The following is a 114,520-nucleotide window of genomic DNA, read 5'->3' as shown; positions in this document are numbered from 1 at the left end:
CGGACTGTGGAGGTGGGCCGCGTCGCCCGCCAGGAAGAGGGGCCCGGACCGGTATCGGGCGGCACCGCGGTTGTGGAGCCGGAAGTCGGTCATCCAGACGGGATCCCGCAGGACCAGCCCCTTTGCGCCGTACCGATCGGCGATCTCTTGCAGCAGCGGCACCGTCACCTCGTCGTCGGGGGCGCCGGACGGCCGCATGGCGAGCATCCGCCAGGGCGCCGGCGAGCCCAGCGGGAAGAAGAACAGCATTCCGGTCCCGGTCATGTACGAGTGCACGGCGCCCGGTTCCAGCCCCTCCACCTCCAAGTCGGCGAGCAGGTACGTCTGCGGGTAGGCGTACCCCTCGAAGCCGATGCCCGCCCGGTCGCGCACGGTGCTGTGGGCGCCGTCGCAACCGACGACGTAGCGCGCCGTCACCGCTTCCTCCGCGCCGTCCCGGCTCCGTAGCCGGCAGACGACGTGCGGTCCCTGCCGCTCCAGCCCGACCAGCTCCGTGCCGCGTTCGACCGACACGTCCCGCGCGCTCAGGTGCTCGCCGAGGACGCTCTCCGTCTCTGACTGCGCGAGGAACAGCAGGAAGGGGTACGGGGTGTCGGGCAGCCCGATGTCGAAGAGCGGTACCGACACGGTGCGCCGGGCCAGGTGCAGGCGCAGCCGCATCGCCGGGTTGCCGCGGGACACCAGCCGGTCGGTGACACCGAAGCCCGCCAGCGCCTCCAGGGTGCGGGGCTGGATGCCGAGTGCCCGGGACTCGCGTACGCGGTCGGGGGAGCGGTCGACGATGCGGAACTTGCTGCCGTAGGCGCGCAGTTGCGCGGCGAGGGCGAGCCCTGTGGGCCCCGCGCCCACCACCAGCACGTCCAGGGGTGCGGTCATGGGTCCACGGTAGAAGCTCACCGGGACGAGCCGTCGTTCTTCCCGGCCGGGACGGGACGGTCCTCCCGGTTCCGCGGAGACAGTCTCACCACACGGGCGGGACAAACAGTGGTATTCCGCGGCGGCGGAGTCTGACATGCTCGGTAGTGATCCCGGGTGAACGTTCCCCATGAACTCCGAATATGGTCCTCGGACCAGCAGGAGCCCCCGTGGATATGCGCTACGAGGCGTATTGCCTCATCGACCCGGATTTCTACGACACCCCCGCGCGTGCGAAGGGGCAGGGCGACGACTTCGAACTGGCCCTCCGCCCGGCTCCGGACGGGTGGGCGCGGTCGGATCTGGACAGCTGGGTGGTGTTCACGCCGGACGGCGTGGCCCTTCCCTCACAGGGCTGGAAGATCCACGTATCGGCGTGCCTCGACGACGCACGGGACACCCTGGCCGCCGTATGGGACTACTGCGTCCCCCGCCGGATCGCCTTCAAGTTTCTCCCCAGCGAGGACAACCTCCTCCTCGCCAATGCGAAGTACGCGCCCCGGGAAGCCAGTGGCAAGTTCGTGACGATCTATCCGGTGGACGAGGCCCAGCTCGCGACGGTCCTCCACGAGCTGGGCTCCGTTCTGGCGGGCCGGCCGGGCCCGTACGTCCTCAGTGATCTGCGCTGGGGATCGGGTCCGCTGTACGTCAGGTACGGAGGGTTCGCCATCCGGACCTGTGTGTCCCCGGACGGGGAGCTGGTGCCGGCGATCGAGGATCCGTCCGGCCGGCTCGTGCCCGATGTGCGCGGACCCGCGTTCCGGGTGCCCGACTGGGTGACGCTGCCCTCTTTCCTCGAACCCCACCTCACCGCACGGAACAGCACGACCGTCGCCAATCTGCCGTACCGCATCGACGGCGCCCTGCACTTCTCCAACGGAGGTGGGCTCTACACCGGCCAGGACGTGCGGACGGGACAGCGGGTCATCCTCAAGGAGGCCCGGCCGTACGCGGGGCTCACGCTGGACGGCGCGGACGCCGTGACCAGGCAACGCCGCGAGCGGGAAGCCCTCGAACGACTGCGCGGCCTCGACTGCGTGCCCGCGCTCCTCGACCACTTCGTCCTGGGGGAGCATCACTTCCTGGTCGAGGAGTTCGTGGAAGGGCCGACGCTCAACAGCCTCTTCGTCGAGCGGTGTCCCCTCGTCCTTCCGGAAAGCGAGGACATGGACACCGAGGGCTACACCTCGTGGGTCCTCGACATGCTGGAAAAGGTCGAGCGCGCCGTCGACGCCGTGCACGGGAGGGGCATGATCGTCGGCGATCTCCATGCCGACAACATGCTGGTCCGCCCCGACGGCCGGGTGGTGCTGATCGACTTCGAGGGCGCGGCGGACGTCAGCGACCGGCGGGATCAGCGCCTCGCGGCCCCCGGGTTCGTGGTTCCGAGCGGCCGGACCGGTGTCGAGATCGACCGCTACGCACTGGCCTGCCTGCGCTTCTTCCTGTTCCTGCCGCTCACCGGCCTGTTCCCGCTCGACTCCGGAAAGGCACGTCGGTTCGCCGACGAGATCGCCCGGACCTTCCCGGTTCCCCCCGGATACTTCGACGAGGCGATGCGAGTGATCGACGGCGAGGGTTCTGGCTCTTCGGCGGGCTCCGGCATGCACGGGTGGTTGATACCGGACCGGCAGGGCTGGATACGCACGCGCGAGTCCATGACCGCGGGCATCCTGGCGGCCGCCACCCCGGACCGTGACGACCGGCTCTTCCCGGGGGATCCCGAGCAGTTCGCCACGCCGGGCGGAGGCCTGGGCGTCGCGCACGGCGCGGCGGGCGTGCTGTACGCGCTGGACGCGGTCGGCGCCGGCCGCCACCCGGACCACGAGGAGTGGCTCGTCCGGCATGCCCTGCGCCCCGAGCACGGGATGCGCCTCGGCTTCTACGACGGCCTGCACGGCATCGCCTACGTGCTCGACCACCTCGGCCACCGCGACGTGGCGATGAAGGTCCTCGACATGGCTCTGGGCGAGCAGTGGCAGCAACTGGGGCCCGACCTGTACGGCGGCCTGGCCGGCATCGGCCTGAACCTTCAGCACTTCGCCGCGGCCACCGGTGACCCCGCGCTTCGGGAGGCGGCCTTCTCGGTGGCGGGCATCGTCGCCGACCGGCTGGGACCGGCCGACGGGACGGTGGACGACGACGCGTTCCCGTACGCCGGGCTGCTGCGCGGCGCGACCGGGCCCGCCCTGATGTTCCTCCGGCTGTACGAGTACACCGGCGACCCGGAGTTCCTCGACCTGGCCGACCGGGCGCTCCGTCAGGACCTGAACCGCTGTGTCGTCCGCGAGGGCGGTGCCATGGAAGTCGACGAGGGCTGGCGGACCCTGCCGTACCTGGGCGTCGGCAGCGCGGGGATCGGCCTCGTGCTCGACGACTACGTCACCCATCGCAAGGACGCCTCGCTCCACGCCGCCGCGGCCGCGGCGATCCGCAAGGCGACCACGGCCCGGTTCTTCATCCAGCCGGGGCTCTTCCAGGGGATGGCCGGGATGATCCTCTCCCTCAGCCGGCCGCATCCCCCGGGCACGGCCGCACAGCGCGACCCTGTGGTCGCCGAGCACATACGCCGTCTGTCACTGCACGCGCTCACCTACCAGGGCCACCTGGCGTTCCCCGGCGATCAGCTGATGCGGCTCTCCGCCGACCTGGCCACCGGCAGCGCGGGCATCCTGCTCGCCGTGGGCTCCGCGCTGCACGACAACCCCGTGCGACTGCCGTTCCTCGCTCCCAGCGACCGACGGAACGCGCCGCACGGCCACATGCCCCCTGTCCCCACGAGGTCAGGGAGGAGGTGAACACCCATGACAGTCCTGGAACTGCAGACTCTGGATCCCACTGTCGCCACTGGCGGTGGCAAGCCTCCGAAGAGGCACAGCAACTTCAGCATCACGCTGTGTGCCGGAGGAGCGAGCAACCTCAGCCTGCTGCTCTGCAGCGGCAAGTAGCGGTTCCACGCGGGGACGCCTCGTGCGTCCCCGCCACGCCGTTCCCTTACCACCCGCACGACTCCGTCCCTCACGGATCCATCACCATCCAGCGACGAATCCGTCCCGCACGACCGGGACGACCGGAGGAGCCATGAGCCTTGGCGCGGCGGATCGCCTGCTGCTGGCGTCGGCCCGGCGCGGCGGTATCTGGGTGGGCGTCACCGTGGTCACCTCGTTGCTGCTCACCGGCGCCTCCCTAGCGCTGCCGGCCGTCATGGGCCGCACCCTCGACGCCGTCCTCAGCGGGGCCGACGCGGCGCGATGGCTCACCTTCACCGGGTTGCTGATCTTCGTCCTCGTGGCCGTCGACGCCGTGGACGATCTCGTCGGGCAGATCGCCGAGGCCCGGTCGACGGCCTGGCTGCGGCACACCCTGCTGGGGCATGTGCTGGCGCTGGGCACCCGGGCCACCCGCAGGTTCACGCCGGGCGACCTGGTCAGCCGCCTGGTCGGCAACACCGCCCGGACCGGGAACAGCGCGTCGGGCCTGGTGTGGGTCGTCATGGGCCTCGTCCCTCCGCTCGGCGCGATCGTGGCCCTGGCGCTCATCGACCACTGGCTGTGCCTCACCTTCCTGGCCGGGATGCCGCTCGTGGTTCTCCTGGTACGGGCCTTCCTGCGCGACATCTCCGACGCCAACGAGGGCTACTTCCGCGTGCAGGGCACCATCGCCGCACGACTCGTCGACGCCCTGGGTGGCATCCGGACCATCACCGCCGCCCGGACCGTCGACCGCGAGGCACGCCGTGTCCTCGCGCCTCTTCCCGAGCTGCGCCGACACGGGCTGAGCGCGTGGGACGCGATCGCGCGGATCTCGGCGCGCGGCGATCTGGTCGTCCCCCTGCTCGTGGTCGGCGTTCTGGCTGTGGCCGGACTGGGGCTCGCACAGGGCCGGATCACACCCGGGGACATGCTCGCGGCGAGCGAGTACGTCGTCATGGCGGCCGGCATCGGCGGCGTGCTGTCGTCGCTGAACCAGCTGGCCCAGGCCCGTACGACAGCCGGGCGGATCACCGAGGTGCTCGCCGAACCGCCCGTGGCGTACGGCCACGAGCGCCTTGCCGAGGGCCCCGGAAGGCTGGAGTTCCGGCACGTGACCGTTCAGGGGACGGACGGCCCCGTCCTCCGGGACCTCGGCCTGATCGTCCCGGGCGGCGCCCTCGTCGCCGTCGTGGGCCGTTCGGGGGCCGGCAAGTCGCTGCTCGCGGCGCTGGCGGGGCGCCTCGTCGACCCGGACGAGGGGGAGGTGCTGCTCGACGGCGTGCCGCTGCGCCTCCTCGACCGGGAGCAGCTCAGGCGGGCGGTGGCGTACGGCTTCGAGCGCCCGGTGCTGCTCGGTGAGACCTTCACCGACGCCATCGGGTTCGGGCCGCGGACGCCGTCCGCCGAGGAGCTGCTGGCGCAGGCCAGGGCCGCCCGGGCCGACGCGTTCATCCGCCACATGCCGGCCGGCTACGCGAGCCGCGTCGCCGACACCCCGATCTCCGGCGGCGAGGCGCAACGGGTCGGGCTGGCCCGGGCCTTCGTCCAGGCCGAACGGGTCCTCGTGCTCGATGACGTGGCCGCCAGCCTGGACACGGTGACCGAGCACCACATCAGCCAGGTGCTGACCGGTGCACTCGCCGACCGGACACGGATCGTCGTGACGCACCGGGCCTCCACGGCGGCACGGGCGGACCTCGTGGTCTGGCTGGCCGACGGCGGAGTCCGCGGCCGGGGAACGCATCGCGCGCTGTGGGCGGATCCCGAGTACCGAGCCGCGTTCCAGCCGTCCTCCCTCGCCGCGGCTGAGACGGTGGGGGGCACACGGTGAAGTCGCGGTCCGTCCAGATCCTGCGCTCCTCGCTCAGCCGCCGGCGCCGGGAGTACGGCCGACTCGTGGCCTGGTCACTGGTGCAGGCCGCGCCCGCCGTCCTCTCCGGGTGGATCGTGGCCCGCGCCGTCGACCACGGCTTCCTGGCCGACCGGCCCGCCACCGGCTTCCTGTGGCTGGCCGCGCTGGCGGGCGCCTTCGTCGTCGGCGCGTGGGGGACCCGGCACGCCACGCTGGGGCTGGCCTCGCTCATCGAGCCCTTCCGGGACGAGCTGGTCACCCTCGTGACCACGGGCACGCTGCACCGTTCCGCGCGGCTGGGCGAGCCCGCCGACACAGCCGGGGTGGCCCGGCTCACCGAGCATGTGGAGCGGGCCCGGGACGCCTACGGCGCGATCGTGCTGTTCGTCCAGGGCTTCCTGGTCACCGTCGTGGGCGTGTCGGTGGGTCTGGCCGGCCTCGATCCCGTGCTGCTCGCCCTCGTGCTGCCTCCGCTCCTCCTCGGCCTCGTCATTTTCGCCGCGGCGCTCCGGGCGATGGCCGCACGGCAGCGGGAGGTCATCCTGGCGGACGAGCACATCGCCGAGAGCACGAGCGGCCTGACCGGCGGACTGCGGGACGTGGTGGCCTGCGGTGCCGAGGACCGTATGCGGGCCGGGACGGGTGCGCAGGTCGACGCCGCGGCCCGGGCGACCGTGTCGCTGGCGCGGCTCACCGCCGTACGGACCGCCGCCCTGGGCGTCAGCGGCTGGGTCCCCCTCCTGCTGATCCTGCTCTCGGCACCCTGGCTGGTGCGCAGCGGCGTGACGGCCGGGGCGATCCTCGGGGCGGTGACCTATGTGTCGCAGGCCCTCCAACCTGCTCTGCAGGGCTTCGTCCAGGGACTCGGAAGCAGCGGGCTGTGGCTGCTGGTCACCGTCGGCCGGATGGCCGAGATCGCGCCGGAGCAGGACGGAGCCGAGGCGGCCGAACCCGGGACCGCCAGGCCCGAGGCCACGGAGCCCAAGGCCGCCGACCCCAACGCTGCCGATCCCAAGGTCGCGGAGCTCAAGGCCGCCGCTCCCGAGGCTGCCGACCAAAAGGCTGCCGCTCACAAGGTCGCGGAGCCCAAGGCCGCCGGCTCCAAGGCTGCCGACCAAAAAGCTGCCGCTCTCAAGGCCGCCGAGCCCAAAGCCGCCGAGCCCAAGGCCAGCGAGCTCAAGGCCACGGACGCCGGTACCGGTTCCGTGACGGGGCACGTGCGGCTACCCCTCGGTGGCGCCCGCGTGGAAGTGCGCGGTCTCACCTTCGGTTACGCCCAGTCCGCTGAGCCGGTGATCAGCGACCTGGATCTCGTCCTGCGCCCGGGCGAGCACCTCGCCGTGGTGGGGCCGAGCGGCGCCGGAAAGTCGACGCTCGCCGCGCTGATCGCGGGGGTGCTGGAACCGCAGGCGGGTCACGTGCGCCTCGACGGCGTGCCGGTCATCGCCCTGGGTGCCGGCGACGTCCTGGCCCGGCATCGCGTGCTCATCCCGCAGGAGGCGTACGTCTTCGCCGGCACGCTGGAGGAGAACCTGACCTACCTGGCCTCCGGCGCCGGCCCGGCGGAGGTGGAGGCGGCGGTGCGAGCGGTCGGCGCGATGCCGCTCGTGGAGCGCCTGGGCGGCTACGACGCACAGCTCGACCCGCGGGACCTCTCGGCAGGGGAGCGCCAGCTCGTCGCCCTCGCCCGCGCCCTGCTCCCGGCACCTCGACTGGCCCTGCTGGACGAGGCCACCTGCCATCTCGACCCCGTCGCCGAGGCGGTCGCCGAGGAGGCCTTCGCGCGCCGCCCGGGCACGCTGATCGTCGTGGCCCACCGCATCAGTTCGGCGCTGCGGGCCGACCGGATCCTGGTCATGGATGGTACGCGGGTCTGCCTCGGCACCCACGAGGAGCTGATCGCCCGCTCGGCCCTCTACCGTGACCTGGTCGGCCACTGGGGCGCGGCGAACGCGTTCCCGGCGCCGGTCGGGTCGATGACCCGTACGGGACGGGTACGGGGCGCGGTCCGCGTCCTGCTGCGGCTTGCCGCCCAGTGCCGAACGGTCCGAGCGGTCACACCCAGCCCGACTCCTTGGCGATCCTGATGGCGTCGATCCGATTGCGTCCGCCCGTCTTCCTGGTGATCGCCGACAGATGGTTGCGGACGGTGGCCACGGACAGGGACAGCCGCTCGGCGATCTCCCGTACGGGCGTGCCGTCGGCGGCCAGGCGCAGGATTTCCACGTCCCTCGGGGTCAGCGGGTTCTCGCCCGCGTCGAGCGCGACCAGTGCGAACTCCGGGTCGATGAACCGCTGCCCCCGGACCAGCTTGCGGACGCCGTGGACCAGGCGGTCCGCCGGGGCGTTCGTGCTGATCACACCGGCAGCGTGCAGGTCGAGGATGCGGCGCAGCCGCTCGGGTGTCGTCGAGGCCATCAGCAGCAGCATCCGGCAGTCCGGCAGCCGCGCCCTCAGGTCGCGCCGCGCGGCGACTTCCTCGCCCTCCCTGGAGTCGACGTCGATCACGACCACGTCGGGACGGCACCTCAGTGCCCGCGCGAGGGCCTCCCCGTCGCCTTCGGCTTCGGCGACGACCTCGATGTCCTCTTCGCGAGACAGGAGAGCGGCGACGGCTCCCCTCATGAGGCGGGCTTTCTCGACGAGAAGAACGCGGATCACTGTCGCTCCCACTGGGCGCTACGCGGCCTGCCCTGGCACCTGACTCTGCGTGCCGCAGTCTTCGAACGCCTTCGGAGCCAATTATCCGGCCGCTCTGCGATCAGCGCACATGCGAGCCGGACTTCACGCATGCCCGCCATCCGGTGGCGGATGCCCTCGGGCCGTAACGGGAGGCGTTCCGTGGCGTACCGCGGCACCAACGTGTGCTGGATCATGATGCCGCGTTCACCAGCTCCGGGAACTCGGTTCCGCGAGGCAGTACGACGTCGGCGCCGAGGTCCTTCACCAGCCGCTCGTCCTTCGCCGCCGCGTCGGCGATCACCCGGAACCCGTCCGCCTTCGCCAGCTGCACGGCACAGCCGACGACGACCCGGCACTGCGCCGGCACCAGGACTGCGTGCGCGACGGTGGCGTGACCCCTCGGTTACCGGAGTTGGGCGGCGAACGCCTCGTACGCCCGGTCGTCGAAGAGGACGAACCGGACCTCCTCGACCTCCGTGTCCGTGGCCCGCACCGTCTGCACCGCGATCCGGGCGGCGTCCTCCATCGGCCAGCCGTAGATACCGGCGGAGACGGCGGGAAACGCGACCGTACGAGCACCGAGCTCATCCGCCACCCGCAGCGACTCCCGGTAACAGGAGGCCAGCAACTCCGACCGGTCCTCCCCGTGGCTGAAACGCGGCCCCACCGTGTGGATCACCCACCGCGCGTCCAGCTCCCCCGCCGTCGTCGCCACCGCCTGTCCCGTCGGCAGGCCCTTCCCGTAGTGGGAGGCGCGCAGCTTGCGGCACTCGTCGAGGATGGCGGGGCCGCCGCGGCGGTGGATCGCGCCGTCGACTCCTCCCCCGCCAAGGAGGGAGGAGTTCGCGGCGTTGACGATCGCGTCGACGGTCTCTCGCGTGATGTCGCCCTGAACGAGCCTGATGGTGGTCATGACTGCCTCTATATCAGCTGCGTCAGCGATATCGGCTACGTCGGCGCAGCCCGGCCCCCGCGCAGGTTCACCGCCAGGCGACCGGCAGCGAGCGCACCCCGTGGACCGTGCTCGCGGAGAGGGCCAGCGACTCCGGCAGGGCCGTCATGCGCAGGGCCGGGAGCCTGCGGAACAGGGTGGACAGGCCCAGGCGGAGCTCGGCGCGGGCCAGCGACTGGCCGAGGCACTGATGGAGGCCGTGACCGAAGGCGAGGTGGCCGGCCGCGTCACGGCGCACGTCGAGGGCGTCGGGGTCGGGGTAGACGGACGGGTCGCGGTTCGCCGCCTGCAACGCCACCACCACGCCGTCCCCCGCGCGCATGCGGACCCCGGACAGCTCGACGTCCTCCGTGGCGACCCGTCGTATCCCGGAGTGGATGACGGTCAGATGGCGCAGGAGTTCCTCCACCGCCCCCGGCCACAGGGAGTCGTCGGCGCGCGGTGCGTCCAGGTGGGCCGGGTTCTGCAGCAGGGCGATCACGGCCAGCGGGAACATGTTGGCCGTCGTCTCGTGGCCCGCCAGGAGAAGCAGGGAGACCATGCCGGTGGCCTCGTCGAGGGTGGCCTCGCCGGTCGCCACGCGCTCCGTGGCCAGCCGGGAGATCTGGTCGTCGGCGGGGTCATGGGTGCGCCGCTCGATCAGGGCGCGCAGATAGCCGTAGAGCGCGATGCGCGCGGACATCGCCTCGGCGGGATCGCCGGCCACGCTGGTGAGGGCGTTGGACTTCTCGCGGAAGAAGCCGTGGTCCTCTACGGGACGCCCAGCAGTTCGCAGATGGCCAGGGTGGGCAGCGGCAGGGCGTACGACGCGACCAGGTCCGCCTCCGTCCCGCCGCCGTCCGTCATCGCGTCCAGCAGGTCGTCGCAGATCCGCTGGATGGCGCCCTCCAACTGCTCGATGCGCCGGAAGGTGAAGTCGGGGATCAGCATGCGGCGCCGGCCCAGCAGCCGCTGTCGAGGACCATGCCGACGGTGAGCTCGTTGAGGTGGTCGAGGACCACGAGTTCGGGGGCGATGCCCGACTCCCGTACGACGTCCAGCGTTCGCCGCGTGCCGGCCGCCTTGTCGCGGTGCGGGGTGTGCACCAGGGCGGGCAGCTCGTGCTCGATGGCGAGCTGGAGCTGGCGGGCGAGCGCCTCGTCCTCCTCCGGGGTCATCGAGTCGTAGCCGATCTCGCCGACCGCTACGACCCGGTCCTTGGCCAGGTAGCGGTCCAGTTCGTCGAGGACCGGGACACAGCGCGGGTCGTTCGCCTCCTTCGGGTTGAGCGCGATGGTGCAGAAGTGCTGGATGCCGAACTGGGCGGCGCGGTACGGCTCCCAGCCCAGCAGCCCGTCGAAGTAGTCGTAGAAGCTCTCCGGCGACGTGCGGGGCTGGCCCAGTCAGAAGGCGGGCTCGACGACGGCGCGCACCCCGGCGGCGTACATCGCCTCGTAATCGTCGGTCGTGCGGGAGGTCATGTGGATGTGGGGGTCGAAGATGCGCACGGTCAGCCCCGTCAGCCACCAACGACCGGTCAACGTAGGTCGTTTGAGCGGACTCACCGCTCCTGCCGCAGCCGCCGCCACACCGCCTTGGCCGCGTTGTGCCCCGACATACCGTGCACGCCCGGTCCGGGCGGGGTCGCCGACGAGCAGATGAAGACCGCCGGGTGCGGGGTGCGGTAGGGGAAGAGCGACAGCTTGGGGCGCAGCAGGAGTTGGAGTCCGGAGGCCGCGCCGGAGGCGATGTCCCCGCCGACGTAGTTGGCGTTGCGGGCGGCGAGTTCGGCCGGGCCCGCCGTGGCGCGGGCGAGGACACGGTCGCGGAACCCCGGGGCGAAGCGCTCCAGTTGGCGCTCGATGGCGTCCGTGAGGTCTCCGGTCCAGCCGTTCGGCACATGGCCGTACGCCCAGAAGACCTGCTTGCCCTCGGGGGCCCGGGTGGGGTCGACGACGCTGGGCTGCACCGTGATCATGAACGGCTTGTCGGGCGCCCGGCCCTCGCGGGACGCGGAGCGCAGTGCCGTGCCGATCTCCGCGCTGTCCGCCCCGATCTGCACGGTGCCGGCCCGCCGGGCCTCCGCAGCGGTCCACGGCACCGGGCCGTCCAGCGCGTAGTCGATCTTGAAGGCGGCGGGGCCGTAACGGTAGCCCTCGTAGTACCGGCCGAAGCCGGCGATGCGGGCCAGGGCGGTGGGCGAGGTGTCGAAGACGTACGCGCGCGCGGGCGGCAGGTCGTCGAGCCGCTTGACCTCGTAGTCGGTGTGGACGGTGCCGCCGAGGTCCTCCAGATACGCGGTGAGGGCGTCGGAGATCGACTGGGAGCCGCCACGGGCCACGGGCCAGCCGCGGGCGTGGGCGGAGAGCGCGAAGACCAGGCCGATGGCGCCGGTGGCGAAGCCGCCGAGCGGGGCCATGACGTGCGCGACGAGGCCGGAGAACAGGGTCCTGGCCCGCTCGTCACGGAAGAGACGCATCAGCCATGTCGACGGGGGCAGCCCGACGAGGCCGAAGCGGGCGAGGGTGACCGGGTCGCGCGGGAGCGCGGTGAGGGGCAGGGACATGAAGTCACGGGCCAGCGTGTCCCACTTCGTCAGGAACGGCTCGACCAGTCTGCGGTACGTCCCCGCGTCGCGCGGCCCGAAGGAGGCGGCGGTCTCGGCGACCGAGCGGGACAGCACGGCCGCGGTGCCGTCGGTGAAGGGGTGGGCCATCGGCAGGTCGGCGTGCAGCCACTGCAGGCCGTAGTGGTCGAGGGGCATCGCACGGAACGCGGGCGAGTTGATGCCGAGGGGGTGCGCGGCGGAGCACGGGTCGTGCCGGAAGCCCGGCAGGGTGAGCTCCTCCGTGCGGGCGCCGCCGCCGACGGTGTCACGCGCCTCGAACACGGCCACGGAGAAGCCGCGGCGGGCCAGCTCCACGGCAGCGGTCAGTCCGTTCGGCCCCGCACCCACCACGACCGCATCGAGCATTGACGGCACCTTCGGACTCCTTCGTCAGCCGATGGCCACTGAAGGATCAGGATATGCCGGGCCACTGACAGTGCACGGGGCGGTGACCCACCCAGGAGCGCGGGGCCCTGTCGATATGCGGCTCCGCCGCGTGACGGGCGGGGCCGAGCTCTAGGCAGTCACCCCGGACAACAATCCCGCCACCCGGCGAGCCGTGCCCCCGTCCCGCGCCGTCGTGAACGGCAAGGCGTTGCCGCCCGTGATGCGGAACGGCTCCCCCGTGCGGGTCAGGTGGGCACCGCCCGCCTCCTCGACCAGGAGGACGCCCGCCGCGTGGTCCCAGGCCGCCTCCCAGCTGAACGCTGTCGCGTCCAACTCGCCCCGCGCGACGGCGAGATACTCCAGCCCGGCCGAACCGCACGCACGCGGCGCGACACCGTCGGTCCACAGCCCCAGCAGCGCCCGCTTCTGCTCGTCGGTCGTGTAGTCCGGGTGGGACGTGGCGATTTCGAGGTCCCGGCCGGGCTCGGGGGACCCGGAGTGCAGCCGCTCGCCGTCGAGGAAGGCGCCCTGGCCCCGTATCGCCGTGGCCAGTTGGTCGCGGGCGGGGGCGTAGGTCCAGGAGGCGAGCAGGACGCCGCGCTGGGCGAGGGCGACCAGCGTGCAGAAGCCGTCGTCTCCGTGCACGAACTGGCGGGTGCCGTCGACGGGGTCGATGATCCAGACGGGGGCGTCGCCCCGTATCGCGTCGTACGTCACCGGGTTGGCGTGCACCGCCTCCTCGCCGACCACGACCGAGCCGGGCAGGAGCTTGCCGAGTGCCTCGGTGAGGTACTGCTCGGCGAGCCGGTCGGCGTCGGTCACCAGGTCGTGCGGCCCGCTCTTCTGGTCGATCTCGTGCGCGGCGAGCTGCCGGAAGCGCGGCATGATCTCGGCCGCGGCCGCCTTGCGGACCGCTTCCTCCACGTCGGCCGAGTGCTGTACGAGAAACTCTTCGATGGTTTCGATGTATCCGATCACCCCTCCATGAGAGCACGCCGCACTGACAATCCCCGCCCGCCCGATGGCCGCGGGGTGGCATCGGCATGAACACGAGGGGTGCGCATCGGTGGCGTATCAGCAGGTCAGAGGCGCGTCCGGCGCGTCCCCACGGTCCCCACCATCCTCACGGAGCCGTCCACCGCGCCCGCCACCCCTCACTGCCCTCACCGCTCTCAGCGCCCGACCGCGTACCCCTGCATCCCCCGCGGGTTCGCCGCCGCCGACAGGACACCGGTCTCCGGATCCCTCGCGACCGCGCACAGCCGCCCCTCCGACCAGGCGTCACCGACCGTCACCTCATGACCACGCCGCCGCAGCTCCTCGACCACGTCGGCGTCCGTCCGGGACTCCACGGTGACACTTCCCGGCCGCATCCCGCGCGGATAGAAGGAGCCGGGGAAGCTGTCGTTGTGCCAGTTCGGGGCGTCGATCGCGCCCTGGAGGTCGAGGCCGCCGCGGACCCGAGCCCGCAGCGCCACGGCCAGGAAGAAGTGCAGCTGCCACTGGTCCTGCTGGTCCCCGCCGGGCGTGCCGAAGGCCATGACGGGCACGCCGTCGCGCAGGGCGATGGAGGGCGTGAGGGTGGTGCGGGGGCGGCGGCCCGGCGTCAGCGAGTTCGGCAGGCCCTCCTCCAGCCAGGTCATCTGCAGCCGGGTGCCGAGCGGGAAGCCCAGTTCGGGTACGACGGGGTTGGACTGCAGCCAGCCGCCGCTGGGGGTGGCCGCGATCATGTTGCCCCAGCGGTCGACGACGTCGAGATGGCAGGTGTCGCCGCGGGTGCCCCCGTCGGCGGCGACGCCGGGCTCGCCCGGCACCGGGGAGGCCGGCCGCTTGGCCACCGTCGGCTCGCCGACCCCCAGCACGTCGAAGCCGGGTTCGTCGGAGGCCACCACGCGCGCGTGCGTGCACAACCGCGGTTCGCGTCCGCCCGGGCTGCCGGGCCGCAGCTCGTGGGAGGCCTTCTCGCCGATCAGCTCGCGCCGGGCGGCGTTGTACTCCGCCGACAGCAGCTCGGCGAGCGGCACCTCGGAAGCGTCGCCGTACCAGGCCTCCCGGTCGGCCATGGCCAGCTTGCAGCCCTCGATCAGCAGGTGGACGTATTCGGCGGACCCGTACCGGGGCAGCTCGGGCGGGAGCAGCGCGAGCTGCTGGAGGAGGACCGGGCCCTGGCTCCAGGGGCCGGGCTTGCAGACGGACCAGCCGTTCCAGTCGTACGTCGCCGGAGCCTCGTAGGTCGCGGACCAGCCGGCGAGGTCGGCGGCCGTGAGCGTGCCGGAGTGCCGCTCACCGCTGGTGTCCATCGTGGGCCGCTGCGCCTGCCGTACGAGCGCCTCGGCGATGAACCCGGTGCGCCACACCTCCCGCGCCGCCTCGATCTGCGCGACCCGGTCCCCGGCTCCGGCGACCGCGGCGAGGAGCCGCTTCCAGGTGGCGGCGAGGGCTGGGTTGCGGAACAGTTCCCCGGGGCGCGGCGCCTTTCCGCCCGGCAGGTACACCTCGGCCGACGACGTCCACTCCGTCTCGAAGAGCTCGCGCACGGTCTCGACGGTCTCGCCGACGCGTTCCACGGGCGCGTGCCCGTGTTCGGCGTACCCGATGGCGTACTTGAGTACGTCGGCAGGGGTTCTGGTGCCGTAGTCGCGCAGGAGCAGCATCCAGGCGTCGAAGGCGCCGGGGACGGCGGCGGCGAGCGGCCCGGTCCCGGGTACGAGGTCCAGGCCGAGTCCCCGGTAGTGCGCGACCGTCGCCCCGGCGGGTGCGACGCCCTGTCCGCACAGCACCCGAACCTCGCCGCCCGCGGGCGCGAGCAGGATCGGCACCTCGCCGGCGGGGCCATTGAGGTGCGGCTCGACGACATGCAGCACGAAGGCACCCGCCGCGGCCGCGTCGTAGGCGTTGCCGCCGTCCTCCAGTACGGCCATCGCCGACTGGGAGGCCAGCCAGTGGGTGGAGGACACCATGCCGAAGGTGCCCTGGAGGGTGGGCCGGGTGGTGAACACGGGCGGACTCCTCACTGCGGGGTGACCGATCTTGTGATCGTACGCAGCGGCGGATCCGCGTGCCGGGGTGAGTGAAGGGAATCAGAAGTCCGAGGTGTCCAGCTCCAGGTCGAACGGATCCGGTAGGGATACGGGTGTTCCGAACGGCAACGGGCCCTTGACCTCCGTGTAGCCCAGCTGCCCGGGAGCGGAGTAGAGCGTGCAGGACCGCTCCTGACGGTCGACCAGCAGATAGAGCGGGGCTCCGTATTCCGCGTAGCGCCTTCGTTTGACGATGCGGTCCGTGTCCCCGTTGCTTTCGGAGGTGACCTCGACGATCAGCAGGGTCTGGTCGGGGACGAGGGCCCCCGCCCCCTTGGCGATGTCCCTCGGCACGACGGCCAAGCCCGGCACATACCAGTTGGGCGTCCCCGGTAGGTCCAGATCGCCGGAGCCGGCGCGGCATCCCAGCCTGCTCAGCTCCGGTCCACGTTGTTCTCGGATCTGGTCCGCAACGCCTTCGTGATCCCAAGACGGCACGACGTGTTCGATGATCCCCTCAACGATCTGCACCCGGTCACCCTTGATGTGCTGGATCGCGTACTTGAGTGCTGCTTCGGCGTCGGCTACGGCGTACCTACGCGGCTGAGCGCTCATTGGTTCTCCGTCTGACATCGTGCCTGCGGCATGACCACCGTCCCTGGTCTACGGCAATCCGTCACGCCCGCAGGACGATCCCCGGGACAGATCACTCCAACCGGTGATCTCCACCCCGCACCGCCACCAGCCCCGACTCGTAGGCGAACACCACGAGCTGCGCCCGATCCCGCGCCCCCAGCTTCGTCATCGCCCTGCTGATGTGCGTCTTCGCCGTGAACGGGCTGATCACCATGTGCTCGGCGATCTCTTCGTTGGTCAGGCCCCGCGCCGCCAGCGCCGTCACCTCGCGTTCGCGGCGCGTCAGGCACTCCAGGCCGGGCGGGGTGGCCCGGTCGGGCGGTCTGGACACGAACTCGCCGATCAGGGTGCGGGTGACCGACGGGGACAGCAGTGCCTCCCCGCGTGCCACCACCTCGATCGCCTGGAGCAGGTCGGCCGGTTCGGTGTCCTTCAGGAGGAAGCCGCTCGCCCCGGCGCGCAGGGCCTCGAAGACGTACTCGTCGTGGCCGTAGTTCGTCAGGATCACCACGCGGACGGCTGCCAGCGCCGGGTCAGCGGCGATGTGCCGGGTCGCCTCGATGCCCGTCATCACCGGCATCTGCACGTCGATCAGCGCGATGTCGGGAACCCGCGCGCGGATCAGCTCCAGGCCCCGCTCACCGTCCGCCGCCTCGCCGACCACCTCGATGCCGTCCTCGGCGTCCAGCAGGGCCCTGAAGCCCGCCCGCATCAGCGCCTGGTCGTCGACGAGCACGACTCTGATCACGCCGTCCGTCATCCCGCACCCCGTGGTCACCCCGCCCCCCGTCGTCCCGCACCCCGTCGTCACCCCGTCCCCCGTCGTCCCACACCCCTCGTCGTCCCAGACCCTTCGTCACCCTGCCCCGGCGCCACCCCGTCCTCACCCCGCCTCACCCAGCGGCAGCCGCGCCCGCACCGCGAACCCGCCCTCCGCGCGCGGGGCGGCGTCGAGTGTGCCGCCGAGGGCCGTGACGCGTTCGCGCATGCCGGTCAGACCGATGCCGGGGTTGGGCGGACTGGACGGGTCGGCGGTGCCGTCATCCTCGACGGATATCTTCAACTCTCCTTCGTCATAGGCCAGTTGAACGACCACCTTCGCCGGTCCCGCGTGCCGCGCCGCGTTCGTCAGGGACTCCTGGACGATCCGGTACGTCGCCCGCTCGACCGTCGCCGACAGCGGCCGCTCCTCCCCCGTCACCGTCAGCTCGACCGCGAGCCCGGCCGCCCGTGCCCGCTCGACGAGCAGCGCGGGTGTGCCGGTCGGCTCGTCCGTGCGCAGTACTTCCAGCGTGGCGCGCAGCTCGCGCATCGCCTCGCCGCTCGCCTCCTGGATGGCGAGCAGTGCGGGCGGTATCTCCTCGCCCCGCTTGCGGGCCAGGTGGACGGCGACGCCCGCCTGGAGCTTGACGATCGAGATGCTGTGGGTGAGGGAGTCGTGCAACTCTCGGGCGATGCGCAGGCGTTCCTCGCCCGCGCGGCGCAACGCCGCCTCCTCGCGGGTGCGTTCGGCCTCCAGGGCGCGCTGTTCGGTCTGGCGCAGGTACGCCTGCCAGTTGCTGTCGGCCAGCCCCGTCACGACCGCGCACAGGAACCAGCCGGCGAGGAGCAGCGCTTCCCGCGCGACGTCCGCGCTCGCCGCGCCCGCCGCGACGTATCCGCCGAGGAAGACGGCGGCGGCCGCTGCGGCCGTGCCCCGGTGCCCGGTCCTCCCCGCTATGTGCACCGCGCCCACGACGGGGAGGGCCATGATGGTCGCGGGCCCGGCGAGGACCACTTCGGCGAGCAGACTGGCGGTGGTGACCGCGAGCACGGCACGCGGAGCCGTGCGATGCGCGGCCAGGGCCAGCGACCCGATCGCGATCAGCGCGAGGTCGACGGGCCCGTCGCGGCCGTCCCCCAGGCCGACGAGCACGACGATCGCGCCGACGACGACCGCCACGACCGCGTCGACGAGCCGCTCGCGTGTGATCCGATTCCCGCTCATGCCCGCACAGTAGACCGCCCCACCGACAGGGACGTCACCCCTGTGGACGGCTCCCCGACTACTCCCCACGCAGTAGTGCCCGGCACCGCCCCGCCCGGGCGGCGCAGCCCCAACTGCCTTCGGCGGTACGACGACCCGGACCGTCCCGCCGGCGCACGCTGCTGCCCATGTCCACACCCTTCCGTCACACCGAACCCCTTCCGCCCAGGTCGGCCGCCGGCACCGTCGCCGAGGTGTACGCGCAGATCGCCCTCGACTTCGGCATCGCCGCGCCCGCGACCTTCGTGGTCCTGTCCTCCGCACCCGAACTCCTCGCCCCCACCTGGGCGTTGATGCGCGAGTCGCTCATCGCCGGACCGGGCAGCCGCACCGGCAAGGAGCTGGTGGCCCTCGGAGTGTCGCTCGCCAACAAGTGCCCGTTCTGCGTGGACGCGCACACCGTGCTGCTGCACGCCACCGGCGACCATGCGCTGGCGGAGCGGCTGGCGCGCGGGGAGGCCCCGCACAGCGAGGACCACGCGCGCGTGCTCGCCTGGGGGCAGCACACGCGCGTGCCCGGCGCCACCCTGGTGCCGTACCCCTTCCCGCGTGCGCACGCCCCCGCCTACCTCGGCACCGCGCTCACCTTCCACTTCATCAACCGGATCGCCTCGGCCCTGCTGACCGAGAACCTGCTCCCGGCGGGCGCCCAGCGGTTCCGGGCGGTACGCAGCCTCGCGGGCCGCTCGCTCGCCCGGACCGTACGCCGCCCCGCGCGCCCCGGCCAGTCACTCGCCCTGCTCGAGGACATCGACCCCGGTGAGGCCCCCGCATGGGCGGGCGGCACACCCGTCGGCCTCGCGTACGCGGCGCTGCTCAGGACCGCCATGAGGGGCGCGGGTCTCCTCGACGCCGACGACCACGACATCCTGGAGGCGGCCCTGCAGGACTGGGACGGCACACATCCGCCGCTCGCCCTGGACGGGTTCCCGGACCGCCGGGAGCGTCCCGGGGCGCGGCTCGCGCTGCTGACCGCCCTCGCGCCGTACCGCATCACGGACGAGGACGTGGCGGCATGGCGCAGGCCGGAGCACACCGACCACTGTCTGGTGCGCCTCGTCGCATACGGCGCTTTTCTCGCCGTGGATCGGATTGAAAGCGCTATCTCATCCCAAATCACCCTGGAGGCCCTGTAACTCGCCCAGGTCACCCCGTAATTGCGGCCCGTCCGTAGTGGCGTCAGCACGGAGCGAGTTGGCACTTCCGCGTCACAGGCAGTCATGTGACACTGGCGTCCCGTCCGCAGTGCGGACTCCCTCCGCACCGTCCCCCACGAAAAGTGCGCCGTGCGTTCTCTGCCTTTGCCGCTCGCCCTCACCGCGCGTCTGTCGCCCGTCGTCGTGCTTGCCGCGGCGGGCTGGGCGCTGTCGTCCGGACCCGCCGCGACACCGGCCGCCGACGAGCGGACGGCGACGCAGAAGACCGAAGACGAGTCGCCCACGGCTCCCGCGACGGCAGCGGCGTCGAAGACGTACTCCAGCGCTCCCTCACCGTGCGACAGCCTGGGCTCGAAGACGATAAAGGACCTCGTACCCGGTGCGAAGACGGCCGGCAAGGAGATCCCGTCGACCGACTCGAAGCTGCGCCGCACATGCTCGTGGAACGCGCTCAAGGGGTACGACTACCGCTGGCTGGACGTGTCCTTCGAGATCACGGCGTCGGACGAGGCCGCGGAGACGTCCTACAAGGAGCGCATCGCGGCCAAGAGCGGCGGGGGCGACGTTCCCGGAGTCGGGGACGCGGGCTACTCGGTGGTGAACCTCACCACCGAGGACAAGCAGCAGACCCGCGAGGGCGTGGTGATGATCCGCGCGTCCAACGCGCTGATCTCCGTCACGTACAGCGGAAGCGACTTCGAGTCGAAGAAGGCGCCCAGCACGGACGAGATCAACAAGGGCGCGATCAAGGCGGCCAAGGAGGCCGCGGCCGCGCTGGAGGACGGCCAGAAGGGCTGACCGTCCTCCGCGGCGGGATCAGGCCTCGACGCGTTCCCTGCGACCGCCCATGAGCACCACGTACAGCACCAGCGCGGCGCCCAGGCCCACCGCCCAGCCGTAGTCGGCGAGCGGCTTGAGGAACGGGATCAGCCCGTCGACCGGGAACGGTCCGGTCTTCGTACCGTCGGCGCCGACACCCGAGTACGAGCCGCCGACCGCGAGGACGCCGCCGACCAGGAAGGCGACGATCGCGCGCCAGTTCCAGCCGGACGAGTACCAGTACCGGCCGCCGGGCGTGTACAGGTCCGCGAGGTGCAGGACCGTACGCCGGACGATCCAGTAGTCGGCGATCAGGATGCCCGCGACCGTGCCGAGCAGGCCGCCGACCACACCGAGCCAGGTGAAGATGTAGAACTCCGGCGTGGAGATCAGCTTCCACGGGAAGATCAGGATGCCGACGACACCCGTGATCAGCGCGCCCGTACGGAAGTTGATGAGCTTCGGGGCCAGGTTCGCCAGGTCGTACGCCGGGGAGACCACGTTCGCCGCGATGTTCACGGAGACGGTGGCGACCAGCACGACGATGAGCGCGAAGAGCAGGCCGAAGGCGTTGTCGGTCTTGGCCGCGAGGGCGACCGGGTCCCAGATCGCCTCGCCGTAGACCACCTCGGAGCCGGAGGTGACCAGCACGGCGAGGATCGCGAAGAGGGTCATGGTGGTGGGCAGGCCGAGGGACTGGCCCCAGGTCTGGGCCTTCTGGCTGGCGCCGAACCGCGTGAAGTCGGGAATGTTGAGCGAGAGAGTCGCCCAGAAGCCGATCATTCCCATGAGGGACGGGAAGAAGACCGGCCAGAAGTCGGCACCCCAGCCCAGCTTCGAGGGCTGGTCGAGCAGCGCGCCGAAGCCGTCGGCCTTGACCGCGATCCAGACCAGCAGCACCAGGGCGCCGACGATCACGAAGGGCGCGGCCCAGTTCTCGAAGTGCCGCAGGAAGTCCATGCCGCGGTAGATGATGGCGATCTGCACGGCCCAGAAGAGGAGGAAGCAGAGCCACAGGGGCCAGGGGTTACCGGCGATCTTCCCTGCGTTCTCCCAGTGACCCCCGGTGAGCTTGGAGCCCAGCGCGAAGATGCCGCTGCCGCCGATCCAGGTCTGGATGCCGAACCAGCCGCAGGCCACGGCCGCCCGGATCAGCGCCGGGATGTTGGCGCCACGCAGCCCGAACGAGGCCCGTGCCAGCACCGGGAAGGGGATGCCGTACTTGGGTCCGGCGTGCCCGGTGGCCAGCATCGGCAGCAGCACGATGACGTTGGCCAGGGCGATGGTGAAGACGGCCTGCTTCCAGTCCATGCCGAGGGCGACCAGGCCGGAGGCCAGGGTCCAGCTGGGGATGCAGTGGGCCATGGAGATCCACAGGGCCGCGAAGTTGTACGTCGTCCACTTGCGCTCGGCGACCGGGACGGGCCGCAGGTCCTCGTTGGCGAAGGGACTGTGGGCGGGGAATGCCTCGGGGGCGAGTTCTATGCGGCCGTCGGCGTGGGCGGTCTGCGATATCGGTGACCCCGTGGGGACTGTTTCGGTCATGGGCAGGCCAATCGACAAGCGGGACGGGATGGATAGGCCGTGCGGGGGCCTTGGGCCCCTCCCCGGGGCGGGTGGCGGGGAGGCCTGGACCGCGGGGAGGGAGACAAGGTGTGGGGGGTCGGGTGGAGCGGTGGTGCTGTAGTCCGAACTCGACGATGACGGTCAGGAGTTGACCGCGGGGATGACCTCCGAGCCGTATGCGTCGATGACGGCTTCCTGCGCGTCGTGCATGTCGTAGACGGCGAACTGGTCGACGCCCAGATCACGCAGCGCGTTCAGCTTCTCGATGTGCTTCTCGACCGGTCCGATGACGCAGAACCGGTCGACGATCTCGTCGGGCACGAACTGGGTGTCCGGGTTGTCGGCGCGTCCGTGGTGGGAGTAGTCGTACCCCTCGCGCGCCTTGATGTAGTCGGTGAGGTCGTCGGGTACGGCCGCGGAGTGCTCGCCGTACTTGGCGACGAGGTCGGCGACATGGTTGCCGACCATCCCGCCGAACCACCGGCACTGCTCGCGCGCGTGGGCGAGCGCCTCGGGCGAGTCGTCCTCGGTGACGTAGGCGGGGGCGGCGACGCAGATCTTCACCTCGGACGGGTCACGGCCGGCGGCGACCGCCGCGTCCTTGACGGCCTTGACCATGTACTCGGTCAGGTACAGGTCGGCGAGCTGCAGGATGAACCCGTCGGCCTCCTCGCCGGTCATCTTCAGGGCCTTGGGCCCGTACGCCGCCATCCACACGGGGAGTTCCGCGCCCGGCTTGATCCACGGGAACCTGACGACCGTACCGCCGCCGAGGTCTGCCTCGTCACCGCGGCCCAGTGCCCGGATGACCTTCATGGCGTCGCTGATACGGGCGAGGGTGTTGGGCTTGCGCCCGGCGACGCGCATCGCGGAGTCGCCGCGGCCGATGCCGCAGACCGTGCGGTTGCCGAACATGTCGTTGAGGGTGGCGAACGTGGAGGCGGTGACCTCCCAGGTGCGGGTGCCCGGGTTGGTCACCATCGTGCCGACCTTCAGCGTCTGCGTGTTGGCCAGGATCTGGCTGTAGATCACGAACGGCTCCTGCCAGAGCACGGCCGAGTCGAAGGTCCAGCCGTAGGTGAAGCCGTTGCGCTCGGCGCGCTTCATCAGGCTGACGACCTTCGAGGCCGGCGGGTCGGTCTGCAGGACGAGTCCGAAGTCCATGGGCTCCGCTCCTAGTTGAGGTACTGACAGGTGGAGCGGGGCGTGTAGACGCCGTGCCCGGCGTGACCGGTGTACTCCCGCTCGGTGATGACGAGTTCGCCGCGCGAGAGGACCGTCTCGACCCGGCCGGTGGTGCGCTTGCCCTCGTACGCCGAGTAGTCGACGTTCATGTGGTGCGTGACGGCGGACATGACCTGCTCGGCCTGCGGGTCGTAGATCACGACGTCGGCGTCGGCGCCCGGCGCGATCGTGCCCTTCTTCGGGTACAGGCCGAACATCCGGGCCGGGGTCGCGCAGGCGATCTCGATCCAGCGGCGGCGTGAGATGTGGCCGTCGACGACGGCCTGGTGGAGCAGGTCCATCCGGTTCTCGACGCCGGGAAGACCGTTGGGGATCTTCGAGAAGTCCCCTCGCCCCAGCTCCTTCTGGCCGACGAAGCAGAAGGGGCAGTGGTCGGTGGAAACGACCTGGAGGTCGTTGGTCCTGAGGCCCTTCCAGAGCTGGGCCTGGTGCTCCTTGGGCCGCAGCGGCGTCGAGCAGACGTACTTGGCGCCCTCGAAGTCCGGCTCGGCGAGGTTGTCGGTGGACAGGAACAGGTACTGCGGGCAGGTCTCCCCGAAGACGTTCAGCCCCTCGTCGCGCGCCTTGGCCAGCTCGGCGACTGCCTCCATCGCCGAGACGTGCACGACGTACAGGGGGGCGCCCGCGACCTGGGCGAGCTTGATCGCGCGGTGGGTCGCCTCGGCCTCCAGCAGCGCCTTGCGGACCTCCCCGTGGAAGCGGGGGTCGGTCTCGCCGCGGGTCAGCGCCTGCTCGACCAGCACGTCGATCGCGATGCCGTTCTCGGCGTGCATCATGATCAGGCCGCCGTTCTCGGCGGAGCGCTGCATGGCACGCAGGATCTGGCCGTCGTCGGAGTAGAAGACGCCGGGATAGGCCATGAACTGCTTGAAGGAGGTGACGCCTTCCTCCACCAGCAGGTCCATCTCCTTGAGCGTCTCCTGGTTCACATCGGAGACGATCATGTGGAAGCCGTAGTCGATGGCGCAGTTGCCCTCGGCCTTGGCGTGCCAGGCGTCGAGGCCCTCGCGCAGCGAGTGGCCCACGCTCTGCACGGCGAAGTCGACGATCGTGGTGGTGCCGCCCCAGGCGGCGGCCCGGGTGCCGGTCTCGAAGGTGTCGGAGGCGTGCGTGCCGCCGAACGGCAGCTCCATGTGGGTGTGGACGTCGACGCCACCGGGGATGACGTACTTCCCGGTGGCGTCGATCGTCCGCTCGGCGGTCCAGGCCTCGGCGGCCGGGGTGCCGGAGGCGGCGAGGGCGGCGATCCGGCCGTCCTCGATCAGCACGTCGGCGTGGATCTCGTCGGAGGCGGTGATGACGAGGCCACCGCGGATGACGGTACGGCTGCTCATGGTCCCTCTCCTGCGTTGGCGCTCCGCTGGTTCAGCGGTCTGCTGAGCGCGGGTTGGCTGTGGCTGGTCGCGCAGTTCCCCGCGCCCCTTACGGGGCGCGGGTACCGCCTTTGCTTCACGGTGCGGTCAGCGGGGAGTACGCGTCGGGACGGCGGTCGCGGTAGAACTGCCAGCGGTCGCGGACTTCCCGCAGCTTGGCCATGTCCAGGTCGCGGACGACCAGTTCGGTCTCCTTGTCGCTCGCCACCTCGCCCACGAACTGGGCCTCCGGGTCGACGAAGTAGGTCGTCCCGTAGAAGTCGTTGTCGCCCAGCTCCTCGACACCGACCCGGTTGATCGCGCCGACGAAGTACTCGTTGGCGACGGCCGCCGCCGGCTGCTCCAGCTGCCAGAGGTAGGCGGACAGGCCGCGCGAGGTGGCCGACGGGTTGAAGACGATCTCGGCACCCGCGAGCCCCAGCGCCCGCCAGCCCTCCGGGAAGTGACGGTCGTAGCAGATGTACACGCCGATCTTCCCGACCTTGGTGTCGAAGACGGGCCAGCCGAGGTTGCCGGGGCGGAAGTAGAACTTCTCCCAGAATCCCGGCACTTGGGGAATGTGGTGCTTGCGGTACTTGCCGAGGTACGAGCCGTCCGCGTCGATCACGGCGGCGGTGTTGTAGAGGACGCCGGGCTGCTCCTCCTCGTACATCGGCAGGATGAGGACGATGCCCAGCTCCTTGGCCAGTGCCTGGAAGCGCTTGACGATCGGGCCCTCGGGGATCTGCTCGGCGTACTCGTAGAACGCCTTGTCCTGGACCTGGCAGAAGTACGGCCCGTAGAACAGCTCCTGGAAGCACAGGACCTGGGCGCCCTGCGCGGCCGCGTCGCGGGCCGCCTGCTCGTGCACCTGGATCATCGATTCCTTGTCGCCGGTCCAGGCGGTCTGGAAGAGGGCGGCACGGATCACTCTGCTCATCGGGACCTCCGGTCGCTCGGTGTGCAGCGAGAGTAGGAGTGCCGGAGATCCGGTTTGAGTTGCACCGTGTCACGTCTGCGGGCGTGCGGCGTGCCACGGTGTCACCCTGTCGTGGACGCATGTTTCACCGCCGTTTTCCCAGGTCGTTGCGTGTTTCCGCACTGTTTCCGCAGTGCTGGGTCAGCCCTGTTGCGCGTCGTGCGCGAGGAGCGCGATGTGCACCGAGGCGGCCTGCTCGAAGTCGTCCAGGTCCACGCCGAGCCGGGTCTGTATCGCCTCCAGGCGGCGGTAGAGCGCGGGGCGGGACACGTGGTGGAGCTGGGCGGTACGGGACTTGTTGCGGCCGGTGGCGAGGTAGGTGCGCAGCACGGCGAGCAGATCTTCGTCCGCGCCGCACAGCAGCCCGTCGAGCTCCCGCTCCGCGAAGGACTGGACATGCGGGTCGTCCCGCAACAGCCGGATCAGGCCCCGCAGATGGACGTCCTTGAGGCGTACGACGGGCGGGAGGTCGAGGGCGGCCGAGGAGTCGGCGACGGCATCGGCGACGTGCTGGGCCTCGCGCACCCCGGCGGGTACGTCGTCCCAGGCGGTCCGCGCGTCAGCAGCGGCCACAACGGTTCGGGCGGCCCCCGACTCCGAGCGCACCCGGGCGGCGAAGTTCGCGGTGAGCACGGCGGCGTCCTGGTCCCGGGCGAGGCTCAGCAGCACGGCGGTGGCCGCGTCGGCGAGCTCGGCGACGATGCCGGACAGCCCCAGCATCCGCAGAACGCGCTCCAGTGGGGCCGGTTCGACGTCCCGCACGACCAGCGGCACGAAGGTGCGCCGGTTGACGGGCAGTCCGGCGGCACGCGCGCGTGGCAGCAGCTGCCGCGCCGGTACGACCCCGCTGACGAGGTCGGTGAGCAGGCTCTGCGCGGACTGCTCCTCCCAGGTGTGCGCGGAGGTGCCGCCGAGCATGCGGTGCAGGACGAGCGCCTCGGCCGCGCGGTCGGCGAGCAGCCGCCCGGTGGCGGTGTCGCCGCGGTACCCGCACAGCATGATCTGCCCCCACCGCTCCCCCCGTCCGCCCAGTTCGGCGCGGATCCAGCCGTCGCCCTCGCTGCCGCCGGCCTGGCGGGCGATGCGCTCCCAGTCGCGCAGCACGTCGTCCACCGCCGGCCGCTCCCCCGCCGTGGCGAGGACGCGGTGGGCGAGGTTGGTGACGACGACGGGGCAGGCGCTGTGCGCGGCGACCTCGTCGAGGAGGCGTTGCAGCGGGGCGCCCGCGGTGATGAGTCCGGTCAGCGCGGTCCGTACGGCCTCGGAGAGGCTGACGGCGGCGAACTTCCGCCGGACGAGCCGGGACTGGACCTCTTCGGTCAGCTCGGCGAAGGGGAAGGGCCGGTGCAGGACGACCATGGGCAGGCCGCACCGCTCGGCCGCCCGGCGCATCACCTCCGGCGGAGCGGGAAACGCCCGGCCCAGGCCGAGCACGACGGCGGCCGCCTCGGCGCGGTGCAGGGAGCGGACGTACTCGGCCTGCTTGTCCTCGTCCCCGGCGAGCAGCACGCCCGTGGTGAGCACCATCTCGCCGCCGCTGAGCATCACCCCGACGTCCGGCGCCTCGGCGACATGCACCCAGCGCACCGGCCGGTCCAGCTGACCGGCGCCGGCCACCACCTCGGGCTCCCCGGCGAGCACCCGCTCCAGGGTGAGGACCTGCCGGACCGACAGGGCGGGTTCCAGGGGTTCCGCAGGCTCCAGGGGTTCCAGGGTGGTGGTCATGGCGGCTTCCCTTGCTGTGGCGTTACTGGATGCTCCTCAGAGCGCTCTCGAGGATCGCGGCGCCCTCCTCGGCCTCCGCGACGGTGAGGGACAGGGGCGGGGCGACGCGCAGGGAACTGGTGTTGTGGCCGCCTCCCTTGCCGATGAGGAGGCCGCCCTCGCGGGCCGCCTCCAGCACGGCGGACGCGGCGGCCACGTCGGCCTCGTCGGTGCCGGGCCGGGTGATCTCGATGCCCAGCATCAGTCCCCGGCCGCGAACTTCCCGTACGTGCGGCACGTGCGCCGCGACGGCCCGCAGCCGCTCCAGGAGCAGCCCGCCGACGCGCCGGGCGTTGCCCTGGAGGTCGTGTTCCAGCAGGTAGGTGAGGTTGGCGAGGCCGGCCGCCATGGTGATCTGGGTGCCGCCGAACGTCGAGATGCTGTTGGCGTCCAGGCAGTTCATGATCTCGGCGCGGGCGACGACACCGCCGATGGACATGCCGTTGCCGATGCCCTTGGCGAAGGTCAGGATGTCCGGCGGCCCGGACTGCCCGTGCGCCTGCCAGCCCCAGAAGTGGTCGCCGGTGCGGCCCCAGCCGGTCTGCACCTCGTCGGCGATCCACAGGATGCCGCGCTTGGCGAGCACCTCGCGGAAGGCGGCGTACAGTCCGTCCGGGCCCGAGGTGAAGCCGCCGACGCCCTGGATGGGCTCGGCGATGAGGGCCGCGGGCGGGCGGGTGTGGCCGAGCAGGTCCTTCAGGTCGTCGACGCAGGCCGCGATGAAGTCCTCGTCGCTCAGCCCGGCGTACGGACCGCGCGTGCGCACCCCGCCATGCACGTACAGCGTCTGCAGCGGCGACAGCGAGGTGGGCGACCAGCCGCGGTTGCCGGTGATGCCGATCGCGCTGAAGGAGCGGCCGTGGTAGCTGTTGCGCATCGCGAGGACCGTGTTGCTCTGCCGGTAGGTCGTCGCGAGCAGCAGGGCGGTGTCGTTGGCCTCGGTGCCGGAGGTGGTGAAGAAGACGCGGGCGTCCGGGATGCCGCTCAACTGGGCGATGCGCTCGGCGAGTTCGACCATCGGCCGGTTGAGATACAGCGTGGACGAGTGGATGATCCGCCCGGCCTGCTCGCTCACCGCCTTCGTCACCTCGGGCAGCGCGTGCGCGGTCATCGTCGTGAGGATGCCGCCGAAGAAGTCGAGGTACCGCCGGCCCTCGGCGTCCCAGACGTGGCGGCCCTCGCCGTGGGTGATCTCCAGCGGTTCCTCGTAGTAGAGGGCGAGCCAGTCCGGCAAGACGGAGCGGTGGCGGCCCAGCAGGTCCTTGGTCACGGCTGTACCAGTCCTTCGTAGGCGTCGGGTCGGCGGTCGCGGTAGAAGGCCCACTGCTGCCGCACTTCTTCGATGAGGTCGAAGTCGAGGTCGCGGACGATCAGCTCCTCGGTCTTGTCACTCGCGACCTCCCCGACGAACTGCCCGCGGGGGTCGACGAAGTAGCTCGTCCCGTAGAAGTCGTTGTCGCCGTACGGCTCCTGCCCGACGCGGTTGATCGCGGCGACGAAGTACTCGTTTGCGACGGCCGCCGCGGGCTGCTCCAGCTGCCAGAGGTACGCCGACAGGCCGCGCGAGGTGGCCGACGGGTTGTACACCAACTGGGCGCCGTTTAGCCCGAGTTGCCGCCAGCCCTCCGGGAAGTGACGGTCGTAGCAGATGTAGACGCCGACCTTGCCGACGGCGGTGTCGAAGACGGGCCAGCCGATGTTGCCGGGCTTGAAGTAGTACTTCTCCCAGAAGCCCTTGACCTGCGGGATGTGGTGCTTGCGGTACTTGCCGAGGAAGGTGCCGTCGGCGTCGATCACGGCCGCGGTGTTGTAGTAGAAGCCCGACTGCTCGACCTCGAAGACCGGTACGACGATCACCATGCCGGTTTCGCGGGCGAGCTCCCGCATGCGACGCACGGTCGGCCCGTCGGGGACCGGCTCGGCCCACTTGTAGTGCTCCGGCTCCTGGACCTGACAGAAGTAGGGAGCGTTGAAGACCTCCTGGAACCCGATGATCTTCGCACCCTGCCGGGCCGCCTCCCGGGCGTGCTCCTCGTGTTTCGCCACCATGGACTCGGTGTCGCCGGTCCAGGTGGCCTGGACCAGAGCGGCACGTACGACGTTGGCCATGAGCTGCTCCTTCGACGGGACGTCAGAGCCTCTACGCCCGTAGAGGGGGGCCGTAGAGGCTTGAAAGTAAGCCCCCGGAACAGCCTTGCCAAGACCATCGTCGTTAACCCGCTGAGTCGATCACGTTTCACACTCCTGTGGGTGACGGATGGGGCCGGTGAGACGGTGTATGGCCCTTGTGGGAGATGTCCTCAGGGCGAGGTGTCACGCCGCGAAGCCCGCCACCCGCAGGGCGTGGACGAGATCCCAGTAGCGCTCGTCGGAGACGCCCTGGGCGGCCTCCAGCAGAAGCGGTACAAGCGTCTTCGGGTCGGGTGCGGCGCTGCGGGCGGCCTCCTCCGGGGTGCGGACGCGGACGTAGGCGTCGAGCAGCGCGCGGACCTCGCGGTGCCGCCCCTCGCCGGACAGCCCGACGACGGCCTGCCCGATCTCGTTCGCGGGCCGTGCCACGCCCTGGCGCAGGATCTGCTCCCCGTCGCCGGCCCGGCCCGCCGCGGTCAGCGCGTCGGCGGCGGCCACGAGCCGCTCGGCCGGCAGCGAGGCGGCCTCCCACAACAGGGTCGCCCAGTCGGCGCCGAGCCCGGCACGTTCCATGTCGGCAGCGAGCGCCGGGAAGCGGACGGCGGGCCAGTACGCGGCCTCCACGAGCAGCACATGCGCCTCGCCGCTGCGGCCCTCGGAGCGCAGCCGCACAATCGTCTCCACGGTCCGGGAGACCTCCCGCCGATCCGCCGCGTCCATCTGCTGGGCCTGCGGCTCCGCCGGGCTCGCGGGCGCCTCGGCGGCGGCCCCGGCGAACCGTGCTCCGCGCGGAGTGCGGCGCCCGGTGGCGGGCTGAGCGGGGAGGATGGGTGCGGCGGTCGGCGGTACGACGACGGGGGCGGCCTCCTCCTCGACCATCCCGGCGAAGCGGGCGCTGCCTCGGCGGCGTTTGCGCTGCTTGGCGGTGGGGGCGGGACCGGGGTCGGCCGGCGGAACCTCGGTGTGGTCGCCGGGAGTCATGCCGGCGGGTGCTCCGGCCGGGGTCGGCCGGTCGTCGGGGTGCCCCGCGACGGAGTGCTGCACTTGCGGCCAGTCGGGGGTCGCGGCCGCGTCGGCCGGGGCGGATCGGTCCATGTGATGCCCGCCCGGCCGACCCACACCAGCGTCGGCGCCGTACGCACCCGCCCGGTCGGCTGTCTCGGCGGCGCCTCCCAAGCCGTAGGGACCGGTAGGCCCCTCCGGGCGGGAGTCGCGACGTCCCGCCGCCCCGGCACCGGCGGCCCGCCGCCCTGCGTGCCACTCGGCCGCCTCGGCCTCCGGCTCCTCGTCGCGCTGATGCGGCACGCCCGGGGTTCGGCCGCCCCGTTCGCCAAGGCGGAACGCAGCCCCCTCTCCCATCCGGTCCCGCCGTATCGCCTGGCCGCGTTCGCGTGCCGCCCGTCGGTCCAGGTCGGTCATCCGGGCCCGGAGTTCGGCGCACCGGGCGGTCGCGCGGTCGTGGTCGTCGCGGGCCCAGGCGAGGTCGAGGCGGATGGCGTCGGCCTCTTCCTGGGTGGTGGCGGAGGCGAGCAACCGCCCCAGTTCGGCCTGCCGTTCGGCGGCGTACCGCTGTTCGCGGAGCATGACGTCGAGCCGGTCCCCGAGGGCGTCGCGGCCGTCGGGCCGGGCGTCGTACGCGGCGAGGGCGGCGGTATGCAGGGCTCGGGCGCGCTCCGTCTCGGGGCCGACACCGCCGGGACCGTACTGGGCGGCGAGGTCGTGCAGGAGCGACTCCACCACGTCCCAGGGCGGCACTTCGCGTCCGTCGAGGCAGGCCTGCATGCCCTCCGGGTCCCGCTGCCAGAACACCCCGCACCAGCCGCCGCCCTGATCCAGGCGCGCCACGAGACCGTCCAGGTAGTCCACGAACTCCCGTATTCGAGCCGGGAGTTGTTCCACTGACATCGCCCAACTCCCGCCAGACCGGAGTACTCCGGTCCGTTAGGCAACACCAGCCATGTTACGAACGCGCTACGGGAAGTTTTCGGACTGAACGCAGAGTACGCCGCAGCTGCCGGAACGTGACGTGCGGACCCGTCAGGCGGCGGCCTCGACGACCGGCGTGCAGCGCCCGGCCAGGTCGTCCATCGACAGTCCGAGGGCCTGCGCAAGGGCGGCCACCGTGAAGAAGGCCGGGGTCGGGGCGCGCCCCGTCTCGATCTTGCGCAGCGTCTCGGCGGAGATGCCGGCGCTCGCCGCGACCTCCGCCATACTGCGGCCGCCACGGGCCTCGCGGAGCAACCGGCCGAGCCGCTCGCCGCGTTCACGCTCTTCGGGGGTGAGAGGGGTGCGCACCATGGCGCCCATTCTAATACCGCCCTCCTCCGGGACCCCATTCAAATACCGGTATAGTAATTGGCATGGTGGAGCTGAAGACGGACACGTCGATCGATGCGATGTACGCGGCCGGGCAGGTCGTGGGCCAGGCCCTCACGGCCGTACGAAAGGCCGCTGACGTGGGGGTTTCCCTGCTGGAACTGGACGAGGTGGCACGCGAGGTGCTGCGGGACGCGGGCGCGACCTCCCCGTTCCTCGGCTACCGCCCCTCCTTCGCGCCCGTCCCCTTCCCCGCCGTCATCTGCGCCTCGGTGAACGACGCGATCGTGCACGGCATCCCGACCGGCTACCGCCTTCGCGACGGCGACCTCGTCTCCATCGACTGCGGCGCCGTACTGGACGGCTGGGCGGGCGACTCGGCGATCAGCTTCACGGTCGGCACGCCGCGCCCGGCCGACGTCCGCCTGATCGAGACGGCGGAACGGGCGCTGGCGGCGGGCATCGAAGCGGCGGCGGTCGGCAACCGCATCGGCGACATCGCGCACGCGATCGGCACGGTGTGCCGGGGGGCCGGGTACGGCATCCCGGACGGCTTCGGCGGGCACGGCATCGGCCGCAAGATGCACGAGGATCCGGGGGTGCCGAACGAGGGCCGTCCGGGCCGGGGCATGCCATTGCGGCACGGCATGGTCCTCGCCATCGAGCCGATGCTCGTCGCGAGCGGCCAGGACGGCTACCACGCGGCGCCGGACGGCTGGACGCTCCGTACGGACGACGGGTCCCGGGCGGCGCATGTGGAGCACACGGTGGCGATCACCGAGGCGGGACCGCGCATTCTCACCGCCCGGTAAGCCCTGCGACCACACCGCCCGCCGGGGCCCGCACCCGCCGGACATGGTGCGCGCCGACAGGTACACAGTGCGCCCCGGCGGCTCCCCTCCCGGTTCTCCTGCACGGCGCGCACGACCACAATGCGGCCACACCTGGGAACGTTTCTTCGCACATGCGCACGGCAAACCTCGATCGGAGCGACACCTCTTGCCAGGTACACGTGCGCCGGCGACAGGCCGGAAGCATCCGCCTTTTCATACCGTCATACTTTCGTGCCACTCCTTGCCGCACCCTCACGTTTCGCAGCTAGCTGGTGCCGCGCCCACTCCCCGATCCGGGGACGGGTCCACAACCGCAGTGAGGAGAAGTCATGAAGAAGGCATACGAAGCGCCGACGCTCGTCCGGCTCGGGACGTTCCGCAAGGAGACGGGGCTCCTTCAGCGCTCCGGCAACGACCGAGTGATCTTCAGCAAGAACTGACGGGCGACGGCACTGACCCGACGTCATGACTGAACTGCACGAAAGTGCGGGGACGGGCCCCGGCGACGCGCACTTCGCGGTCTTTCCGGACCGTGCGGACGCGGCCGTCGTGGCCCGCTCCTTCGCCCGCCCCGGTAGCCGGACCCTCGCACACGCGTCGGGCCGGCCCTGGCTGGTCGGCCACTGGCACGACGACGAGATCGTCACCGCGAGCGCCGGGAGTGCCACCCTCGCCGTCATCGGCTGCTGCCCCGTCGAGGCGGTGCAACTGCGGCGTACGGCCGCACGGCTGAGGGATCTGACGGAGCTCGACGCGTCGGCCCGCTCCCTCCCCGGCAGCTTCCACCTCGTCGCCGCCCTCGACGGACAGGTCCGGGTACAGGGCACCGCCTCTGGTCTGCGGCTGGTCTTCCACACGGAGATCGACGGCGTCCGGGTGGCCGCCACCCGCGCCGACACGCTCGCCGCCGCGCTCGGCGTCGACCCCGATCCGCAGGAGCTGGCCGTCCGGCTGCTGTGGCCGGCCCCCTACCCCCTGTTCGAGACCTCCCTGTGGCGCCCGGTCACCGCTGTGCCCCCGCAGGACGCCGTGATCGTCGCCGCGGATGGGCGCACCGTACGGCACACCCGGTGGTGGACGCCGCCGGAGCCGGTGCGGCCACTCGCCGAGGCGGCGCCCCTGATCCGTACGGCGCTGGAGGAGGCCGTGGGCGCGCGGACCCGGCAGGGCGGCGTGGTGAGCTGCGATCTGTCCGGCGGCCTGGACTCGACCTCCATCTGCTTCCTGGCCGACCGCTCCCCCGCCCATGTGGTGGCCAGTACCTGGCCGGGCCGTGATCCGGCGGACACCGACCTGCACTGGGCTCAGCGGGCCATGGCGCACCTGCCGGACGTCGAGCACGTGGTGTGGGACGCCGATGCCTCGCCGCTGGTCTACGAGGATCTGCTCGGCATCGACGACCTCCTCGACGAGCCCACCATCGGCGTCATGGACCGCTCCCGGGTCCTGCACCACCTGCCGGGCCTCGCCGAACGGGGCAGCCGGTTGCACCTGACCGGAATCGGCGGCGACCACGTGGCATGGTGCTCCGACGCGTACTACCACCGGCTGCTGCGCACCCGTCCACTGTTCGCCCTGCGCCAGTTGCGCGGGTACCGGGCGCTGTGGCAGTGGCCACTGGGGGACACGGCCCGCGCCCTCGCCGACTCCCGGCCGTACGGCAAGTGGCTCGCCGACGGAGCCGGTCGGCTGCGCGGCCCGTTGCCCTCGTCCGTCACGACGAGTCTCGGCTGGGGCATGGCCCCGCGGCTGTTCGACTGGGTGACCCCCGAGGCCGAGCGGATGGCCCGCCGGGCACTGCTCGACGCGGCGGCCACGGCCTCGCCGCTGCATCCGGACCGCGGGCTGCACGCCGACCTGGAGCAGATCCGCTCGTGCACCCGCGTCATCCGGCAGTGGGACCGGATGGCGGCGCGCGTGGGCCTGCCGATGGCCTCCCCCTTCTTCGACGACCGCGTCATCGAGGCGTTTCTCGCCGTCCGTCCGAGCGAGCGCGTCACTCCCTGGCAGTACAAGCCCGTCCTGAGCGCCGCGATGCGCGGAATCGTGCCCGAGGACTGCCTGCGGCGGGCCAACAAGGCGACGGCCGCCATGGACGCCGCCAACGGACTGCGCCAGCACCGCGGCGACCTGCTGGCCCTGTGGGAGGGCTCACGGCTGGAGGCTCTGGGCCTGGTGGACGGCGCCGAGCTGCGCCGCCTCGCCCTGCGCCCCGCCTCACCGGGCCTGTCCGAAGCCATCCTCTACTCCACCATCGCCGCCGAGGTATGGCTGCGGGGGCTGTCCCACAGCCGTGCCCGCACTCCCTGAGAACCCCGTCAGAAAGGCGAGCGCATGCCCTTGCGGTTCGACGCACACATCTCCACGGCCGAGACCGACTACGGCACCGTACTGCTGGACGAACGAGCCGGTACCTACTGGGAGTTGAACCCGACCGCCACCCTCGTGGTCCGTACCCTGCTCGACGGCGGCGAGGAGGCGGACGCGACCGCCGCCCTGGTCCGCGAGTTCGACATCGAACGGGCCCAGGCCCAGCGGGACGTCGAGTCGCTCGTCGGTCAACTGCGCGAGGCGGGACTGGCCTCATGACGACACCCAGCGCGCTGGAACGCCCCACCGGAGTGCCCCTCGGCCACCGCCTGGCCGCCCTCCTCGTCCTGCTCCCCGCCGTCGCCCTCGCCCTCCTGCCACCCCGCCGTATCCGCACCGTGCTGGGCGTGGTGCGGCGCGGTGCCGCACCCGCCACCACCGCGCAGGCCCAGGACGCGCGCGACGCCATGTGCGCCGCCAGCCTGCGCTGCGCCGGCCCGAAGGGGTGCCTGCCGCGCTCCCTGGGAGCCGCGCTGCTGTGCCGGCTGAGGGGGACGTGGCCGACCTGGTGCACCGGGGTCCGCGTCGTCCCGCCCTTCACCGCGCACGCCTGGATCGAAGCGGAGGGCCGCCCCGTGGGCGAGGGCGTACCCGACGGCTATTTCGCCCGGCTGGTGGCCGTCGAGCCGGCAGACCTGTGAGCGGCGGGGCGGCTGCGGACGCCGGGCCGGCGGCGGGCAGCACGGTCGCGGACCACAGGCCCCACGAGGCCGCCGACGAGGACCGGTCGACCCGCGCGGCCGTGGCCACGCTGTACGGGCTCACCGCCGGGCACCGGGCCGCCGTCGCCGTGGCCACCGCGCTGACGCTGGCCGGCTCCGCGCTGGGGCTGGCCCAGCCGCTGGTGGCCCGGCACGCCGTGGATGCGAGCGGCCGCGGCCAGGTCCTCTGGCCGCTGCTGGCACTCCTCGGCGCACTGTTCCTCGTGGAAGCGGCGATCGGGTCGGCGGGGCGCTTCCTGCTGGAGCGGATGGGCGAGGGCGTCGTACGCCAGCTCCGGCTCGGCCTGGTGGGGCGGCTGCTTCGGCTGGAGATGCGGGAGTACGACCGCCACCGCAACGGCGACCTCATCTCCCGGGTCACCGCCGACACCACCCTGCTGCGCGAGGTCGTCTCGCAGGCCCTGGTCGACCTGGTGACCGGCAGCCTCGTCGCCGCCGGAGCGGTGATCCTGATGGCGTGGCTCGACCCGCTGCTGCTGCTTCTGGTCGCACTCACCGTGGCCGTCGCCGCGGCCGTGGTCACCTCGCTGCTCCAGGGCCTGCGGAAGGCGTCCGAGCGTATGCAGGACTCGGTCGGTGCCGTCGCCGCGGACCTGGAACGGGCCCTGGGCGCCCTGCCCATGGTCCGGGTGCACCGCGCCGAGGCCCGCGAGGCCGCCCGCATCGGGCGCCGGGTCGAGGAGGCCTACGACGCGGGGGTCCGCACCGCGAAGCTCGCCTCCGTCATGAGTCCCGCCGTCGAACTCGCCGTCCAGGGCTCCTTCCTCATCGTGCTCGTCGTCGGTGGCCTGCGCGTCAGCGGTCACGCCGGCTCCCTCGGGGACCTCGTCGCGTTCCTCCTGTACGCCTCGTACCTCGTCCTGCCGCTGTCCTGTGTTTTCCACGCGGTGGGTCTGGTCCAGCGCGGCATGGGCGCATACCGGCGCGTCGACCAGGCGCTGCGCCTCCCCGTGGAGCACACGGGCCCACCGGCTGGGCGGACCCGCCACCGGCCGCCGCCGTCCGTCCCCGCCGGCCGGCCGGCGCTCGCCCTGCACGACGTCCGCTTCGGTTACGCCCCGGGCAGGCCCGTGCTGTCGGGCGTGTCCTTCTCCGTCCCGCACCGCCGGCACGTGGCCCTGGTGGGCCCGTCGGGAGCCGGCAAGAGCACCGTCTTCGCACTGGTGGCGGGGTTCTACGAACCGGACGCGGGGGCCGTGCTGTTCGACGGTCGGCCCGCCGCCGAACTCGGTCGCGACGCCTGCCGCCGGCGCATCGCCGTGGTGGACCAGAACACCCATGTCGTCCACGGCACCCTGCGGGAGAACATCACCTACGCCGTGCCCGACGCCCCGGAGGCGGAGGTTCGGCGGGTCCTCGCGCTGGCCCGGCTGGAGGAGCTCGTCGACCGGCTGCCCGGTGGTCTGGACGCCGTCATCGGTGAGCGCGGCAGCACCCTCTCGGGCGGCGAACGCCAACGCGTCGCCCTGGCCCGGGCCCTGCTCGCCCGCCCCGCGCTGCTCCTGCTGGACGAGCCCACCTCCCACCTGGACGCGATCAACGAAGCGGCGCTGACCACGGTGATGAAGGAGGTCGCCCAGGAGTGCGCCCTGCTGGTCATCGCCCACCGCCTGTCCACCGTGCAGCACGCCGACCACATCGTCGTGCTCCACCAGGGCCGTACCACCACCCACGGACGCCACGAGGAGCTGCTGGCCCGCGACCCCCTCTACCGTGACCTGGCCACGAGCCAGATGCTGCGCCCCGGTGGGCCGCCGGCGGACCACGACGACCGTCGGGCCCACGGCTGAGACGGACGCCTCCGAGCCGGCCCTGCCACGCGCACCGGACCGCCCCAAGCGGCGAGCAGCGCCCGGGAGACCCGTGTTGCTGCACATGCCCGCTGAGCCAGAACGTGCCATCGTGGCATGAGCGTGCCCGAACCCGGTTACCCGGCCTCGGCACGTCGATCAGCGAGGGCGACCCTGCCCGCGCAGGGACGCCGGATGGGAACGCCATGACCAGCGGCTTCAGTGGTCCGGAGGACTACGACCCCTTCGGAGAATTCCTCGCCCGCTTCTTCAGTGGACCGCGCCCCGGCCCGAGGCAGATCGACATCGGCCGCCTGCTCAGTCAGCCGGCCCGGGAGCTGGTGCGCGGCGCCGCCCAGTACGCCGCCGAGCACGGCAGCCGCGACCTGGACACCCAGCACCTGCTGCGCGCCGCGCTGTCCGCCGAGCCGACGCGGTCGCTGCTCAGCCGGGCCGGCGCGGATCCCGACTCACTGGCGACGGAGATCGACGAGCGGTCGGGCCCGGTCCAGCACCCGCCGGGCGAGGCCCCGCCGCCGACGTCGCTCTCCCTCACCCCGGCCGCCAAGCGTGCCCTGCTGGACGCGCACGACCTGGCCCGGGCCCGCGGCGCCGGTTACATCGGCCCCGAGCATGTGCTCAGTGCCCTCGCCGCGAACCCCGACTCGGCCGCCGGGCACATCCTCAACGCGGCCCGCTTCGCGCCGTCCGGCATGCCGCAAGAGGCCCCCGAGGCCTCCCAGGCCCGGCCCCGCGTCGACAACCGTCCGCGCGTCGACGCCGGTACGCCCACCCTCGACAAGTACGGCCGCGATCTCACCGACCTCGCCCGCCAGGGCCGTATCGACCCGGTGATCGGCCGGGAGGAGGAGATCGAGCAGACCGTCGAGGTGCTGTCGCGGCGCGGCAAGAACAACCCGGTGCTCATCGGCGACGCGGGCGTCGGCAAGACGGCGATCGTGGAGGGCCTGGCCCAGCGGATCGCCGAAGGTGACGTGCCCGACGTGCTCAGCGGTCGCCGGGTGGTCGCCCTCGACCTGACGGGCGTGGTCGCGGGCACCCGCTACCGGGGTGACTTCGAGGAGCGGCTCAACAACATCGTGGGCGAGATCCGCTCGCACTCCGACCAACTGATCGTGTTCATCGACGAGTTGCACACCGTCGTGGGCGCCGGAGGCGGCGGCGAGGGCGGTTCCATGGACGCCGGGAACATCCTCAAGCCGGCCCTGGCGCGCGGCGAGCTGCACATCGTGGGCGCGACCACCCTGGAGGAGTACCGCAGGATCGAGAAGGACGCGGCGCTCTCCCGCCGCTTCCAGCCGATCCTCGTCCCCGAGCCGACCCCCGCGGACGCCATCGAGATCCTGCGCGGCCTGCGCGACCGCTACGAGGCCCACCACCAGGTCCGCTACACCGACGAGGCGCTCGTCGCCGCCGTCGAGCTGTCCGACCGATATCTCACCGACCGCCGCCTGCCGGACAAGGCCATCGACCTGATCGACCAGGCTGGCGCCCGGGTACGGCTGCGCGCGCGGACCAAGGGCACGGACGTACGGGCCATGGAGCGCGAGGTCGAGCAGCTGTACCGGGACAAGGACCAGGCGGTCGCCGACGAGCAGTACGAGCAGGCGACGCAACTGCGCGACCGCATCGTGGAGTTGAAGCAGCGCATCGCGGACGCGTCCGGCGACGAGGAGGTCGACGAGGGGCTGAGCCTGGAGGTCACCGCCGAGGCGATCGCGGAGGTCGTGTCCCGGCAGACCGGCATCCCGGTGAGCAGCCTCACCGAGGAGGAGAAGGACCGGCTGCTCGGCCTGGAGGAGCATCTGCACGAGCGGGTCGTCGGCCAGGACGAGGCGGTGCGCGTGGTCTCCGACGCGGTGCTGCGCTCCCGGGCCGGACTCGCCAGCCCCGACCGGCCCATCGGCAGCTTCCTCTTCCTGGGCCCGACCGGCGTCGGCAAGACCGAGCTGGCCCGCGCGCTCGCCGAGGCCCTGTTCGGCAGCGAGGAGCGCATGGTCCGCCTCGACATGAGCGAGTACCAGGAACGGCACACCGTCAGCCGCCTGATCGGCGCCCCGCCCGGCTACGTCGGCCACGAGGAGGCCGGCCAGCTCACCGAGGTCGTCCGCCGGCACCCGTACTCACTCCTCCTCCTCGACGAGGTCGAGAAGGCGCACCCGGACGTCTTCAACATCCTGCTCCAGGTACTGGACGACGGCCGGCTGACCGACTCCCAGGGCCGGACCGTCGACTTCACCAACACGGTCATCGTGATGACCAGCAACCTGGGCTCGGAGGCGATCACGCGGGGCGGTACCGGAATCGGGTTCGGCGCGGGTGACGCGGAGGCCGACGAGGAGGCGCGGCGCGAGCGGATCCTGCGGCCGCTGCGCGAGCACTTCCGGCCCGAGTTCCTCAACCGCATCGACGAGGTCGTCGTCTTCCGCCAGCTGACCCACGACCAGCTGGAGCGCATCACCAACCTGCTGCTGGACAAGACCCGCCGTCTGCTCCACGCCCAGGGCGTCTCGGTCGACTTCACCGACACGGCCGTCGACTGGCTCTCCGAGCGCGGCTACCAGCCCGAGTACGGCGCCCGCCCGCTGCGCCGCACCATCCAGAAGGAGGTCGACAACCAGCTCTCCCGGCTCCTCCTGGACGGCCGGATCGGCGAGGGCGGCCGGGTGACGGTGGACGTGGAGGACGGACGGCTCGCCTTCCGTACGGAGGAGCTGCCGCCCGCCCCCGAGCTGTGAACGCGGGTGCTCTGAACCCGGTGCCGTGAAACAGGTGGTGCGAGGCTACGGCGCCGGCTGCACCACCATCGCCGAGCCGCCGCCCCGCCGTACCGTCTCGGCCGCGGCCAGCCACTTCCCGTTCGGCAGCCGCTGCACAGCGGTCGCCGCGCCGATCTCGGGGTTCTGCCGGAACCCGTGCCCGACGGCCTCCAGCCGAGCCTTCAACGGGCTGTTCCACAGGCCTGGTTCGAGTTCGGTGGTGGTCTGGTTGCGCTGGCTGGCGCGCGGCGCGGCGATGGCGTCGACGAGCGGCAGGTCGCGGTCGAGGAAGCCGGTCAGGGTCTGCAGCACGGTGGTGATGATGGTCGCGCCACCGGGTGAACCGAGCGCCACGACGGGCTTGTTGTGCCGGTCGAGCACGATCGTCGGGGACATCGAGGAGCGCGGTCGCTTGCCGGGGCCCGGCAGGTTCGGGTCGTGGACGGCCGGGCCGGCCGGGGTGAAGGAGAAGTCCGTCAGCTCGTTGTTGAGGATGAAGCCACGGCCCGGGACGGTGATGCCGCTGCCGCCGGTCTGCTCGATGGTGAGCGTGTACGAGACGACGTTGCCCCACTTGTCGGCCACCGTGAGGTGCGTCGTGCTGTCTCCCTCGTATGTGGTCGGGGCCGCCGTGCCGCTCGCGTCGCAGGCCGCCGGGTTGCGCGGGTCGCCCGGCGCGACCGGGCTGGTCAGCACCGCGTCGTCCTTGATCAGGCACTCCCGCGAGTCGGCGTACCGCTGCGACAGCAGCTCCTTCGTCGGTACGTCCTCGAAGGCGGGGTCGCCGACCCAGCGCCCGCGGTCCGCGAAGGCGATACGGCTGGCCTCGATGTAGCGGTGCAGGTACTGGACCTCGCTCGCCTTCGACAGGTCCGTGTTCTCCAGGATGTTGAGGGCCTCACCGACGGTCGTGCCGCCGGAGGAGGAGGGCGCCATGGAGTAGACGCCCAGTCCGCGGTACGACGTCTTCGTGGGCGCCTGGGACTTGACGCGGTAGGCGGCCAGGTCCTTGGCGGTCAGGTCGCCCGGGCGTGCCTTCCAGCCCGAACTCGGGTCGACGGGCGGCTTGTTGACCGTGTCGACGATGTCCTCGGCGAGGTCGCCCCGGTAGAGCGCGCCTACGCCCTTCTTCGCCAGCTCCGCATAAGTGCGAGCGAGATCGGGGTTCTTGAAGTTGGAGCCGACGACGGGGAGCCGGCCGTTCGGGAGGAACAGCTTCGCGGTGTCCTGGAAGTAGCGGAACCGGGTCTCGTTGGCGGCGGTCTGCGCGCGGAAGGTGTCGTCGACGGTGAAGCCGTCCCGGGCGAGCCGCTCGGCGGGCCTCAACAGGGTGCCGAGCCCCTTGCTCCCCCACTTGTCCAGCGCCTTCTGCCAGGTGGCGGGCGTGCCCGGGGTCCCGACACTCAGGCCGCTGCTGACAGCCTCGGCGAAGGGGATCGCCGTGCCGTTCTCCACGAACAGGCCGGAGTCGGCGGTCAGCGGCGCCGTCTCACGGCCGTCGATGGTCTGCACCGTACGGGACTTGGCGTCGTAGTAGACGAAGTAGCCGCCTCCGCCGATGCCGGCCGAGTAGGGCTCGGTGACGCCGAGCGCGGCGGCCGTGGCCACGGCGGCGTCGACGGCGTTGCCGCCCTTGCGCAGGACCTCGATGCCGGCCGCGGAGGCGTCCGCGTCGACGCTCGACACCGCTCCGCCGTAGCCGACGGCGACCGGGACCTTCTCAACTGCCGTGCCCCCGGCGGCGGGTGGCGCTGCCGCCCCCACCGAGACCACGGCGACCGAGACCGCCAGCACCGACAGTTTCCGCGCGACAGGGCGACGCATCCGCACCTCCAGTCAGGACCGTCCGCGCAGCGTAACCGCATTGCCGGGGTCCCGACAGACCCACTCCGGCAGCTGTAACGCGAACGCCACGCATCGAACACCGGTACGTACCGGCCACATGGGCCCGCTAGCATGCGCGCCCATGAATGACGACGTACGCAACATCGTCCTGGGCGTGGTGGCGGCGGCCATCAGCGCCGGGCTGGGCTGGATCGCCCGTACCTACCTGTGGAAGCGGAAGCTCCGCCGCAAGCAGGCCTTCTTCGGGCTGCCCGACAACGCCGAGTCCCTGCTCGTGGTGAACCGCGGCGCCGGCGGACCCGAGCTGACGGTGATGCGTTACGACGTGTTCGCGCTCCTCGAACTCGCCGCCCTCATCAAGGACTGCAACGCCCACGCCCAGATCATCCCGCACGACGCGGCACGCCAGGGTTTCGGCGAGCGCACCGAGTTCTGCGTCGGCGGACCGGCGTCGAACCGCCGCATGATGGCCCACCTGGCGTCCCTGCTGCCGGGTGTGCGGGTGAACGTCGACGCCGAACCCGGCCCGGACCGGGGCGCCTTCCAGATCGGCTCCGAGCGCTATCGGGTGGAGGTCGGCAAGGAGGAGTACGCGCTGCTCGCCCGGCTCACCGTCGGCGAGAGCCAGGGCCCCCGCCCCGTCTTCCTGTTCTGCGGACAGACCGCGATCACCAACCAGGCCGCCACCCGCTACCTCGCCCGCAACCACGAGCGACTGACCCGCAAGCACGGCAACGGCTCCTTCGTCCTGCTGCTGAAGGTGGTCAACTCGGCCGCCTACGGCCCGGATGTCGTCGAGCTGGTCGCGGACGTGACGCGGGCGGCGCAGACCGCGCTGCCGGCACCGGCGGCTCCGCGCAATACCCACCGCGCCTCCTGAGGTTCATCACATTCCGGTAATCGTTACTGGCACGTAACTTACCGACGGGTTACTTGCGGTAAGGGGCCGCGGTTACCGTCGGGTCACTTTGCACTGACACGAGTGAGGAGTGACCCGTGGGACACCATCGCAAGGCCCTGCGTACGACCGCCGTGGGCGCCGTCTCCGCGACTCTGATCGCCGGTAGCGCCCTCGGGCTCGCCCCCGCCGCCCAGGCCGCCACCAACGGCGTCCGCTTCGTCGACATCACCGGCGACGGCGGCACCACGCTCAAGGCGAACGTCATCACGCCGGCCGGCGCCGACGGCACCCGCCGCTACCCGCTGCTCGTGCTGCCCACGAGCTGGGGCCTGCCCCAGGTCGAGTACTTCGCGCAGGCCCAGAAGCTCGCGAACTCGGGCTATGTCGTGGTCACTTACAACGTGCGCGGCTTCTGGCAGTCGGGCGGCGAAATAGAAGTCGCCGGCCCGCCCGACATAGCCGACGCGTCCAGGGTCATCGACTGGGCGCTCGCCAACACCCCCGCCGACGCGGCGCACATCGGCATGGCGGGCGTCTCGTACGGCGCCGGCATCAGCCTGCTGACGGCCGCGCACGACAAACGGGTCAGGGCGGTCGCCGCCCTCAGCGGCTGGGCCGACCTCATCGACTCGATCTACTCCGGCCGCACCCAGCACGTCCAGGCGGCCGCGCTGTTGGACGGGGCGAGCATCGTCACCGGCCGCCAGAGCGCCGAAGTCCGACAGATCTTCGACGACTTCTACGCCTCCAACATGTCCAAGGAACAGGACATGATCAACTGGGGGAAGAAACGTTCGGTCGCAACATACGTGGACCAACTGAACAAGAGCGGCGCCGCGGTCATGATGGCCAACGCCTGGGGCGACACGGTCTTCCCGCCCAACCAGTACGCGGACTTCTACGAGAAGCTGACCGGCCCGAAGCGGCTGGAGTTCCGGCCCGGTGACCACGCCACGGCCGAGCTGACCGGGCTGTTCGGCCTGCCCAACGACGTCTGGACGGACACCGAGCGCTGGTTCGACCACTATCTCAAGGGCGAGGCCAACGGCATCGACCGCGAGCTGCCCGTCCGGCTCAAGTCCCGCTCCACGGGCGGCTACGAGGGCTACCCGGACTGGAAGTCGGTCGGCGCGACGAACAAGAAGATCGCCCTCTCGGGCACCACCACCATCCACACCAACGTCAACTCGGGCGCGGACGGCGGGGTCGTCTTCCTGTCTAGCATCCTCGACCAGGTCGCCCAACTGCCCCCGGTGGCCTCCATCCCCCTGATACCGCGGCGCTGGGCGGGCGTATGGCAGTCGGAGAAGTACGCCACGGCGCAACGCGTGCGCGGCACGGCGAAATTGCACACCACGATCACCCCGACCAAGGAGAGCGGCACCCTCGTCGCCTACCTCTACGACGTGGGCCCGCTCGGCCTCGGCAAGCTGGTCAGCAACGCGCCGTACACCTTCCACGGACGTACGCCCGGACAGCCGTTCGCCGTCGACCTGGAGCTGTACTCCACGGCCTACGACGTGCCGGCAGGGCACCGGCTCGCCCTGGTCGTCGACACGGTCGACCCGCTCTACATCGAGCACAACCCGTCCGGCGCGCGGCTGACCTTCTCCTCGCCGGCGAACGACCCGTCGTACGTGTCGATCCCCCTGCGCGAGCAGTGATCTCCGGCCGGCGCCGGGCGGGTATGGCTCTATGACTGCTGCCCCCTGCTGCCCCTGGGTCCAGGGGCGGTGGGGGGATCCCCACCCGGCAGCAGCGTCCCTGGTCGTGGCCGGGGCCACCGCCACGGCCTTGGGGACGGACGGACCATCGTAGTCGAGGTCGGACACGGCGAGGATTCCGGCGTGGAAAACGCCGTTGGTCTCGGCATGGTCGTGTGTTCCGCTCAGTTCTTCCGCTCAGTGGTGGAGGATCTTCGACAGGAAGTCCCTGGCGCGCTCGCTGCTGGGGTTGGTGAAGAACTCGTCGGGGCTGCGGTCCTCGACGATGCGGCCGTCGGCCATGAACACGACGCGGTTGGCGGCCGAGCGGGCGAAGCCCATCTCATGGGTGACGACGATCATCGTCATACCGTCGCGGGCGAGTTGACGCATCACCTCCAGAACCTCGTTGATCATCTCGGGGTCGAGGGCGGAGGTGGGCTCGTCGAACAGCATCGCCTTGGGTCCCATGGCGAGGGCGCGGGCGATGGCGACGCGCTGCTGCTGGCCGCCGGAGAGCTGTGCCGGGTACTTGTCCGCCTGGTCGGCCACGCCGACGCGCTCGAGGAGTTCGCGGGAGCGCTTGTCGGCCTCCTCCTTCCCGCGCTTGCGGACCTTGACCTGGCCCAGCGAGACGTTCTGCAGGACCGTCTTGTGGGCGAAGAGGTTGAAGGACTGGAAGACCATGCCGACTTCGGCGCGCAGCCGTGCGAGCCCCTTTCCCTCCTCGGGCAGTGGCTGACCGTCGAGCAGGATCGTGCCGGACTGGATGGTCTCCAGCCGGTTGATGGCCCGGCACAGCGTCGACTTCCCCGAACCCGACGGGCCGATGACCACCACCACCTCGCCCTTGGCGACGGTGAGGTTGATGTCCTGCAGCACATGCAGGTCCCCGAAGTACTTGTTGACGTCACGCAGCTCGATCAGTGGATCGCCAGCCATGCCCAGCCCCAGTCATGTTCAGCTGTGTAGCGGTGGCCGCAACCTATCCAGGCCGCAGCAGACTTAATGCGCGACACGCACTTTACGGACATAAGCCGTATTTACACCGCACTTATGTCGAGGGTACAGGCCAGGGCTTCACGCCTCCGCGACCTCCGCGTACAGCTGCGACAGCTCCGGCACCCCGTTCGCGGCCCACTCCTGCCCCGAGGTCACGACATCGAACTCACGGCCGGAGGCGAGCCGGACGACCGGCTGGCCGTCCGGCCAGATCTCCCAGGCGGCTCCGGGCACGGTGCGCACGATGACGGTGCCGAGATACAGACCGGCGTCGTTGCCCAGCCAGGGCAGGGCCTCTTCGTCGTCCCGCCAGCGCGGCAGCAACTGGTCGAGCGCCTCCAACGAGGCCGCCGTGTCATCGAGTTGGATCCCCGCCCGGGACGCGTGGGAGCGCAGGAGTTCGCACTCGGAGAGGAGTTCGGCGAGGCCCTCGGGGTCAGGGGCTCCGCGCTTCTCGGGCCGATGGCCCAGAAAAGGGATCTTCATACACCCAGCGTGTCATTCGTACCGGCGTACGCACCACAGGCGCGCGGAAGGCCGATTCGGGTCGAGTTCACGCCGAGTTCGGGCATGGCTCGTTGACGAGCCCCAGGCGCCTCTCTACCTTCGCGATGCGTCTTTCGTCTCGTCGTGAACGGTCGTGCGCTGCGTGAACGAGAGGAGTCGGCCGTGCGCCGATGTGTGTGGGGTTCCACCGTCGTCCTCGCCCTGTTCGCCACCCTGGTGCCGACCGGCTCGGCACACGCCGCCCCCGGCGCGAGAGCCGAGCCGCTCCCGCTGGAGCGGCTCTTCGACAACACCGCGGTGAGCCACGACGCCCGGCCGGGCGAGGCCGACTTCGACGGCTCGGGCGGCTCCCTGTCGGCCCAGGACCTGTCTGCTGCGGGCTGGACCCCCGGCCGCACCCTCACCGTGCAGGGCGCCCGGCTCACCTGGCCGAAGCGGCAGCCGGGCCGGCCGGACAACGTCCTGGCCGACGGACAGAACGTGCGGGTGCGCGGCCGAGGCGACGCGCTCGCGTTCCTGGTGGCGGGCACGGGCGGCCTCGGCGCCGGCGGCACGGGGACGGTGTCGTACGCCGACGGCACCCGGACGTCCTACAGCCTGACCGCCCCCGACTGGCGCACCGGCCCGCTCGCCACCAAGGCGGTCGCGCTGCCGCACATCAACACGCCCAGCGGTCAACTCGCCGAGCGGGCGCGGCTGTACGTCGTGACAGTGCCGCTGGCCCCGGGGCGAGCGGTCGCCTCGGTACGGCTGCCCCGAGCGGCCGGGCTGCATGTGTTCGCGGTGGCGGTGCGGGCCGCGGCCCGGGGCTGGACCGGGAGTTGGTCGGCCGCGACCGGCGGCTATCCGGCCGTGGGGCCGTGGAGCGACCGGACGTTGCGGCTGGTGGTGCACACCTCGGCGGGCGGGCCGCGGGTGCGGCTGCGGTTCGACAACACCTTCGCGGCGGCGCCGGTGCGGATCGGGAGCGCCACGGTGGCGGTGCAGGAGGCGGGTGCGGCGGCGCGGGAGAAGCCGGTCGCGGTGTCCTTCCGGGGTGCGAAGGGCGTCGAGATCCCGGCGGGGGCGCAGGCCTACAGCGATCCGCTCGGCTTCGAGGTGCCCGCGGACACCAATCTGCTGGTCAGCTTCCATCTGCCCGGGACCGTGCCTGCGGCCCCCGTGCACCGGCTCGCGCAGCAGCGGTCGTATGTGAGCGGGCCGGGCGACCATACGGCGGACGGCTCCGCGGCGCCGTACGGCACGGTCCTGACCAGCTGGCCGCTGCTGACGGGCGTCGACGTGGGCGGTGGGCCGGGGTCCGTGGTGCTGCTCGGGGACTCGATCACCGATGGGGACAAGTCCACGGTGGATGCCAACCGGCGGTGGCCCAATGTGCTGGCCACACGGCTGCTGAACCAGAGTGTGGTCCCGCGCTATGGGGTGCTGAACCAGGGGATTTCGGGCAACCGTGTGGTCAGCGACCGCTATCCCGGCGACGGGGTGTCGACGGACACGGCCGGAGTGAGTGCTTTGCAGCGGCTCGACCGGGATGTCCTTGCCCAGACGTCGGTGCGGACGGTGGTGGTCTTCGAGGGCGTCAACGATGTGCGGTGGGGCACGACCGCGGAGCAGGTGCTCGCCGGGCTGCGCTGGATCGCGGACCGGGGGCATGCGCGCGGGCTGCGGATGCTGGCGGCGACGATCCTGCCGTGTGAGGGGGAGGCACGGTGCACGGCGGCAGTCGATGCCGAGCGGGTCAAGGTGAACCAGTGGATCCGCTCCGGCGCCGCCGGGTTCGACGGCGTCCTCGACTTCGACGCGGTGGTACGGGATCCGGGGCGCCCCAGCCGGATGCTGCCGGCCTACGACAGCGGTGACCATCTGCACCCCGGCGATGCGGGGCTCGCCGCGCTGGCCGAGTCGGTGGATCTGCGGGGGCTTGTGCGGTAGCCCCTCGGCGTGGCGGCAGCCGACTGGGGGCTGGTGGTAGCCGACCTTGGCTACACGTCCAGGTCCACCACCACCGGCGCGTGATCCGACGCGCCCTTGCCCTTGCGCTCCTCGCGGTCCACATAGGCGTCGGTGACCGCCTTGGCGAACGCCTCGTTGCCGTACACCAGGTCGATGCGCATGCCGCGGTTCTTGGGGAAGCAGAGCTGGCGGTAGTCCCAGTAGGTGTACGGGTGGTCGTACTTGAGGGGGCGCGGGACCACGTCGGACAGGCCGGACTCGCGCAGGGAGGCGAGGGCGGCGCGCTCGGCGGAGGTGACGTGGGTGAGGCCCTCGAAGACGGCCACGTCGTAGACGTCGTCGTCCGTCGGGGCCACGTTGTAGTCGCCCAGCACCGCGAACGGGCGGCTGCCGCCCGCGTCGCCGGCTACGGCGGCCTTGAGGGCCTCGAACCACTGGAGCTTGTAGGCGTAGTGGGGGTGGTCCACCTCACGGCCGTTCGGCACGTACACCGACCAGACGCGGATCGGGCCGCAGGTCGCGGAGATGGCGCGGGGCTCCACGACGCCGTCGTAACCGGGGTCGCCGGGCAGGCCCTTGACGACCTCCTTGAGGCCGACGCGGGAGAGCACCGCCACGCCGTTCCACCGGCCGGTGGCGTGGACCGCCGCCTCGTAGCCGAGGTCGCGCAGCGGGTCGAACGGGAACTGGTCCTCGGCGACCTTGGCCTCCTGGAGGCACAGCACGTCGGTGCCGCTGCTCTCCAGCCAGGCCAGGAGCCTCGGCAGGCGGGCGGTGATCGAGTTCACGTTCCAGGTGGCGATGCGCATGCCTCACAACCTACCGGGCGGGTACGACAACGCGGTCCCGGCCGGGGTGGGCCCGCTCACACCTCGGCCGAGTCGCCCGGCGTCAGGCGCAGGTGCTCAGCGCCGCCCAGGCCGCCGATCTGGCGGTCGTAGATCGGGCGGGCCAGGTCGGTGAGCAGGGCGTCGTGGATGTCGTAGGCGCGCTGCGGCTTGACCTCGCGGACGTAGTCGATGACTTCCGCGATCTTGTTCCAGGGGGCCATGACCGGGAGCATCAGCGTCTCCACCGGGTGGTCGGGGACGGTGAGGGCGTCGCCGGGGTGGAACACCTTGCCGCCGTCGACGAGGTAACCGACGTTGGTGATGCGCGGGATGTCCGGGTGGATGACCGCGTGCAGTTCGCCGTGGACCTGGACGTCGAAGCCGGCGGCCGTGAAGGTGTCGCCGTGGCCGACGGTGTGCACGCGGCCCGGGAAGGCGGCGGAGATCTTCTCCGCGACCGATTTCAGGGTCCAGATCTCGGCGGCCGGGTTGTTCTCCATGGCGGCGCGCAGGCGCAGTTCGTCGAAGTGGTCGGGGTGCTCGTGCGTGACGAGAATCGCATCCGCGCCGAGCGCGGCGTCCTCCTCGCTGAATCCTCCGGGGTCGAGGACGAGCGTCTGTCCGTCCTTTTCCAGCCGGATGCAGGCGTGCGACTTCTTCGTGAGCTTCATGGGTCCATCCTGGCAAGCACCCGTTCCGGATGCTCACTCCGGCAGCTTCCGGATGCTCACTCCTGTGGCGTGGTCTCTTCCCTTATGACCTCCTGGGCGACCTTGAAGGCGCTGTTCGCCGCCGGTACGCCGCAGTAGACGGCAGCCTGCAGCAGCACTTCCTTGATCTCGTTCGGGGTGAGGCCGTTGCGCAGGGCCGCGCGGGTGTGGAAGGCGAGTTCGTCCATGTGGCCGCCCGCGACCAGGGCGGTGAGCGTGACACAGCTGCGGGAGCGGCGGTCGAGGCCGGGTCTGTCCCAGATCTCGCCCCAGGCGTACCGGGTGATGAACTCCTGGAAGTCCCCCGAGAACTCGTCCGCCTGCTCCAGCGCCCGGTCGACGTGCGCGTCGCCGAGCACCTCGCGACGGACCTTGATCCCGGCGTCGTACGGGTCCTGTCGTCCCGTCGACTGCGACGGCACGACGGCCGGGGCGATCTCGGCGACGGGCGCGGGCTGCGGGGGCGCGGCCAGGACCGGCTTGACGGGGGCGGCCTGGATCGCGGCCATCTGGCCGGTGGTGGAGTCGTAGGCGGGCTGCTGCCAGGCGGTGGAGAAGTGCCGGACCAGCAGATCGGTGACGGCGGCGGGCTGCTCGACCGGCACGAGGTGGGAGGCGCCGGGGACGACGGCGAGGCGGGCGTCCGGTATGCCGGCGACCAGGGTGCGGGCCTCGGCGGGGCCGGTGACCTGGTCGTCCGAGCCGACGAGGACGAGGGTGGGCACGGTGACGCCGCCCAGCCGGGGCCGTACGTCGAAGGCGGCGAGCGCCTCGCAGGCGGCGATGTAGCAGCCGGGGTCGGTGGTACGCACCATCTGCACGGCCCACTCGGTGATGGCGGGCTGGGCGGCGGCGAAGCCGGAGGTGAACCAGCGGTCGGGCGAGGTGCGAGCGATGGGGTCGAGGCCGTTCGTGCGCACGATCACGCCCCGCTGCCGGAACTCGTCGGCCGTGCCGAAGCGGGGCGAGGCGGCGATCAGGGCGAGCGAGGCGAGGCGCTCGGGGTGGCGCAGGGCCAGTTCGATGCCGAGGGCGCCGCCGAGCGCGCAGCCCGCGTAACCGAAGCGCTGCACGCCGAGGCCGTCGAGGGTGGCGAGCAGCCGGTCGGCGAGATCGGCGACGGAGCCCGCCGGGTACGCGGGCGCGCCACCGTGTCCCGGCAGGTCGAACCGGAAGACACGCCACTGCTGGGCCAGCTCGGGGACCTGCCGGTCCCACATGTGCCATGTCGTACCGAGCGAGGGGCCGAGGATGAGGACCGGGGCGTCTTCCGGGCCGTCGAAGCGGTACTGGAGGGCAGGGGTCTTCGTCTCACTCACCGCTCCACGCTAACCGCCCTCTTCGAACCCCGGACCCCTGGGCCCCAGGTCCGCACACCTGGCTCCCGCAGATCAGCGGGGAACTCTCACACGGCCTTCACGGGATGCCGGTCCGGCTCAGCCTCGGACGGTGACCCCGAACCGGGTACGCATCCGCCGCATCTCCCACAGCGAGACGGCCGTCACCGACAACGGACCGCCCAGCAGGGAGCAGAACTGCACGACCGGCGGGCCCTGCGGCATACCGCTGTCGATCAGGTTGAAGACGGCGAGCACCCACACCAGCACCACGGTGACCACGGGAGGCAGCATCGGGTGGACGTGGGCGGTGTTGAAGGCGCTGCGGGCCGAGTACAGCGACGCCATGAAGAAGAAGGGAAACCCCCACACGATCACGGCCAACGCCACGAGGGCGATGGCATAGCCGAACCAGTCCCTCCGGTTGTCGAGTGCGCTCTGGGCCGCCACGTAGAGGACCCCTCCGATGACGACCACCGTCAGCACGTACCAGCCGACCGCCTTGAGCGGGGCGTGGAGCCGGGAGCGCAGTTGCGGCCGCAGGTGCGGGGGCGCGTAGAGGATGAACCCGAGAATGACCAGCGGTCCGGCGAGGATCAGCAGAACCGGGGTGATGATCAGGTTGGCGACGCTGCTCGTCCCCGTGTCCTCCAAGCGGTCCGGCTCCACGCCGTAGAGGAGGACCAGCGCGACGGTGGCGACGACGCCGAGCACCGTGCGGGCGGCTTGGACCCGGTCGACGGTGCGGTCCTCGATCCGGCCGTTGCCCTCCTGCACGAACAGCCGGGTGGCGACGCGGTGTGCGGAGCGGATGATGGCGGCGGCGAGGTAGGGCGCCGAGAAGAACCACAGGCGGCTGCGGCGGCGCCGAGCGGGAACGGGGGCCGCGGGCGGCGGGCCGTAGGGGTACGGATTCGTGTTCGGGTAGGGGTTCTGATTCGGGTTCGGATAGGGGGTCTGCGGCGGATACGGGCTCGCATTCGGTGCGGGCGGGCCGTAGGGGCCAACCGGCGGCGGCCCGTGCGGAGCACCCCAGCCCTGTGCGCCTGGTCCCTGGCCGCCCGGTCCCTGGCCACCCGGTAGTCCCGAGCCGGGGCCAGGACCCCATCCCCCCGTTGCCATGGCCTCTCCCACCGTTCGTTTCAGGCCAGTTGCTGTGTCGCTCGGCGACTTCGCGGCAGTGTAGTTGTGAAGTGGGGCGCCGGTTGCAGCCGCTGAGGGATCGCCCACGGCGACTGGCCGGGTCAGCCTTCCGGCGAGGCGCCGAGGCCGGTGAGAGCGCCCACCGGGTCGAGGTCGGGGGTGCCGCGAGGCCACCAGTCGTCGTGGCCCGGTTCGGATTCGTACGGGTACCAGAGGCCGTCGCGGCCCAGGCGGAGCTGGACATGCCCGCGGGGATGGGTGAGGCGGTTGCGCCAGGGGCGGAAGGCGGGGAGGTCGGCGGCGAGGAGGAGGGGACGGGCGCGGTCGAAGCGGCCGGCAGGCGGGTCCCAGGGCTCTTCGAGGACGGCGAGGCCTTCCGGGCCGCCCTGGCGCCAGGCGGCGACCGCTCGTGCCAGATCGGCCGGGGTGCGGTCGGCGGCGGAGGCGAGGGAGGAGTACAGGGCGCGGGTGGAGGCGGTGAGGCCGGAACCGGGGCGGGCTGCGGCGAGCCGCACCGCGTCCTGCCACAGGGACAGTTCGGCGACCGGGTCGCGGCCCGTGCTGAGCAGGGCGTGGGCACGGGCGGCGGCGTCGGTCGCCAACTGGTCCAGCGCGAAGGGGTCGGGGCCGCCCGGCGCCGCAGGGTAGACCGGGGGCTGCTCGGGGTGTGCGGGCGCGGGCAACGGCGCGGGGAGGGGCGGGAGTTGGCGCTGCGGCGCGAGGGCGTCGGTGGCCCGCACGCCGGGGAGGGGCGCCGGTTCCTGTTCCTGGGCGGCGCGTGCGGCGCGGGCGGCGTTACGGCGGGACAGGGCGTCCAGCAGCTCGCGTTCGCCTCGGCCGCGCAGCAGGAGCAGGACGAAGGGGTCGGCGTCCAGCAGGCGTGCGGTCTGGTAGCAGAGGGCGGCGGCGTGTTTGCAGGGGTGGCCACGGTCGGGGCAGCTGCAGCGGGGGTCGAGGTCACCGGGGCCGGGAAGGAGGGGGACGCCGCAGCCGGCGAGCGACTGGGGCATCTCCTTGTCGAGCAACGCGGCGATGTGTCCCGGCCTGTCGGCCGCGGCGTCCAGGAACCGCGCCCAGTCGGCGTCGTCCAGCGTCCGCAACCGCACCTGCACGCGGTACGGCCGCGGCCGGCTGCCCCGCACATACGCCAGGACGAGCCCCGGTGTCACGGTGATGGCATCGACATGCCCCTGCTCCGCGTACCAGCGTCCACGGGCCAGCCGCTTGGGATCGAGTGCGCCCTCTTCGAGCGCCTTCACCCACGCGTTCCCCCACCAGGTCCGGGCGAAGCGGGCGTCGCCCGACGCCCCGGGCTCCAGGGACACGAGGGGGAACGCCGGGAAGGTGCGGCGCAGTTCACCGTCACGCCCCGGCGCCGCCATGGAGCGGGGCACGCGCGGCGTCGTGGGCGCGGGGGTGGTCGTGGGTCCTGTGTCGGTGGGGGGCTCGGGGGTGGTCGCGGGCCCCGCGTCGGAGGGAGACACGGGAGTCGTCGCGGGCCCCGCGTCGGAGGGAGACACGGGAGTCGTCGCGGGCCCCGCCCCGGAGGGAGACACGGGAGTCGTCGCGGGCCCCGCCCCGGAGGGAGACACGGGAGTCGTCGCGGGCCCCGCCCCGGAGGGAGGCGTGGGTGAGGGTTCGGGGCGCGTGGGGTCTGGAGTCGTGGGGTGGGTGTCCGCGGACGGTGCGGGCGCCGGGGACTCCGGGGAGGCCGAGAACTCCCAGGCCGCCGGGGACGCCGAAGACGCCGGGGACTTCCAAGATGTCGGGGACTCCGAAGACGCCGAGGACAGTTCGGAGAACGAGCCCGCGATGTCGGAGGCGCGCGACGCCTCGGACGTGGAGGCGGTGCCCTTGGACACCGAGGAAGCGGTCGGGTCCGGAGGCGCTACGGGGTCCGAGGTGCCGGTCTCGGTCGGTGCGGGTGGTTGCGAGGCTCGGCGGGACTCTGCGGAGGGCGTGGTCGAGCCGGGCCCCGCCGGTGTGGTTCGGCGCGGGTGCGGTGCCGCAGGCGTCGACGGGTGGTCTCGCCGCGGCGTGTCATCCTCCGGCATCCGGAACGCGTCCCCGAGCAACTCCCGCAGGGAACGCACCCGAAGGTCGGCCACGCGTCGGCGTGCGTCGCCGCCGGCACCGCGGCCGGCCGACGCCGTTCGCGCGGCCTCCGACACACCTTCCAGTCCCCCACCGGCCTGCTCGATCCCTGCCTGCCGCGCCCCCTCACGTGCGGCACGCAACGCCTGGCGGGCGACGTCCGCAGGGCGGGCACCGAGTCGCCCCGCCTCGCCCTCGTGCACCACCGTGGCAGCCTTCGAGTCCCCTCCTGACACGCCCTTCTCCCCGCCGACGGTCCCGCCCGCGGCGTCCTGCTTCGTGCCGGGAGTAGTCGCCGCGGTGTTCTGTTCCACGCCGGGCGTGCCCGCGGAGGCGTCGTGCTCCACGCCGGGCGTGCCCGCCGAGGCATCGCACTCCACGCCGGACGTACCCGCCGAGGCATCGCACTCCACGCCGGACGTACCCGCCGACGCACCCACCCCATCAGCGGACGCACGCGCCCCAGCATCCCTGCCCGCGCCGGAGGCGCGAACCGACGCACTCCGCGCACTGGGGGTACGAGCGGCAGCTCCCCGCTCGCGCTGCGTACGGACTGACGCACCCCGCCGCGCATCGGAGGCTCCCGATGCAGCGGAAGCACCGGCACCGGCCGACGCCTCCCCCTCCCCGCCGCCCCCGCCGGTCGGTGTGTCGGCAGTCGATTCGGTCGGCGGCCCGGCGTCGGAGCCCGCGGTATCCCCTCGTCCGTTCTCGCTCTCCGCCTGCCCACCCCGCCTCGCGGTCACCGCGCGCCGCAGCGCCGCCCGGGCCGCATCGGCCGGCCGAGGTCCCGGGCGGGCGGATCCGTGCGGCGGTGGTTCCTCCCGACGGGGCGTCCCCGGCTCCCGCTCAGGACGCGACGGAGCTGCGGGACCCGACCCTTGGCGGACGCCCTGACGCACGCCGCTCTCCGGCGCCCCTTCTCGCCGCTCCCGCGCGGCTCGAAGGGCCCGGCGGGCCGCGTCGGCCGGTCGGGGCTCAGAAGGTCGGCTTGGCGCATCCGGCGTCGGCGCGGTGGCCGAAGGCGACAGCCGATCCGGGTTCCGCTCGTCGTCGACCGGCTCGGCGTCGAACCCCTGGGCCTCGCCACCCGCCGCACTCCCCCGCTCCACCGGCCCGGTCATGGCTCCCTCCTCAACGACACCAGGTCGGACAGCTCACGGTCCGTCAGTTCCGTGAGGGCCGATTCGCCGGAGCCGAGGATCGCGTCTGCCAGGGCCCGCTTGGATTCGAGCATCTCCGCGATGCGGTCCTCGACCGTGCCTTCGGCGATGAGGCGGTGGACCTGGACGGGCTGGGTCTGGCCGATGCGGTAGGCGCGGTCGGTGGCCTGTTCCTCGACGGCCGGGTTCCACCAGCGGTCGAAGTGGACGACATGGCCCGCGCGGGTCAGGTTCAGGCCGGTGCCGGCCGCCTTCAGGGACAGGACCAGGACCGGCGTCGTGCCGCTCTGGAAGCGGTCCACCATGCGCTCGCGGTCCGGAACCGGCGTGCCGCCGTGCAGCAGTTCCACCGGGACCGCACGGGCGGCGAGGTGGGAGGCGATCAGACGGGCCATCCCCACGTACTGCGTGAACACCAGCGCGGAGCCGTCCTCGGCCAGCAGCGTGTCCAGGAGTTCGTCCAGCAGCGTCAACTTGCCGGAGCGGGCGGCCAGTCGCTCGGTGGCCGCCGCCGCGTCCTCCTTCAGATACAGCGCCGGGTGGTCGCAGATCTGCTTCAGGGAGGTGAGGAGCTTCAGGACCATGCCCCTGCGCGCCATGCCCTCCGCCGTCTCGATGGCGAGCATCGACTCACGCACCACCGCCTCGTAGAGCGCCGCCTGTTCACGGGTGAGCGGGACCGGGTGGTCGGTCTCCGTCTTGGGCGGCAGCTCCGGGACGATCCCGGGGTCGGACTTCTTGCGGCGCAGGAGGAAGGGGCGGACCAGGCGGGCCAGCCGGTTCACCGCCTCGTCGTCCTCGCCGTTCTCCACCGCGCGCGCGTGCCGGGCGCGGAAGGACTTCAGGGGGCCGAGCAGGCCCGGTGTCGTCCAGTCGAGCAGCGCCCAGAGCTCGGAGAGGTTGTTCTCGACCGGTGTGCCGGTGAGCGCCACGCGCGCGGGCGTCGGGATCGTGCGCAGGGCCTTCGCCGTCGCCGAGTACGGGTTCTTGACGTGCTGGGCCTCGTCGGCGACGACCATGCCCCAGGTGTGCTGGGCCAGCGTCGGTGCCGCCGACCGCATCGTGCCGTAGGTGGTGAGGACGAAGCCGGCGTCCATGTCCTCCAGGGTGCGGTCCGGGCCGTGGAAACGGCGGACGGGGACGCCGGGCGCGAAACGGGTGATCTCCCGCTGCCAGTTGCCGAGAAGCGAGGCCGGGCAGACCACGAGGGTCGGGGCCGTCCGGGCGCGCTTGAGGTGCAGGGCGATGACCGTGATCGTCTTGCCGAGCCCCATGTCGTCCGCGAGGCAGCCGCCCACGCCCAGGGTGGTCATGAGGTCCAGCCAGGCCAGGCCGCGGAGTTGGTAGTCCCTCAGCGTCGCCCGCAGTCCCGGCGGCGGTTCGGCGGGGCGTACCCCCGCCGTCAGGCGGTCGCGCAGGGCGGCCAGGGCGCCGACCGGTACCGCCTCGACCGTCTCGCCGTCGACCTCCGCGCTGCCGGTCAGGGCGACGGACAGCGCGTCGACCGGGTCGAGCAGGCCCAGTTCGCGCTTGCGGGCCTTGCGGACGAGGGCCGGGTCGACGAGCACCCAGCGGTCCCGCAGCCGGACGACCGGGCGGTGCGCCTCGGCGAGCGCGTCCATCTCGGCCTCGGTGAGCGGGTCGCCGCCGATCGCCAACTGCCAGCGGAACTGGAGCAGTTCCTCGCTCTCGAAGAAGCCGGTGCCGTCGGTCGCGGAACCCGGCGCCGGCCGTACCACCGCGGCCGCGCTCAGGTCCTGCGCCAGGTCCCGGGGCCAGTGCACCGCCACCCCGGCCGCCGCGAGCCTGGTCGCCGCGACACCCAGCAGGTCGCCCAGCTCCTCGTCGGACAGGGCCAGCACGTCGGGCACGTCCTGCTCGGACAGCCGGTCCAGCGGGGCCCACACCCGGGCCGCGCGCCGCACCGCCAGCGCCGCGTCCACCTGCGCACGGGGCCCGAACGCCGCGTCCGCCTCGCCGGACCACAGGGCGGCCGCATCGGCCACCAGGGTGGGGTCGGCGAGGCTGTGCACCTGGACGATCGCCGCCCCGGCGCTGCGCACGCCGTCACCGCCGCCGTCGAAGAGGTCGTACGCCGAGAGGTCCAGGCGGAGCGAGATCCGCACACCCGCGTCCATGCCGGCGGCGACCTCGGCCGCCCAGTCGTGGGCGTCGGGCAGGCGCTGAGCCTCACGCGCGGCGAAGGGCTTCCCCAAGGCGTGCGGAGCGGCGGGCGTGCGGGGCAGGGTGTCGGCGACGGCGTCCAGGAAGGAGCGCATCAGCGCCTCCGGCTCGGGCAGCCGCAGGGGGCCCGGGCCGGTCAGCGGGACCGCATGGCCTTCGTAGGGCAGGGCCGCGGCGACCGCTCGCAGGTGTGCGATGTCGTCCGGGTCGAGCGGGCCGGCCCGCCAGGCGTCGTGGCCGGTGGGCGTGAGGCCGGGCAGCAGCCGGCCTCGGGCGGTGAGCCGCAGCGCGTGCAGCGCGGCCGCGCCCCAGCAGGCGGTGGCGGGGTGGGCGGCCGGGTCGCGCCGGGCGCGCACGAGCAGCGGCAGCGCCTCGCCGAGCGGCAACGACAGCGCGGGGGTGGTCCTGCGGCGGACTCCGGCTCCATGACGTCGTACGACAGTGAGCTCCGTGTCCCCGTCGGGCAGGGGGCCGCCCTCCGGATCCCAGAAGGCCATCCGCCCCTCGCGCGGGAGGGACGCGGGCACGAAGACGGCCGCGAGTCGGACGGGCACGGCCTCCCCCGCGCGCTCGGCCACCGCGGTGCCGGCGCTGTGCGCGGCCCTGTCGCTCATACGTCCTGTCACCTCCCGCCCATGAGTCGGATCAACCGTCTTCGACTCTACGGGCGGGGTCTGACAATCGGCTCCGGCGGCCGGCCCGGGCCGGGTGCGCCGGGCCGGGTGCGTCACGGGGTCGTCAGGGGACCGTGCGCGAGACGACGTACACGAAGGGCTTGTCCGGGATGGACGTGTTCACCACCACGTCGTGCGTGGGCGCCGGGTTCTTCTGCTCATGGATGAGGCCGTGCCACGGCCCGTGACCCTTGAAGTCCCAGCCGGTGATCTTCTGGTCGCGGGCGCTGATGGTGATGTCGTCCGCCTTCAGGTCGTCCCGGCCGAGGCCCATGGACTTCAGGTAGGTGTCCAGGCCCTCCGGCGTGGTCTCGAACTGGACGTACAGACGGCTGGTCCGCCAGTTGTTCGTCTCGTAGTACGCGACCTTGTACGACGGAACCGGGATCGGCACCTGGTAGATGCGGCGCTGGACCCTCGACGGCCAGCCCTCGGTGAGGCCGGTCGCCGAGTACTTCTCCTCCTTGTCCTTGCCGCTGTCGCGGCTCTGGTTGGCGGAGATCACCAGATAGCCGGCGGGTACGCCGATGAGCAGCACGATGATGAGCAGGGTGAGCGCCCTGCGGCGGATCATGTGGCGACGGTCCTCGGCCGGCTCCTGGGGCTCGTCCGGGGAGTCTGCCTGGCGGGGTACGGACACGGTCACGCCGACCCCTGCGACGACCTGCGGGCCTCCGCGAACCGCGCATAGCGCTCGTAGCGCTCGACCCGGCGCCGGTTGGCGCGGCGGAAGCGGCGGGCGACCAGGCGGGCCAGATCGGCGGCGCCGACCATGCCGGCCTCGGGGCCGAGCTGGGCCCGGGCGATACGGGCCTCGGGGCGATAGCCGCGGCCGGTGAGGTGGCGCTTGAAGGCGTCCCGCGCGGGCCCGATCAGCAGGTCGTCGGCGGCCGACACACCGCCGCCGATGACGAAGCAGGACGGGTCCAGGGCGGCCGCGAGATTGGCGATGCCGACGCCGAGCCACTGGCCGATGTCCTGCAGCAGCTCGATACACATCGCGTCGCCCTCACGGGCCAGTTCCGTGATCATCGGGCCGGTGATGTCGCCGATGTTGCCCTTGACGTGCTCGATGATCCCGTACGCCACCGGCGAGTCGGCGGCGGCCAGCTCGCGCGCCTCCCTGACCAACGCGTTGCCCGAGCTGTACTGCTCCCAGCAGCCGCGGTTGCCGCACGGGCAGCGGTGGCCTCCGGGCACCACCTGCATATGGCCGAACTCACCCGCGACGCCGTACTTGCCGCGCTTGACCTGCCCGTCCTCCAGGATCGCGCCGCCGATGCCGGTGCCCAGCGTGATCATGACGAGGTGGTCCTCGCCGCGGCCGGCGCCGAAGCGCCACTCGGCCCAGGCGGCGGTGTTCGCGTCGTTGTCCACCAGGACCGGGACCGCGAGGCGGCCGGCGATACGGTCGCGCAGCGGCTCGTTGCGCCAGGACAGGTGGGGCGCGAACAGGACGCGGTTGCGGTCGGCGTCGACCCAGCCGGCCGCGCCGATGCCGACGGCGTGCACGTCGTGGCGGTCGGACAGGTCCAGGACCAGCTCGACGATCGTGTCCTCCACGACCTTCGGGCTCTTGGACTTGTCCGGGGTCTCCGTGCGGAGCTTCTCCAGGATGTTGCCGTCGGCGTCCACGACGCCCGCCATCACCTTGGTGCCGCCGATGTCGATGCCGACCGTTGGCACACGGGGTGCCGACAGGTGTGAGCGGCGCTCTCTGGGGCCCACCGTCCTGAGAACGGGGGCCCGTCGGGAGCCGATGGGGGCGGTGAAGTCGCGGTAGGTGCTCATCGCCGCCGATTCTGCCTCACCGTCGGGATGAGTGCCGTACGGGGGAACAGTGGGGTGGTTCATGACATACGCCGTCTGCGGGTGGTGTGTGGCTGGTCGCGCAGTTCCCCGCGCCCCTTCAAGGATGTTGCGATGCCAGGGCGTTGCATTGTCCTGACATTGCAACGTACCGGCCGGTCCGCCACCCTGTCGGGCCGCCCCAGGTCGCACTGCTCATGACCGCACGAGCAACTGGAACTCGAACGAGTAGCGCGTCGGACGGTAGGTATGGGTGCCGTACTCGACCGCTCGGCCAGTGTCGTCGAACGTCACCCGCTGCATCGTGAGCAGCGGTGCGCCCTCCTCCTCCGCAAGGCGTTCGGCCTCGGCCGCGGTGGCCGCGCGGGCGCCGATGGTCTGGCGGGCGCTGTGCAGGGTGATTCCGGCGGCGCGCATCAGGCGGTACAGGCCAGTGGCCTCCAGCTGTGCGGTGTCCAGGTCGATCAGGGCGGGCGGCAGGAAGTTGCACAGGTATGCCATCGGCTCACCGTGCGCGAGACGCAGCCGCTCGATGCGGTGCACGTCGCTGTCCTCGGCCACCCCGAGAGCCGCCGCGACCTCGGCGGACGCCGGGACGACGGTGTTGACGAGCACCTTGGTCGCCGGGCGCTGGCCGGCGGACTCCAGGTCGTCGTAGAGGCTGCTGAGCTCCAGCGGCCGCTTGACCTGGCTGTGCACGACCTGGGTCCCGACGCCTCGGCGGCGCACCAGCAGGCCCTTGTCGACCAGCGACTGGATGGCCTGGCGGACGGTCGGCCGGGACAGGCCGAGGCGTGCGGCGAGTTCGATCTCGTTGCCCAGCAGGCTGCCGGGGGTGAGCGCTCCGTGCTCGATCGCGGCCTCGAGCTGCTGGGACAGCTGGAAGTACAACGGCACCGGACTGCTCCGGTCCACACTGAGCTCGAGTTCCACGGTCGGGTCCACTTCTGGTTTCGGCACGGGCCGAGCGTAGCTCTACGCGTTGTTGACGGGAAGTCGTGTAGTTCGATTGTCCGGACAAATGCATTGACAGCTTACGCACTGAACCCCCACTTTGTTTCCATGCGCATCGGGGTCATCGGTACGGGCCGCATCGGAACGATTCACGCCAACACGCTCAGCCGCCACCGCGACGTCGGCTCCCTGATCCTCACGGACGCGGATGCCACACGGGCCCAGGCGCTGGCACACCGGCTGGGCGAGACGGCGGCGCCCGGAGTGGACGAGATCTTCCGGTGGGGCGTGGACGCTGTGGTGATCACCACAGCGACGTCGGCCCACGCCGAACTGATCGGTCGGGCAGCACGGTCCGGTCTTCCGGTGTTCTGCGAGAAGCCCATAGCGCTCGATCTGCCGGGCACGTTGCACGCGATCGGCGAGGTGGAGACGGCCGGGACGATCCTGCAGATGGGCTTCCAGCGCCGCTTCGACGCGGGGTACATGGGCGCGCGCGAGGCGGTGCGGTCCGGGCGACTCGGGCGGTTGCACACCGTGCGGGCGGTGACCAGCGACCAGGCGCCGCCGCCGGTCGAGTGGCTGCCGCTGTCCGGCGGGCTGTACCGGGACGCACTGATCCACGACTTCGACGTGCTGCGCTGGGTGACCGGGAGCGAGGTCGTCGACGTGTACGCGGCCGGGTCGGACGCCGGTCCCTCGATGTTCCGTGAGGCGGGCGACGTCGACACGGCGGCGGTGGTGCTCACGCTGGACGGCGGCACGCTCGCCACGGCCACGGCGACGCGGCTGAACGGCGCCGGGTACGACGTGCGCATGGAGCTGGCCGGGGAGCTGGACCAGATCGTGGTCGGCCTGGACGACCGTACGCCGATCGCGTCCACCGAGCCGACCGGGCCGCCCGCGGCGGACAAGCCGTGGTCGGGGTTCCTGGAGCGGTTCGGGCCCGCGTACGAGGCGGAGTTGAACGCGTTCGTGGAGGTGGTGCGCGGAGAGCGGGCCAATCCCTGCGACGGGCGGGAGGCACTGCAGGCGTTGCGGATCGCGGAGGCGTGCGAGCAGTCGCGGCGCGAGCGCAGACCGGTCGCCCTCGCGGAGATCCCGGGCGGGGCCTCGGCTGCGGCTCTGTGAGAACCGGACTCGACATCCCCGGCCGAACTCGACCCCTCGACCGGACCCGATCCCCGAACGGACCCGCCCCCGGCCGGATCCGACAACCCGGGTGACCGGTGCGCTACCAGCGCACCGGCAGACTCCGCATCCCCCGGACCAGCATCCCCGGCAGCCACTCCCCCGGCGGGCCGTCCGGCGCCAGGCCGGGAGCACGCTCCAGCAAGGACCGTATCGCCGTGCGGGCTTCCAGACGAGCCAGAGGGGCACCCAGGCAGAAGTGGATGCCGTGGCCGAAGGCGACGTGGCCTCGGGTGTCGCGGCGTATGTCGAAAGTGTCGGGATCGGCATAGCGGCCGGCGTCCCGGTTGGCCGCCGTGAGGCCGACCATCACCGGTTCGCCCTTCTCGACGGTGGTACCGGCGATCTCCAGGGGTTCGGCGGCATACCGGAACGTCGCCGTCTCCACCGGACCCTCGTGGCGCAGCATCTCCTCCACCGCGCCGTCGAGGAGGGTCATGTCGGCGCGCAGGGCGGCGAGTTGGTCGGGGTGGCTGAGCAGGTTGTGCACGCCGCTGGTGATGAGGTTGACCGTCGTCTCGTGCCCGGCGATGAGCAGGATGAAGGCCATGCCCCGCAGTTCGTCCGGTGAGAGCCGGTCGCCGTCCTCGGCCGTGGTGCGGATCAGGTCGCTCAGCAGGTCACCGCTGGGCCCGGCGCACCTTTTGTCCTCGATCAGGCCGGTGAAATAGGCGCCGAGGGCCACGAAAGCATCGGCCTCGTTGCCCGGGCTGGTGGGCGCGACCGCCTCCGTCGACATCCTGCGGAACTCGACGCGGTCCATCTCGGGCACGCCGAGCAGCTCGCAGATGACGGTGAGCGGCAGCGGGTAGGCGAGGGACTCCACGAGGTCGGCGCGGCCCCGCGGCAGCATCTCGTCGAGCAGGTCGTCGGTGATCTGCTGAACCCTGGGCCGCAGCTCCTCGACGCGGCGCACGGTGAAGGAGCGTGAGATGAGCCCGCGCAGCCGGGTGTGCTGGGGCGGATCGGTGACCAGCAGGTTCTTCCCGATCAGCTCCTCGTCGAGTGACTTGAGGCCGATCTTGGCGCCGTCCTTGGACAGCCGCTGGTCGGCGAGCGCCGCGCGAGCCTCCTCGTGCCCGACGACGAGCCAGACCTCGGACTGCCAGTCGGGCAGCCGGACGCGGTGCACGGGGCCCCGCTCACGCAACCGCGCGTACACCGGATGCGGATTCTCGCGGAACCCCTTCCCGAACTCCCCCAGGTCGATCACTTCTGCCATGACGCTCCCCCTCCGACACCCCGACAACGCACGGAAGCCCCGACTAGTGCCCGTCGTCCTCCACATCCTCCAGAAGCCCCGCGTCGTACGCCAACAGCGCGATCTGGACACGGTTGTTGAGGTCCAGCTTGGCCAGGACGCGCGAGACGTGCGTCTTGACGGTGGCGACGCTCATGAAGAGCTCCGCGGCGATCTCGGCGTTGGGCAGGCCCCGGCCCACCGCGACGGCGACCTCGCGCTCGCGGTCGTTGAGGACGGTGAGCCGCTCACGCGCGCGTGCGCGACGGGTGTCGGCGGCGGTGCCGGCCGCGTGGTCCATCAACTGGCGGGTCACGGTGGGCGACAGGACCGGGTCACCGGCGGCGACGCGGCGCACCGCGTCGACGATCTCGGCGGGCGGGGTGTCCTTGAGCACGAACCCGGCCGCGCCGGCGCGCAGGGCGCGCAGCACCTGCTCGTCGGCGTGGAAGGTGGTCAGCAGCACGACCTGCGGGGCGTCCTTCCTGCCGCGCAGCCGTTCCGTGGCCGTGAGGCCGTCGACCGACGGCATCCGGATGTCCATCAGGACCACGTCCGGGCGGACGCGGTCGACCAGTGTCTCGACCTCGGCGCCGTCGGCCGCCTCGCCGACGATCTCGATGTCCTCGGCGCCCCCCAGCATGAAGGACAGGCCGGCCCTGACCAACGGGTCGTCGTCGACGAGGAGGAGTCTGATCGCAGTCATGTGCCCCACGTAATCACGGTTGTACGGCGTGGATGTGCCGGACGGCCCGCAACAGCGCTCGCTGGGGCGGCATTTGAGCACCACGCGGCCGGATCGACGCGGGTCACCCCCACGGCAACCAGGCCCGCACCTCGAACCCCCCGTCCGCCGCGGGTCCGTGCTCCAGCCGGCCGCCCGTCAGCGTCGCCCGCTCCGTCAGCCCGATCAGTCCCTGGCCGGAGCCCGGAACGTGGGGGACCTCCCCCTCGGGCGCCGGATTGCGCACCGTGACGGACAGGCCCCCGCCCGGCGCCCCGGTCACCGTCACCGTGACTTCCGTGCCGGGGGCGTGCTTGCGGGCGTTGGTCAGGCCTTCCTGGGCGATGCGGTAGGCGGTGCGGCCGACGGAGGCGGGCACGGCGGCGGGGTCGGTGACGCGCTGGTCGAGGGTGACCTTCATACCGGCCTCGCGGGACTCGGTGACCAGCGCCTCCAGCGCCGCGAGGGTCGGCTGCGGGCGTCCGGCGTCGTCGGGCTCGCCCGCCCGTAGCACGCCGATGATCTCCCGCAGGTCCTGGAGGGCCTCGTGGGCGCTCTCCCGGATGACGCCCGCCGCCCGCGCGATCTCCTCGCGGGGCGCGTCGGGCCGGAACTCCAGGGCGCCCGCGTGCACGCTGAGCAGGGTCAGCCGGTGGGCGAGGACGTCGTGCATCTCCCGGGCGATGGCCTCGCGGGCGAGCCGCTGCGCCTGCTCGGCACGCAGCCGTGCCTCCGTCTCGGCACGCCGGGCACGGTCGCGCAGGCTCAGCATGAGCTGCCGTTTGGACCGTACGAACATGCCCCAGCCGACCACCGCACCGAGCAGGGCCACGGAGAAGGCGAGTGCGCCGAGGAAGGGCAGGCCGGGCTCGGGGCGCAGCCAGAAGTAGAGCGGGAGCAGCGCCAGGTTGGCGCCTGCCACCCAGGCCACGTAACGGAAGGGCCGGTGCACGGCGAGGGTGAAGAGGGCGATCAGGGCCACGCCGCCCGCGGTGTCGGACACCATGCTGATCGGCGTCATCGCCACGGCCAGCCCGAGCGGCCAGCGGCGACGCAGCCAGACCGCGCCCAGGGAGAGCGCGCCGATCCACTGGTCGACGACGACCAGCGTGTGCGGGAGGTCGGGGTGGTCGTCGAGCGCGTCGGCGGCGGTCAGTCCCACCAGGACGGCCACCAGGAAGCAGCAGAAGTCGACCACCCAGTCGCGAGCCGTGCGCCGGGGCCGTCGGGAACGCTCGGCGTCGGGGTCGAGTTCCCGCAGCACGGCCGAGGGCAGCAGCCAGCGCCGCCCCTCGAACATCCGGGGCACGGCCTCCGGTTTGTCACCACTCACGGCCGACAAATCTACGCAGTGACAGCCCGCGCGACCTCATCGCGCGCCTGATCGTCGACCAAAGTCGCACGACGGCAGACTTTCGGCGTGCGTCGCCCGCCCGGAACGTGCACTTCCGGCAGACATGGCTCGCCCCGCGGCCGATTGGCGTGGGGGGTCCGCGGGGCGAGAGTCGTAGGCATGAAACAGGTGCTGGAGATCCTCGGGTTCATCGCCCTCGTGCAGGGCATCGCCGGCCTGGTGCACGAGTTCACCGACTGGGACTGGGGTCTCGTGCAGCGGATCGGTTTCCTCGACGGCTTCGAGATCTACGCGAGCGTCGCACTGCTCGTGCTGGCGTTCGCGCTGTTCGCCGCCGCCGAGAGCCGGAAGTCCGGCTGAGCGCGGACCGGACTTCCGGCGAGTCACGCCGTTTCCTCGGCGTCGACCGTGACCTACGGGCTCAGCAGCCGTAGTTGATCAGGTCGAACGACTCGTAGTGGTCGGCCGTGTAGTAGTCCTCCTGGTTCTCCTCACCGGTGACGATCCGGCGAGCTCCGCGCGTGGAAGAGCCAGGCGTGATGACCGTGTACTCGTGGTAGTACCCGGACGCCTGGCTGGGCAGGATGCCTTCTCGGTTCTGGAAGACGGTGCCGTCCTGCGAGTACGGGAACGGCCCGCCCTGCTCGATCAGGTCGAGCGTGTCGTGCGCCTGTGAGGGCAGGTCGCTGTAGCAGATGCTGCCGACCGCGGCGGCCGCCGGGGTGGCGGCGACGGTGCCGCCGACGAGGAGGGCGGACAGGACGGCGGCGGCTGCGCCGATGCGGGTGATGCGTGGGGGGAATCTCATGGCTTCATGATGACGCGCGTAGACAGTGGCATGTCAATGTCAAGGCCGGAGATTTTCCCGGCAAGTCCGATGAGTTTTCGGTAAGTTAACGTGCGCCCCGGCGTCCTCACCCGATCTCCATGAGGAGTCGTGCGAGAACGCCGCGGACGACTCGTCACGCCTCCTCGGGGAGCCCGAACGAGCTGTAGTCGGGGCGCCCCGCCAGGTCGTACGAGTGGATGGCCACGCCCGTGCTCGTGGTGCGGCCGCCGGTGTGCTTGAACGCGGTGGGCACGGCGCCCTCCGTGAACAGGCGGTGACCCGAGCCCAGCACGACCGGGAAGGTCAGCAGGTGGAGGGTGTCGACGAGGTCGAGGACCAGCAGGGACCTGACCAGGGCGCCGCTGCCGTGGACCTGGAGCTCGCCGTCGGTGCGCTCCTTGAGGGCGGTGACTTCCTTGCCGAGGTCGCCGCTGATCACGGTGGTGCCGGCCCACTCGGGGTCGGTCAGCGTCGAGGAGGCGACGTACTTCGGCAGCGCGTTGAGCTTGGAGGCGACCGGGTCGGCGGGATCGGTCATCTTGGGCCAGTACGAGGCGAAGATGTCGTACGTACGGCGTCCGAGGAGGAAGGCGGCCGGGCGGGCGAAGACCTCGTTGATGAACTGGCCGAAGTCGTCGTCGGCGTATGCGAAGACCCAGCCGCCCTGGTCGAAGCCGCCGCGGGTGTCCTCCTCCCGGCCGCCGGGTGCCTGGTAGACGCCGTCGAGCGTGACGAAGAGGGTGGAAACGAGCTTGCCCATGAGGAGTGCCTCTTTTCCGGGGTGGGGTCTGCTGTCATCACCTCAGACCCCGTCGGCACCCGCAACTCATCGGTGGGCCGTCCGCGCGCTCACCCCACGTTCGTCGAGAACAGACCGCCCGTCGGGCCTTGCTTGTCTCCGCCCTGGGCCTTCTTCAGGGCATTGGCGAGGCTCTCGATGGTGAGGGACTGCAGGATGACGCGCCCGTTGCCCTCCAGGGTGGCCAGGGACAGGCCCTCGCCGCCGAAGACGGCGTTCATAAGGCCCTGGCGGTTGAGGCCGCCGACGCGCTGGACGCCGTACTGGATGCCCTCCTCGAACGCGACGACGCAGCCGGTGTCGACCTCGATACGACCGCCGAAGTCGGCCGGGTTGAGGTCGATGAAGTTGCCGGCGCCGGCGATGATCACCGTGCCGCGCCCGGTGAACTTCTCCAGGATGAAGCCCTCGCCGCCCTTCATGCCGGTGCGGCCGCCCTGGAACGCGATGCCGAAGTCGACGGTGGACTCGGCGGCGACGAAGGCGTCCTTCTCGGCGAACCACGCGCGCGTGCCGTCCAGCTCCAGCGCCCGCATCTCGCCGGGCAGCACGCCCGCGAAGCCGACGGTGCCCTCGCCGCCCTGGGAGGTGAAGTACTGGAAGGCGATCGACTCGCCGGCCAGGACGCGCTGGCCGACCTGCATGGCGGTGCCCATGGCCTGGCGCAGCATGCCGCCCATGCCGCCACCGCCTCCGGCGGTCGAGCCGCCTTGGGGCTGCTGTCCGTTCGACGGGCCGGTCAGGCGGGTCTCCATGGTCACGTTGGTGGTCTTGAAGAGGAACTTGCCCGCCTCGCAGTACACGGTCTGGCCGGGCTGGAGGCTGACGACCGCCATCTGCATGGCGTTGCCGACGATTTCTTGCTGAAGAGTCACGTGGGGTGAACGAGAGAACCGGAGCGAAGAGTTCCGCCGGGTTCCGGCAGTCCTCCCGTGCCGATCTTCGTTCGCCCCGTCTCGTTGTCCGTTCACCCGATCTCGATGTCCGTTCGCCGCCAGCGCTCCGGCCCGTGCAGCGCTGGGATGGACCCATGACAACGACTTACGGAACCCTGCACGGCAAGGTGGCCCTGGTCACGGGCGGCAGTCGCGGCATCGGCGCGGCGACGGCACTGCGGCTCGCGCGGGAGGGCGCGGACGTCGCCGTGAGCTACGTGAACGGCAAGGATGCGGCCGAGGAGGTCGTCCGGGCCGTCGAGTCGCTGGGGCGGCGGGCCGTGGCCCTGCGGGCGGACGCCGGTGACGCGGACGAGGCGGAGGGCGCGGTGGGGCGTACGGCTGAGGTGCTGGGCGGCTTGGACGTACTGGTGAACAACGCCGGCGTGGGCGTCCTGGGTCCGCTGGAGGGCCTGTCGCTCGCGGACGTGGACCGGGTCCTCGCCGTGAACGTGCGGGGCGTCTTCCTCGCCTCACGGGCGGCGGCGGCCCGTATGACCGCCGGGGGCCGGATCATCACCATCGGCACCTGCATGACGCAGCGCGTCCCGGGTCCCGGCGGCACGCTCTACGCCACCAGCAAGTCGGCCCTGATCGGCCTGACGAAGGCCCTGGCGCGAGAGCTGGGACCGCGCGGCATCACGGCGAACATCGTCCACCCCGGCCCCATCGACACCGACCTGAACCCGGCGGACGGCCCGTACGCGCCCGGTCAGGCGGCGATGACCGCCCTGGGCCGCTTCGGCACGGCCGACGAGGTCGCGGCGACGGTGGCGTACCTGGCCGGGGCGGAGTACGTCACGGGAGCGGAGTTCGCCGTGGACGGGGGCCACGCCGCGTGACGTGACGTGGGGCGCACCGGTGCTGTCCTGCCGGTACGCCCCACGGGACTCAGCCGCGCTCTACGGACGTCAGCCGCCCAGCTCCTGGTGCCGAGCCGCCAGCCCCGCCGCGCCCTGCTCCGTCAGCGAGCCGTGCAGTCGCAGCCGGGAGATTCCGCCGTCCGGGAAGATGTCCACGCGCGCGTGCGTGCCCACGACGGGCGTCGGCAGGACGAAGCGATGGTTGGTGTCCGGCTGGAGGCGGGTGCGCGGGAGGATCTCCGTCCACTCGCCCGCCCCGCTCTCATCGGCATCCTTCACCGACACCGACGCCCAGCCCGCGCTGTTGCCCTTCAGGTACGCCGTGTCGATCTCGATCGCGCGGATCTGGGACTGGGCCACCAGCCGGTAGCGGATCCAGTCGTTGCCCTGGTCGCGGCGGCGGCGCGTCTCCCAGCCGTCGTCCATCTTGCGGGAGCGGCCCGGCTGGATGGTGTTCGTGGCGGGCGAGTAGAAGAGGTTGGAGGCGTCCTCGACCTGGCCGCCGTTCTCCAGGGCGACCACGTCGAAGGTGCCCAGGACCGACAGCCACTCGGGGTCGGGGACGACCTCGCCGTGGACGCGCAGGCGCGCGATGCCGCCGTCGGGGTGCTGGTTGACGCGGAGGTGCGTGAAGCGCTGCTCGACGGCGATGGAGAAGCCGTTCGCAGCATGGCCGCCGACCGGAGTGCGCGGCACCAGCGTCGTCCACTTCACGTCGTCCGCGAGCAGCTCCTGCGGGGACGGTGAGCCTGGTACGGACGTGCCCTCGATCGACACAGCCTGCGGATAGTTGCCGCGGAAGTGGGCCGTGTCGACCACGATCCCGCGGATCACACCCGGCGCGCCGAGGCGTACCAGCGCCCAGTCGTGGTCCTCGGCCGTCGGCCACGGGTGGTCGGCGGACGCGCCGCGGCGGCGCCTCGTCTCCCAGCCGTCCATGATCTTGCCCTTGTGCCCGAAGTGCTCGGGTTCGAACTCGGCCCGCTCGGGCACCAGCAGGTTCTCGCGCTGGGCGAAGAACTCGTCGTTGGCGGCGATGACACCGGCGCCGAGCTGCCGGTCGGCGAGGTTGGCGTACTGGGTGAAGGGGAAGTCGGCGGTGCGGTAGTCCGCGTACGGGTCACCGCCTCCGTAGGGGTTCGCGTCGCCGGTGAAGCTGGGTATCGCCGTCACGAGGTGTGCCTTTCAGAAGTCGGCCGCTGCGGGTGCGGGAGAGAAGGTCAGTGGTCGCGGGTGAGCAGCTGCCCCTTCGGGGCCGTGAACTCGCCGTCCGCGACGATGCGTTCGCCGCGCAGCCAGGTGGACTTCACCACGCCGTACAGGGTCTTGCCCGCATACGCCGTCACGCGGTTGCGGTGCTGGAGGGCGGCCGGGTCCACGGTGAACGTCTGGTCGGGCGCGAGGACGGCGAAGTCGGCGTCGCGGCCCGCCGCGATGGCACCCTTGCGGTCGTCGAGGCCCACCAGCTCGGCCGTCCGCGCGGACATCCAGCGGACCACGTCCTCCAGGCCGTGCCCGCGCCTGCGCGCCTCGGTCCACACCGCGGCCAGGCTGAGCTGCAGGCCCGAGATGCCGCCCCAGGCCGTCGCGAAGTCGTCGGTCTTGAGGTCGGCCGTGGACGGCGAGTGGTCGGTCACCACGCAGTCGATCGTGCCGTCGGCCAGCGCCTGCCAGAGCAGGTCCTGGTTGGCGGACTCGCGGATCGGCGGGCAGCACTTGAACTCGCTGGCGCCGTCCGGGACTTCCTCGGCGGTCAGCGTCAGGTAGTGCGGGCAGGTCTCGACGGTGATCCGTACGCCTTCCCGCTTGGCCTCGGCGATCAGCGGCAGCGCGTCGCTCGACGAGAGGTGGAGTACGTGCACGCGCGCGTGGAGGCGCTTCGCCTGGGCGATCAGCTGGGCGATCGCCGTGTCCTCCGCGTCGCGCGGGCGCGAGGCCAGGAAGTCGGCGTACTTGGGGCCGCCCTGCTGCGGGGCGGCGTCGAGGTGGTGCGGGTCCTCGGCGTGCACGATCAGCAGGCCGCCGAAGGAGGCGATCTCGGCCAGGGACTGGGCGAGCTGGTCCTGGGACAGGTGCGGGAACTCGTCCACACCGGACGGGGACAGGAAGGCCTTGAAGCCGAAGACGCCGGCCTCGTGCAGCGGGCGCAGGTCCTTGACGTTGTCGGGCAGGGCGCCGCCCCAGAAGCCGACGTCGATGTGCGCCTTGTCGGCGGCCACGTCCTGCTTGGTGCGGAGGTGGTCGACCGTCGTGGTCGGCGGGAGGGAGTTGAGCGGCATGTCGACGAGGGTGGTGATGCCGCCGGCCGCCGCCGCGCGCGTGGCGGTCCAGAAGCCCTCCCACTCGGTGCGGCCGGGGTCGTTGACGTGCACGTGCGTGTCGACCAGGCCGGGCAGCAGGACGTCGTCGCCGAGGTCCTCCAGCTGGGCGCCGGACGGGACTTCGGTGTCGTACGGGAGGACGGCCGTGATCTTGCCGTCGGCGACCGCGACCGACGCGGCGCGCGTCCCCTCCGGAGTGATGACGCGCCTCGAGCGCAGCACCAGTTCAGCGTCGGACACCCGGACCCCTCTCTGCCGCCGTTTACTTCCGCGTAACGGAATTCAACTTTCTGTTGAAGGAGTCTTCACTCCCGTTCCCGAGCCGTCAAGGGCACACTTCTCCACAGTGCACCCGATGCGGACTCTCTGGACGTTTCCACAAAGCGGAAGTAGAATTCCACCAAGCAGAACGTAGTTATGTACAAGCAGGGAGTCAACCGACTGACGGGTAGGCTTCTGCCCTTCTCACCGGTCCCGAAAGGAACGCGCCGTGCCGACGTCCAGCGCCAGCACCACCGACTCCGCCAGGTCCAACAACAGTGGCGGCGTCCAGTCCCTCGAGCGCGCCTTCGACCTGCTCGAGCGGATGGCGGACGCGGGCGGTGAGGTCGGTCTGAGCGAGCTCTCCGCGAGCAGCGGGCTGCCGCTGCCCACCATCCACCGCCTCATGCGGACGCTCGTCGCGTGCGGCTATGTACGCCAGCAGACCAACCGCCGCTACGCCCTCGGCCCGCGCCTGATCCGCCTCGGCGAGTCGGCGTCCCGGCTGCTGGGCACCTGGGCCCGGCCCTACCTCGCCCGGCTGGTCGAGGAGACCGGCGAGACGGCGAACATGGCCCTGCTCGACGGCGACGAGATCGTCTACGTCGCCCAGGTGCCGTCCAAGCACTCGATGCGCATGTTCACCGAGGTCGGCCGGCGTGTGTTGCCGCACTCCACCGGCGTCGGCAAGGCGCTGCTCGCCTCCTTCCCGCCGGAGGAGGTGCGCACACTGCTGGCCCGTACCGGCATGCCCGCCGCCACGGAGAAGACGATCACCACGCCGGACGGCTTCCTCGCGGCCCTGGAGGACGTGCGGCGCAACGGCTACGCGGTCGACGACAACGAGCAGGAGGTCGGCGTCCGCTGCCTGGCCGTCTCGGTCCCCGACTCCCCCACCGCGGCCGCGATCTCGATCTCCGGCCCGGCGGGACGGGTCACCGAAGCGGCGACGGACAAGATCGTGCCGGTGCTCCAGCAGGTGGCCGGGGAGCTGTCGGAGGCGCTGGTCACCCAGAACCACGGGTGACGGCGATGGAGCGCTGGCCCGGGCGGTACACCGACCGGCACGGCTCCGAGGAGATCGTCTTCGAGTCGGACGGCCGGGAGTCGATCCGTACGACGATCAGGGGCGTCGCCTTCGAGGGCGACATGATGGACGACCTCGGCGCCCTGAGCGGGATGCCGCCCGAGCAGATGTTCTCCTTCCTCGACGGGGCACTGTGCTCCTGCCTCCTGGAGTGGGAGGTGCCGATGCCCGTGGAGATCGAGGGGCAGGGCGTGCGGGCGGCGGTGCTGCACTGCGCCCTGCGGCTCGGCGGCCCGGTGGGCCGGGGCCTGGACGAGCAGAGCCTGATCACCACTCTGCGCCTCGACGGGCGCGAGTACCGCAACGCGGACAGTCAGGACGACTTCGAGCAGGCGCTGCACGACATCCAGCGCAGACTGCCGCAAGGAGCACGGCTCAAGGCATGCGTCGCGTGCGCCTGGTCCGACTACAGCCCCGCCGGCACTCCGCTGATGGCGGGGCTGGCCTGCTTCCGTGACGCCAAAGACCTCTACCGGCAGTGCGACGGCAAGCGCGGCCCGCACGGCATCTTCGCGATCTGGCAGGAACGCACCGAGTTCGTACAGGAGACGTGGCTGTGCGAGCAGTTCGAGCACCGGACCTCGGACCGGGGCTACCGGGGGCCGTTTCCCTACCTCGGCCCGCTCCGGTGATCTAACCCCGCCCCCGCGGCGACTCCCCGAACAGATCCACGGCCTGCCGAACATCCGACAAGCCGCGGGACAGCGCGCTCACGGACCCGATCGCTCCCGCGATCAACAGCAACGACCTCCGCAGCCGCGGCATCTCCGGCACGCCGTGGATCGTCATCGCGGCCAGCGCGGCGAGTTCGTCCTCGGCGATCCCCCGGTCCGGGAACTCGGCCGGGTGCGCGGCGAGTTCGCGGCGCAGACGGGACACCGCCGTCCGCAGTTCCGCCACCCTCGGGTCCTCGTCGCTGCCCGTCACCAGCCTCTGTCCCAAGCTCCGCAACACAGCACTCCCCCTCGCACGCCGTTGTGCGCCAGCAGTCCCGCTTCCCCATCGAGCACCCCTGACAAAGGTCGCGCGCCGGGGGACGCGGGTCAGTAAACCCACCCGGCGCCCGATGCGCCACCGTACGGACGGAAATTCAGCCCTGGGGGACCGGGCGCTCGCGCGGGTGTCAGGTATGCAGGACGCATGACTGAGAAACAAGCACCGCCGGTCGCCGGACTGCTCCTCGCCGCCGGCGGTGGACGGCGGCTCGGCGGACGGCCCAAGGCACTGCTCCGGCATCGCGGCCGCCCCCTCGTCGAGTACGCCGTCGGCGTGCTGCGCGCGGCCGGCTGCGCCCGAGTGCACGTGGTGCTGGGCGCGCAGGCGGCCGCCGTACGGGAGCAGGCCGAACTCGGTGACTGCGTGCTGGTGGAGAACCCGGACTGGGCCGAGGGGATGGGCTCCTCCCTGCGCGCCGGGCTGAAGTCGCTCACGGGCACGGGGGCGCGGGCGGCGCTCGTCTCGCTCGTCGACCAGCCCGGTATCGGACCGGAGGCGGTGGCCCGGGTGCTCGCCGCGTACGAGGACGAGCGGTCACTCGTCTCGGCCGCGTACGACGGGGTACGCGGCCATCCCGTGCTCTTCGGCGCCGCCCACTGGGCGGGCATCGCGGCGACCGCGACCGGCGACCGGGGGGCACGCGCCTATCTGAAGGAGCGCGAGGCGGCGATCGGGCTGGTCGAGTGCGGGGACGTGGCCCGGCCGTACGACATCGACACGGAGGCCGATCTGAGCCACCTTGAGTGAGCGTGGTGGCACTGAGCGCCACCTTGCCTCGACTCAGAGAATCTCGATATCAACAAACCATTGAACTTCCACCATGAGGAAACTAGTATCCACTGTTCAGAAGCGCCCGACCCGTCCACGGGCGTTGTCAGCCGTATCCGGGAAGACTGGCACCCGGTGCCAAAGCTCTGCCAAAGCTCGACAGCTCGTCTTCGTAGCTCGCTGAAGGAAGTGACAGCTCATGTCCGCACCAGCGCCGTCCCCGCTGGCCATCGTCGACGCCGAGCCCCTGCCCCGGCAGGAGGAGGTCCTCACGGAGGCGGCCCTCGCCTTCGTGGCCGAGCTGCACCGCCGGTTCACGCCCCGGCGTGACGAACTCCTCGCCCGCCGTGCGGAGCGCCGCGCCGAGATCGCCCGCACCTCCACCCTCGGCTTCCTCCCGGAGACCGCCGCGATCCGCGCGGACCACTCCTGGCGGGTGGCCCCGTGCCCGCCCGCGCTGCAGGACCGCCGGGTCGAGATCACCGGTCCCACCGACCGCAAGATGACCATCAACGCCCTCAACTCGGGCGCGAAGGTCTGGCTCGCGGACTTCGAGGACGCCTCTGCGCCGACCTGGGAGAACGTGGTCCTCGGCCAGCTCAACCTGATCGACGCGTACACCCGGAACATCGACTTCACCGACCCGAAGTCCGGCAAGTCGTACGCCCTGCGCCCGAACGACGAGCTCGCGACCGTCGTCATGCGCCCGCGCGGCTGGCACCTGAACGAGCGTCACCTCCAGGTCGACGGGCAGCAGGTGCCCGGCGCCTTCGTCGACTTCGGCCTGTACTTCTTCCACAACGCCCAGCGCCTGCTCGACCTGGGCAAGGGCCCGTACTTCTACCTCCCGAAGACGGAGTCGCACCTGGAGGCCCGCCTCTGGAACGACGTCTTCGTCTTCGCGCAGGACTACGTCGGTATCCCGCAGGGCACCGTCCGCGCGACCGTCCTGATCGAGACGATCACGGCCGCGTACGAGATGGAGGAGATCCTCTACGAACTGCGCGACCACGCCTCCGGGTTGAACGCCGGCCGCTGGGACTACCTGTTCTCCATCGTCAAGAACTTCCGTGACGGCGGCGCCAAGTTCGTCCTGCCGGACCGCAACGCGGTCACGATGACGGCCCCGTTCATGCGGGCGTACACCGAACTCCTCGTCCGCACCTGCCACAAGCGCGGCGCGCACGCGATCGGCGGCATGGCGGCGTTCATCCCGTCCCGCCGGGACGCCGAGGTCAACAAGGTCGCCTTCGAGAAGGTCCGCGCCGACAAGGACCGCGAGGCCGGCGACGGTTTCGACGGCTCCTGGGTGGCCCACCCCGACCTCGTGCCGATCGCCATGGAGTCCTTCGACAAGGTCCTCGGCGACAAGCCCAACCAGAAGGACCGCCTCCGCGAGGACGTCCACGTCGAGGCCGCCGACCTCATCGCCATCGACTCCCTCGACGCCAAGCCGACGTACCCGGGCCTGGTCAACGCCGTCCAGGTCGGCATCCGCTACATCGAGGCCTGGTTGCGCGGCCTCGGCGCGGTCGCCATCTTCAACCTCATGGAGGACGCGGCCACCGCGGAGATCTCCCGCTCCCAGATCTGGCAGTGGATCAACGCGGGCGTCGAGTTCGAGAACGGCGAGAAGGCCACCCCGGAGCTGGCCCGCAAGGTCGCCGCCGAGGAACTGGCCAACATCCGCGCGGAGATCGGCGAGGAGGCCTTCGCGGCCGGCCACTGGCAGCAGGCCCACGACCTGCTCCTGGAGGTCTCCCTCGACGAGGACTACGCGGACTTCCTGACGCTGCCGGCGTACGAGCAGCTGAAGGGCTGAGGCCCCCAGAAGCTCACTTGTCCGAGTGGCCCAGGGACTTTCCCGGGGCCACTCGGTCGCGTACGGCCTGCTTGACCGCGGTAGGTTCCGGGAAGCCCTGGTCGCGGCGGTCCCAGACCACCTCGTCGCCCACGCGGACGACGAAGACGCCGCCCTTGCCCGGCTTCAGTGCGAGCTCCGTCAGCTCGGCCTCGAAGGTCGTCAGCAGCTCCTGGGCCAGCCAGGCGGCACGGGGCAGCCACCTGCACTGGGTGCAGTACTCGATCTCGACCCGCCGGGCGTCCGTCATAGGGGTGTCCGTCATCCGAGGTGTACCGACCAATCCTGTTCCGCCGCCGGCTTGCCGTGCAGGTCGGGGACCCGCTGGAGCCACTTCGGGCGGCCTGCCTGTGTACGCGCCGCGCGGAGGGCCTCCTCGGCGGCGAGTTCCTCCCGGGAGGGGAAGTCGGTGGGAAGCCAGGCCGGGGAGGCCTGTACGCGCGCGTGGAGGTAGGCGACGTAGGCGTCGCGTACCTCCCCGGGGCTCATGAAGCCCGGTTCGGCGCTCAGCCACGCGTCCGGGACCTCCGCCACGACCTCCCGCAGCAGTGCCTCGGTGACCTTCGGCGCCAGCTCGGCGTCGGCCGCGTGCACGTCGGGGGCGTAGTGGCCGAGGGCGTGGTGGCGGAAGTCGTACGCCTTCGCGGGGTCCGTGCCGTCCCAGCGGTGGTGGAAGACGAGCGCGGCGCCGTGGTCGATGAGCCACAGGCGCGGCGGGACGGTCCCCAGCGTGGGCCAGACCATCAGGTTGGAGCTGTGGACCGTACGGTCGACGTTGGCGGTCAGGGCGTCCAGCCAGACGACGCGGCCCGCCTCCAGCGGGTCGACGCTGAAGTGCTTCGCGACCTCGGGGGTGAAGTCCTTGGCGCCCGGCAGGTAGTCCATGCCGAGGTTGACCCCCGCGCTGGACGCGTGCAGGTCCCGCACCTCCTGATGCGGTTCGTGCTCCGCGATCGCGGGGTCGAAGTGGACGAGGACCAGCTCGGGGAAGCGCAGCCCCAGGGCGCGGGCCAGTTCGCCGACGATCACCTCGGCGACCAGCGCCTTGCGGCCCTGTGCGGAGCCGGTGAACTTCACGACGTACGTGCCCAGGTCGTCGGCCTCGACGACTCCGGGCACGGAGCCGCCGGACCGCAACGGGGTCACGTATCGAACAGCAGTCACGTCGCGCAGCACACCGGCCAGGGTAATTCAGATCATGTACGGGCCAGCGGGTTCGGCAACGGCAGGTAGCGGGCGTCGGCGCCGTCGGCGTTCGTCCAGCGCAGGAGCAGGTTCGTCTTGCCCGGCAGGGTGGGCGCGGTGAGCAGACCGGCGATCTCGGGGAGGTCGTGGCGGGCCAGTTCGCGGCGTACGGCGGGCCAGGGGTCCAGGGGCGGGTGGCGTTCGGCCAGCGCGCCGGCGACCTCCACGAGGTGGTTGACGACCAGGCAGTACACCAGCCGCTCCCAGCCGGCCGGCCGCGTCACGTCCGGCACCAGCTTCACGCCCTCGGCGTCCCGGAACAGGGCCTGCACCGGAGTGCCGTCCCCGTCCACGGCGATCAGCGTGTTCTGCAGATGCGCTTCGAGTACGACGCCGTGCTCGGCGAAGGCCGCGAGTGCAGGCGGTACGACCGCGCCCAGGTACGCCTCCCACCAGGCCGCCGGGTCCGCCGTACCGTCGAGCGGGCTGCCCTCGAAGCCCTCCACGAGGGCGGCGGCGAGCAGCGGGGTCGTGCCGGGCAGCAGACGGTCGTGGAAGCCGTCGCGGACGAGGACGGCGAGTTCCTCGAAGGCGAAGCCGGCGGTGCGGTAGCCGCGGTCGCTCAGCCAGGCCGCTCGGCCGGTGGCGAAGGCCGCCGTGGCCGCGGCGTCGGTGCGGCGCAGTTTCAGCAGGTCGTGGCGCCACAGCCGGCGGATGTCGTTCGTGATCCGCACGTCCAGGCTGAACTTCAGGAACAAGTCGGGCTCGGGGACGTACAGCGTGCGGATCGCGGCCGTGGGCCAGGCGTCGCAGGCGGTCGTGCCCAGCCGGATCAGCCGGCCGTCGGCGAAGGCCGGCGCGAGGTCGGCGAGGTCGAGCTGCCAGGGGTGGGCGGGCAGCAGCCGGTAGCCGGGCGGGGCCTCGCCGAGGGCGTCCAGGGCGGAGGTGTCGCCCTCCTCGACGACCGCGTCCTCGCGCAGGCCCAGCAGCGTCAGCGGGAAGCGGGCGTATGCCTCGGGGGCGTACGGCAGCCAGGCCGCGACCGGGCCGCCGCCGCGCGCCTTTGGCGCCGGGTGGTAAGGGTGGCCGGTGAGGAGGGACTGCTCGGAGCGCAGGTAGAGGTCGTCCGGCGGCACCGCACGCGCACGTGCCGTGAGCAGCGCGGCCACCGCGTCCCGGCTGTCGATCATCTCGGCGGGCAGCTCGTGGTTGGACGTCCCGGTGTGCCGGCGCAGCTCGTCGGCGACGAGTTTGACGAGTTCGGTGTGCCCGATGCGCTGCCACGCGCCGGCCGCGTGGACCTCGGGTTCGGCGGGCCGCCGCTCGCCGCGGACCCGCAGCAGTCGGCCGGAACCGGGCAACCGGTACTCCCGCCGCCGGCCGGACCCGCCGTGGGGACCGGACCCTTCGTGTGGTTCGGCCACCTCGCGCAGCAGGCAGTTGAGCAGGGGCGCGACCGCAAGGGCGTCGGCGCGTTCCGCGACGTCGGCTGCGGGGGGAGGGGTGAGGTGCACGCGATCCACTCGTTCTCTACGGTCCGTTCAGGCGGGGAGACGATCAGTATGTCTGTCGTCGGCGCCTGCCCCGACGCCCTACTCGTACCCGAGGAGCCCACCCGTGCACCGTCCCCCCAGCGCAGAGGCCGAGGTCGCCGCCGAACTGGCCGACGTACGCCCCGCACTCGCGCCGCGGTACGCGGCCGAACTCCCCGGGGCCCGGGCGGCCGTGCTGACCCGGCTGTGGCGCGCGCTCGCACACGAGCCCCTGCCCTGGGTCGACCGACGTGAGCCGGGCCGGGAGGGCCTCACCCTGCACCTCTCCGACGGCCGCCGGCTGCGCGGCCCGCACGCGGACCCGTACGCGACCGCCGCCTACGTCACCGCCGTACGGCTCGACGAGACGCCGTACGACGATCCGGCCCGGCTGCTGACCGGCCTCTCCGTAGCGCACGGCACGTCCTTCGCCGCCGAACTCGGCCACAGCGTCGCCTCGTTGGCGCTGTCACGGGCCGGACAGCAGGCCGGGCGGGACGCTCACTCGAAGGAGTGGCCCCTGCGCGACTGGGAGTGGGAGCAGCGGGTGGTCGACGGGCATCCGTTCCACCCCAACTGCCGTTCCCGGCCGGGCTTCTCGGTCGCCGAGCAACTGGCGTACGGGCCGGAGCACCGGCCGGTGGTCACGCTGGGGCTGGTGCCGGTGCGGGCGGACGAGTGTCTCGTGACGGGCGCGTGGCCGGAGGGGATGCGGGACGGGGAGCGGCTGCTGATCCCGGTGCACCCGTGGCAGGCCGAGCATGTGCTCAAGCGTGCCCGCGATCCTCACGACGGCGGAATCGCCGCACACCCCCTGATGTCCCTGCGCACGCTCGCGCTCCCCGGCGGACCGCACGTCAAGACCGCGCTGAGCGCCCGGCTGACGTCCTCGGTGCGGGACATCTCGGTGTACTCGATCGGTATGTCGGCCACCCTGTCCGACTTCGCGGAGACACTCGCGGCGCGGACGGACGGGCTGCTGCACATCACCCGCACCGTGGGGGCCGCCACCGCCCACTCGCCCGACCTGGCGGCGGTCGTGCGCGAGTCGCCGCAGGAGTACGCGGGGCCGGGCGAGCGGGTGGTACCGGTGGCCGCGCTCGCCACCACCGAGCTGCCCCGATCCCCCGCCTGGCTGGCCGGGTTCACGCGTCTCGCCCTCACCGTGGGCCTGCGGCTGCTGGAGCTGGGGGTCGCGCTGGAGGCGCACGGCCAGAACCTGCTGGTGGTGCTGTCCGCCGACGGCTCCCCGGTGCGCCTGGTCTACCGCGACCTCGCCGACATCCGCGTCAGTCCGGCCCGGCTCGCCCGGCACGGTATTCCGGTGCCGGAGCTGACCGGCCGGGTCGTCACGGACGACGTGCCGACGCTGCGCCGCAAGCTGTTCGGCTCGCTGGTGGCCGGGGCGCTGGCGGGTACGGCCGGTTCGGGGGCAGCGTTGCACGGGGCGCTGGCGGCGGTCGTACGGGATCTGCCGGGCACCGTGGATCTCGCGGCCCTGCGCGCCGAGCCGCTGCCCACGAAGGCGCTGACGCTGATGCGGCTGTCGCCGGGGACGCCCGGGGATCAGTGGGCCCAGCTGCCCAATCCGCTGCTCGGCGAGGTGTTCTGACCGCGCTTGTGACCGCGTTTTTGGAGCGTGACACCTCTGATCAATAAGATCCGCCGATGATCAGAACACAACGGCTGGCGGCCGGGGTCTGGGCCCTGCTCGCCGCGCTCGCGGCCGGGATCGCCTTCCCGGCCGGGGCGGTCGCCGACGAGACCACCGCCACCGCTCCGAAAGTCGATCTCGTGATCGACGTCAGCGGCTCGATGCGGGCGAAGGACATCGACGGCCGGTCCCGGATGGCCGCGGCGAAGCAGGCCTTCAACGAGGTGCTGGACGCGACGCCCGAGGAGGTCCAGCTCGGCATCCGCACGCTGGGCGCCAACTACCCGGGCGACGACCGCAGGACGGGCTGCAAGGACACCGCGCAGCTCTACCCGGTCGGCCCGCTGGACCGCACCGAGGCCAAGACGGCGGTGGCGACCCTCACGCCCACCGGCTGGACGCCGATCGGCCCCGCGCTGCTCAAGGCGGCCGACGACCTCGACGGCGGCGAGGGCTCCAAGCGCATCGTGCTGATCAGCGACGGCGAGGACACCTGCGCCCCGCTCGACCCGTGCGAGGTGGCCCGGGAGATAGCCGCCAAGGGCATCGGGCTGACCATCGACACGCTCGGCCTGGTCCCGAACATCAAGATGCGGCAGCAGCTGAGCTGCATCGCCGAGGCGACGGGCGGCACCTTCACCTCGGTCGAGCACACCGACGAACTCGCCGACAAGGTCAACCAGTTGGTGGACCGGGCGGCCGATCCGGTGGTGACGCCGGTCGCGACGACGGGTGCGGAGCAGTGCGCCAAGGCGCCCACGCTGAAGTCCGGCCTGTACACCGACCGCGAGGAGTTCGGGCAGCAGCGCTGGTACCGCGTGGACGTCGAGCCCGGACAGGAGCTGCGCGCCTCGGTGAGCGTGTCGGCGGACCGGACCGTGAACCCGTCGTACGGCGTGCTACTGCGGGCGGTGACGGTCCACGGCCGGGAGATCGTGCGCGGTGAGGCCGCGGGCAACGGCCGTACGGATGTGGTGTCGACCGGTCTGCGCTACCCGAAGGCGGAGAGCGACGACGAGAACGACGACACCGCGGCCACCGCGACCGCCGAGGCCGTCTGCCTGCAGGTCACCCACTCCTTCTCGGCGGGCTCCGGCGTGAAGTCCACGCCCGGTCTGCCGCTGGAGCTGACCGTCGACGTCGTGGACGGTCCGTCGGCGTCGAGCGACGTGGCCTCCTTCGGGCTCGGGCGCGGCTGGTGGCTGCTGGGCGCGCTGATTCTCACCGGCTTCCTCGCCGGTCTCGTCTGGGGCTGGCTGTCACGCTGGCGGGTCGCGGTCTGGAGGACCAACTGATGCGGATCACACGTGTGGTGAGCGCCGCCCTGCTGACGCTGGGGCTGGCGGCGGGTCCGGCGGTCGCCGACTCCTCGCCGTCGCCGAGTGCGTCGGAGGACGGCGGCGCGCCGACCGAGGCGGGCACCTCCTTCCGTACGGCGACCGAGATCGAGCAGGGTCAGACGGCCACGGCGGGCGCCTCCACGGGTGACTACCTGTACTGGTCGTTCCCCGCGGACGCCGGACAGCGCCCCACCGTCAAGGCGACGGTGAAGCTGCCGGACACGCACGCCGCCGAGACCTGGCAGATCGACGTGTACGACGGCCTGCGGCGCCGCCAGTCCTGCCAGTACGGGGCACAGACGCGCACCGCCGCGGCGGGTGCCGCGTCCGTGGAGCTGGCCTGCGTCCTGCGGACCGTCCGCGCCTGGTCCGAGCCGTGGGCCGACGATCCGCTGCCGGGCACGTACTACATCCGGCTGACGGTCGTGGACCTGCCCACCTCCGACCTCGGCCTGCCGGTCGACGCCGAGGTCCGGGCCGACTCCGAGGACATCGGCGGGGCGGCGGCGGTGGACGGGACGCTGGCTCACCCGCTGGTGCCGGGGGCCGGCGCCATCTCCCAGAGCGGCGAGGACCAGTACACCAAGGACGCACTGCTCGCGAGCCTCGAACCCAGCGGCGGCTGGGCGTCCGGCTGGTGGTCCGACCGATGGGTGTGGACGGCGCTCGGAGGCGTGCTGGCCGCGCTCGCGGGTGTCGGCGGATACGCGCTGACCCGCGGGTCGGGGCGGCCGTCGCGGGTGCCGCCGGGAGCCTGACGGTTCATCAGGAGGGCCCGCTGCCACCGGCAGCGGGCCCTTGTCGTCATCCCTCCCGCAGAACCTTGGCGAGAGTTCCGTCACCGGTCACCTCGATACGGCCGTCCCGTACCGCGTCGGTCACGCTCAACTCTCCCCGCGCGACCGCCTCACACGTCCCGGAGTCCAGCACCAGCCGCGCATCCGGCTCCCCGGGAGCGGGCCCGTCCCCGTAGACCGGCCCGTCCTCGGCGCCGACGTACAGATGGAAGTCGCCCTCCTCCAGCCGGACTTCGACCAGCCCCTCCCCCACCCCTCCTCCCCGTAGGGATCGCAGCAGAGGCAGCGCGAACCAGTGCGCGCGCACGGCGTCGGTGGGCCGCCGCTCGCCGAGCTCGGCCTGCCCCCACTCCCCCAACGCCTGGAGCACCGGGAGCAACTCGCGTCCGCGCGGGGTGAGTTCGTACACGTATGCCGCTCCGGGCGGCGGCAGCCGGCGCCGCGTGCTGATGCCGTCCCGCTCCATGTCCTTCAGCCGGGAGGCGAGTACGTCCGTGCTGACACCCGGCAGATCGGCGTGCAGGTCGGTGTAGCGCCGCGGCCCGGCCAGCAGCTCCCGGACGATCAGCAGGGTCCAGCGGTCGCCGACGACGTCGAGCGCCCGGGCGGCGGAACAGTACTGGTCGTAGCTTCGGCGAGGTGACATGCGACGCAGTGTAGACAAGTTGTTGGACTTTCCAAGCTGGAACTTGGTAAAACCAAGCAACACACGAAACCGGAGGGGCGAGCGCGCATGGAGTTCCGGCAGTCGAACAAGCTGAGCGAGGTCTGCTACGAGATCCGCGGCCCGGTGATCGAGCACGCCGACGCGCTGGAGAAGGCGGGCCACAGCGTGCTGCGCCTGAACACCGGCAATCCCGCGGTCTTCGGCTTCGAGGCGCCGGAGGAGATCCTCCAGGACATGATCCGGATGCTGCCCCAGGCCCACGGCTACACCGACTCGCGCGGCGTCCTCTCCGCCCGCCGGGCCGTGGCCCAGCGGTACCAGACCCTGGGCTTGGAGGTCGGCGTCGACGACGTCTTCCTGGGCAACGGCGTGTCCGAGCTGGTCTCCATGGCCGTACAGGCGCTGGTCGAGGACGGCGACGAAATCCTCATCCCCGCCCCGGACTTCCCGCTGTGGACGGCGGTGACGACCCTCGCCGGCGGCAAGGCGGTCCACTACCTCTGCGACGAGCAGGCCGACTGGTACCCGGACCTGGACGACATGGCGTCGAAGATCACGGACCGCACCAAGGCCGTGGTCATCATCAACCCCAACAACCCGACCGGCGCGGTCTACCCGAAGGAGATCGTCGAGGGCATCCTCGACCTCGCCCGCCGGCACGGCCTGATGGTCTTCGCCGACGAGATCTACGACCAGATCCTGTACGACGACGCCGTGCACCACTCGGCCGCGGCCCTCGCCCCCGATCTGGTGGTCCTCACCTTCTGCGGACTGTCGAAGACCTACCGGGTGGCGGGCTTCCGCTCCGGCTGGCTGGTGGTCACCGGCCCGCGGCAGCACGCGAAGGACTACCTGGAGGGCCTGACCATGCTGGCCTCCATGCGCCTGTGTGCCAACGCGCCCGCCCAGTACGCCATCCAGGCCGCGCTCGGCGGCCGCCAGTCGATCCGGGAGCTGACCGCGCCCGGCGGACGGTTGCGCGAGCAGCGGGACGTGGCCTGGGAGAAGCTCAACGAGATCCCCGGCGTCTCCTGCGTGAAGCCGAAGGGCGCGCTGTACGCGTTCCCGCGCCTCGACCCCAAGGTGCACAAGATCCACGACGACGAGAAGTTCGTCCTGGACCTGCTGCTGCGGGAGAAGATCCAGGTGGTCCAGGGCACGGGCTTCAACTGGCCGACACCTGACCATTTCCGGATCCTGACCCTGCCGTACGCGGAGGACCTGGAGGCGGCCATCGGGCGGATCGGGCGGTTCCTGAGCGGGTATCGGCAGTAGGCGTCGGGCCTGTGGATGTTCGCGGATTCGTAGTCGCGGAGAGTGGGGATGCCATAGGGTGCGGCCACTGATCGCTGGGATCGGGGGATGGTGGAGGCCCGGATGTTGTCGTCCCGCCGGCGTGCGTCGGGCACGCCACCTGCCTTACGCGGTCGTCTCGCGCTAGTGGTCCTGCTCCTGATCGTGGCGGGCAGCCCATGGGTGCAGCGGCCGATCTGGGATTTCTACATAGAGAAGTTCTATGTGGAGAACTCCGGCAGCGACACCCAGCGCTGGTTCGTCCAGGCGGCGTTCATGCCGGCCTGGGGGTACTCCCCCGACGACTTCGGCGGTGCCGGCTACCTGGCTGCGAACGATGCCCAGACCGTGCTGCTGTTCGCGGGCATCGTCCTCCTCGCATCCCGGTTGTCGGCCCGCCGGGTGCCGGGGTGGATCGGCTGCGTCGTGGCGGGTGTGCTCGCGTCGGAACTCGTCGTCCTGCTGCAGTGGACCATGCCCGGCGTCTTCATCCCGGACAGCGCGGACCTGGCGTTCGACAGCGAGCTGCTCAAGAACCTGACGCGCTCGGCCCTCATCTTCGGCCTGGCGGCCGGCGTGCTGCTCGCACTGCTGACCGCCCTGCCGACCGGATCGTACGCCGCCCAGTCCGGCGCCGTGGCGGCGTCGGCCCGCCGGAGGAAAGAAGGAGGGCTCGGCATGACGACCCCACAGGTGCGCATGCCGGTAGGGAGCGCCCCGGGTGACGTCACCCGGTATCTGTGCGCCGCGGCCTATGTGGACGAACGCTTCGCCGACCGGGTGGTGGAGGAGGTCCTGGCCGACGAGCCCAGTGCCGTGGCCCCTTCACCCGATGTCGACCTGGTGGCGGTGGTACGCCACTGCCTGACCGCACAGGACCTCCGTCACCACCGCGACCTGCGACTGGCGGGGGCGTTCGCCGTCGTGGCACTGCTCGCGCCGCTGTGGCTGGTGTACGTCCTGGTGCTGCTGTCGACCGTCCGAGGCGCCCGTGCCAAGCCGAGCCTGGCCACCCGCGGCCACCACGAGCCGAGCAGCAGGATGCTGGTGGGCAGCGCTGTCACGGCCGCGGTCATGGTGCTGCTCGGCTTCTACTTCGGCTTCCTCTTCTCGATACTGCCCGTGCCCGGTTTCGTCGCCTGGCTGCTCGGCGCCTACCTGGGCGGCGTACCGGCCGTCCTCGCGTCGCTCGGCGCGGTCGCGTTCGCCTACGTCACGGTCGTGCGCCACGACCTCGACACCGACCGGCTGCTGCGCACCACCATGACCCGCGAGACGTTCGCCCGGCAGCCCCGCCCCTCCGTACCCCCGCGCAAGTGGATGGCCGAGCGGCTCACGGCCATCAGGGAGGCGCAGGCCGGCAACGTCACCGTGTACAGCGGATACACCCCGTTCATCGGCTACTCGGAGACCAGCTCCAAGTGGTCGATCGCCGTGCCGCTGCTGCCCGCCGAGGACCCCGTCGGCAGGAGCGCGCGCCCCACCGAGCCGCAGGCCTTCACGGTCGCCGAACTCGTCGACCACCTCCGGGCACGGCTGCGCGCGGTCGCCGAGCGCAGCGGCACCGACGCGACGGCCGAGGCCGACGCGGACGCCCTGGGCTCCCTCGTCATCGAGGACCGGATCTTCGCGAGCGGCACGACCATCGGTGACGACGACCGGTTCATCAAGGCCCGCAGCATCACCCCGGCCGCACGGCTGTCGCCCGAAGAGGTCGAGCGGATCATGCTGCATCCGACCGGTACCGTCCGCCACTATCTGGCGCTGCACGTGCCGATGTGGGGCGGGGACGTGGTGCCGAGCGTGTTCCTGCACTTCTCGACCACGGGCAGAACCCTTCACCTGCACTGCGACAACCACGTGCTCGGCCCGGTGGCCGCGGACTACCACGTCGTGGACCGCCTGCGCGGCCCGCTCGGCCCCGACGCGAGACGCGGGCTGCTGCTGACCGCCCTCTCCCGCACCGGCGGGGCGTTCCTCGCCGCTCCGATGCGGGCGCTGCGCCACGCCCGCTTCGAGACACGGCACAACCGGCGCATGGTGGACGAGCTGACGGCCATGGAGCAGGACCCGGTCTTCGACTACGGCGCCCGGGTGAGCATCCGGGAGATGGCGCTGAGCCCCAACTACCACAACTACTTCCAGGTCGTGGACGCCGCGCGGATCACATCCCTGGTGGAACGCCACACCCTCGCCGCGATCCGCGAGTTCCTCGACGCGCACGGCTACGACATCACCGACTTCCGCAGCCAGCAGCAGACCATCCTCAACCAGGGCCTCATCCAGCAGGGCGGGATGAGCATCATCGGCAACCAGGCGATCGGCAAGGGGGCGACCGCCACGCAGAATGTCCCGCAGCAGCCCGGCCCGGCCGCGATGAGCGCCGCCGGTGGCTCCGACAAGTAGGGGGTCCTCCTCATGCGCAACAGCGACATGAGCAACGACGACGCACGACACGATCCTCCCGTGAACGAAGGGGTCATGATCAGCGGCGGCACCCACTACGTCGGCAACCAGGCCGTGGGGCGCGGCGCCCAGGCATTCTCCGGCTCGGTCTCCTTCCAGCAGCAGGAGAGCGAACGGACGGCCGAACTCCTCGCGCGCGTCGAGCAGTTGCTGGAGGAGCACCGCACCGAACTCGCCGATCCCGATGGCACCAGCCGGGAACTGCGCCGCCTGCGCGAGGAACTGGCCGAGCCGCAACCGGAGCCCGGCGTCCTGCGGCGCGCTCTGGACCGCCTCAACGAGTTCGTCCAGCCCGTGGCCCCGCTCGTCGTCGCGGTCGGACAACTCGCGCAGTCGGTACAGGGTCTCCCGGGGGTCTGAGGCCGCCCGTGGGGGCAGCCATGAACGGCCGTCCGGCCCAGTCCGCCCTGCGGCCCCGGGAACCGTGTGGCACGGTGCCGGGAGGCGAGCGGGAAGGGCGCGCACGTGGGTGATCTCCTTCTGGTCCGGCACGGCGAGACCGAGTGGTCGCGGACCGGTCGGCACACCGGATGGACGGACGTGCCGCTCACCGAGCACGGGCGCGAGGAGGCACGGCGGCTGGTGCCGCTGATCCGGTCGCATCGGATCGGTGCCGCGTTCGTCAGCCCGCTGCAGCGGGCGCGGGAGACCGCCGAGCTCATCGGACTGCACGACGTACGCGTCGACGCGGATCTGCGCGAGTGGGACTACGGCGGATACGAAGGGGTCACCACCGTCGAGATCCAGCGCCGCCGGCCGGGATGGTTCCTGTTCACGGACGGCGTCGCGCCCGGGCCGCCCGACCGTCCCGGCGAGAGCGCGGAGCAGGTCGGGGAACGCGCCGACCGGATGCTGGGGAAGGTGGACGCGGCGCTCGCCAACACCGAGGGGTGCGTGGTGCTCGTGGCGCACGGGCACTTCCTGCGGGTCCTCACGGCCCGGCGACTCGGGCTGCCGGCGGCGGACGGGGCGCTGTTCCAGCTGGCGACGGGGGCGGTGGGCCGGCTGGGCACGGAGCACGGGCGGCCCGTGATCGCCGGGTGGAATGTCAGACCCGGGTCGTAGCCTTCCAGCAGATGGGGACGGTGCTCGGTCAGGATGGGGCCGGCCGGTGCCTCGGCCGACGTGGGCCGGTGCCTCGGCCGGCGGGGGCGGGCGCCTTGCCGAGCATCGTGCCGGCGCCTTGGCCACCACGGTGCCCGTGCCTTGGGTCGGCATGGGGCCGGTGCCTCGGCCAACATGGGGCCGGTGCCGACGAGGCCGGTCCTCCGCGCCCGGGAAGGAGCACGCCGTGACAAGACCACCGACCGCGGCCCAGCGGCGTGTCATCGACGCCGCCGATCCCGTCACCGGGCGGCTCAGGGGTACGGAAGCGCAGCTGGCGGCGCTGGTGAAGCGGGGGTTGGCCTTCCGGCATCCACGGCCGCCGCACGATCACTTTCTGACGCCGGCGGGGCACCGGATACGGGAGGCCGAGTCGGCGGCGCCTCCGGAACCCGCGGCTTCCGCGGCCGGTGGTGTGTTCGCCGCGCGGATCGGCGGTGAGGAGGAGGCGCCGAAGGCGGGCCCGGCCCGCGTCCGCGAGGTGCACAGCGCCTGGCAGGGTCTGCTGGAGCTGCGCCGGATGACCAATCCGGACGGGGCCATGGACCGGCCGTGCGGATGGGAGCGTACGCACCTGGTGCAGGCCGCCGCGCTCGCCCTGGAGGCAGCCGGGCACCGTCCGGCCGGGCCGGAGACGGAGGCCGGCGGGTACCGGGTGCGGGCGACGCCACAGCCGGAGGCGGTCGCCGTGTACGAACCCGACACCGATGCCCTGCACGCCTGCGCGGGGACCTTGGAGAAGGCCGGCTGGCAGGTCGGAGAGCACACCGAGCCCCGAACAAGAGCGCGTTATCTCCTGGCATCACCGCGACGGATGTAGGGGGCACATGTCAGGATCGGAACGACCAGGAAGCGTGGCACGCGAAGGGAAAGTCGTGACCGAGCCGTTTTCCGTTCCGGTGACCGTCCGTGGATACGAGACGGATGTGCAGGGGCACCTCAACCAGGCCGTGTACCTCAACTACGCGGAGCACGCCCGCTGGTCCCTGCTCCAGGCCGCCGGTATCAGCCAGGCCGGCCTGATCAGCAGAGGCGTGGGCCCGGTGGCCCTGGAGACGACGATCCGGTACAAGCGGGAACTGCTCGCGGGCGACGAGGTGGAGGTGACGTGCTCCTTCGACTGGGGCAGCGGGAGGACGTTCCGCATCGAGCAGACGATCCGCAAGACGGACGGCACGGTGGCGGCCGAGGTCACCGGAGTCGGCGGCCTGCTGAACCTCAAGGAGCGCAAACTGGTCGCCGATCCGCAGGAGTACTTCAAGGAACTCGCCTCGGATCCCTCCCTGTTCGGCCTGTAGAGCGACAGGACTGAGCACAACCATTCGGATGCTCCATGGGTCACACCATGCAGGAGCAACCACCCGCAATGGTTACCAGGGGGAAATATGCGATACGCGCGTTCTGTCCTGTCCGCCGCCGCGTTAGCGGCTCTGACGGTGGGGAGCACGGCCGCTCTGACGGCGCCCGCCTCCGCCGCGCCCAACACCACACCGCAGAAGGTCTGCGGCAGCGCCTACAAGACGGTGAACTCGGCGCCCGTCGGCTCGCTCGGCACCGTCTACCTGACGTACAACGCCTCCAACGGCAAGAACTGCGTGGCGACCATCCGCAACAACCCGGGCACCGCCCTGGAGATGTCCGCGTGGGTCTACGTCCCCGACACCGAGCAAGGGGACGACGACTGGGGGGTGTACACGTCGTACGCCGGACCGACCTACGTCTACGGCAAGGCCCACTGCGTCGACTGGGGCGGTCACATCAGCAATGTGTATGTGCAGGTGACGGGCTCCAACTGCGGCGCCCTCAAGGAACACCGGGTCACCTTCACCCGCTGACCCGGCACAGCGGTACAGGAGTACAGGTACAACGGCACAGCGCGCCCTGGCAGGACTCGCGGAGTTCTGCCAGGGCGCGCGTATTCTGTGCGGCGCGCAGCCGTGCGGGGGAGCTAGGCCGCGTCCCGCCAGATCGTCATGTCCAGTTGCAGGAAGGCCAGGTCCGGCACCGCGGTCGACTTCGTCTGGATCACGAGCAGGGCGATGTCCCCGGAGGAGTGCTTGACACAGATCTCGCTGCCGTTCGCCGCCGCGGCCAGCGGCCAGCGGTGACTGTCGGCACGGGCGAGGAAAAGACGGCACTCGTCGAGGGAAGTCCCCGACGCGCCCATCATCTGGACGAACACACTGCTGTCGCTGTCCAGTGCGCAGCCGGCGTCCTTGCAGTCGAAGCGGATGTCCCCCTTGCGGTCGTCGCGGTGGATCGGCTTCTTGAAGCTCAACGAGGTGTTCGCGTCCAGCATCTGGAGGGGGTGCGGTTCGGCTCGCGGCGTCGCGGGCACGGTCGGGGAGGGCCGCGACGTTTCCTGTGTCTCCCCACGGGCCCCCGACGCCGACCCGGATGCCGACGGCGATCCCGTTGACGTCTCCGACGCCGACGACCTTTCGGACACCTGCGGGCCCGGCGTCGATCGTGAGCCCGCAACCCAGTCGCGGAACCTGCCCCCCGCGTCCGCGACCGTCCATGCCAAGCCCGCCATCACCAGTGCCCCCGCCGTCAGGGACGCGGTCGTGATCAGCGCGTTGCGCCGTCTGCGCGCCCGCCGCCCGTCCGGCACCGTCGGCTGCGGCTGCGGCTGCGGCTGTGTGACGACAAACGGCCGCGTCTGCACCCGGGTGGGAGCCGGTACCGGGGCCACAACCGGGGATGGAACCGTCACCTCCGGCCCGATGAACTCCCGCCACACGCTCGGCCTCGCGCCCGCGTCGGCGTCCCGGCCCAGCCGCTGCCGACACCACTCGACGACCTCCGCCGGCGTGGCCCGCTCCTCGGGATCGGCGGCCAGGCAGCGGGCGATCAGCGGACGGAGCTGCTCGGGCAGACGGGACAGGTCGGGTTCGGAGTGCACGATCCGGTACAGCACGGTGGCCGAGGGGCCGTCGCCGTACAGCGGCTCGCCCAGCGCCGCGAACGCCGCGGTCTGGCCCAGCGCGAAGATGTCCGTCGCCGCCGTGACCTCACCCGCGGTCGCCTGCTCGGGAGCCATGAACTGGGGCGTGCCGACGGCGGCACCCGTGGCCGTGTGCGAAGTGGCGTCCGCAGCCAGCGAGATACCGAAGTCGATCACACGTGGCCCGTCTGCGGCCAGCAGCACGTTCGACGGCTTCAGGTCCCGGTGCACGATGCCCACCCCGTGAATGGCCTGCAACGCCTCGGCCACCCCCGCCACCAGCCACAGCACCGCGGGCACCGGCAGCGGTCCGCGTCGGGCCACCGCCTCCGCCAGGGAGGGCCCGGGCACGTACAGCGTGGCCAGCCAGGGCGGTACGCCGTCCGCGTCGGCGTCGAGCAGCTCCGCGGTGTAGGCGCCGCGCACCCGTCGGGCCGCCTCCACCTCACGGCGGAACCGGCGCCGGAAGTCCGGGTCATCGGCCAGCTCCGGCCGTACCACCTTGATCGCCACCGGTCGGCCGCCCTGGGTGTGCGACAGGTAGACCCGGCCCATGCCACCGGCGCCGAGCCGGGCGGCGAGGCGGTATCCGGCCACGGCAGGAGGGTCGTCCGCCCGCAGTGGCTGGAACACCTCGGTGGCATTGTTCATCGGCCCGCTTCCCCCTCATCCCCTGAATTCCCGGTCAACTCTGAGTTGACCGAGGCAGAAGCCTAAGCGGAATTCGGGTGCGGAAAGCCCCGGACACCTGGGATGCTCCCCCTCCATGGCCGCACGACGCATCAGACCCAGCCTCTACATCTCCGTCGACATCGAGGCCGACGGCCCGATTCCGGGCCCTTACTCCATGCTCAGCCTCGGCGCTGCGGTCTCCGGAGTGCAGGACGCGGGCGGGTTCACGGCGGCCGATCCGGAGAAGCACACCTTCTACCGTGAACTGCGCCCCGTCAGCGAGGAGTTCGTCCCCGAGGCGCTGGCCGTGAGCGGGCTCGACCGCGAGCGCCTCGCCAGGGAAGGCCTCGACCCTGCCCTGGCGATGGCGCAGTTCAGCCGCTGCGTACGCGAGGTCAGCGGCGACGCCCAGCCGGTGATGTGCGGCTACCCGGCGTCGTACGACTGGACGTTCCTGTACTGGTACTTGATCCGCTTCACCGGAGCGAGCCCTTTCGGGCACTCGGGCTGCCTGGACATGAAGACGATGTACGCCACCAAGGCCGGGCTGCCGCTGCGGGCGGTGGCCAAGGGCATTATGCCCCGTGAGCTGCTGTCGAGGCGCCGTCACACGCACCATGCGCTGGACGACGCCGTCGAGCAGGCCGAGCTGTTCGCCAACCTCATGGAGTGGCAGGGGCCCGGCTCGCCGTCCCGGTGATCTCCTCCCCCGCCTCCATCGGGTGGGTCACGTCCTGGGCGTCACGTCCTTTGCCGAGGTGGTTGAAGACCAGGTTCAGCGCCACCGCCGCCACACAGCCCGTCGAGATACCCGAGTCGAGCACGATCCTCGCCGTCTCCGGGAAGGCGTGGTAGAACTCCGGCGCCGTGATCGGGACGATGCCGACGGCCAGCGACACGGCGACGATCAGGACGTTGTTGTCCTTGTCGAGGCCGGCCCGGACGAGGGTCTGGATACCGCTCGCGGCGACCGAACCGAAGAGGACCACGCCGGCGCCGCCCAGCACCGGGCGCGGCACGACCGCGATGAGCGAGGCGGCCATCGGGCACAGGCCCATCAGCACCAGGAAGCCGCCGCCCACGGCGACGACGTACCGGCTGCGGATCTTCGTCATCGCCACCAGGCCGATGTTCTGCGCGAAGGCGCTGCACATGAAGCCGTTGAAGAGGGGGCTGATCGCCGAGCCGAGGGTGTCGGCGCGCAGGCCTGCCGCGATGGTCTTCTCGTCGGCGGGGCGCTCGACGATCTCGCCCAACGCCAGCATGTCGGCGGTCGATTCGGTCATCGACACCACCATCACCACGCACAGCGAGATGATCGCGGCGAGCTGGAACTGCGGGGCACCGAAGTGGAACGGGGTCGGGAAGCCGATGACGTCGGCGTCCGCCACCGGGCCGAAGTCCGTGACGCCGAACGGGATCGCGATCAGCGTGCCGACGACCAGGCCGAGCAGGACGGCGATCTGCTTGACGAAGCCCCGGGTGAAGCGGCGCAGGAGCAGGACGATGAGGAGGGTCCCGGCGGCCAGGCCCAGGTTCGTCCCCGAGCCGTAGTCGTTCGCGGCCGGGTTGGGCCCTTGTGCCCAGTTGAAGGCGACCGGCAGCAGAGAGATGCCGATCAACGTGATGACCGTACCCGTCACCACCGGTGGGAAGAAACGCACCGCCTTGCTGAAGAAGGGGGCGGCGAGGAAGCCCAGCAGACCGGCGACGATGACCGCGCCGAAGATGATCGGCAGCGCGTCGGACTTGTCCTCGGTGGAGGCGACGACCGCGGTCATGGGGGCGACGCCGGCGAAGGTGACGCCGTTGACGAAGGGCAGCCGGGCGCCGATCTTCCAGATGCCGAGGGTTTGGAGGAAGGTCGCGAGGCCCGCGGTGAAGAGACAGGCTCCGGTGAGGAAGGTCAGGTCGGTGGCGGTCAGGCCTATGGCCGCGCCGACGATCAGGGGTGGGGCGACGACTCCTGCGTACATGGCGGCCACGTGCTGCAGGCCGGTGGTCGCCATTTTCAGGGCGGGGAGTTTTTCGTCGACGGGGTGAATCCCTTGGTCGGGATGGGTCTCGTCGACTGTACGGGCGGTGGGCACGGCGGCTCCTCCGGTCGGCTAACACGTCGGCTCTGACGTGGGTTCATGGAGGTGGTGCGAGTGGTCGTGCGGGACCGGGGACGGGCCCGTTCTGGGGGAAACGGTGACCGTTCCGGGGCACGTGCGTCGGGCACGTGCCCCGGAGACGGCCGCCGTGGACCCCGCTCGGGTCCACGGCCACCGGCGGGAGCCGTCCCTCCCGGCCGGAGATCAAGTGCCGTATTGAATAAGGAGGTTCAGTACGGTGATCAGGCCTGCGCCGAGATCTGCGCCAGGCGCTGTGCTTCCGCCCGCGTCGACCGTGCGATCGCGTCCTCGTCGGCCGTGAGCAGCCGTCCGTCCGCCACGATCTGCCGGCCGTTCACGAACGACGCGGTGACCGGGGCCGCCGCGCCGAAGACCAGCGCGGTCACCGGGTCGGCGATGGAGGCGTGGGCGAGGGTGTCCAGCTTCCAGAGCACGAGGTCGGCCAGCTTGCCGGGCTCCAGCGAGCCGATCTCGGCGGCGCGGCCCAGCACCTGGGCACCGCCGTACGTCCCGAGCCGCAGGGCCTGCCGGGCGTTCAGCGCGGCCTCCTTGTGCGCGCCGAGGCGGTTGATGAGCAGGGCGTTGCGCAGTTCGGTGTGCAGCTCGCCGGACTCGTTGGACGCGGTGCCGTCGACGCCGAGGCCGACCGGGACGCCGGCCGCCAGCATGTCGGGGACGCGGGCGATGCCGGCCGCGAGGCGGGCGTTGGAGGACGGGCAGTGGGCGACGCCCGTCCTCGTCCGGGCGAAGGCGGCGATGTCGGAGTCGTTCATGTGGACGCAGTGCGCCATCCACACGTCCTCGCCGAGCCAGCCGGTGGACTCGAAGTAGTCGGTCGGGCCCATGCCGAACAGCTCGTGGCAGAACTTCTCCTCCTCGACCGTCTCCGAGCCGTGGGTGTGCAGCCGCACACCGAGCCGACGGGCCAACTCGGCGCCGTCGCGCATGAGTTCCGTGGAGACGGAGAAGGGGGAGCAGGGGGCGACGGCGACCTGGGTCATCGCGCCGAAGGAGGCGTCGTGGTGCTGCTTGACGGTGTCCTCGGTCGCGGCCAGCGCGCCGTCGAGGGTCTCGACGGCGAAGTCCGGCGGCAGCCCGCCGTCCTTCTCGCTGCGGTCCATGGAGCCGCGAGCGAGGGTGAAGCGGACTCCCATGTCGCGGGCGGCGCCGATGATGGCGCCGGACAGGTCGCCGGAGCCCTGCGGGAAGACGTAGTGGTGGTCCATGGCGGTGGTCACGCCACCGCGGGCCATCATCGCCAGCGAGCCCTGCGCGGCCGAGTGCACCATCTGCTCGTCGATGCGCGCCCACGTCGGGTACAGGGCGACGAGCCAGTTGAAGAGGTTGTGGTCCGTCGCCAGGCCCCGGGTGATCCACTGGTAGAAGTGGTGATGGGTGTTGATCAGGCCGGGGGTGACCAGGTGCCCGGTGGCGTCGACGCGGCGTACGACGTTCTCCAGGCCCTCGGGGGCCTTGCCCGCGCCGAGCGACTCGATGCGGTTGTCCGCGATGACGATGTGGCCCGTGGCGTACTCGGTGTCGTTCGCGTCCACCGTCGCGATCGAACAGTTCTCGATGACGATGCGCTGGGCTGCTGCCATGATGCGTCCCTTTGAACGGGTGATGTGCTGAATTCGGAGAGGGCACGGCAGGACCCTGGGGAGTTTGAGTGCCGCGGCCGGGGGCCTTCAGAGCCCGGCCCACCGGCCGCGGGTGCCGAATGGAGTTGTGGCTTACAGGTTGGTGAGGTCCACCGGGATCCTCGCCTCGCAGCCGTCCCGCAGGATCGTGGCCTCGATCAGGCCGTAGGGGCGGTCGGCGGCGAAGTACACCTCGTTGTCGTTCTTCAGCCCGAACGGCGCCAGGTCCACCAGGAAGTGGTGCTTGTTCGGGAGGGAGAAGCGGACCTCGTCGATCTCGCTGCGGTTGTTGATGATGCGCGCGCCCATCTGGTACAGCGTCTGCTGCAGCGACAGCGAGTACGTCTCGGCGAAGGCCTGGAGCATGTGCTTCTTCGTCTGCTCGTAGGACTTCTCCCAGTTGGGCATCCGCTGCTCGTCGTCGGTCCAGTTGAACCGCCAGCGGCCGGAGACCTGGGTGGCCAGGATGCGGTCGTAGGCCTCCTGGAGCGTCGTGTACTTGTCCTTGACGTAGCCCCAGAACTCGGAGTTGGTCGAGTTCATCACGACCAGGTCCTTCAGACCGGAGATGACCTCCCACTTCTCACCGTCGTAGGTGATCTGCGTGAGCCGCGTCTCCTGGCCCTTGCGGACGAAGGAGTGCTTGACCTCGTCGGAGCCGATGAACTGCGAGTTGGCGTCGGACGCCTCGATCCGCTCCCAGGCGTACTCCTCGATGCGGATCCGGGCCTGGTGGATCGGCTCCTGCGAGGTGACGAAGTGGCGGGCGAGATGGATGCCGAACTGCTCGGCAGACTCGATGCCGTACTCCTTGGCGAACGCGTACACCGTGTTCTTGGTGGTGTCGGTCGGCAGGACGTTGGCGTTCGAGCCGGAGTAGTGGACCTCGTCCATGTCGCCGGAGAGGGCGACGGAGACGTTCAGGTCCTTGATGTGGTGGGTGGCGCCGTCCCGCGTGATCTTTACGACTCGGTTCTCGGCCTTGCCGTACTGGTTCTGTCCCAGGATCGTGGGCATTTAGCTAGCTCCCTCGGTATACGGAGTAGCCGAACGGGTTGAGCAGCAGCGGTACGTGGTAGTGCTCCCCGGGCTGCACGGCGAAGGTGATCGCCACCTCGGGGAAGAACACGGCACCGCTGTCCCGATTCGCGGGGGCGTCCTGCTGCGCATCGGCTTGCTTCTTCTCGAAGTACGGCTCGACGGCGAAGTCGAGCCGTACGTGTGTGGTCCCCTCCGGCAGCGCCGGGAGGTCCTTGCACCGCCCGTCCGCGTCGGTCGCGGAGCCGCCGAGCGCCTGCCAGTCCGCGTCCCGGCCCGAGCGGGCGGAAAGCCGGACGGCGACGCCCTCGGCGGGGCGGCCGATGCTGGTGTCCAGGATGTGCGTGGACACCGAGGCGGTGGTGCTGGTGCTCATGGCTTGGTCAGTCCTCTTCGACGAGTCGGGCGAGCCGGATACGGTTGATCTTGCCCAGCTCGGTGCGGACGATCTCCCGCTCCTGCTCCGGCGAGTTGCCGATCCGTTCCTTGACCGCGTCGCGCATCTGCTCGCCGGTCCTGCCGGTGGCGCAGATCAGGAAGACGTGGCCGAACTTGTCCTGGTAGGCCAGGTTGAGTTCGAGCATCTCCGCCTTGAGCTCCTCGGAGGCGCCGGCCATGCCGCGCTGCTCCCGGGCCGAGGTCGGATCGCCCGGCTTGGGGCGGCCGATCGGCGGGTGCCCGGCCATCGCCTCTTCGAGGTCCTCGGTCGTCAGCTCGGCCGTGGCGGCGTCACTGGCGGCGTAGAGGTCGTCGGCGGTGGCATAGGGGCGGGCGGCGAGCAGCCGCTTCGCCCACGCCGTGGAGGCGCACGCCTCGTGGAGAGCGGCGTAGGCCGCGTGCTCCTCCAGGGCGTTGAAGCGGGCCAGGCCCGGGGGCGTGGAATTCGACGTCACGGGAGCCTCCGTGGCCGCGAAGGGCCTTCGTACTGAACGGGCGTGCCGATAGCTAACGCCCTACGACGACGAGACGTCAACACTTTGTTGAAAATTCGCGGTAACGAAACCGAGAGCGGTCTCGTCAGGGGTTCTTGTCCCGGTTCAGGTAGTTGTAGACCGTGAAGCGGCTCACCCCGAGCGCACTCGCCACGGTCTCCACGCCATGCCGCACGGAGAAGGCGCCGCGCGCCTCGAGTATCCGCACGACCTCCTGCTTGGCCTTGCGGTCCAGGTCGGCCAGCGGCTTGCCCTTCCTGCGCTCCATGGCGGCCAGGATGTGGTCCAGAGAGTCGGCCAGCTGGGGCAGGCGTACGGCGACGACGTCGGCACCCTCCCAGGAGAGCACGACATCCTCGGGGCCGGCCTCGTCGGGCGGGAGGATCTCGCCGCCCATGGCGTCGACCAGCGGCTTCACGGCCGCGATGAAGGGCTCGTCCCCAGCGCCGGTCACTGCTCGCCCTCCCCGATCACATTGACCTGGAGCGAGACCCGGGTGGCGCCGGCCTCCAGGCTCCTGCGCAGGAGGGCGTCCACCGCGGTGAGCACGACGTCGGCACCGCCCTCCGCCGTATTGCCGAACGGGCCGACGTCCACCGCGTCGAGCTCGGCCGCCTCGATGACCTCGCGGGCCACCAGCGCGTGCGCGGGTGCCTCGTCGAGGTCGAAGGGCTCGGTCGTGAACTCCACTCTCAATCGCACGCGGTCAACCTAACGCGCGGCGCCGCCTTCCGCCGACCCCTCTTGACAAGCTCGGACACACAGCGGCAATCTTCCAGTACGCAGAAACTAACTTCCGTAATACGGAATCTCGACAACGGAAGGGAGCGCCGACCCGCATGGGATTCGCAGAGCAGCGCTTCAACGTCAACCTGTCGATCCTCTTCACGGAACTCCCGCTCCTGGAGCGCCCCGCGGCCGCCGCCGCGGCCGGCTTCACCGCGGTCGAGCTGTGGTGGCCCTGGATCGACTCCCCCACCCCCGAGCAGTCCGAGCTCGATGCCCTGAAGAAGGCGATCGAGGACGCGGGCGTCCAGCTCACCGGCCTGAACTTCTACGCCGGCCGGCTGCCCGGCCCCGACCGCGGCGCCCTGTCGGTCCCGGGCGAGGAGTCGGAGAGGTTCCGCGCCAATGTCGACGTGGCCGCCGACTTCGCGCGGTCCCTCGGCTGCAAGGCGCTCAACGCCCTGTACGGCAACCGCGTCGAGGGCGTGGACCCGGCCGAGCAGGACGCGCTCGCGCTGGAGAACCTGGCCCTCGCGGCCCGGGCGGCCGACCGGATCGGCGCGATCCTGCTGATCGAGGCCCTGAACAAGCCCGAGTCACCGCTGTACCCGCTGGTCTCGGCGCCGGCCGCGGTCGGGATCGTCGACAAGGTCAACGAGGCGACGGGACTGGGCAACGCCCGCTTCCTCATGGACCTCTACCACCTGTCCATGAACGGCGAGGACCTGCCGCAGGTGATCGAGCAGTACGCCGCGAAGACCGGCCATGTGCAGATCGCCGACAACCCGGGCCGTGGCGCGCCGGGCACGGGCACGCTCCCGCTGGAGGAGCTGCTCGACCAGCTGAGGAAGGCGGGCTACGAGGGCTGGGTCGGCCTCGAGTACAAGCCGGGCGACCGCCCGAGCGCCGAGGCCTTCGACTGGCTGCCCCGCGAAGCGCGCGCCGCCCGCTGACACACCCCCGTATTTGAGAGGCACCCCATCATGAGCAACGCACTCCCCAAGATCGCCTGGATCGGTCTCGGCATCATGGGCTCCCCCATGTCCGAGAACCTGATCAAGGCGGGTTACCAGGTCACCGGCTTCACGCTGGAGCAGGACAAGCTGGATCGCCTGGCCGCCGCCGGCGGCACCGCCGCCTCCTCGATCGCCGAGGCCGTGCGCGACGCCGACGTGATCATCACGATGGTCCCGGCGTCTCCGCAGGTCGAGGCCATCTCCTACGGCCCAGACGGCATCCTCGAGAACGCGAAGTCCGGCGCCCTGCTGATCGACATGTCCTCGATCACCCCGCAGACCTCGGTCGACCTGGCGAAGGCGGCCAAGGACAAGGGCATCCGCGTGCTGGACGCCCCGGTGTCCGGCGGTGAGGCCGGCGCCATCGAGGCCGTACTGTCGATCATGGTCGGCGGCGAGCAGGCCGACTTCGACGAGGCCGAGCCGATCTTCGAGGCCCTCGGCAAGACCATCGTGCTGTGCGGTCCGCACGGCTCGGGTCAGACCGTGAAGGCCGCCAACCAGCTGATCGTCGCCGTGAACATCCAGGCGTGCGCCGAGGCCGTGGTCTTCCTGGAGAAGTCGGGTGTGGACCTGAACGCCGCGCTGGACGTCCTCAACGGTGGCCTGGCCGGCTCCACCGTGCTGACGCGGAAGAAGGACAACTTCCTGAACCGGGACTTCAAGCCGGGCTTCCGTATCGACCTGCACCACAAGGACATGGGTATCGTCACGGACGCCGCCCGCAACGTCGGCGCCGCCCTGCCCGTCGGCGCCGTGGTCGCCCAGCTGGTCGCGTCCCTGCGCGCCCAGGGCGACGGCGGCCTGGACCACTCCGCGCTGCTGCGGGCGGTCGAGCGCCTCTCCGGCGCCCAGGTCTGACCCACCCCGAGACTTCCGGGCGGCGCCTTCGCTGACACCTGTCCTGTCGCGCCCAGGCGGGGGCGCCGCCCGGAATCCACCGCTGCAAACAACTTCAACAAACTGTTGACGTTCAGATTCCCTCACTTCTAGGCTCCACCAAGCGGAAAGAGTTTTCCGCTGCCACCAGCACGGAAGTGCCACCGCACGGAAGGTCCACGATGTCGAAGCGCGTGCTCACGACCGAGTCCGGCGCCCCGGTCGCCGACAACCAGAACTCAGCCTCCGCCGGCGTCGGCGGCCCGCTCCTGCTCCAGGACCAGCACCTCCTGGAGAAGCTGGCGCGCTTCAACCGCGAGCGCATCCCGGAGCGTGTGGTGCACGCCCGGGGCTCCGGCGCGTACGGCCACTTCGAGGTGACCGACGACGTCACCGGCTTCACCCACGCCGACTTCCTGAGCGCGGTGGGCAAGCGGACCGAGGTGTTCCTGCGCTTCTCGACCGTGGCCGACAGCCTCGGCGGCGCGGACGCGGTCCGTGACCCGCGCGGTTTTGCGGTCAAGTTCTATACGGCGGAGGGCAATTACGACCTCGTCGGCAACAACACCCCGGTGTTCTTCATCAAGGACCCGATCAAGTTCCCCGACTTCATCCACTCGCAGAAGCGCGACCCGTTCACCGGCCGCCAGGAGCCGGACAACGTCTGGGACTTCTGGGCGCACGCCCCCGAGGCCACGCACCAGGTGACCTGGCTGATGGGCGACCGCGGCATCCCGGCGTCGTACCGCCACATGAACGGCTACGGCTCGCACACCTACCAGTGGACGAACGCCGAGGGCGAGGCCTTCTTCGTCAAGTACCACTTCAAGACCAACCAGGGCATCCGCTGCCTGAGCAGCGAGCAGGCCGCCGAGCTCGCGGGCAAGGACCCCAACTCGCACCAGACGGACCTGCTCCAGGCCATCGAGCGGGGCGTGCACCCGTCCTGGACCCTCTACGTCCAGCTCATGCCGGCGGCCGAGGCGGCCGACTACCGCTTCAACCCCTTCGACCTGACCAAGGTCTGGCCGCACAAGGACTACCCGCTGCAGCGCGTGGGCCGCCTGGTCCTGGACCGCAACCCGGACAACGTCTTCGCCGAGGTCGAGCAGGCCGCGTTCTCCCCGAACAACTTCGTGCCGGGCATCGGCCCCTCCCCCGACAAGATGCTCCAGGGCCGCCTGTTCGCCTACGCGGACGCCCACCGCTACCGCCTGGGCGTCAACCACACCCAGCTGGCGGTCAACGCCCCGAAGGCGACGACCGCGCAGAACTACGGCCGCGACGGCTTCATGGCCACCAACTCCCAGGGCCGGTACGCCAAGAACTACGAGCCGAACTCCTACGACGGCCCGGTGGAGACCGGCCGCCCGCTGTCGGCCCCGCTCGCGGTGACCGGCCACACGGGCACCCATGAGGCACCGCTCCACACCAAGGACGACGACTTCTTCCAGGCCGGTGAGCTGTACCGGCTCATGTCGGCCGAGGAGAAGTCCCGCCTGATCGCGAACATCGCCGGTGGCCTGTCCCAGGTCTCCCGCGACGATGTGATCGAGAAGAACCTGGCCCACTTCCACGCCGCCGACCCGGAGTACGGCAAGCGCGTGGAGGAGGCGGTCCGCGCCCTGCGCGAGGACTGAACCACTGGACTGCGTCCGCCTCCTGACGGGAGGTCATGAGCCGGACGCACCGCCCGCGCCCCGACGCCGATCGACCCGGATGAGGGGTGGTCGCTCGGAACGGGCGCGGGCAACGTGAGGACCGCGGCGGCGTGCGAGCCAGTGCGGTGGTGAAGGTCCCGGCCTCCTTCTTCGACCTGAGGGAAGGAGCCCCCGGTGCCGTCGCTGCCGCCGCGGTCCCGAGCCCCCCAAGACCCCGTCCGGCGGCGCGAACGTCCTGTCGCGCCCAGCCTCGCACCGTCGGACGGCCAGCCTCCCCCGCGCTCCCTACACCGCGCTCTCGCCGGCCAGGGAGCGCTCGGCGTTGTCCAGGAGTTCCTTGTACGTCAGCACCTCGACCCTGGTCATGTGCGCATTGAACGTCCGCAGCGCCTCGTTGACCTCCTCCTCCGGCACCTCCGGATGCAGCGCGGGGTGCCCGACCAGGACCAGGGCGCTGGCCCGCCGGGTCTCGATACCGAAGTCGGCGCGGAGCCGTTCCCGGTTCTCGTCCAGCCCGGTGAGGTAGTTGACGGCCTGGCCGACGGCCTCGTGCACCTGCGCCGCCGGCACCCAGGCATGGCGATGTCGCTTGACCAGCGGACCCTTGAGGCTCATGGCGCGCTTGAGCTCGACGACATGGAGCGCCCCGTCGCCGCGTATCAACGGAATGTCGAGTTCGTCCCCGGGCACGAGCCGCCGCTGTGCCGCCTCGCCCACGAAGCGCCCGCCGAAGATCCAGTACTGCCCGTCCAGCGCCCGCTGCACATCCGCCTCGGTAGCCTTGCGATCCTCGACGACAGTACGCAGCTCCTTGAGCCGGGCGTCACGGCGGCGCAGTTCGGCGGCCTGCAGCAGGATCCGCCCCTGATCGTCGGCGGCCAGCAAGGCCAAGGCTTCGGGCGAGGTGACGATCTTCCGAGCTTCGGCTGCCGGGTCTGCGATGTCGATCCGGCCGCTGCGGATGATCCGCTCCAGCCACAGCGTGATCTCGGCCCGGCCCCGCGGAACGACATAGCGACCGGGGCGGTCTTCGGAGGCCTGAAGAAACACCGCGTCCTCACCCTGCGCCCGAAAGTGCTCCAGGAACTCCTCGATCCCGGCCTCGGGGTGGTCCGCCAGGTACCTCCGCCCGGCGTCGAACAGCCATTGGTGCATCGCCTGCATCGTGCTGCCGAGGAAGCCCGTGTGCGACTCCCTCCGCTGCCCGTCCCCGAACAGCCGGTGCCGGTCCTCGAAGTCGTACCGCAGGATGCGTCCCTCGGCGTACTCGATCGCATCCTGCACGAGTCGTACGACCTGCCACTCGCCGGCTCCCGCCGCAGCACCCCGCGCCTCCTCCAGGAGCCGTACCAGCTCTCTGCCGCCTCGCCGCTTGCGGCTGCGTCCGCCGTGCATGTGCTTCAGAACCGCCTGCACGGCATCCTTCACGGCCTCGTCGACCGCCTCCTTGGCCACCACCTTGCGAAGGTGCCACTCCAGGGTCATGTCGCTTCTCGGTGTCATGGCGCGCATTGTGTCCGTGGGGTCCGACAACACCCCGGAACATCACCGGGAGACGTGACTACGCGCGTACGCCTGAGGGCGTAGGGCGTCTACGCAATCCTCAAATCAAGCTCTGAACACAGTTCAAGAGGCTTCAACCGCCACCACCCGTGGGCACATTCTTCTCACACGGGGCCCGCCGGCACGGGGGCGGCGGGTCCCGGGAACGGGGGAACACCGCACGGGGGAAGCGCAAGGATCACGGGGGAACATCAAGGGGCGGCCCAACCTCTCGGTTGGACCGCCCCTTTGCTGACCCGACGCGTCAGATCCGCCGCCTCAGACCTTCAGCGTCTTGATCGACGTCGGTGCGTGACCCGGCTCCGTCGCGAGCTCCTCGAACTCCACGACGTTGCTGATGTCGTTCGTCGTCGACATGGAGATGTTGGTGACGCGCTCCAGGATCGCCTCGACGACCACCGGGACCTGGTACTCCTGCGCGAGCTTCTTGGCCTGCTCGAAGGCCGCACCCAGCTCGTTCGGGTCGGTCACCCGGATCGCCTTGCAGCCGAGGCCCTCGGCGACCTTGACGTGGTCGACGCCGTAGACGCCCAGCTCGGGCGAGTTGATGTTCTCGAACTCCAGCTTGACCTGGAAGTCGATGTCGAACGCCCGCTGCGCCTGGCGGATCAGCCCCAGGTAGGAGTTGTTGACCAGGACATGCACGTACGGGATCTTGTGCTGCGCCCCGACCGCCAGCTCCTCGATCATGAACTGGAAGTCGTAGTCGCCGGAGAGGGCGACCACGGACGCCTCCGGGTCGGCCTTCGCCACGCCCAGCGCGGCCGGGATGGTCCAGCCGAGCGGGCCCGCCTGACCGCAGTTGATCCAGTGCCGCGGCTTGAAGACGTGCAGCATCTGGGCGCCGGCGATCTGCGAGAGGCCGATGGTGGAGACGTACCGGGTCTCCGGGCCGAAGGCCTTGTTCATCTCCTCGTAGACGCGCTGCGGCTTGATCGGGATGTTGTCGAAGTGCGTACGGCGCTGGAGCGTCGCCTTCTTCTCCTGCGCGGACGCGGCCCACGCGGAGCGGTCGGGCAGCTTGCCCGCCGCCTTCAACTCCCGTGCCACCTCGACGAACAGCTCCAGGGCAGCCTTCGCGTCGGAGGCGATGCCGTAGTCCGGGGCGAAGATCTTGCCGATCTGGGTGGGCTCGATGTCGACGTGGACGAACTTCCGGCCGGCCGTGTAGACGTCCAGCTTGCCCGTGTGGCGGTTGGCCCAGCGGTTGCCGATGCCGAGGACGAAGTCGGACTCCAGGAAGGTCGCGTTGCCGTAGCGGTGCGAGGTCTGCAGGCCGACCATGCCGGCGTTCAGCTCGTGGTCGTCGGGGAGCAGGCCCCAGCCCATGAGGGTCGGGACGACCGGGGTGCCGGTCAACTCCGCGAACTCGACGAGGAGTTCGGCCGCGTCGGCATTGATGACGCCGCCGCCCGCGACGATCAGCGGGCGCTCGGACGCGTTCAGCATCCCGATCGCCTTCTCGATCTGCGGGCGGGTCGCGGCCGGCTTGTAGGCCGGGAGGGGCTCGTACGTCTCCGGGTCGAACTCGATCTCCGTCAGCTGGACGTCGATCGGCAGGTCGATCAGGACCGGGCCGGGCCGGCCGGAGCGCATCAGGTGGAACGCCTGCTGGAAGACGCCGGGGACCTGCGCGGCCTCCAGGACGGTCACCGCCATTTTCGTGACCGGCTTGGCGATCGAGGCGATGTCGACGGCCTGGAAGTCCTCTTTGTGGATCACGGCGGTCGGAGCCTGGCCGGTGATGCACAGGATCGGGATCGAGTCGCCGATCGCCGAGTACAGACCGGTGATCATGTCGGTGCCGGCGGGTCCGGACGTGCCGATGCAGACGCCGATGTTGCCCGGGTGGGTACGGGTGTAACCCTCGGCCATGTGCGAGGCGCCCTCCACATGGCGGGCGAGGGTGTGCTGGATGCCTCCGGAGGCCTTGAGCGCCGCGTAGAAGGGGTTGATCGCCGCGCCCGGCACGCCGAACGCGTTGCTGACGCCCTCGCGCTTGAGGATCTCGACTGCCGCTCGGGCAGCGGTCATACGAGCCATTGAGTACTCCTGCTTCGGCTGTCGGATTCGCACTCCCGTCGCGCCCCGCGGTGAGCAATTCCGTGACGATGTCTCTTCCCGCACTGTTTCCACATTGCGGAAATTCTTTTCTACTATCTGGAAGCAATGTAGGTGGACAGGTGAAGACCGTCAAGGGCCGGACAACCGGGCACGTCCTGGAGGACCATGGGAGCGCTGTCCCGATGCGAGGTCGTCCTGGAGTGGCCATGTCCGAGAGCGTGTCGGTGCGCTGCCCGGTCTGCCGGCGGGAGCATCTCTACGAGGCGCCCGCCTACCCGTGCGCGTGCGGGGAGCCCGTCGCGCCGGCGCTCGACCCGCAGGGGACCGCGACGGCCGTCACCCATCGCGCCTGGGACGACGAATGGGTGGGAGTGCGGTGCGGGGCGTGCGACCGCGAGAGCCAGTGGCCCCGTCCGGAGGTGGGCTGCCCCTGCGGGACGGTGTTGCGGGTTCCGGCGGTGCGGGCGGACACCGGCGAGACACCACGGAAGGCTCCGGCCGCCGCGCGCCGCGCCTTCCAGCCCGTCACGATCCGCACCGCGCGTGACGCCGTCACGGCCGCCGCCGTCTATCTGCGCTGGCTCGGCTACCGGGACATCCGCCGTGCCGACCAGCGGCCGCCGACCGGCATCGGCATCGCCGCGCACGGCCTGCTCGCCCAGGTCGACCCGACTGTACGGCCGGCCTCGCCGCGGGACGTGGAGTGCCTGTGGCTGACGGCCATGACCGAGTCCGCGGCCTGCGTCTACTTCTCCCTCGCCGGATACGCCCCCGACGCGCGCACGAGCGCCGACGCGCTGGGCGTCCCTCTGTTCGTCCTCGACCTCACGGGCACGCCCCAGCCGGTCAACGGCCTCGCCGACGCGCTCGACGCGGAGGGCGCCGCGCGGTGAATCGCCCCTGAGAGGGCCTCGTCCTCAAACGCCGGACGGGCCAAATATCGCTGACCGGCACCGAGAAGTGCCGGTCAGCTGTATGCGTGCCGAGTTCCTCAGCCCCCGACCGACGAGGCCGGATCCCTCTCGATGTGGAACCGATCGCCGTACACATGCCAGGTGAGCGGCGTCTTCAGGCGCAGGTTGCCCTTGTTGAGGAAGACCCGCTGGGCGGTGTCGACGCGGCTGGTGTCCTCGTGTGCGGCCTCCTTCTTCATCTCCTTCACGCGCGCGTCCAGGAACGCATGCAGATACGTCGTCTCGTTGCCGCCGTCCGCCGGGGTCCTGGCGTGACGGCGGGCGTCGGCCCGGATCGAGGCGAAGCCCGACGCGCCGTGCATGACGATGGCGTCGTAGTAGGCGAACTGCCCCAGTTCCTGCAGGCCGTCGCGCTTGGCCCGTGAGACGGACGGGTCGAAGTACACCCGGTCGCGCTCGTGTTCCTGGGCCGCCTGGAACTCCGGCGTCTGCGCGGCCCTCACCCAGGCGTCCGTGAAGCCGGGGTCGAGCCCTTCGTGCGAGTCGGTGCCGTCGACCTCGCGGAGGGCGGGCAGGTACGGGGCGAGCGGGTTGTGCGGTTCCTGTGCGGTGTAGTACTCGACGAGTTCCAGCATGTCGTGGGTGCCGGAGCAGAAGCCGACGATCCCGGCCGTGTAGCCGCGGCCGTCGCCGATGTCCTCGATGTAGTCGAACTGGGCCCGCCAGTCCAGCGACGAGTTCTCGGCACTGGAGACGAGCCGCATGGCGATCTCCTTCTTCGCCGGATCGTCCAGCCCCGCCGGTCCGGCGGCGGCTTGGCTCACGCCCAGAAGCAGCATGGCCGGGAGAGCTGCGAGGGCGGCGGCCAGGGCGATGCGCAGCCTTGCGCTTCGCCGGGGGCGGCGTCGGGTGGGGGGTTGGGGTTGCCGTCTCAGTGAGGGAAGGCGCATGTGATTCTCCGCTTGTGGGGGTGGAGCAGGAGACTGTTAGGAACCTTTCCTTCCTATTGCTTGGCAACCGCTGTCTGCAAGAGATGCGACAGAAAAAAGCGGAGGCGCCATGGGGCGCCCCCGCTCGAACGTCGTTCGTACGACTACGAGTTCACACCTCCCGCCCGCCGTGGTACCGCTCCGCGAGCCGCGCGAGCGCCACCGCGCCGAGCAGCAGTCCGAAGTCCCGCAGCGCGATGTCGTAGTAGTCCGGGATGGTCAGCAGGTTGACGATGATGCCCGCCAGCCAGCCGGCCACCAGCCACCCGCCGAAGCGCGGGGCCAGGGCCACGACGACACCGGCCAGGATCTCGATCGCGCCCACCGCGTACATGGCCGCCTGGGCGCTGCCCGGAAGGACGTCGTCGATCCAGGGCGCGAGGTAGCCGGGCCAGTCCACGAGCAGGTTGGCGAACTTGTCCAGCCCGAACAGGATCGGCGCCACCGTGAACCCGATGCGCAGGACCAGGAAGGCCTGGTAGCCGGGGTCGGCGAGCACCGCACGCCGGGACCCGGCGGGTGTGGTGCTGGTGGTTGCGGAGGCCATGTCGACTCCTTCTATAGATGACTCTCATTAACTATAGAAGCGCGCACATTGTCTTTAGTCAATGGCCGTGGGTTTTACACTGGTGTTCGTGGATGCCGCGAAGGAAGTACCCGACGCCGACGTGAACGCCGCTGACGCCCACGCCGCCGACGTCTCCGCCGTCGCCGCGCTCGACGAGCCGACGCGCAGGAGGCTGTACGAGCATGTGGTGCGCCAGGCGGGCCCGGTCAGTCGGGACGAGGCGGCCGAGGCACTCGGCCTGGCGCGGCAGACCGCGGCGTTCCACCTGGACCGGCTCGCCGCGGAGTCCCTGCTCGACGTGGTCTACGAGCGGCGCAGCGGACGGACCGGCCCGGGCGCGGGCAGGCCGGCCAAGCTCTACCGCCGCTCCACGCGACAGGTCGCCGTCAGCCTGCCGGACCGGCGCTACGAACTGGCCGGACGGCTCCTGGCCCAGGCGGTCGAGGAGTCCGACGCGACGGGTGAGCCGGTGCGGGACGTGCTGCACCGCAAGGCGGAGGAACTCGGCTCACAGCTGGGAGGGACGGGCGACGCGGCCCTCATCGACCTGCTGGAGCAGCAGGGATTCGAGCCGCGCCGCGAGGACGACGCGATCGTCCTGGCCAACTGCCCCTTCCACGCGCTGGCCCGCGAGCACACCCAAACGGTGTGCGGGATGAACCTCCATCTGCTGCGCGGTGTGCTGCACGGCCTGGGCGAGACCGGCTTCGAAGCCTGCCTCGCCCCCCGTGACGGCCGGTGCTGCGTCGTGCTGCGGCCGGCCGCCTGAGTGGTTCACCGACCGGCGTACTTCTCCCGCAGCTCCACCTTCCGCACCTTCCCGGACACCGTCATCGGGAAGGAGTCGAGGATCTGCAACCGGCTCGGGATCTTGTAGTGCGCCAACTGCCCGTCGCAGAAGGCCCGCAGCTCCTCCAGCGTCAGCGGGTCACCGGGATCGCGCGGGATGACGCACGCCAGCACCTCCTCGCCGTACCGCTGGTGCGGCACTCCGACGACCTGGACGTCCGCGATCTTCGGGTGGCCGTACAGGAACTCCTCGATCTCGCGCGGGTAGATGTTCTCGCCGCCCCGGATGATCATGTCCTTGATGCGGCCGACGATCTCGACGTAGCCGTCCTCGCGCATGACGGCCAGGTCCCCGGTGTGCATCCAGCGGCCGGCGTCGACGGCCTCGGCGGTCTTCTCGGGCTCGTTCCAGTAGCCGAGCATCACGCTGTAGCCACGGGTGCACAACTCGCCCGCCTCGCCCCGGGGTCGGGTCACGCCGGTCGCCGGGTCGACGAGCTTCACCTCGATGTGCGGCAGCACGCGCCCGACCGTGCCGGTGCGGTGTTCCAGGTCGTCGTCGCGGCGGGTCTGCGTGGAGACGGGCGAGGTCTCCGTCATCCCGTAGCAGATCGACACCTCGGCCATGTGCATCTCGGTGACCACCCGCTTCATCACCTCCACCGGGCAGGGCGAGCCCGCCATGATGCCGGTGCGCAGGGAGGAGAGGTCGTACGAGGCGAAGTCGGGGAGGTTCAGCTCCGCGATGAACATCGTCGGGACGCCGTACAGGGAGGTGCAGCGCTCCCGCTGGACGGCCTCCAGCGTGGCCTTCGGGTCGAAGGAGGGGGCCGGGATCACCATGCAGGCGCCGTGGGACGTGGCGGCCAGATTGCCCATGACCATGCCGAAGCAGTGGTAGAAGGGCACCGGAAGGCACACCCGGTCCTGCTCGGTGTAGGCGATCATCTCGCCCACGAAGTAGCCGTTGTTGAGGATGTTGTGGTGGGAGAGGGTGGCCCCCTTGGGGAAGCCCGTCGTGCCGGACGTGTACTGGATGTTGATCGGGTCGTCGCAGGACAGGTCCTCGAACGGCACCGGCGTTCCCCGCGCGATCAGCGCTTCCCAGCTCGGGTCACCGATGAACACGGTCTCCCTCAACTGCGGGCACTTGCCCCGCACTTGCTCGACCATCGCCCGGTAGTCGCTCGTCTTGTGACTGAGGGAGGCGAAGAGGAGGGAGATGCCGGCCTGGTTGAGGACGTACTCGACCTCGTGGGTGCGGTAGGCCGGGTTGATGTTCACCATGATCGCGCCGATGCGGGCGGTGGCGTACTGGACCAGGACCCACTCGGGGCAGTTGACCGCCCAGATCCCCACCCGGTCGCCCTTGGCGACCCCGCTCGCGAGCAGCGCGTACGCCAACTCGTCGACGTCGGCGGCGAATTGGGCGTAGGTCCAGCGCCGCCCGGACGGCACGTCGACCAGCGCCTCCCGGTCCGGCCAGGCCGCGACGGCCCGGTCCAGGTTGGCCCCGATCGTCTCCCCGAGCAGGACCGTCTCACTCGTCCCGTGCGTGTACGACAGCTCGACGGTCACCGGAAGTCCTCCTCGCGGTACTCGGCGTCCGAGCCCGCGGCCGTGGCCTCGCGCAGCTCGATGCGGCGGATCTTGCCGGAGACGGTCTTGGGCAGCGGCGCGAACTCCAGGCGGCGGACGCGCTTGTACGGCGCCAGGACCTCCCGCGAGTGCTCGAAGAGCACCTTCGCCGTGTCGGGGCCCGGCTCCCAGCCGTCCGCCAGCACGACGTACGCCTTCGGCACCGCGAGCCGCAGCTCGTCCGGCGCGGGCACGACGGCCGCCTCGGCCACCGCCTCGTGCTCCAGCAGGGCGCTTTCCAGCTCGAAGGGGCTGATCTTGTAGTCCGAAGCCTTGAAGACATCGTCCGCGCGCCCGACGTAGGTGATGTATCCGTCGGCGTCCCGCGAACCGATGTCCCCCGTCCGGTAGTAGCCGCCGGCCATCGCCTCCGCCGTACGGTCGGCGTCGCCGTGGTAGCCGGTCATCACGCCGACCGGCCGCTCGGAGAGGTCGAGGGCGATCTCGCCCTCGTCGGCGCCGGGCGCGCCGGTGACCGGGTCGAGGAGCTCGACGCGGAAGCCGGGGCTGGGGCGGCCCATGGATCCGGTCTTCAGGGGCTGGCCGGGGCTGTTGGAGACCTGGACGGCGGTCTCGGTCTGCCCGAAGCCGTCCCGGATGGTCACGCCCCAGGCCTCGCGCACCCGCTCGATGACCTCGGGGTTGAGCGGCTCACCGGCGGCGACGGCCTCGCGGGGCGGGGTGCGCAGCGCGCTCAGGTCGGCCTGGATGAGCATGCGCCAGACGGTCGGCGGGGCGCAGAAGGCGGTGACCCCGGCACGGTCCATCTCGGTCATCAGCCGGGCCGCGTCGAAGCGCGTGTAGTTGTGGATGAAGACGGTCGCCTCCGCGTTCCACGGCGCGAAGAGGTTGGACCAGGCATGCTTGGCCCAGCCGGGCGAGGAGATGTTCAGATGCACGTCGCCGGGCTTGAGGCCGATCCAGTACATGGTGGCCAGGTGCCCGATCGGGTACGAGGTGTGGGTGTGCTCGACCAGCTTGGGGCGGGCGGTGGTGCCGGAGGTGAAGTACAGCATCAGCGGGTCGTCGGCCGCGGTCGGCCCGTCGGGGGTGAAGTCGGCGGGGGCGGTGTACGCGTCCTCGTACGCCTGCCATCCCTCGGGCGCCCCGCCGACGCTGATGCGTGTGTAGCCGCCGGGCACCTCGTCGAACTTGGCGGTGTCCTCCGCCCGCACCAGCACATGCCGGACCCGCCCGCGCTCCACCCGGTCGTGCAGGTCGGCGGGGCCCAGCAGCGGCGTGGCCGGAATGACGACGGCGCGCAGCTTCATCGCGGCGAGGGCGGTCTCCCACAGTTCGGCCTGGTTGCCGAGCATCACGAGGAGCCGGTCCTCGGCGCGGACGCCACGTGCCCGCAGCCAGCCCGCGACGCGCGCGGAGCGCTCGGCCATCTCGGCGAAGGAGAGCCGGACCTCGCTGCCGTCCTCCTCGACGATGTGCAGCGCGGTGCGGTCGTTTCCGTCCGCGATGACGTCGAACCAGTCGAGCGCCCAGTTGAACCGCTCGGGCCGGGGCCAGGCGAAGCCCTCGTAGGCGGTGGCGTAGTCCTCGCGGTGCTCGAGCAGGAAGTCCCGCGCACTGCGGAACAGCTCCGTCCCCGTCGTCATCTGTCCTCCTGGTAGACCGGACCTTGCCGGGCGGCTCTCAGTCATCGTGTAATCCGTGACGTGGGTCTCACTACCCCCGAACGGGGGTGTGCGCTCCGGAAGGCGCGGCGAAAGGGCGAGTACGTGACAGTGGACGCGGCCGCATCGGTGGACATAAGGAGCGCGCTGGTGCGCCTGCGCCGCTCGACCGGCCTCCCGGTCGCCTTCGGCGGCCTGGTGGAGGGCGGGCGCCCGCGGATGCGCATCAGTGAACTGAACGGCACGGCCACCGAGGCCCTGAGCAGACTCGCGGTGACCGCCGGCACCGGCCTGGGCGGCAAGGCCGTGGCCCTCGCCCGCCCCTGCGCGGTCACGGACTACTCCGCCTCGCAGCAGATCAGCCATGAGTACGACGCCGCCGTCGCCGCGGAGGGGCTGCGTTCGGTGCTGGCGGTCCCGGTGGTCGTACGGCGCCGGGTGCGCGGTGTCCTGTACGGCGCCCTGCGCACGGCCCAGCCGCTGGGCGATCGCACGCTGACGGCGGCCGTGGCGGCGGCGCGGGACGTGGAGCAGGCGCTGGTGGTGCGGGACGAGGTGCGGGGGTTGCAGGAGGCGGCTCGGCCGCCGGCGGCGCCGGCCGACCGGGGCGCGGCGTGGGAGCAGGTCCGCGAGGCCCACGCGGCGCTGCGCGCCCTGGCCCCGCGCATCGGCGACCCCGCCCTGCGCACGGAGCTGCTGGCCGCCTGCGGCCTGCTGACCGAGGGGTCACCCCGCAACGGCGTGCGGCTGGCCCCCCGCGAGCTGGATGTGCTGGCATGCGTGGCCGCGGGAGCCACGAACGCGCTCACCGCCGAGCGGCTGGGCCTGCGGGCGGAGACGGTCAAGGGCTATCTGCGGTCGGCCATGCGCAAGCTGGGCACGCACACCCGCGGTGAGGCGGTGGTGGCGGCGCGGCGGGCGGGGTTGCTGCCGTAGGACCGCAGGCCGTACGGCTGCGGAGCCGTCGGACCCGCCGGTCGCCCGCTCGGACCGGCCGGCTCGGACGCCCGTCATTCATTCGCACGAGCCTTGAATTTCTCCATGCCGCACCGTTGTTATTTGCCTCACCATGTCTTCACTCCGAATTTCAAAGATCCGTTGCCTAATATTGGCCCGAACACGACACACGGAGGGGAGCGGTGACCGTGCGACGGGACTTCAAGGAGCCTGCGAGATGCCGCCCCGACCAGGTCATCGGCAGGGAGGAGCTGTTCACCGCGGCGCGTGAGCAGCTCGGGCGGGGCGGGAGCGTGCTGCTTCACGGCCCTGCCGGAATTGGGAAGTCCACGGTCCTGCGGGCATTGGCCGCGGAATACGGCGGGGCGGCACGCACCGTGTTGCGCTGCTCGCCCACCGAGTCCGAATCCCATCTCCCCTTCCTCGCCCTGGCCGACCTCCTCGGCCTGGTCCTGGACGAGGTGTCCGACCGGATCCCCGCAGCCCAGCTCACCGCCCTGGAGTCGGCGCTCACCGGCCGCGGCGAGTCCACCCTCCAACGCGACGGACTCGCCCTGCGCCTGGCCGTCCTGTCCGCCCTGCGCGCCCTCGCCGAGACCGGGCCCGTCCTCGTCGTCGCCGACGACCTCCAGTGGCTGGACCCGGCCAGCGCCGAGCTCCTCGGCTTCGCCGCCCGCCGGCTCGGCGACACCCCGGTGCGGATGCTGTGCGCGGTGCGGACCGATGGCCAGGAGTACGACCGCCATCTACGCGCGTCCCCGCCGGACACCCTCGCCGTACGGCTGGGTCCCCTCTCCCGCGCCCAGATGTCCGCCCTCCTCGACCACCGCGGCTTCACCGGCCTGCCCCGCTCCACGGTCCGGGACATCCACCGCACCAGCGGCGGCAACGCCCTGTTCGCCCTCGAACTGGGCCGTGCCCTCGCCGAGAACCCCACCCCGCCCCGCCCCGGCGAACCCCTGCCGGTGCCCACCTCGCTGCGCGCCCTGGTGCTCAACCGCCTGGAGATGCTGTCGGAGGAGGCCCGCCGCACCCTCCTGGTCGCCAGTGCCGGCGCCCGTCCCACGCTGGCGCTGCTGCACGCGGCCGGCCGTGCCAACGCCGAGGCCGAGACCGCCCAGGCCGCCGCGCTCGGGCTGCTGGCGACCGAGCCCGAGGGTCCCGCCGTACGGTTCGCGCACCCGATGGTCTCCGCCGCGCTGTACGCCGAGGCGCCCGCGCAGGAGCGCCGTGCCGCGCACGCCGCGCTGTCGACGGCGGCCTCCGACCCCATCGAGCGCGCCCGGCACCTGGCCCTCGCGACCACCGGCACCGACCCGGAGGTCGCCGCCCGCCTCGCCGAGGCCGCCACCCTGGCCCGGGACCGGGGAGCGCCGTCGGTGGCCGCGCAGCTCTGCCTGCTCGCCGCCCGGCACACCCCGGCGGACGGTGCGCCCTCGGGCGAGGCCGAGAGCTTGGGGGAAGCCGAGCCGGCGACCGGCGACAACGCCGCGGCCGGTCCCCCCTCCGGGGCAGCTCCTGCCGGACCCCACGACGCCCGGCTCATACGAACGACGGGGCCCAGCCCGGAGGCCCTGCGCCTGCAGGCCGTGGACGACGCGATCACCGCCGGCGAGCTGGACCTCGCCCGGGACATCGCCCGTGAGGTGCTCGCCCGCACGTCCGTGCCCGCGGAACGGGTACGGGCCTGGATCGCGGTGATCGACACGGCGGGCCACGCGATGACGGAGGTCGACGCGATCTTCCCGCAGGCCCTGGCCGACGCGGGCGACGACCCGAAGCTGCTCGCGCTGGTCCACTACCAGCTGACGTGGCGCGCGCTGCTCGTGAAGGGCGACTTCGACGAGGCCCGGGAGG

At 71.5% G+C, this 114,520-nt stretch carries 101 protein-coding genes and 1 pseudogene (2 of these 102 running past the window's edge); 41 read left to right on the top strand and 61 right to left on the bottom strand.

Features of this window, described 5'->3' with window-relative positions; all coding sequences use genetic code 11:
- Positions 1–876, bottom strand: partial view of an FAD-dependent monooxygenase gene (locus tag ACQEV2_RS34550; protein WP_433050554.1) — the 5' portion only. 666 nt of this gene lie to the left of the window's left edge; only the first 876 of its 1,542 coding nucleotides appear in the window; it begins with the start codon at positions 874–876; the stop codon falls past the left edge of the window.
- Positions 877–1,091: 215 nt separating this feature from the next.
- On the opposite strand from ACQEV2_RS34550, the gene lanKC reads away from it, so the two are divergent.
- The 4 genes from lanKC (at position 1,092) to ACQEV2_RS34530 (ending at position 7,826) form a co-directional block, all read left to right on the top strand.
- On the top strand, positions 1,092–3,713 hold the full coding sequence (lanKC, locus tag ACQEV2_RS34545) for a class III lanthionine synthetase LanKC (protein WP_433055001.1): 2,622 nt from the start codon (positions 1,092–1,094) through the stop codon (positions 3,711–3,713).
- Between the two features lie 6 nt (positions 3,714–3,719).
- Entirely contained in the window at positions 3,720–3,863 is a 144-nt protein-coding gene (locus ACQEV2_RS34540) for a SapB/AmfS family lanthipeptide (RefSeq protein WP_433050551.1), read from the top strand.
- 133 nt (positions 3,864–3,996) lie between these two features.
- Positions 3,997–5,718: an ABC transporter ATP-binding protein gene (locus ACQEV2_RS34535; RefSeq protein WP_433050548.1), complete on the top strand. Its 1,722-nt coding sequence runs from the start codon at positions 3,997–3,999 to the stop codon at positions 5,716–5,718.
- The gene (locus ACQEV2_RS34530) at positions 5,715–7,826 is read left to right on the top strand and encodes an ATP-binding cassette domain-containing protein (RefSeq protein ID WP_433050545.1); all 2,112 of its coding nucleotides are present in this window, start codon (positions 5,715–5,717) and stop codon (positions 7,824–7,826) included. Before ACQEV2_RS34535 ends, ACQEV2_RS34530 begins: the two co-directional genes overlap by 4 nt.
- Here the strand turns inward: ACQEV2_RS34530 and ACQEV2_RS34525 are convergent.
- From ACQEV2_RS34525 to ACQEV2_RS34470, 12 genes and pseudogenes are all read right to left on the bottom strand, one after another.
- On the bottom strand, positions 7,795–8,400 hold the full coding sequence (locus ACQEV2_RS34525) for a response regulator transcription factor (RefSeq protein WP_433050542.1): 606 nt from the start codon (positions 8,398–8,400) through the stop codon (positions 7,795–7,797). The two genes, ACQEV2_RS34530 and ACQEV2_RS34525, sit on opposite strands and share 32 nt — an antisense overlap.
- A 211-nt stretch (positions 8,401–8,611) precedes the next feature.
- Positions 8,612–8,788, bottom strand: coding sequence for a hypothetical protein (locus ACQEV2_RS34520; protein ID WP_433050539.1), 177 nt, complete (start codon positions 8,786–8,788; stop codon positions 8,612–8,614).
- A 36-nt stretch (positions 8,789–8,824) separates the two neighbouring features.
- Complete coding sequence (locus ACQEV2_RS34515) at positions 8,825–9,334, bottom strand: O-acetyl-ADP-ribose deacetylase (RefSeq protein ID WP_433050536.1); 510 nt, start codon at positions 9,332–9,334, stop codon at positions 8,825–8,827.
- Positions 9,335–9,401: 67 nt separating this feature from the next.
- On the bottom strand, positions 9,402–10,079 hold the full coding sequence (locus ACQEV2_RS34510) for a cytochrome P450 (RefSeq protein ID WP_433050533.1): 678 nt from the start codon (positions 10,077–10,079) through the stop codon (positions 9,402–9,404).
- Positions 10,080–10,123: 44 nt separating this feature from the next.
- Positions 10,124–10,303 carry a hypothetical protein gene (locus tag ACQEV2_RS34505; RefSeq protein ID WP_433050530.1) on the bottom strand — a complete coding sequence of 60 codons (180 nt, stop codon included), beginning with the start codon at positions 10,301–10,303 and terminating at the stop codon, positions 10,124–10,126.
- A 5-nt stretch (positions 10,304–10,308) separates the two neighbouring features.
- Positions 10,309–10,860 (bottom strand): annotated as a pseudogene (locus ACQEV2_RS34500) (TatD family hydrolase); the annotation flags it as partial.
- 53 nt (positions 10,861–10,913) lie between these two features.
- A complete protein-coding gene (locus ACQEV2_RS34495) occupies positions 10,914–12,326 on the bottom strand; it encodes a phytoene desaturase family protein (RefSeq protein ID WP_433050527.1) in 1,413 nt (470 codons plus the stop codon).
- Positions 12,327–12,476: 150 nt separating this feature from the next.
- Positions 12,477–13,325 (bottom strand): inositol monophosphatase family protein, encoded by an 849-nt coding sequence (locus ACQEV2_RS34490; RefSeq protein ID WP_433050524.1) that lies wholly within the window; start codon positions 13,323–13,325, stop codon positions 12,477–12,479.
- A 194-nt stretch (positions 13,326–13,519) separates the two neighbouring features.
- Positions 13,520–15,346, bottom strand: a complete 1,827-nt coding sequence (locus ACQEV2_RS34485) for a gamma-glutamyltransferase family protein (protein ID WP_433050521.1) — start codon at positions 15,344–15,346, stop codon at positions 13,520–13,522.
- Between the two features lie 81 nt (positions 15,347–15,427).
- On the bottom strand, positions 15,428–15,982 hold the full coding sequence (locus ACQEV2_RS34480; protein ID WP_433050518.1) for a Uma2 family endonuclease: 555 nt from the start codon (positions 15,980–15,982) through the stop codon (positions 15,428–15,430).
- Between the two features lie 91 nt (positions 15,983–16,073).
- Positions 16,074–16,763, bottom strand: a complete 690-nt coding sequence (locus ACQEV2_RS34475; protein WP_433050515.1) for a response regulator — start codon at positions 16,761–16,763, stop codon at positions 16,074–16,076.
- Positions 16,764–16,886: 123 nt separating this feature from the next.
- Entirely contained in the window at positions 16,887–17,990 is a 1,104-nt protein-coding gene (locus ACQEV2_RS34470; RefSeq protein ID WP_433050512.1) for a sensor histidine kinase, read from the bottom strand.
- Between the two features lie 167 nt (positions 17,991–18,157).
- Here ACQEV2_RS34470 and ACQEV2_RS34465 point away from each other — a divergent pair, with 167 nt between their 5' ends.
- Entirely contained in the window at positions 18,158–19,165 is a 1,008-nt protein-coding gene (locus tag ACQEV2_RS34465) for a carboxymuconolactone decarboxylase family protein (RefSeq protein WP_433050509.1), read from the top strand.
- A gap of 150 nt (positions 19,166–19,315) precedes the next feature.
- Positions 19,316–19,984 carry a hypothetical protein gene (locus tag ACQEV2_RS34460; RefSeq protein WP_433050506.1) on the top strand — a complete coding sequence of 223 codons (669 nt, stop codon included), beginning with the start codon at positions 19,316–19,318 and terminating at the stop codon, positions 19,982–19,984.
- 18 nt (positions 19,985–20,002) lie between these two features.
- On the opposite strand, the gene ACQEV2_RS34455 is transcribed toward ACQEV2_RS34460, so the two are convergent.
- From ACQEV2_RS34455 to ACQEV2_RS34415, 9 genes are all read right to left on the bottom strand, one after another.
- Positions 20,003–21,550 carry an NCS1 family nucleobase:cation symporter-1 gene (locus tag ACQEV2_RS34455; protein WP_433050503.1) on the bottom strand — a complete coding sequence of 516 codons (1,548 nt, stop codon included), beginning with the start codon at positions 21,548–21,550 and terminating at the stop codon, positions 20,003–20,005.
- Positions 21,551–21,712: 162 nt separating this feature from the next.
- Positions 21,713–22,735, bottom strand: coding sequence for a TIGR03842 family LLM class F420-dependent oxidoreductase (locus ACQEV2_RS34450; RefSeq protein WP_433050500.1), 1,023 nt, complete (start codon positions 22,733–22,735; stop codon positions 21,713–21,715).
- An 11-nt stretch (positions 22,736–22,746) separates the two neighbouring features.
- Positions 22,747–24,150 carry a dihydropyrimidinase gene (gene hydA / locus ACQEV2_RS34445; protein ID WP_433050497.1) on the bottom strand — a complete coding sequence of 468 codons (1,404 nt, stop codon included), beginning with the start codon at positions 24,148–24,150 and terminating at the stop codon, positions 22,747–22,749.
- Between the two features lie 115 nt (positions 24,151–24,265).
- A complete protein-coding gene (locus ACQEV2_RS34440) occupies positions 24,266–25,108 on the bottom strand; it encodes a nitrilase-related carbon-nitrogen hydrolase (protein ID WP_433050495.1) in 843 nt (280 codons plus the stop codon).
- Positions 25,109–25,288: 180 nt separating this feature from the next.
- Positions 25,289–26,872 carry a PucR family transcriptional regulator gene (locus ACQEV2_RS34435; RefSeq protein WP_433050492.1) on the bottom strand — a complete coding sequence of 528 codons (1,584 nt, stop codon included), beginning with the start codon at positions 26,870–26,872 and terminating at the stop codon, positions 25,289–25,291.
- Between the two features lie 22 nt (positions 26,873–26,894).
- Complete coding sequence (locus tag ACQEV2_RS34430) at positions 26,895–28,181, bottom strand: aspartate aminotransferase family protein (RefSeq protein WP_433050489.1); 1,287 nt, start codon at positions 28,179–28,181, stop codon at positions 26,895–26,897.
- Positions 28,178–29,020, bottom strand: coding sequence for a nitrilase-related carbon-nitrogen hydrolase (locus ACQEV2_RS34425; protein WP_433050486.1), 843 nt, complete (start codon positions 29,018–29,020; stop codon positions 28,178–28,180). Before ACQEV2_RS34425 ends, ACQEV2_RS34430 begins: the two co-directional genes overlap by 4 nt.
- 204 nt (positions 29,021–29,224) lie before the next feature.
- On the bottom strand, positions 29,225–30,946 hold the full coding sequence (locus ACQEV2_RS34420) for a hypothetical protein (protein ID WP_433050483.1): 1,722 nt from the start codon (positions 30,944–30,946) through the stop codon (positions 29,225–29,227).
- 132 nt (positions 30,947–31,078) lie between these two features.
- A complete protein-coding gene (locus ACQEV2_RS34415) occupies positions 31,079–31,339 on the bottom strand; it encodes a helix-turn-helix domain-containing protein (protein ID WP_433050480.1) in 261 nt (86 codons plus the stop codon).
- A 62-nt stretch (positions 31,340–31,401) separates the two neighbouring features.
- Here ACQEV2_RS34415 and map point away from each other — a divergent pair, with 62 nt between their 5' ends.
- From map to ACQEV2_RS34380, 7 genes are all read left to right on the top strand, one after another.
- A complete protein-coding gene (gene map, locus ACQEV2_RS34410; protein ID WP_433050477.1) occupies positions 31,402–32,169 on the top strand; it encodes a type I methionyl aminopeptidase in 768 nt (255 codons plus the stop codon).
- Between the two features lie 350 nt (positions 32,170–32,519).
- Complete coding sequence (locus tag ACQEV2_RS34405; protein WP_344397971.1) at positions 32,520–32,630, top strand: keywimysin-related RiPP; 111 nt, start codon at positions 32,520–32,522, stop codon at positions 32,628–32,630.
- A gap of 25 nt (positions 32,631–32,655) precedes the next feature.
- On the top strand, positions 32,656–34,500 hold the full coding sequence (locus tag ACQEV2_RS34400) for a lasso peptide isopeptide bond-forming cyclase (RefSeq protein WP_433050474.1): 1,845 nt from the start codon (positions 32,656–32,658) through the stop codon (positions 34,498–34,500).
- A 24-nt stretch (positions 34,501–34,524) separates the two neighbouring features.
- Positions 34,525–34,779 carry a lasso peptide biosynthesis PqqD family chaperone gene (locus ACQEV2_RS34395; RefSeq protein ID WP_433050471.1) on the top strand — a complete coding sequence of 85 codons (255 nt, stop codon included), beginning with the start codon at positions 34,525–34,527 and terminating at the stop codon, positions 34,777–34,779.
- Positions 34,776–35,201, top strand: a complete 426-nt coding sequence (locus ACQEV2_RS34390) for a lasso peptide biosynthesis B2 protein (RefSeq protein ID WP_433050468.1) — start codon at positions 34,776–34,778, stop codon at positions 35,199–35,201. Before ACQEV2_RS34395 ends, ACQEV2_RS34390 begins: the two co-directional genes overlap by 4 nt.
- Positions 35,202–35,302: 101 nt before the next feature.
- Positions 35,303–37,072 carry an ABC transporter ATP-binding protein gene (locus tag ACQEV2_RS34385; RefSeq protein ID WP_433054998.1) on the top strand — a complete coding sequence of 590 codons (1,770 nt, stop codon included), beginning with the start codon at positions 35,303–35,305 and terminating at the stop codon, positions 37,070–37,072.
- A 206-nt stretch (positions 37,073–37,278) separates the two neighbouring features.
- On the top strand, positions 37,279–39,831 hold the full coding sequence (locus tag ACQEV2_RS34380; protein WP_433050465.1) for an ATP-dependent Clp protease ATP-binding subunit: 2,553 nt from the start codon (positions 37,279–37,281) through the stop codon (positions 39,829–39,831).
- Positions 39,832–39,876: 45 nt separating this feature from the next.
- Here the strand turns inward: ACQEV2_RS34380 and ggt are convergent, their stop codons facing one another.
- Positions 39,877–41,676 carry a gamma-glutamyltransferase gene (gene ggt, locus ACQEV2_RS34375; RefSeq protein ID WP_433050462.1) on the bottom strand — a complete coding sequence of 600 codons (1,800 nt, stop codon included), beginning with the start codon at positions 41,674–41,676 and terminating at the stop codon, positions 39,877–39,879.
- Between the two features lie 142 nt (positions 41,677–41,818).
- On the opposite strand from ggt, the gene ACQEV2_RS34370 reads away from it, so the two are divergent.
- Both ACQEV2_RS34370 and ACQEV2_RS34365 read left to right on the top strand, forming a co-directional pair.
- Entirely contained in the window at positions 41,819–42,577 is a 759-nt protein-coding gene (locus tag ACQEV2_RS34370; protein ID WP_433050459.1) for a hypothetical protein, read from the top strand.
- 116 nt (positions 42,578–42,693) lie between these two features.
- Positions 42,694–44,262, top strand: a complete 1,569-nt coding sequence (locus ACQEV2_RS34365) for a CocE/NonD family hydrolase (RefSeq protein WP_433050456.1) — start codon at positions 42,694–42,696, stop codon at positions 44,260–44,262.
- A 237-nt stretch (positions 44,263–44,499) separates the two neighbouring features.
- Here ACQEV2_RS34365 and ACQEV2_RS34360 read toward each other — a convergent pair whose 3' ends face one another.
- Positions 44,500–45,243, bottom strand: coding sequence for an amino acid ABC transporter ATP-binding protein (locus tag ACQEV2_RS34360; RefSeq protein WP_433050453.1), 744 nt, complete (start codon positions 45,241–45,243; stop codon positions 44,500–44,502).
- 138 nt (positions 45,244–45,381) lie between these two features.
- Positions 45,382–45,789 (bottom strand): DUF6278 family protein, encoded by a 408-nt coding sequence (locus ACQEV2_RS34355; RefSeq protein ID WP_433050450.1) that lies wholly within the window; start codon positions 45,787–45,789, stop codon positions 45,382–45,384.
- 183 nt (positions 45,790–45,972) lie between these two features.
- Here ACQEV2_RS34355 and ACQEV2_RS34350 point away from each other — a divergent pair, with 183 nt between their 5' ends.
- On the top strand, positions 45,973–47,742 hold the full coding sequence (locus tag ACQEV2_RS34350) for a GDSL-type esterase/lipase family protein (protein WP_433050447.1): 1,770 nt from the start codon (positions 45,973–45,975) through the stop codon (positions 47,740–47,742).
- A 50-nt stretch (positions 47,743–47,792) separates the two neighbouring features.
- On the opposite strand, the gene ACQEV2_RS34345 is transcribed toward ACQEV2_RS34350, so the two are convergent.
- From ACQEV2_RS34345 to ACQEV2_RS34305, 9 genes are all read right to left on the bottom strand, one after another.
- The gene (locus ACQEV2_RS34345; protein WP_433050444.1) at positions 47,793–48,572 is read right to left on the bottom strand and encodes an exodeoxyribonuclease III; all 780 of its coding nucleotides are present in this window, start codon (positions 48,570–48,572) and stop codon (positions 47,793–47,795) included.
- A gap of 56 nt (positions 48,573–48,628) precedes the next feature.
- Positions 48,629–49,264, bottom strand: a complete 636-nt coding sequence (locus ACQEV2_RS34340) for an MBL fold metallo-hydrolase (RefSeq protein WP_433050441.1) — start codon at positions 49,262–49,264, stop codon at positions 48,629–48,631.
- A 56-nt stretch (positions 49,265–49,320) separates the two neighbouring features.
- Positions 49,321–50,622, bottom strand: coding sequence for a 4-carboxymuconolactone decarboxylase (gene pcaC / locus ACQEV2_RS34335; RefSeq protein WP_433050438.1), 1,302 nt, complete (start codon positions 50,620–50,622; stop codon positions 49,321–49,323).
- 117 nt (positions 50,623–50,739) lie between these two features.
- A complete protein-coding gene (locus tag ACQEV2_RS34330) occupies positions 50,740–51,762 on the bottom strand; it encodes a hypothetical protein (protein ID WP_433050435.1) in 1,023 nt (340 codons plus the stop codon).
- Positions 51,763–51,884: 122 nt separating this feature from the next.
- Positions 51,885–53,837 (bottom strand): SWIM zinc finger family protein, encoded by a 1,953-nt coding sequence (locus ACQEV2_RS34325; protein ID WP_433054995.1) that lies wholly within the window; start codon positions 53,835–53,837, stop codon positions 51,885–51,887.
- Between the two features lie 1,160 nt (positions 53,838–54,997).
- The gene (locus ACQEV2_RS34320; protein WP_433050432.1) at positions 54,998–57,838 is read right to left on the bottom strand and encodes an SNF2-related protein; all 2,841 of its coding nucleotides are present in this window, start codon (positions 57,836–57,838) and stop codon (positions 54,998–55,000) included.
- A 124-nt stretch (positions 57,839–57,962) separates the two neighbouring features.
- A complete protein-coding gene (locus ACQEV2_RS34315) occupies positions 57,963–58,544 on the bottom strand; it encodes a sugar kinase (protein ID WP_433050429.1) in 582 nt (193 codons plus the stop codon).
- The gene (locus ACQEV2_RS34310) at positions 58,541–59,689 is read right to left on the bottom strand and encodes an ROK family glucokinase (protein ID WP_433050426.1); all 1,149 of its coding nucleotides are present in this window, start codon (positions 59,687–59,689) and stop codon (positions 58,541–58,543) included. The genes ACQEV2_RS34315 and ACQEV2_RS34310 overlap by 4 nt, the downstream gene beginning before the upstream one ends.
- 213 nt (positions 59,690–59,902) lie before the next feature.
- The gene (locus ACQEV2_RS34305; protein WP_274249854.1) at positions 59,903–60,640 is read right to left on the bottom strand and encodes a GntR family transcriptional regulator; all 738 of its coding nucleotides are present in this window, start codon (positions 60,638–60,640) and stop codon (positions 59,903–59,905) included.
- 129 nt (positions 60,641–60,769) lie between these two features.
- Between ACQEV2_RS34305 and ACQEV2_RS34300 the strand changes: the two genes are divergently transcribed.
- Entirely contained in the window at positions 60,770–61,792 is a 1,023-nt protein-coding gene (locus ACQEV2_RS34300) for a Gfo/Idh/MocA family oxidoreductase (protein WP_433050423.1), read from the top strand.
- 103 nt (positions 61,793–61,895) lie between these two features.
- Here ACQEV2_RS34300 and ACQEV2_RS34295 read toward each other — a convergent pair whose 3' ends face one another.
- The 3 genes from ACQEV2_RS34295 to ACQEV2_RS34285 form a co-directional block, all read right to left on the bottom strand.
- On the bottom strand, positions 61,896–63,074 hold the full coding sequence (locus ACQEV2_RS34295) for a cytochrome P450 family protein (RefSeq protein WP_433050420.1): 1,179 nt from the start codon (positions 63,072–63,074) through the stop codon (positions 61,896–61,898).
- Between the two features lie 43 nt (positions 63,075–63,117).
- Entirely contained in the window at positions 63,118–63,798 is a 681-nt protein-coding gene (locus tag ACQEV2_RS34290) for a response regulator transcription factor (protein WP_433050417.1), read from the bottom strand.
- A 103-nt stretch (positions 63,799–63,901) separates the two neighbouring features.
- Positions 63,902–65,116, bottom strand: a complete 1,215-nt coding sequence (locus tag ACQEV2_RS34285; protein WP_433054992.1) for a histidine kinase — start codon at positions 65,114–65,116, stop codon at positions 63,902–63,904.
- A 213-nt stretch (positions 65,117–65,329) separates the two neighbouring features.
- Between ACQEV2_RS34285 and ACQEV2_RS34280 the strand changes: the two genes are divergently transcribed.
- Entirely contained in the window at positions 65,330–65,530 is a 201-nt protein-coding gene (locus ACQEV2_RS34280) for a hypothetical protein (protein ID WP_433050414.1), read from the top strand.
- Positions 65,531–65,591: 61 nt separating this feature from the next.
- Here ACQEV2_RS34280 and ACQEV2_RS34275 read toward each other — a convergent pair whose 3' ends face one another.
- The 3 genes from ACQEV2_RS34275 to ACQEV2_RS34265 form a co-directional block, all read right to left on the bottom strand.
- Positions 65,592–65,978 carry a ribonuclease domain-containing protein gene (locus tag ACQEV2_RS34275; RefSeq protein WP_433050411.1) on the bottom strand — a complete coding sequence of 129 codons (387 nt, stop codon included), beginning with the start codon at positions 65,976–65,978 and terminating at the stop codon, positions 65,592–65,594.
- Positions 65,979–66,132: 154 nt separating this feature from the next.
- Complete coding sequence (locus tag ACQEV2_RS34270; protein ID WP_433050408.1) at positions 66,133–66,759, bottom strand: dihydrofolate reductase family protein; 627 nt, start codon at positions 66,757–66,759, stop codon at positions 66,133–66,135.
- A gap of 89 nt (positions 66,760–66,848) precedes the next feature.
- Positions 66,849–67,673, bottom strand: coding sequence for an AIM24 family protein (locus tag ACQEV2_RS34265; RefSeq protein ID WP_433050405.1), 825 nt, complete (start codon positions 67,671–67,673; stop codon positions 66,849–66,851).
- 155 nt (positions 67,674–67,828) lie between these two features.
- Between ACQEV2_RS34265 and ACQEV2_RS34260 the strand changes: the two genes are divergently transcribed.
- Positions 67,829–68,575 (top strand): SDR family oxidoreductase, encoded by a 747-nt coding sequence (locus tag ACQEV2_RS34260; RefSeq protein ID WP_433050402.1) that lies wholly within the window; start codon positions 67,829–67,831, stop codon positions 68,573–68,575.
- A 69-nt stretch (positions 68,576–68,644) separates the two neighbouring features.
- On the opposite strand, the gene alc is transcribed toward ACQEV2_RS34260, so the two are convergent.
- Both alc and allB read right to left on the bottom strand, forming a co-directional pair.
- Entirely contained in the window at positions 68,645–69,769 is a 1,125-nt protein-coding gene (gene alc, locus ACQEV2_RS34255) for an allantoicase (protein ID WP_433050399.1), read from the bottom strand.
- Between the two features lie 47 nt (positions 69,770–69,816).
- Entirely contained in the window at positions 69,817–71,157 is a 1,341-nt protein-coding gene (gene allB, locus ACQEV2_RS34250; RefSeq protein WP_433050396.1) for an allantoinase AllB, read from the bottom strand.
- A 250-nt stretch (positions 71,158–71,407) separates the two neighbouring features.
- Between allB and ACQEV2_RS34245 the strand changes: the two genes are divergently transcribed.
- Entirely contained in the window at positions 71,408–72,205 is a 798-nt protein-coding gene (locus ACQEV2_RS34245; protein ID WP_433050393.1) for an IclR family transcriptional regulator, read from the top strand.
- A 5-nt stretch (positions 72,206–72,210) separates the two neighbouring features.
- Positions 72,211–72,897, top strand: a complete 687-nt coding sequence (locus tag ACQEV2_RS34240; RefSeq protein ID WP_433050390.1) for a DUF6304 family protein — start codon at positions 72,211–72,213, stop codon at positions 72,895–72,897.
- Between the two features lies 1 nt (position 72,898).
- Here ACQEV2_RS34240 and ACQEV2_RS34235 read toward each other — a convergent pair whose 3' ends face one another.
- Positions 72,899–73,219: a DUF5955 family protein gene (locus ACQEV2_RS34235; protein ID WP_433050387.1), complete on the bottom strand. Its 321-nt coding sequence runs from the start codon at positions 73,217–73,219 to the stop codon at positions 72,899–72,901.
- A 186-nt stretch (positions 73,220–73,405) separates the two neighbouring features.
- Between ACQEV2_RS34235 and ACQEV2_RS34230 the strand changes: the two genes are divergently transcribed.
- Complete coding sequence (locus ACQEV2_RS34230; protein ID WP_433050384.1) at positions 73,406–74,008, top strand: nucleotidyltransferase family protein; 603 nt, start codon at positions 73,406–73,408, stop codon at positions 74,006–74,008.
- A gap of 220 nt (positions 74,009–74,228) precedes the next feature.
- Positions 74,229–75,851: a malate synthase A gene (aceB, locus tag ACQEV2_RS34225; protein ID WP_433050381.1), complete on the top strand. Its 1,623-nt coding sequence runs from the start codon at positions 74,229–74,231 to the stop codon at positions 75,849–75,851.
- A gap of 13 nt (positions 75,852–75,864) precedes the next feature.
- Here the strand turns inward: aceB and ACQEV2_RS34220 are convergent, their stop codons facing one another.
- The 3 genes from ACQEV2_RS34220 to ACQEV2_RS34210 are packed head-to-tail and all read right to left on the bottom strand — an operon-like array spanning position 75,865 to position 78,598.
- Positions 75,865–76,155: a SelT/SelW/SelH family protein gene (locus ACQEV2_RS34220; protein WP_433050378.1), complete on the bottom strand. Its 291-nt coding sequence runs from the start codon at positions 76,153–76,155 to the stop codon at positions 75,865–75,867.
- Positions 76,152–77,066: a HipA family kinase gene (locus ACQEV2_RS34215; RefSeq protein ID WP_433050375.1), complete on the bottom strand. Its 915-nt coding sequence runs from the start codon at positions 77,064–77,066 to the stop codon at positions 76,152–76,154. Before ACQEV2_RS34215 ends, ACQEV2_RS34220 begins: the two co-directional genes overlap by 4 nt.
- A gap of 20 nt (positions 77,067–77,086) precedes the next feature.
- Positions 77,087–78,598, bottom strand: a complete 1,512-nt coding sequence (locus tag ACQEV2_RS34210; RefSeq protein ID WP_433050372.1) for an IucA/IucC family protein — start codon at positions 78,596–78,598, stop codon at positions 77,087–77,089.
- 94 nt (positions 78,599–78,692) lie between these two features.
- Here ACQEV2_RS34210 and ACQEV2_RS34205 point away from each other — a divergent pair, with 94 nt between their 5' ends.
- The 3 genes from ACQEV2_RS34205 to ACQEV2_RS34195 are packed head-to-tail and all read left to right on the top strand — an operon-like array spanning position 78,693 to position 82,359.
- Positions 78,693–80,219 carry an IucA/IucC family protein gene (locus tag ACQEV2_RS34205; protein WP_433050369.1) on the top strand — a complete coding sequence of 509 codons (1,527 nt, stop codon included), beginning with the start codon at positions 78,693–78,695 and terminating at the stop codon, positions 80,217–80,219.
- A 56-nt stretch (positions 80,220–80,275) separates the two neighbouring features.
- Positions 80,276–81,556, top strand: a complete 1,281-nt coding sequence (locus tag ACQEV2_RS34200) for a VWA domain-containing protein (protein ID WP_433050366.1) — start codon at positions 80,276–80,278, stop codon at positions 81,554–81,556.
- Complete coding sequence (locus tag ACQEV2_RS34195) at positions 81,556–82,359, top strand: hypothetical protein (RefSeq protein WP_433050363.1); 804 nt, start codon at positions 81,556–81,558, stop codon at positions 82,357–82,359. Before ACQEV2_RS34200 ends, ACQEV2_RS34195 begins: the two co-directional genes overlap by 1 nt.
- A 46-nt stretch (positions 82,360–82,405) precedes the next feature.
- Here the strand turns inward: ACQEV2_RS34195 and ACQEV2_RS34190 are convergent, their stop codons facing one another.
- Positions 82,406–83,044 carry a winged helix-turn-helix transcriptional regulator gene (locus tag ACQEV2_RS34190; RefSeq protein WP_433050360.1) on the bottom strand — a complete coding sequence of 213 codons (639 nt, stop codon included), beginning with the start codon at positions 83,042–83,044 and terminating at the stop codon, positions 82,406–82,408.
- 87 nt (positions 83,045–83,131) lie between these two features.
- Here ACQEV2_RS34190 and ACQEV2_RS34185 point away from each other — a divergent pair, with 87 nt between their 5' ends.
- The 7 genes from ACQEV2_RS34185 (at position 83,132) to ACQEV2_RS34155 (ending at position 89,763) form a co-directional block, all read left to right on the top strand.
- The gene (locus tag ACQEV2_RS34185) at positions 83,132–84,340 is read left to right on the top strand and encodes a pyridoxal phosphate-dependent aminotransferase (RefSeq protein WP_433050357.1); all 1,209 of its coding nucleotides are present in this window, start codon (positions 83,132–83,134) and stop codon (positions 84,338–84,340) included.
- A 165-nt stretch (positions 84,341–84,505) separates the two neighbouring features.
- The gene (locus ACQEV2_RS34180) at positions 84,506–86,764 is read left to right on the top strand and encodes a hypothetical protein (RefSeq protein ID WP_433050354.1); all 2,259 of its coding nucleotides are present in this window, start codon (positions 84,506–84,508) and stop codon (positions 86,762–86,764) included.
- A 27-nt stretch (positions 86,765–86,791) separates the two neighbouring features.
- Entirely contained in the window at positions 86,792–87,184 is a 393-nt protein-coding gene (locus ACQEV2_RS34175) for a DUF5955 family protein (protein WP_433054989.1), read from the top strand.
- Positions 87,185–87,289: 105 nt separating this feature from the next.
- A complete protein-coding gene (locus ACQEV2_RS34170; protein WP_433050351.1) occupies positions 87,290–87,889 on the top strand; it encodes a histidine phosphatase family protein in 600 nt (199 codons plus the stop codon).
- Between the two features lie 226 nt (positions 87,890–88,115).
- Positions 88,116–88,748, top strand: coding sequence for a hypothetical protein (locus ACQEV2_RS34165; protein WP_433050348.1), 633 nt, complete (start codon positions 88,116–88,118; stop codon positions 88,746–88,748).
- A gap of 55 nt (positions 88,749–88,803) precedes the next feature.
- Positions 88,804–89,226, top strand: a complete 423-nt coding sequence (locus ACQEV2_RS34160) for an acyl-CoA thioesterase (RefSeq protein WP_433050345.1) — start codon at positions 88,804–88,806, stop codon at positions 89,224–89,226.
- A gap of 87 nt (positions 89,227–89,313) precedes the next feature.
- Complete coding sequence (locus ACQEV2_RS34155; protein ID WP_433050342.1) at positions 89,314–89,763, top strand: spore-associated protein; 450 nt, start codon at positions 89,314–89,316, stop codon at positions 89,761–89,763.
- A gap of 113 nt (positions 89,764–89,876) precedes the next feature.
- Here ACQEV2_RS34155 and ACQEV2_RS34150 read toward each other — a convergent pair whose 3' ends face one another.
- Complete coding sequence (locus tag ACQEV2_RS34150; RefSeq protein WP_433050339.1) at positions 89,877–91,526, bottom strand: serine/threonine-protein kinase; 1,650 nt, start codon at positions 91,524–91,526, stop codon at positions 89,877–89,879.
- 115 nt (positions 91,527–91,641) lie between these two features.
- Between ACQEV2_RS34150 and ACQEV2_RS34145 the strand changes: the two genes are divergently transcribed.
- On the top strand, positions 91,642–92,247 hold the full coding sequence (locus tag ACQEV2_RS34145) for a 3'-5' exonuclease (RefSeq protein WP_433050336.1): 606 nt from the start codon (positions 91,642–91,644) through the stop codon (positions 92,245–92,247).
- On the opposite strand, the gene ACQEV2_RS34140 is transcribed toward ACQEV2_RS34145, so the two are convergent.
- The 7 genes from ACQEV2_RS34140 to ACQEV2_RS34110 form a co-directional block, all read right to left on the bottom strand.
- Complete coding sequence (locus tag ACQEV2_RS34140) at positions 92,210–93,637, bottom strand: nucleobase:cation symporter-2 family protein (protein WP_433050333.1); 1,428 nt, start codon at positions 93,635–93,637, stop codon at positions 92,210–92,212. The two genes, ACQEV2_RS34145 and ACQEV2_RS34140, sit on opposite strands and share 38 nt — an antisense overlap.
- A gap of 248 nt (positions 93,638–93,885) precedes the next feature.
- The gene (locus ACQEV2_RS34135; protein ID WP_433050330.1) at positions 93,886–95,265 is read right to left on the bottom strand and encodes an 8-oxoguanine deaminase; all 1,380 of its coding nucleotides are present in this window, start codon (positions 95,263–95,265) and stop codon (positions 93,886–93,888) included.
- Between the two features lie 132 nt (positions 95,266–95,397).
- On the bottom strand, positions 95,398–96,321 hold the full coding sequence (gene pucL, locus ACQEV2_RS34130; RefSeq protein WP_433050327.1) for a factor-independent urate hydroxylase: 924 nt from the start codon (positions 96,319–96,321) through the stop codon (positions 95,398–95,400).
- 4 nt (positions 96,322–96,325) lie between these two features.
- Positions 96,326–96,718 (bottom strand): hydroxyisourate hydrolase, encoded by a 393-nt coding sequence (gene uraH, locus ACQEV2_RS34125; RefSeq protein WP_433050324.1) that lies wholly within the window; start codon positions 96,716–96,718, stop codon positions 96,326–96,328.
- A 7-nt stretch (positions 96,719–96,725) separates the two neighbouring features.
- Positions 96,726–97,235 carry a 2-oxo-4-hydroxy-4-carboxy-5-ureidoimidazoline decarboxylase gene (gene uraD / locus ACQEV2_RS34120; RefSeq protein ID WP_433050321.1) on the bottom strand — a complete coding sequence of 170 codons (510 nt, stop codon included), beginning with the start codon at positions 97,233–97,235 and terminating at the stop codon, positions 96,726–96,728.
- A 124-nt stretch (positions 97,236–97,359) separates the two neighbouring features.
- Positions 97,360–97,728 (bottom strand): helix-turn-helix domain-containing protein, encoded by a 369-nt coding sequence (locus ACQEV2_RS34115; protein WP_433050318.1) that lies wholly within the window; start codon positions 97,726–97,728, stop codon positions 97,360–97,362.
- Positions 97,725–97,976, bottom strand: coding sequence for a hypothetical protein (locus ACQEV2_RS34110; protein ID WP_433050315.1), 252 nt, complete (start codon positions 97,974–97,976; stop codon positions 97,725–97,727). Before ACQEV2_RS34110 ends, ACQEV2_RS34115 begins: the two co-directional genes overlap by 4 nt.
- Positions 97,977–98,113: 137 nt before the next feature.
- On the opposite strand from ACQEV2_RS34110, the gene ACQEV2_RS34105 reads away from it, so the two are divergent.
- From ACQEV2_RS34105 to ACQEV2_RS34095, 3 genes are all read left to right on the top strand, one after another.
- The gene (locus tag ACQEV2_RS34105; protein WP_433050312.1) at positions 98,114–98,953 is read left to right on the top strand and encodes a TIM barrel protein; all 840 of its coding nucleotides are present in this window, start codon (positions 98,114–98,116) and stop codon (positions 98,951–98,953) included.
- Between the two features lie 30 nt (positions 98,954–98,983).
- Positions 98,984–99,877 (top strand): 2-hydroxy-3-oxopropionate reductase, encoded by an 894-nt coding sequence (locus ACQEV2_RS34100; protein WP_433050309.1) that lies wholly within the window; start codon positions 98,984–98,986, stop codon positions 99,875–99,877.
- A gap of 200 nt (positions 99,878–100,077) precedes the next feature.
- A complete protein-coding gene (locus tag ACQEV2_RS34095; protein WP_433050306.1) occupies positions 100,078–101,535 on the top strand; it encodes a catalase in 1,458 nt (485 codons plus the stop codon).
- A 306-nt stretch (positions 101,536–101,841) separates the two neighbouring features.
- On the opposite strand, the gene ACQEV2_RS34090 is transcribed toward ACQEV2_RS34095, so the two are convergent.
- Both ACQEV2_RS34090 and gcl read right to left on the bottom strand, forming a co-directional pair.
- Positions 101,842–103,059 carry a Shedu anti-phage system protein SduA domain-containing protein gene (locus ACQEV2_RS34090; RefSeq protein ID WP_433050303.1) on the bottom strand — a complete coding sequence of 406 codons (1,218 nt, stop codon included), beginning with the start codon at positions 103,057–103,059 and terminating at the stop codon, positions 101,842–101,844.
- A gap of 318 nt (positions 103,060–103,377) precedes the next feature.
- The gene (gene gcl / locus ACQEV2_RS34085; protein WP_433050300.1) at positions 103,378–105,162 is read right to left on the bottom strand and encodes a glyoxylate carboligase; all 1,785 of its coding nucleotides are present in this window, start codon (positions 105,160–105,162) and stop codon (positions 103,378–103,380) included.
- Positions 105,163–105,389: 227 nt separating this feature from the next.
- Here gcl and ACQEV2_RS34080 point away from each other — a divergent pair, with 227 nt between their 5' ends.
- Entirely contained in the window at positions 105,390–106,076 is a 687-nt protein-coding gene (locus tag ACQEV2_RS34080) for a hypothetical protein (RefSeq protein ID WP_433050297.1), read from the top strand.
- A gap of 98 nt (positions 106,077–106,174) precedes the next feature.
- Here ACQEV2_RS34080 and ACQEV2_RS34075 read toward each other — a convergent pair whose 3' ends face one another.
- Together ACQEV2_RS34075 and ACQEV2_RS34070 are read right to left on the bottom strand one after the other, a co-directional pair.
- Positions 106,175–107,047: a chitosanase gene (locus tag ACQEV2_RS34075; RefSeq protein ID WP_433050294.1), complete on the bottom strand. Its 873-nt coding sequence runs from the start codon at positions 107,045–107,047 to the stop codon at positions 106,175–106,177.
- A gap of 151 nt (positions 107,048–107,198) precedes the next feature.
- Positions 107,199–107,633 carry a hypothetical protein gene (locus ACQEV2_RS34070; RefSeq protein ID WP_433050291.1) on the bottom strand — a complete coding sequence of 145 codons (435 nt, stop codon included), beginning with the start codon at positions 107,631–107,633 and terminating at the stop codon, positions 107,199–107,201.
- Between the two features lie 82 nt (positions 107,634–107,715).
- Between ACQEV2_RS34070 and ACQEV2_RS34065 the strand changes: the two genes are divergently transcribed.
- Positions 107,716–108,423 carry a helix-turn-helix transcriptional regulator gene (locus ACQEV2_RS34065; protein ID WP_433054986.1) on the top strand — a complete coding sequence of 236 codons (708 nt, stop codon included), beginning with the start codon at positions 107,716–107,718 and terminating at the stop codon, positions 108,421–108,423.
- A 5-nt stretch (positions 108,424–108,428) separates the two neighbouring features.
- On the opposite strand, the gene ACQEV2_RS34060 is transcribed toward ACQEV2_RS34065, so the two are convergent.
- Entirely contained in the window at positions 108,429–110,021 is a 1,593-nt protein-coding gene (locus ACQEV2_RS34060) for an AMP-binding protein (protein WP_433050288.1), read from the bottom strand.
- Positions 110,018–111,688, bottom strand: a complete 1,671-nt coding sequence (locus tag ACQEV2_RS34055) for an AMP-binding protein (RefSeq protein ID WP_433050285.1) — start codon at positions 111,686–111,688, stop codon at positions 110,018–110,020. Before ACQEV2_RS34055 ends, ACQEV2_RS34060 begins: the two co-directional genes overlap by 4 nt.
- 123 nt (positions 111,689–111,811) lie before the next feature.
- On the opposite strand from ACQEV2_RS34055, the gene ACQEV2_RS34050 reads away from it, so the two are divergent.
- Both ACQEV2_RS34050 and ACQEV2_RS34045 read left to right on the top strand, forming a co-directional pair.
- A complete protein-coding gene (locus tag ACQEV2_RS34050) occupies positions 111,812–112,642 on the top strand; it encodes a LuxR C-terminal-related transcriptional regulator (protein WP_433050282.1) in 831 nt (276 codons plus the stop codon).
- A 203-nt stretch (positions 112,643–112,845) separates the two neighbouring features.
- Positions 112,846–114,520, top strand: partial view of a helix-turn-helix transcriptional regulator gene (locus ACQEV2_RS34045; protein WP_433050279.1) — the 5' portion only. Its footprint extends 1,271 nt past the window's final position; 1,675 of the gene's 2,946 nt are visible here — the first part of the coding sequence; its start codon is at positions 112,846–112,848; its stop codon lies off the right edge, out of view.

The organism is Streptomyces sp. CA-251387, from assembly GCF_050936625.1.
Classification (GTDB): domain Bacteria; phylum Actinomycetota; class Actinomycetes; order Streptomycetales; family Streptomycetaceae; genus Streptomyces.
This window is presented reverse-complemented; position numbering and strand designations above follow the sequence as displayed.

Coding starts and splice junctions, on each gene's coding strand:
- lanKC (WP_433055001.1), top strand. CDS start 1,092: ATGCGCTACGAGGCGTATTGCCTCATCGACCCGGATTTCTACGACACC.
- ACQEV2_RS34540 (WP_433050551.1), top strand. CDS start 3,720: ATGACAGTCCTGGAACTGCAGACTCTGGATCCCACTGTCGCCACTGGC.
- ACQEV2_RS34535 (WP_433050548.1), top strand. CDS start 3,997: ATGAGCCTTGGCGCGGCGGATCGCCTGCTGCTGGCGTCGGCCCGGCGC.
- ACQEV2_RS34515 (WP_433050536.1), bottom strand. CDS start 9,334: ATGACCACCATCAGGCTCGTTCAGGGCGACATCACGCGAGAGACCGTC.
- ACQEV2_RS34505 (WP_433050530.1), bottom strand. CDS start 10,303: ATGCTGATCCCCGACTTCACCTTCCGGCGCATCGAGCAGTTGGAGGGC.
- ACQEV2_RS34495 (WP_433050527.1), bottom strand. CDS start 12,326: ATGCTCGATGCGGTCGTGGTGGGTGCGGGGCCGAACGGACTGACCGCT.
- ACQEV2_RS34480 (WP_433050518.1), bottom strand. CDS start 15,982: ATGAGCGCTCAGCCGCGTAGGTACGCCGTAGCCGACGCCGAAGCAGCA.
- ACQEV2_RS34475 (WP_433050515.1), bottom strand. CDS start 16,763: ATGACGGACGGCGTGATCAGAGTCGTGCTCGTCGACGACCAGGCGCTG.
- ACQEV2_RS34470 (WP_433050512.1), bottom strand. CDS start 17,990: ATGAGCGGGAATCGGATCACACGCGAGCGGCTCGTCGACGCGGTCGTG.
- ACQEV2_RS34465 (WP_433050509.1), top strand. CDS start 18,158: ATGTCCACACCCTTCCGTCACACCGAACCCCTTCCGCCCAGGTCGGCC.
- ACQEV2_RS34455 (WP_433050503.1), bottom strand. CDS start 21,550: ATGACCGAAACAGTCCCCACGGGGTCACCGATATCGCAGACCGCCCAC.
- ACQEV2_RS34450 (WP_433050500.1), bottom strand. CDS start 22,735: ATGGACTTCGGACTCGTCCTGCAGACCGACCCGCCGGCCTCGAAGGTC.
- hydA (WP_433050497.1), bottom strand. CDS start 24,150: ATGAGCAGCCGTACCGTCATCCGCGGTGGCCTCGTCATCACCGCCTCC.
- ACQEV2_RS34440 (WP_433050495.1), bottom strand. CDS start 25,108: ATGAGCAGAGTGATCCGTGCCGCCCTCTTCCAGACCGCCTGGACCGGC.
- ACQEV2_RS34435 (WP_433050492.1), bottom strand. CDS start 26,872: ATGACCACCACCCTGGAACCCCTGGAGCCTGCGGAACCCCTGGAACCC.
- ACQEV2_RS34425 (WP_433050486.1), bottom strand. CDS start 29,020: ATGGCCAACGTCGTACGTGCCGCTCTGGTCCAGGCCACCTGGACCGGC.
- ACQEV2_RS34420 (WP_433050483.1), bottom strand. CDS start 30,946: ATGTCAGTGGAACAACTCCCGGCTCGAATACGGGAGTTCGTGGACTAC.
- ACQEV2_RS34415 (WP_433050480.1), bottom strand. CDS start 31,339: ATGGTGCGCACCCCTCTCACCCCCGAAGAGCGTGAACGCGGCGAGCGG.
- map (WP_433050477.1), top strand. CDS start 31,402: ATGGTGGAGCTGAAGACGGACACGTCGATCGATGCGATGTACGCGGCC.
- ACQEV2_RS34405 (WP_344397971.1), top strand. CDS start 32,520: ATGAAGAAGGCATACGAAGCGCCGACGCTCGTCCGGCTCGGGACGTTC.
- ACQEV2_RS34400 (WP_433050474.1), top strand. CDS start 32,656: ATGACTGAACTGCACGAAAGTGCGGGGACGGGCCCCGGCGACGCGCAC.
- ACQEV2_RS34395 (WP_433050471.1), top strand. CDS start 34,525: ATGCCCTTGCGGTTCGACGCACACATCTCCACGGCCGAGACCGACTAC.
- ACQEV2_RS34390 (WP_433050468.1), top strand. CDS start 34,776: ATGACGACACCCAGCGCGCTGGAACGCCCCACCGGAGTGCCCCTCGGC.
- ACQEV2_RS34380 (WP_433050465.1), top strand. CDS start 37,279: ATGACCAGCGGCTTCAGTGGTCCGGAGGACTACGACCCCTTCGGAGAA.
- ggt (WP_433050462.1), bottom strand. CDS start 41,676: ATGCGTCGCCCTGTCGCGCGGAAACTGTCGGTGCTGGCGGTCTCGGTC.
- ACQEV2_RS34370 (WP_433050459.1), top strand. CDS start 41,819: ATGAATGACGACGTACGCAACATCGTCCTGGGCGTGGTGGCGGCGGCC.
- ACQEV2_RS34360 (WP_433050453.1), bottom strand. CDS start 45,243: ATGGCTGGCGATCCACTGATCGAGCTGCGTGACGTCAACAAGTACTTC.
- ACQEV2_RS34355 (WP_433050450.1), bottom strand. CDS start 45,789: ATGAAGATCCCTTTTCTGGGCCATCGGCCCGAGAAGCGCGGAGCCCCT.
- ACQEV2_RS34345 (WP_433050444.1), bottom strand. CDS start 48,572: ATGCGCATCGCCACCTGGAACGTGAACTCGATCACCGCCCGCCTGCCG.
- ACQEV2_RS34340 (WP_433050441.1), bottom strand. CDS start 49,264: ATGAAGCTCACGAAGAAGTCGCACGCCTGCATCCGGCTGGAAAAGGAC.
- ACQEV2_RS34330 (WP_433050435.1), bottom strand. CDS start 51,762: ATGGCAACGGGGGGATGGGGTCCTGGCCCCGGCTCGGGACTACCGGGT.
- ACQEV2_RS34325 (WP_433054995.1), bottom strand. CDS start 53,837: ATGCCGGAGGATGACACGCCGCGGCGAGACCACCCGTCGACGCCTGCG.
- ACQEV2_RS34320 (WP_433050432.1), bottom strand. CDS start 57,838: ATGAGCGACAGGGCCGCGCACAGCGCCGGCACCGCGGTGGCCGAGCGC.
- ACQEV2_RS34310 (WP_433050426.1), bottom strand. CDS start 59,689: ATGAGCACCTACCGCGACTTCACCGCCCCCATCGGCTCCCGACGGGCC.
- ACQEV2_RS34300 (WP_433050423.1), top strand. CDS start 60,770: ATGCGCATCGGGGTCATCGGTACGGGCCGCATCGGAACGATTCACGCC.
- ACQEV2_RS34295 (WP_433050420.1), bottom strand. CDS start 63,074: ATGGCAGAAGTGATCGACCTGGGGGAGTTCGGGAAGGGGTTCCGCGAG.
- ACQEV2_RS34290 (WP_433050417.1), bottom strand. CDS start 63,798: ATGACTGCGATCAGACTCCTCCTCGTCGACGACGACCCGTTGGTCAGG.
- ACQEV2_RS34285 (WP_433054992.1), bottom strand. CDS start 65,116: ATGTTCGAGGGGCGGCGCTGGCTGCTGCCCTCGGCCGTGCTGCGGGAA.
- ACQEV2_RS34280 (WP_433050414.1), top strand. CDS start 65,330: ATGAAACAGGTGCTGGAGATCCTCGGGTTCATCGCCCTCGTGCAGGGC.
- ACQEV2_RS34275 (WP_433050411.1), bottom strand. CDS start 65,978: ATGAGATTCCCCCCACGCATCACCCGCATCGGCGCAGCCGCCGCCGTC.
- ACQEV2_RS34270 (WP_433050408.1), bottom strand. CDS start 66,759: ATGGGCAAGCTCGTTTCCACCCTCTTCGTCACGCTCGACGGCGTCTAC.
- ACQEV2_RS34260 (WP_433050402.1), top strand. CDS start 67,829: ATGACAACGACTTACGGAACCCTGCACGGCAAGGTGGCCCTGGTCACG.
- ACQEV2_RS34240 (WP_433050390.1), top strand. CDS start 72,211: ATGGAGCGCTGGCCCGGGCGGTACACCGACCGGCACGGCTCCGAGGAG.
- ACQEV2_RS34230 (WP_433050384.1), top strand. CDS start 73,406: ATGACTGAGAAACAAGCACCGCCGGTCGCCGGACTGCTCCTCGCCGCC.
- aceB (WP_433050381.1), top strand. CDS start 74,229: ATGTCCGCACCAGCGCCGTCCCCGCTGGCCATCGTCGACGCCGAGCCC.
- ACQEV2_RS34220 (WP_433050378.1), bottom strand. CDS start 76,155: ATGACGGACACCCCTATGACGGACGCCCGGCGGGTCGAGATCGAGTAC.
- ACQEV2_RS34200 (WP_433050366.1), top strand. CDS start 80,276: ATGATCAGAACACAACGGCTGGCGGCCGGGGTCTGGGCCCTGCTCGCC.
- ACQEV2_RS34195 (WP_433050363.1), top strand. CDS start 81,556: ATGCGGATCACACGTGTGGTGAGCGCCGCCCTGCTGACGCTGGGGCTG.
- ACQEV2_RS34190 (WP_433050360.1), bottom strand. CDS start 83,044: ATGTCACCTCGCCGAAGCTACGACCAGTACTGTTCCGCCGCCCGGGCG.
- ACQEV2_RS34185 (WP_433050357.1), top strand. CDS start 83,132: ATGGAGTTCCGGCAGTCGAACAAGCTGAGCGAGGTCTGCTACGAGATC.
- ACQEV2_RS34175 (WP_433054989.1), top strand. CDS start 86,792: ATGAGCAACGACGACGCACGACACGATCCTCCCGTGAACGAAGGGGTC.
- ACQEV2_RS34155 (WP_433050342.1), top strand. CDS start 89,314: ATGCGATACGCGCGTTCTGTCCTGTCCGCCGCCGCGTTAGCGGCTCTG.
- ACQEV2_RS34150 (WP_433050339.1), bottom strand. CDS start 91,526: ATGAACAATGCCACCGAGGTGTTCCAGCCACTGCGGGCGGACGACCCT.
- ACQEV2_RS34145 (WP_433050336.1), top strand. CDS start 91,642: ATGGCCGCACGACGCATCAGACCCAGCCTCTACATCTCCGTCGACATC.
- ACQEV2_RS34135 (WP_433050330.1), bottom strand. CDS start 95,265: ATGGCAGCAGCCCAGCGCATCGTCATCGAGAACTGTTCGATCGCGACG.
- pucL (WP_433050327.1), bottom strand. CDS start 96,321: ATGCCCACGATCCTGGGACAGAACCAGTACGGCAAGGCCGAGAACCGA.
- uraH (WP_433050324.1), bottom strand. CDS start 96,718: ATGAGCACCAGCACCACCGCCTCGGTGTCCACGCACATCCTGGACACC.
- ACQEV2_RS34105 (WP_433050312.1), top strand. CDS start 98,114: ATGGGATTCGCAGAGCAGCGCTTCAACGTCAACCTGTCGATCCTCTTC.
- ACQEV2_RS34100 (WP_433050309.1), top strand. CDS start 98,984: ATGAGCAACGCACTCCCCAAGATCGCCTGGATCGGTCTCGGCATCATG.
- ACQEV2_RS34095 (WP_433050306.1), top strand. CDS start 100,078: ATGTCGAAGCGCGTGCTCACGACCGAGTCCGGCGCCCCGGTCGCCGAC.
- ACQEV2_RS34090 (WP_433050303.1), bottom strand. CDS start 103,059: ATGACACCGAGAAGCGACATGACCCTGGAGTGGCACCTTCGCAAGGTG.
- gcl (WP_433050300.1), bottom strand. CDS start 105,162: ATGGCTCGTATGACCGCTGCCCGAGCGGCAGTCGAGATCCTCAAGCGC.
- ACQEV2_RS34080 (WP_433050297.1), top strand. CDS start 105,390: ATGTCCGAGAGCGTGTCGGTGCGCTGCCCGGTCTGCCGGCGGGAGCAT.
- ACQEV2_RS34075 (WP_433050294.1), bottom strand. CDS start 107,047: ATGCGCCTTCCCTCACTGAGACGGCAACCCCAACCCCCCACCCGACGC.
- ACQEV2_RS34070 (WP_433050291.1), bottom strand. CDS start 107,633: ATGGCCTCCGCAACCACCAGCACCACACCCGCCGGGTCCCGGCGTGCG.
- ACQEV2_RS34055 (WP_433050285.1), bottom strand. CDS start 111,688: ATGACGACGGGGACGGAGCTGTTCCGCAGTGCGCGGGACTTCCTGCTC.